Here is a 106,351-nt window from a genome sequence, read left to right on the forward strand (position 1 = left end):
ACATTAGTTTTCTGGGCTTGCAGTTAATTTTAGTCATCTTTAATTTACGCACAATTTTTTCTGGTTTGGACACGTTAATGCCAAAAATTCTGGAAATCGCTGCATTTCAGCTCGGAATTAGCCAGTTTAATCAGCCCCAAAAGATGATTTACCCGATGCTCTGCGTTCTCGTTTATCCTGTATACGACGAACTCCGAAATAAGATTCATCGAGTTCAATAATGCCGCTGAATAAAAATATGTGTTCAGATCCAGTTGCAATTTTTTGGTGTAATTTAAATTTAGTTGAAAGAGTAAGTAAAAAATTCACTTTTATACTGTAAGTGCTTTAATTTATTAAATAAAATAAATGAGTGCGCCTGTAAATTATTATGTAATAGAAATAAGTAAAATAACTTAACAGATAAAAATATGTTACTATTATTTTAGTATTTACATTAAAGTTTATTAATTTTATATGAGTAAAAATACCAATCTTGAACTTTGCCCTATAGCCCGAAGCTTATCAGTACTTGGTGATGCATGGAGCATGTTAATTTTACGTGATGCGCATGTTGGTTTTACACGCTTTGATCAATTTCGTAAAAGTTTAGGTATTGCACCAACGATGTTAACAAAACGTTTATCTGTTTTAGTTGATGAAGGGCTACTTGAAAAGAGACAATATTCAGAACATCCTCCACGTGAAGAATATGTATTAACTCAAGCGGGTAAAGACTTTTTACCTGTTTTATTTGTGATTGGCGCTTGGGGACGTAAGTACAAACCTTATGAACACCCAGAGCAAATGGTTACATTTCTTGATGCTGAAAAAGGCACTGAAATAGAACCCATTGTGATTGATCAAGTGACTGGTGCGGAAATTGGCACACGTACGATTCGCCAACACACTGAATAAAGTTAAAAAGGCACTCAATATGAGTCATGCTGATCAGTTAAGGAGTTTGGTAATAAATCCCTTAACTTTTTAGTTCTTCACAACAGAGTCTTACATTTTCGAAATCAAATACTTGGAGCTCACCTATTACTTTGGATAAGCCCAAAGTAATCAAAGGCATTGTCATTCGCAAAACTCGCCAAATACCTTTTATTGATTAATAAATCGCAGAAACTGTACTTTTCCAAAGTAGTCTTTCCTCGAACAGTTGCGGATGACGTTTCCGCGTATCGAATAACATCATGAATTTAAAAAATAAAATTCCAGTCAATTTCTTAACTGACTGGCATTACTCAATATGAGTGCTCTTTTATGCGGTTTATTTTAATAATCGATTCATTATTTTATTCGAGTCCGCTGCGTCGCATAAGTTCCCCAACCACTACGTAACACCGACTTAATAAATGCCCATAGCCCACTTTCTTTAGGCTTAGGATTATTACCTTTGGCAATACGATTTAATTGTTGGGTATACCAAAGTACTTCCATAATGCCTAGACGATCAATTTTTTTAATTCCAGTTTTGATTGGCTGAACCGTTTGTTTGCTATTCGTTCCAGCTAACAAATATTTTGGGGCATCAGGGTCTATTGCCATAAGTCTCGCAATACCCACCAGATCAAATGAACCAGATTCCAGCGCTTGGTTCATACCTTCTACAGTTCTAAAACCACCTGTAACCATTAGTGGGGTTTTTACATGGTTTCTCACTTTTTCTGCAAACTCAATAAAAAATGCTTCGCGTGCAATTGTTGAAGGTTTTTGTGGCGCTTTAGCTACACCAGACTCATAAGTCCCACCTGAAATTTCAATCAGATCAATCCTTGCGGCTGCTAACGCTTTAATGACTTCTAATGAATCTTCTTCCGTAAACCCACCTTTTTGAAAATCTGCCGAGTTGAGCTTAATTGCGATTGGAAAATCTGTGCCGACCTGTTTTCGAATTTCCGTATAAACTTCCATTAAAAATCGACGACGTTTTTCGGGTGTACCGCCCCACTCGTCATGTCTTAAATTGTGCAATGGTGATAAAAATTGATTAATCAGATAACCATGTGCAGCGTGTATCTCAACACCACTGAATCCAGCACTTTTACATATCGCTGCACTACGACCAAACCGCTGAATAATATCTATTATTTCTTCATGAGTTACTTCATCTGGAGTCGCAAATAAAGATTGCATTTCAGCACCAAATGGCACTGCTGATGCAGAAATATTACGGATGTTTAATCCTTTTGGGGATTGTTTTCCGGGATGGTTGAGTTGCGCCCACAATTGAGAACCTTGCTCGGTAACGCTTTTCGCCCATTTCTGTAAAATTTCAAAATCACGTTCATCTTCAATCACAACATTTCCAGGTTCCCCCAAGGCACGTCGGTCAATCATAATGTTGCCCGTGATAATCATGCCGATTCCTGATGCTGCCCAACGCTGATATAACCGAATATGTTTTTCGGTTGGATTATTTGAATAGGTGGCTAACGTTTCACTGGTTGCTGCTTTAGCCAAACGGTTTGGAATCACGACCCCATTCGGTAAAGTTAAAGCCTGATTCAGAAGATTCGTTTTTAATTGCAGATGAGTCATGGGCTTCTCTCACACAGTTAAAGATAATTTAGGATGAGGCTGAATAAAGTCCACTAAAATTTGAAACCACATCACATCAACAAAATTTCCAGTAATCACAATATCCTGTGTTCTCAGTGCAGTTAAAAACGTATTGATACTGTCTTTAGCAGACAACACCGTAAAACCTTTACTGCCTGTCTTAAAGATAAAGGAAAAACTTGGTGATTTGGTTTTGCCTGCATGAGAATTAATCTTGCCATTCTTGACTTCAAAATAACGCCCTTCTCCACTTACAGTTTGAATTTGGAACGTGACATTTTTATCTTTTACAAACGCAGCGCATTTCGGATTTGTTTTCACCGCCCGTTGTAACATCTTGGTCAGCATCCACAGTAATAACTTAAATTTCATCATTTTATTTCCCAGTTTATCTATATATAAATCAGACGCTTTAGGCAGCCTTATGGATTACTCATCAAGAAACTGTATTGCATGCTTAACAAAACGTTCAGGATATTGAAACTGCGCAGCATGTCCTGCATCGGGATAAATAAATAGTTGTGCATTGGGAATATTGAGTGCCATGTGATAAGCATTGATGGTCGGAATCATTACATCATCCACACCATTGAGAATAAACGTCGGCTGTTTAATTTCACGTAAATGTGCAAATGGATCTTGTTCATCAAGCTTCGGTAAAAAATGCAGATTGGCTTCCATCTGAGCTTGCATCACATCAACCGAACTTGCTGGATCTTGATCTTTACGCTGATGTCGACGTTGCCAAAATTCATGACCTGCTTGAATCGCGGCTTCTGATCGACCAAAAAATAAAAATAGAAAATCTTCTTCAGAAGGCACAACACTGGTTGCATGCTTCAATACCGAAGCAAGTACATCAGGATCATCACCACGTGGTTTTCCACCTCTTGGCCCTGTACCCAAAAGCATCAATTTTCTGATCAATTCAGGGTGACGACGAGCCAAATCCTGTGCTTGAAATCCTCCCAGTGAAAACCCGAGTAGATCTACCTGGTTTAAACCCAATGCACGAATTACACAAGCTGCATCATCAGCCATTTCTTCTATGCGGGTGCGAGGTTGACCTGTGGATGAAGCAACGCCGCGACCATTAAACAAAATGACTTCTCGCCCTGCCGCTAATCCATCAGTAATTAATGGATCCCAGTTGTCTAAGCCACCGCGGAAATGTTGCAGAAAAAATAAAGGCGGTTGTTGCGCGTCTGGATTACCCCAGCGACGATAAGCAAACTTTGCTCCATCTATTTCTATAAATTGTGTTTCAGCGGTTTGATGTGTAATCGCGTTCATCTTGATTGTCCTAATTTTTAAATATTTGGTTGGGTCTAATTTTATTTAGCTAAAAAAGTGAGCGATTGTTTGACGAAATCATCATGAAACTGAAAGATTCCACCATGCCCTGCATCGGGATAAATAATGAGTGTGCTATTTGGTAAGCGTTTGGCTAAATCATAGGTGTTCACTGTTGAAACCATGCGGTCATGATCACCATTCGCAATCAGTACTGGCTGTTGAACCATAGAGAGATCTGCAGGTTTCTTATTTCCCCATTTTTTTAATGCTTTAAGCTGGGCACGATAAGCGGAAATCGTAATTTCTTTATCTCTATTTTCAGTTCGTTGATGAATACGTTGAACGAACTCTTTCGCAGCAGCTTTACCCTGATCTGTACGGGTAAAAAAGAGATAAACTTTAGGATCCTGACCAGTTACCATCCCGCGTACTAAATCCCAATTAGAAATTCGTCCCACAGTACTGATCCCCACACCACCTGCAGGGCCAGTTCCAGATAGGATCATTTTTCTCACTAAGTTTGGTTTTTTCAACACAATTTCCTGTGAAATCATGCCGCCCATCGAGAAGCCAAACAAATCGACTCTTTTAAATCCTTTCGCTTCAATAAAAGTAAGTGCATCATCTGCCATTTGCTCAATCGATTTTGCAGGTTCACCTGTAGACGCACCAACTCCACGATTATCAAAAATGACAACATGATGTTTCGCTGCAATTCCATCAATTATTCGTGGATCCCAATTGTCCAATACAGCAGCCAAATGATTGAGAAAAATTACAGGTGTCCCACCATTTTCTTGACCATATTCACGATAGGCAAAGTTAATACCACCTGCTGAGATAAATTGAGTCGAAACATTTGTCCATTGATATTGCTCTTCTGTCATTACAGTTACTCCTGAATTCTGGGCCATACCTGCTTTTACATCCGCATAAGCTGAACTAGTGACAACTAAAATCATTGAAAACAGGCTCTTTTTGAGTAAATTACTCATGATTTATTTCCTAAAGTACGCTTTTATACCTGAACCATTCACCTTAAGAATAAGAATCTTAAATGCACTGAATCATTCATATCTTGAGCTGGTCTACACGTCACTTTCGATGACAACAACTTGTCACTATCAAATCAGTATTAACAATACAGGAGTAATGCAAAATAGTCACTATATTTTTAGTAGTGACTATTTATTTTTTACGGGCTTTGTTTGATCCAGACTTAAAAGTTAGAGCTTTCTAAGCTACCTAAATTTGAGTTACAACTCGGGTAGGCAGCATAAAAATCTGTATCAGTGGATTTAAAATATTGTATTTAAAGAGAAATATAGCAGGGGGTTTTTAGCTATAGCAGATACTATTGGGCTATTTTGATCATTTTTCTTTTTAATTAAATTTTATTTAAGCATATTGACTCATTAAAATCTGAGGCGTATATTTTCATTAATTTCTTCATCGGAGTATAAATCTTGGACAGTAGCAGTTGTAGTTGTCGATCGACTATCTAAACTGACAAGCCAGTCTAGGGTTACTCCTTTAACTGCCTTGTCAGATAAAGACAAGGCAGTACATCGTAAAATTCTCACAGGTATCTCAATTCATCTTTCAGATGAATAACCTCTTTTTTTCAATGTGCTTGCCGAATACGGTCATTTGATATGCCCGTCACTATTTTATGTTTCACTTCATTCGGAGGTGCAAAATGTTGCTCGCACATTATATTCAAGATACTCAAGGTAAATTAGTTCAAATTTGGGAAGAAGCATCTGTTTCTAAACCAACTGAACCTTCAGTTACTTCTGTTAAAACAACTCTTAGAGTTATTCGTAAAAAATCTATAGCCTCTTAAAACATCATTATTTATATTACTCATTAAGTAAGCCGATTAAGGTAAAACCCTAATCGGTTTGCCATATTCAAATTTTTAAATATCAAAGGAAGTCATGATGAATCAGGTTGTAGCAAAATCTGAAATTCATGAATTTTCATCTCAAATAGATACTGTACCTGATCAAGCCCATAAAGGTGATATTTATAGAACTTTGGAGCTTCTATCCTTGCCGATAAAGGCTATCAAGAAATTTATACGCTGTATTCAAATAGTCTACTGCCCTTAAAAGTAAAAAGACGCAGCAGATTAGATCCTGAGCTAAAAATCTACAATCAAGAGATCAATAAAAGAAGCTTTGGAATTGAGCATGCATTTGGCAGTTTGAAAACCTTCAAAATCCTTGCTAGGCGTTCGTTATCGAAATCGAGCGAAAAGATTGGGTTTGAGATTCAATTTAATGGCGGGAATCTACAATATAGAACTGAGTAAAAAATGATTGATGAAAGTGTTCTCTTATATATTTTATAGGGAGTGTATTTTTTTAAGTGTAAGTAAAAATAATAAATTAATTCGCCCCACTTAGGTGTAAATTGATGAATGAACAACCTTTAAGCTTTTAACCAGCCGTTTTTATTGTAGATTAACGCGGGTGTCGGCATCCAGTGATGGACTATTGATGCCACTGGATGAATTTGACGATGACAATACCTCAAAAAAGCACTAGGCAGCAAATACCATCAGGTGTATGGGTACTCGGTTTTGTCAGCATGTTGATGGATATTTCATCGGAAATGATCCATAGCCTACTGCCACTATTCATGATCACGACACTAGGAGCAAGTGCGCTCGCGATTGGCTTGATCGAAGGGTTGGCCGAGGCCACTGCGCTCATCATTAAAATATTTTCGGGTGTCATCAGTGACTATCTCGGCAAGCGTAAGGGATTGGCCGTGATCGGCTATACCATGGGTGCGCTCACTAAGCCGCTGTTTGCTGTGGCACCCACGATCGGCCTCGTGTTGACTGCCCGACTATTAGATCGTGCGGGAAAGGGCATTCGCGGTGCTCCGCGCGATGCCTTAATAGCAGACATTGTACCAGCACAAATACGCGGCGCGGCGTTCGGTTTGCGTCAGGCTCTTGATACTGTAGGCGCATTTCTGGGTCCATTGCTAGCCGTCGGCTTGATGCTGCTGTGGGCCAATGATTTCCGTGCGGTGTTCTGGGTGGCAGTGATTCCAGGATTGATGGCGGTTGCCTTGCTGTTATTCGGTATACGAGAGCCAGAACACCAGCAAACAACTAAACGCACCAATCCAATTCAGCGAGAAAATCTAAAACGCTTGAGTAGTTCATATTGGTGGGTGGTGAGTATCGGTGCGGTGTTCACACTGGCCCGCTTTAGCGAAGCATTTTTGGTTTTGCGTGCGCAGCAAAGTGGTGTACCAGTTGCTTTAGTGCCGCTGGTCATGGTCGCGATGAATCTGGTCTATGCTTTGTCTGCTTATCCATTCGGAAAATTGTCTGATCGTATGAACCATAAGACACTGCTGGCACTTGGATTGATTGTATTGATCTCGGCCGATCTGGTGTTGGCAATGAACAATCACTGGAGTGTTGTGCTGGCTGGCGTCGCCCTGTGGGGTATCCACATGGGAATGACTCAGGGCTTGCTGGCGACAATGGTTGCAGATACCGCACCCGCTGACTTGCGTGGAACAGCGTACGGATTTTTCAATCTTGTCAGTGGGTTAGCTATGCTACTAGCGAGCGTACTGGCTGGGCTGTTGTGGGATCGGCTCGGAGCATCATTTACATTTTATGCAGGCGCAACATTTTGCATCATCGCACTCATAGGATTGGTCTGGCAGCCAATCATGAAAATACTGAAATCATAGCTTGGTTTGAGGGTTATTCTGCTTCAGCAAATTTCCTATATCTGAGAAAAAAGAGATACGAAGTGTTAGGAAATCTAAAAGACAAATTAATTTTCTAGATGAAAATGTGAACAAGGACACTGTGTATAAAAGCTAATCAAAGCGTGAGATATTGATCAAATAATTAGTGTGGAACCTGATAATTCAAGAAACAAGCTCAATCCAGATAGATTGAGCTTTTAAATAACACGACAAATTCATGATTTATATGAGAATAAAAATAATTTCGGTGTGTGATGCGTAAATTTTGTTATTTCATCAACCACGACGCTTATCTTGGGCTGTAAATGCCATCTTTTTTGCCATAGGATACGAATCGGTATTTATACACCTGATACTTCTGGAAGCAAGGAGATTAATTTTCCCTGCTTTATTTATTGGATATCCATTTTTTTCTAAATAGGATGGCGATGCACAGATTAATAGTGTTTGATGACCAAGTGATTTTGCTATCAAATCTGTATCGTCTGTTAAAAGTACTGTTTGATTGCATCGAATAATACCAACAAAAAATGAATGCCTAGGCATTCATTTTTCGCAAAGTTAAAATCTGCTTGTTACCTTGCATTTTGACTGTTATACGATAATTCGTGGCGTGGTCATTTTTCTTTGGAATCTAACAAGCCAGCAAATTAAATGCTTTTTAATATAGCAACGCTGATCAAATTAAAAATCATAAATAATGGTTGCATTGATTCGGTTATCTAAACCCTCTTTATTGTCAAAAGTTTGACGTTGCCCATACATATATTCAATTCCAATATTGATTGGTTTAACAGGATTGTAAAAAGCATTAATCCAGCCTTCAATTAATTGTTTATTCTGACTATGATCATCGTGGACTAATTTTGAAAATGAATTATTGGTATTGGCACGCATGTAACCAAGACCTATGGTTGATCTTATTTTTGGCGTAAACTGCTGGGTCAAACCAACTGTGACAGCATCAAATTCATTTGGTTTTATATCTCCATGCTTATCAAATACATAAGCATAGTTCGTCCATAATAGGTTTTTGGTATCACCAAAAATATGATTATAGTCAGCACGAAGTAATGTCGTTGGTGTTAACTGAATTTTCCCACCTAAACCAACACCCCATGCAATAAATTCATCATGATTTCCATACGTAGTTGCTTTTTGAGTGACAAAAGCTCGCCCAGAAACGATAGAACCGTTATCAAATTTATAATTTAGTCGTCCTGTCAATGAAGGGAGTTTTAGCTTTGCATTCGGATCAGTTTGAAAATTTTGTGTGCCTGTAGTGGTTACTGTTTCAGATTTAGGATCTTCCAAGCTGACTGCAAAATTCATGTGTGGATTAATCGCATGGGAATATTTGAGTTGCGCTATACGTGTTAAAGACCCGCCTACTGACAATGCAGCATCTACAGTTTCAGGAAAATATTCTACGGCATTAAAGTTAGACCATGTTTGACCGATTAACCAGTGATCATAAGTGATGTAGGCATGACGGATGCGAAATGTATCTCGAGTACTGCCTCCCAAGAAGTCCATTTCTATTTTACCGCCTATATCGTGCCCCAAGCTTGTAGGTGCTTTAAAATTAAAACCCAAACGGGTGGCATTCAGCGAACTTTGAAATTTATCGGCATTGTTTGTTTCTGCAGCGGTATGTTCTAAAGGTACTGTGCTGATGTTATTAAACATTGCACTAGGGCCTTTCACCTGATATGAAGCATCCGCACGAATATTGCCATAAAGTTCAAATTCAGCACCGCCCTTGGTCGTCATATGCGTGAGATTTAAAGGAGATGCTGCCTTTTTTATTTTAGCTAATTCCTCTTTATCTTCTTCTTTTTGTTTTTTCATCATTAATTTCAATTCTTGAATTTCTTGTTCAAGTTTAGAAATTTGTTCTTCCGTTACCGCAGCATAAGTTGGAGAAACAAATATTAATGTTGCAAAACTCAATGCGCTTTTGAACAGAAAATTAGTCGACCCTTTCATATAAAACTCCATTTTAAGTATAAGCTCCATTGCTTATTTTTTTGATTTATTGATATTCCATGCATAAATATGTGTTAAATCCATGCTGATTGGTTTCCTGAACAGAAACACAACCTTCTGATTGATCTAATTTATTTTTAAGTTGATGCGAATATCTAAAAATTAATTCATTGCAGAATATTTATTCAATACAATTAGTTATAAGATAAATTTTATTAAAACCAACCTATGGAACCTAAGCCATTGCATCAATACCGAGTTGAGAAATGCTTGGTCGTGTCTTTTCCACGTGCAATCCTAATTTTTTAAATAACCGCTGATCTTGTCCTGCACCTGCATTTGGTGTAGTCAGCAGTTTTTCTCCAGAAAACAGTGAATTGGCACCTGCCATAAAAGCCAAGGCCTGATCAGAATCACTTAATGATTCACGTCCCGCAGAGAGGCGGATGTAACTGTTTGGCATGAGAATACGTGCCACGGCAATGGTTCGTATCCATTCCGTCACATCGAGTCGCTCTAGCTCTGCCAAAGGGGTACCTGCAATTGGAACCAGCATGTTGATCGGGACAGATTCGGGATGAATCGGCAAAGTCGAAAGTTCGTGCAACAAACCGATACGATCCTGCTGGTTTTCCCCTAGCCCAACAATGCCTCCGCTACAAACTTTCAGACCTGCCTGACGTACATGATCAAGAGTATTTAAACGGTCATCAAAACTGCGGGTACTAATGATATGAGAATAATATTCACGAGAGGTATCTAGATTGTGGTTGTAATAATCCAGTCCAGCGTCTTTGAGGCGTTCTGCCTGCGACGCATTCAGCATGCCCAAGGTCATACAGGTTTCCAGTCCCAAGGCTTTGACTTCTTTGACCATTTCGAGTACATACGGCATGTCACGTTCATGAGGATTTCGCCAGGCTGCCCCCATACAGAAACGTGAAGAACCAGAAGCTTTGGCGATCTGTGCTTCCTGAACGACTTTTTCTACCGTAATACGCTTCTCAGCTTCTAGCTGAGAATCATAATGGGCAGATTGTGAACAGTACTTGCAGTCTTCTGGGCATTTTCCAGTTTTGATCGAGAGTAAGGTGCTCACCTGTATCTGGTTAGGCTGAAAATGTGCACGATGCACTTGTTGCGCCTGAAAAAGCAGATCTAGAAAGGGTTGCTCATATAAGTGCTGGATTTCTTCACGTGTCCAGTCATTCCTTGGTTGCATACGTTTTCCCTGAATATTGATAACTTATTATTAAAATTGGCAATTCCCCCTTTATTCCGTAGCATGTACTACAGAAATAAAGGGATTAAATTGGCTCAAAAAAGCTAAAGGGTAAATTAAGCCACTTCTTCCAGATTTAATTCCTTACGCATCAATTCACGTAATTTAAATTTTTGTGTCTTACCCGAAGTGGTCATTGGAAATTCGGTGAAGAACCGCACGTAACGCGGCACCTTGTTATGCGAGATATGTTCTGCACAATAACGACGAATACATTCTTCAGTCGTGGTGTGATGACCATGTAGAATAATGCAGGCGCATAGTTCTTCGCCATATTTGGCATCTGGTACACCTATCACCTGTACGTCAGAAACATCTGGATGGGTATAGAGGAAATCTTCAATTTCTTTCGGGAACAGGTTTTCACCGCCGCGAATGACAATATCCTTGATACGACCTTTGATTTTGACAAAACCCTGATCATCCATTTCGGCGATATCACCGGTATGCATCCATTTGGCAACATCAACGACTTCTTTGGTTTTATCTTCATCTTCCCAGTAACCGAGCATCACGGAATAACCTCGTACACAAAGCTCACCGAGTGAACCGCGCGGAACCACTTTGCCCTGCTCATCCACAATCTTGATTTCCAGATGTGGATGCACACGCCCTACCGTACCGACTCGACATTCAATTGAATCATCAGTATGTGTCTGAGCACTTACTGGCGCTGTTTCTGTCATACCGTAGCAGATGGTGATGTCCGACATATGCATGCGTTCCATCACGCGCTGCATGATTTCACGCGGGCATGGGCTGCCTGCCATAATGCCGGTACGCAAGCTGGACAGATCGAACTCGTCAAAGCTTTCCTGCTCTAGCATGGCAATAAACATGGTTGGCACACCATAGGCTGCCGTGCATTTTTCCCTCTGAATCGTTTTGAGAGTGTCCAGCGGGTTAAATGCAGCTGCCGGATACACCATGGTCGAACCATGTGTTAGACAAGCCAAGTTCCCCATCACCATGCCGAAACAATGGAATAATGGTACAGAAATACACACACGATCTTGCGGAGTCAGATGAATCGCTTCACCTACAAAATAACCATTATTTAAAATGTTATTGTGGGTCAGCATGGTACCTTTGGGATTGCCTGTAGTGCCGGAAGTGAACTGGATATTGATCGTTTCATCAAATTGCAATTCATTGGAAATGCTGGCCAACTCATCAAGCTGCTTCTGGCTTGGGGTAACCAGCAGGTCGTCAAAGCGGTGGATACCCGGATGTTCTTGTTGATCAATTTTAATGACATGTTTGAGATAAGGTAGACACTCTGAGAATAGGACTTTATTGACAGCGTGCGGTAATTCAGGAGCAATATGAGTAAGAATAGCCTGATAATTCGTGGTTTTAAATTGCGAATCAATAACCAGTCCTTTGCAAGAGACCTTGTTCAATACATATTCCAACTCATTACTTTTATAAGCCGGATTGAGATTGACCAAGATAATGCCTGCTTTAAAAGCTGCAAACTGTGTAATCGTCCATTCCACACAATTTGGCGACCAAATAGCCAAACGGTCCCCTTTCCTTAGTCCTAATTTGAGCAAACTACAAGCAAAGGCGTTCACCTGTGCTTGTAGTTCCTGATAAGTTAAACGCTTATTCTGATGTACACTAACCACAGCATCATGATTGGCATATTGCTGGCAAGCTTGATCAAACTTCTCACCAATTGTCATGCCCAATAATGGCTGACTGCTCGCACCATAGGCGTAACTTAACTTTGACTGTGTCATTGAATCCCACTCCTTGATTCTTTGTAATTCTGATTTTTACTGCACACTTTAATTTTGTTGTTGTGACTATTTCCAAACTGTCATCTATTTCTTTTTGTGATAATTAAATTAAATTTTCCTCCTTTACGCTGACTGCATTGACACAAAAATCGGCGATCTGTTTGACAAAATAATCACGGTAAGACTGATCAAACATCACATTCCGAGATGGATTCAAAGGTTCAATTACCACAAAGGTCATGGTTCCCACGACACATAAAGCTGCTGTATTCAAATCCTCAAATCCAAACTCACCGGTCACTTTCCCTTCGGCAAGAATCTCTTTCATGCTTTGCTTAATAAATTGTTTACTGCGAAAACGCTCATGTTCAATCGCAGGATCAGCCGGTTCGAACATGAGCGAATACGCCAGTTGAGGGCTATTCAATGCACGTTTTACAAATGCCGTTACCGCCTTGTGCAGTTTATCTTTCGGTGTAAGCGGACCTGCTGCAATGGCATCTAAAATCTGTACCTCTTGCTTAATCGCTTCCGATAACACTTCAACAAGGATCTGCCCTTTGTTTTCAAAGTAACGGTAGACCAACCCACTGGAAACACCAGCACGTTCGGCAATCGCGTGGATCTGTGCATCTTTCAATCCTCCCTGTGCAATCAATTCGCGAGCGGATTGCAAAATCGCTTTACGATTTTGTTCCATTCGGTCCTGCATCAATGAAGATCTCTTATAACCACTCATAGGCTTATTCTCAACCAGATAAAATGAATTGTAAATCATTTTGTGAATATTGATTCACTTTTTTAAAAAAAGATTGTATTGTAAAAATCAAGCACAGCAAAAATGCTTATGGAACAACAAATATAACCTCCAGGATGAATGAAGAAATGAATCTTAAAAGCTTAAATTTTGGTTTCGATGAAACGTTAATCGCACTTCGTGATTCGGTTTCCGCTTTCTGCGCAAAGGAAATTGCACCCATCGCCCGCCAAGTTGACCATGACAACCTGTTCCCTGCCCATCTCTGGAAAAAGTTTGGCGATATGGGCTTACTCGGCATGACAGTCAGTGAAGAATATGGCGGCACCAACCTGGGATATTTGGCCCATATTATTGTAATGCAAGAGATTTCTCGTGCATCAGCAGCAATCAGCTTATCTTACGGTGCACATTCTAACCTATGTGTGAATCAAATTAATCGAAATGGTAATGAAGAACAAAAACAGCGTTTCCTACCGAAACTGGTTTCTGGTGAATATGTCGGTGCTTTAGCAATGTCTGAACCGAATGCGGGTTCGGATGTCGTCAGCATGAAACTGCGTGCAGAGCAAAAAGGCGACAAATTTATCCTGAATGGCTCAAAAATGTGGATCACCAATGGCGGTGATGCAGACGTGTTAGTGGTGTACGCCAAAACCGATATCAATGCTGGTTCGAAAGGTCTTACAGCTTTCCTGATTGAAAAAAATATGCCGGGCTTTAGCCATGGTTCACATCTCGACAAACTTGGGATGCGTGGTTCAAACACCTATCCGCTGTTCTTCGATAATGTTGAAGTCCCAATGGAAAATGTCCTTGGCGGCATCGGCAATGGCGTGAAAGTCCTGATGAGTGGTCTGGATTATGAACGTGCTGTCTTAAGTGCTGGCCCACTAGGCATTATGGATGCCTGTATGGATGAAGTCATTCCTTACATTCACGACCGCAAACAGTTTGGACAAGCCCTTGGTGAATTCCAGTTGATGCAAGGCAAGATTGCCGACATGTACTCAACCTGGTTGGCGTGTAAAGCCTTGGTCTATGCAGTGGGTGCAGCCTGTGATCAGGTAGATCATGACCGTGGTCTGCGTAAAGATGCCGCCAGTGCTATTTTATATGCAGCAGAAAAAGCCACATGGATGGCTGGTGAAGCAATCCAGACCTTGGGCGGTAATGGTTATATCAATGAATACAATACTGGACGTCTATGGCGTGATGCCAAACTCTATGAAATTGGTGCTGGAACTTCTGAAATTCGTCGTATGTTGATTGGCCGTGAAATTTTTAATGAAACGGCTTAACGCAAATCAACCCGAAAAATAAAATAGCAAGGAAGTTTCCCTATGAATCAATTAAAAAGCAAAATAAATATTCGAAGTGAAGACTTTAAAATTAACCAGCAAACCATGCAAACACTGGTAGATGATCTCAAAAATGTGGCACAGCACATTGCTCTAGGTGGGGGTGAAGTCGCCCGTGAAAAACATCTGGCACGTGGCAAATTGTTACCTCGAGAGCGAATTGATCACCTGATAGATCCAGGAACAGCTTTTCTCGAAATTGGTCAATTAGCTGCCTATAAAGTCTATCAGGATGATATCCCCGCAGCGGGTGTAATCGCGGGTGTAGGACTCATACATGGTGTGACCTGTATGATCGTGGCCAACGACGCTACGGTCAAAGGCGGAACTTACTACCCGCTCACAGTAAAAAAACATTTACGTGCACAAGAAATTGCCGAGCAGAACCATCTACCCTGTATTTATCTGGTCGATTCGGGTGGAGCTTACCTTCCACTTCAGGATGAAGTGTTCCCAGATCGCGATCACTTTGGTCGTATTTTCTACAATCAAGCCCGTATGTCGAGCCAAGGCATCGCTCAGATCGCTGTCGTGATGGGGAGTTGTACCGCTGGCGGTGCTTACGTTCCAGCCATGTCGGATGAAACCATTATTGTACGTAATCAAGGTACGATTTTCCTCGGTGGCCCACCTTTGGTAAAAGCGGCAACAGGTGAAGTCGTCAGCAGCGAAGATCTCGGTGGTGGTGATGTACATACCCGATTGTCTGGTGTGGCGGATTATCTGGCGGAAAATGATCGGCATGCCATTGCACTTGCCCGAAATGTAGTCGCCAATCTCAATAAAAAACTGCAAAAACTAGACGAAAACATTGAAGCACCTTTATTTGATGCAAAAGAACTCTATGGTGTGATACCTAGTGATGCACGTAAACCGTTTGATGTTCGTGAAGTCATTGCGCGAATTGTTGATGGTTCACGTTTTGATGAGTTTAAATCTCGTTTTGGCTCGACCTTAGTGACTGGCTTTGCCTCACTGTACGGTATGCCGGTTGGGATTATTGCCAATAACGGGATTCTATTTGCAGAATCAGCACAAAAAGGCGCACATTTTATTGAACTATGTACTCAGCGTAATATTCCGCTGTTATTCATTCAGAATATCACTGGTTTTATGGTGGGACGTCAGTACGAAAATGAAGGAATTGCCAAGCATGGTGCCAAACTGGTGATGGCGGTCGCTAATGCGAATGTCCCTAAGCTCACTCTAATTATTGGCGGTTCTTTTGGTGCAGGTAACTATGGAATGTGTGGTCGTGCTTATTCACCACGTTTCTTGTGGACTTGGCCAAACTCACGTATTTCTGTGATGGGCGGAGAACAAGCCGCGAGCGTACTTTCAACATTAAAACGCGATCAAATTGAACAGCGCGGTGAAACTTGGTCAGCAGAACAAGAAGATCAGTTTAAACAGCCATTCCGTGATCAATTCGAGAAGCAAGGCCATCCTTATTATGCCTCTGCCCGCCTGTGGGATGATGGTGTAATTGATCCGATACAAACCCGTCATGTGCTCGGTTTAAGTCTGGCTGCAGCCTCGAATGCACCAATCCAGCCAACTAAATTCGGCGTGTTCCGCATGTAAGAGGTGCAACATGAGCTATCAATTTTTACAACTCGAACATCGCGACCAAGTGGCTTATATCTGGTTGAATCGCCCAGAACTGCATAATGCGTTCAACACCCAAGTAATTGAAGAATTACATCACTGTTTTACCCAGCTCAATGGCCGTGATGATGTGCGTGTGGTCATTCTGGCGGGGCGTGGTAAAAGTTTCTCTGCGGGAGCTGATTTGAACTGGATGAAACATGCAGGACAAGCATCACAAGCAGAAAATGAAGCAGATGCCTTGAAACTGGCAACGATGTTACATAGTTTGGCCACTTTAAAACAGCCAACGATTGCCCGAGTACACGGAATAGCCTTTGGTGGAGGCATGGGTCTGGCATCAGCCTGTGATATTTGTATCGCCAGCACAGATGCCAAATTTGCAACTTCCGAGGTGCGTTTAGGTTTAGCACCTTCGACCATCAGCCCATATGTAATTCGCGCCATTGGCGTTCGTCAGGCATCACGTTATTTTCTGACCGCAGAACGCATTTCAGCAGAGCAGGCACTGAATATTGGTTTGGCACATGAAATCGCAGCAGCAGATGAACTCGATCACAAAGTTGATGAAATCGTACAAGCTTTGCTGTTGGGTGGCCCAGAGGCTCAAACTGCATCGAAACAGCTGATTCAACTGGTCGATCAAAAAGAATTAACGCAGGAACTTCTTTTACGGACTGCACAACATATTGCTCATGTTCGCCAAGGATCTGAGGCGAAAGAGGGTTTAAATGCCTTTTTGAATAAGCAAAGCCCGACGTGGATTACTCCATTAATATAAAAATAAGGAATAAGGATATGTTTGAGAAAATTTTAATTGCTAACCGTGGTGAAATTGCCTGCCGTGTGATCCGTACCGCGAAAAAACTCGGGATCGCCACAGTGGCTGTGTATTCTGATGCCGATGCACAATCGCAACATGTCAAATTAGCTGATGAAGCAGTCCATATTGGGCAGGCTCCTGCAACACAAAGTTATTTACAGATCAATCGAATCATTCAGGCGGCACTAGACACTGGTGCACAGGCCATCCATCCGGGATATGGTTTTTTGTCCGAAAATGACCAGTTTGCTCTTGCTTGCCAGAAAAATAATATCGTGTTTATTGGCCCGCCAGTGGATGCGATTTTGGCAATGGGCTTGAAAGCGACCTCGAAAGCGCTGATGGAAAAAGCTGGTGTACCTTTAACCCCAGGCTATCATGGGGACAATCAGGATGCTGCTTTTCTCAAAGCACAGGCTGACCAGATCGGTTATCCCGTATTGATCAAAGCCAGTGCCGGCGGTGGTGGTAAAGGCATGCGTCTTGTGGAACGTGCTGAAGATTTTTTGAGCCACCTTTCCTCGTGTAAAAGTGAAGCCAAATCCAGCTTTGGTAATGATGATGTATTGATTGAACGTTATGTGCTACAGCCACGTCATATTGAAGTACAAGTATTTGGCGATAGCCATGGCAACTATGTACATTTGTTTGAACGTGATTGTTCAGTGCAGCGCCGCCACCAGAAAGTGCTGGAAGAAGCTCCTGCACCACAAATGACGTCAAATAAACTGGCCACCATGCGTCAGGCTGCAATTGATGCGGCACGTGCCGTAAATTATGTAGGTGCGGGTACGGTCGAGTTTATTGTAGAGCAAGATGGTACAGCATATTTCATGGAAATGAATACGCGTTTGCAGGTTGAACATCCAGTCACAGAAATGATCACTGGCGAAGATTTGGTGGAGTGGCAACTCCGCGTTGCCTTTGGAGAACCTTTGCCTAAACAGCAACATGAATTGCAGATTCATGGTCATGCCATTGAGGCACGTGTTTATGCTGAGGAGCCAGGAAAGGGCTTCTTGCCTGCTATAGGTAAAATCAGCTACCTACACTATCCGGAGCAAAATGCAGCGATTCGTGTTGATAGCGGAATTGTTGAAGGTGATGAAATCACGACCTATTATGACCCGATGATTGCCAAATTAATCGTTTGGGGCAAAAATCGTGAGGCTGCATTAATACAGATGCACCATGCCTTAAGTCAGTTTCATGTAGACGGCTTGGGCAATAACATTGCCTTCTTGGACCGTTTAATACTCAGTAATTCTTTCAAACAAGCAAAATTAGACACTGGTCTCATCCAGCGCGAGCATAATTTCCTATTCAATATAGCGCTAAAGATTGATGCCAAACTCGTGATTTTTGCTGCATTTATTGAACTGTTGACACTGCTTAAGCAAAATACACAACCTGTTTCAGCAATCTGGCAGGCACAGCCACTTTGGCGCTTAAATGTCAGTAGTCAATATCATATCGAATTGAAATATGGTCCTGAGACAATCAAAGTACAGTTTACTGCAGAAGAAGAAGGCTTTACTGCCCAGTATCTGCAACAATCCTACCGGATTTCGGGTAAATTGCTGGATCAAAATACGGTACATGTGCATCTGGATAACCAACAACAAAAATTGGCCTTCAGTCAGCAAGATCACCACCTCACCCTGTTTAAATCAGGTCAAAGTTATCAGTTTGAATATATCGATCCAGATTATGCTCAGGAAGATAGTGACACAGATGATAGTAACCTGAAAGCCCCTATGCCGGGCGTGATTACCCAAGTGTTATTTACCGCAAATGATGAGGTGAAAAAAGACGAAGTGTTAATGACGCTGGAGGCGATGAAAATGGAATACTCAATTCGAGCACCAAGTGATGGCATTATCACCTCTGCTTACTTCCAAGTGGGAGACCAAGTCAAAGCTGGAGATGAACTTTTGGAATTTCAGCCTTTTGAGGAGGCTGTGGCATGAGTGAATTTGTCAAAATTGTCGAAGTCGGGCCACGTGATGGCCTGCAAAATGAAAAACAGCCTTTAACGATTGGTCAACGCTGTAACTTAATTCTTGATTTGATGAAAACTGGTCTGCGTTCAATTGAAGTTGGCTCTTGTGTTTCTGCCAAATGGGTACCCCAGATGGCGTACAGTGATGAACTATACGCCATGTTACCCCAAAATACGGATATCAGCTTTAGTCTGCTCACGCCGAATATCAAGGGGTTCGAAGCAGCCAAAGCGGTTAATTGTCAGGAAGTTGCTGTATTTACCGCAGCATCAGAAAGCTTTACCCACAAAAACATCAACTGCTCGATTGCTGAAAGTTTTGACAAGTTTACCGATATTTTTCAGGCTGCCAAAAGCAGTAATATCCGTGTGCGTGGCTATGTCTCTTGTATGGTTGACTGTCCTTATGAGGGCGCGATTGATCCTCGTCAGGTTGCACAGGTGGTGAAAAAGCTCTATGAGATGGGCTGCTATGAAGTCTCTCTCGGAGATACCATTGGCACAGCAACCCCAGATCGGGTGAAAAAAGTCTGGCAGGCTTGTCTGGCTGAACTTGATGCTTCGGTGTTGGCTGGACATTTCCATAATACCTATGGCATGGCCATCGCCAACATTTATGAATCCTTGCAGCATGGCATCAGGGTGTTTGATTCCTCGATTGCAGGATTGGGGGGCTGCCCTTATGCCAAAGGAGCATCAGGAAATGTGTCTACCGAGGATCTATATTACCTGCTCTCACATATGGGATTTGAAACTGGACTGAATCTAGAAGCCCTGATGCAAGCGAGCCAGAATATCAGTCAGGTGCTACAGCGAGACAATCCATCCCATTATGCCAATGCTTACTGGCAAACTCGCTGCGCTTAAACAATACGGTTTCGTACTCAGAGCCGTTATGGATGAGGAAATGCTCAGCATGATGCTGGAACAATAAAATAAGTAGAGAAAACAATATGTCAAATAAAGTATTTCAAAGTGCAGCAGATGCACTCCAAGACATCGTAGATGATGGTCAAACATTTGCCGTGGGTGGTTTTGGCTTATGCGGGATTCCAGAAGCCTTGATTGCTGCCTTAAAAGAAACTGGTGCCAAAGAGCTAACCTGTATTTCCAACAATGCTGGTGTCGATGGCTTTGGTTTAGGTCTTTTACTGGAAACCAAACAGATTAAAAAAATGATTTCATCGTATGTCGGTGAGAATAAAGAGTTTGAGCGCCAGTATTTAAGCGGCGAACTTGAGGTTGAACTGACTCCGCAAGGCACACTGGCAGAAAAACTGCGTGCTGGCGGTGCAGGTATCCCGGCTTTCTTTACTCAGACTGGTGTGGGTACTTTAATTGCGGAAGGTAAAGAAGTGCGTGAATTCGACGGCAAAGAATATATTCTAGAAAATTCTTTAACCGCAGATGTAGCGCTTGTCAAAGCTTATAAAGCAGATAAAGCCGGTAATCTGGTATTTCGTAAAACCGCACGTAATTTTAACCCGATGTGTGCCATGGCTGGAAAAGTGACTGTGGTAGAAGTCGAGCAACTAGTCGAAATTGGAGAATTGGATCCAGATGAAATCCATTTGCCGGGTATTTATATCAATCGGATTATCGTGAATGCGCATCCTGAAAAACGCATCGAACAAATGACTTTAAAAGCGGAGGTTGTGTAATTATGTCTTGGACTCGTAATGAAATGGCACAACGTGCCGCACAAGAACTGCAAGATGGATTTTACGTCAATTTGGGGATTGGCCTACCCACACTGGTCGCCAACTATATTCCTGCCAACATTAATGTCTGGTTACAGTCAGAAAATGGTTTACTCGGCATAGGCGAGTTTCCTACTACTGAAACGGTGGATGCCGACTTGATCAATGCAGGTAAACAGACCGTTACTGCGTGTCTGGGTGCTTCATTTTTCTCCAGTGCAGAATCCTTCGCCATGATCCGTGGTGGGCATGTCAATATCGCAATTCTGGGTGCCATGGAAGTCTCTGCAACTGGTGATCTGGCGAACTGGATGATTCCGGGTAAAAAGGTCAAAGGCATGGGAGGCGCGATGGATCTGGTGGCTGGCGTACAGAAAGTCGTCGTTTTGATGGAACATTGTGCCAAGGACGGTACCCCAAAGATCGTCAAGCAATGTAGCCTGCCTCTCACTGGCAAATCTGTGGTTAGCCGAATTATTACCGATCTGGGTGTGATGGATATTACTACTCAAGGCGTTGAGTTGATCGAACTTGCGGATAGCGTGAGTTTTGAACAGATTCAACAAGTTACCGGTGTACCATTAATTAATAAATGTCAGGCCCATCATCTGCATGCACAAGCGGTCTGTGTTTAAGTACCATCTACAAAAAAATAGCTGAAACTTGCCGCAAGTCTTGCCTAACCACATGCCTTGCGGCCCAAAATAAATCGTGGTTTGACGACCTAAAAGATGCTGTAAATAATGCCGAAATCTCAATTTGAAATTTTATGACTTTCTGCGTTTAGAGCTCCACCATTTCACTCTAAAAACCAGTTCGAATCGAGATTTTGGAACAGCAAAATGAAGATATTATTCCCAAGTAAAAATTTTCTTAACCAATTTATTGATCAATGAGTTTTTATGTGATTAAAAACAATCTTTATCAAGTTCAATCATGTGTATTAAATATTCAATTTTTTAGTCTTCGCCTTGGAAAAAAGGTAAAAGAATTTTTTATCTGCTCCCAGTAAGCGCAAGTGTCCAACGATTACATCTGAAATCACATATTCAACTAAACCTCTCAATGAAATTTCACCGCGTTCCGCTTGTTCTTTGAGAAGCTGTGCTTGTTCTAATAAATGTGCATGTTGCTCAACATGATGCTGCAAATCTTCATAGTCAAATTGCGCTAAAATAATTTCTTCATGTGCAAAATGATGAGCCACATCATCTAATAATTGATCGAGCGCATCCATAACCTCTGTTTGCACTTTTCCCAGTTGTGCAGATAATTGCAGAAGATGGCTAGCTTTTTTGAGTATTTCCTGATGTTCTGCATCAATATCCGACTGACCGCACAGGAACTCATCATGCCAAATTAATTCAACAATATTCGGTATAATTTCCTTAGCTGGATCATTGAATAGTTCAATTTTATTACGCCCCCCTTTTTTCGCATAGTACATTGCCTCATCGCCAAATCGTAACAAATCTCTTGAATTATCAGCATTCTCAGGGTACATGACTACACCAATACTCGATGAAATAGATAATGTGATGCCTGTATTCATGACAAAAGGTCGCTCAAGCTCAAGACGAATTTTTTCTGCAATATTTAAAGCATGTTCTGCAATCTTTGCATCGGGAAGTAACACAACAAACTCATCCCCTCCTACTCGGGCCACGGTATCTGTTTTCCTGAGCACAGACAGCATACGCTGTGCAACTTGTTTTAATAGCCAGTCACCAGCTGTATGGCCATACTGATCATTTACTGGTTTGAATTTATCAAGATCGATAAATAGCATCGCCATTCTAGAATGTAACCTTTGACAATAGCTAATGAGCTGATGCAAACGGTCTTCGAGCATTCGACGATTAGGTAAATTCGTCAGACGATCATAGAAAGCCATATTCCTGATAATGGCTTCTGCCGCTTTACGCTCAGAAATGTCTCTTGAACTGCCGATAATCTGGATAGGCTCACCTTTGTCATTCAATATAATATTAAATGCTGTTTCTACAGGAATAGGATGCCCATCCTTATGCAATAATTCGAGTTCTATTGAACCGATTCGGGCTGTTTTATCACCATTCGCCAGACGTTTTAAATGTGTGGTTAAAGCCTCTTGCATAGCTGCAAGCATATTCGGGGTAAATGTTTGATAGATTGAATGCTCCATGACCTCTTCAGCTTCCCACCCCCGTAAATATTTGACTGATGGGCTGATATAACTAAACCGCAGGCTAGGAAGCTCTAATACCCAAATAACATCGGTACTATTATGAGCAATTAACTGATACAAATGCTGTGTTTCTAACAGGGCTTCGGTTAATCGCGAACGCTCTATCACCAACTGAGCTAGCTGAGCATAATCTTCTAATAATGAAATCTCGGCTGCAGTTGGTGCAGCCACACGTCGCAAATAAATTGCAAAAGTTCCTAAAACCTTTCCTGCAGCATTTTTAATAGGTTGAGACCAGCACGCTCGTAATCCGTTCATCAAGGCATCCTCACGAAAGGCTGCCCAATATGGATGTGTTGAAATATCTTCAACAATGACAGGCTCTCCGCGATATGCGGCTGTTCCACATGATCCTATTCCTTCACCAATAGGAACTCTTGCGATTTTTTCTACCCAATATTGAGGCAAACTAGGGGCGGCACCATGAATAAGATATTTATTATTTTTATCGACAAGTAATACCGAACTGTACGTTCCTAAATGACAATCTTCAATACTGGTCATCATTTCATCAAGAATAACTTTCATCGGTAGGTTTTCACCTAACTTCTTCAAAACCAAATTATTGAGCCACAAATAATGATTTCTGTGAAATAGCTCAAGTTCAGTATGTTTGCGCTCTGTGATATCTCGACTTACGGCCAGCATGCCAAAAACTGATTCATTGGTATTATTTAATTTAACGGGTGTTGCATGGCACTCTAACCAACGCTTAGTTCTCTTTGCACCTAGAATTGAAAATTCGAGTACACCCGATTGCCCGTTATAAACTCTTTGGCTTAAGATTTTAAAATCATTCTTAAAATTATCTTCAATAAAATCAAAAATCCCTAGATTTTTAATTTCAGCAATATCATCAACCTCAAAACAGCTTAGCCCTGCCGGGTTGATCTCTTTAAGATGGCCGTTATGATCAATAATCATGACGCATTCTGGTTCCGCTTCAAGAATGGACTGTAAAAACTGGTTTTTTTGTTTCACTATCGCATTGGCTTGGTGAATATCAGTCACATCATTAAATACAACCATGATGACTTTTTCATTTTTATACTGATCAATCACGGCCATATCGATCAGTACATCCCGCTGAAAGCCATCTTTACATTGAACAGTTCTTTCTAATTTAGAAAGGGCCTTTTGACCATATAAAAACAAATGTAAGTTGAATTTCCAAAAGTCTCTCACTGCTTTTTTGCGCTGAATATCGGGGTAAGCATGTTCAAACCAAGCTTCTAAACCAGGTATATCTTCGGCAGAATAACCAAAGACTTTAGTGAATGCAGGATTCAAATATACAATTTTTTCCTGACTATTGATCAACATCTTGGGCACAGGCGAAGCATCAATAATCGTTTTTTCACGCACTTCACTTCGAACCAAATCTGCCATCTTACTCTTGAGCTGCTGTTTTAGTTCATCATTAATTTTATTTAGCTCAAGCTGGCTGTTCTGTTCAGATAACTTATCCAAACCATGAGTAATCAATATTGAAATTAATTTCACATAAAGTTCAGTGATTGACTGACTTCTTTTCAAAGAGACTATTGGCAATTTTTTAATAGATTCGAGATAGTCTTCAGAATTAAAACCTAATTTCAACGCTTGCGAATGAAATAATTCTAAATTAGGCGGCTCTGTAAAAAATTGACCAGTAAAGATATTAGCCACATGCTCATCATTTACAAAAATTGGAGCGGCTGTTTTCACTAAGCCATTCGCACAATGATAGACCGTATACTTTTTATTTTTAGCCATCTGCTGTACGAGTACATCATCGTTTTCCACACAGCCAGTACACGTTTCTATATTTTTACTATGGAACTTTACACAGACATTTTGCCAACCGACCTGAACGACAACTTTACCTGTCATATCAATGACAGCATTAGCAACACCAATCACTTGATAAAAGCTATGCATTAAATCCTGAATTTTGTCTTTTCCAACATATTCAATAACTTCATTGAATAACACATGCATAGTCTTGTTTCTCTAGTGTGCGGTTAGCCTTAATTCATGAAGTAAGTCGACGTTGAATTAGTGCGTGTTGACAAATTACCATTCCCGACGATAACAAACATCAGGAATTTGGTCTAATTGATTAGCATAACATCCTATGTAAAACAGACAATTAAGTGAATAAATTGATTGTAATCGCACCTGTTCATATAGTTCGACTTTTTAGTTATGATTAAGCTACAATTAATAAGTTGCTAAAAGTCATTTTTTATATTGATACTTTAATTAGCTGTGACTATTCATATAAGAACAAATGATAGATTTTTAAAAAGAATGTTAGGAAGCTATATATATGAGAAGTGAAGTTAATGATCATGATACCCAGTATATTTTTGATTTAATTGGTCTGCATACAGAATTAAAAACGATTTTACATGCTATTACCAAGTGGCTTGAAGATCGCATCGCCAATGCGATCGTTTCTATTATATTGTTTTCAGAAACAGAGCAGAACCTCCACATTATTAATGGCGGCACGTACTTCACTACACAAGATAAAAAAATTTTAGACCATTTTAAAATCAGCCCAGATGTTACGATTTACCGAAAGATCAATTTTAATCGCCTTACTTCGATTATTAATGAAAATTTTAAGTCAGATCCAAACTGGGTTTCAATTCAGAATTTAATTAAAGAAAAAAATATGACCGCCTGCTGGTCAACCCCTGTTATTAATGCTCAGGGAATTTTATATGGCACTTTTGAAACTTATTATTATCAATCTAAAAAACCAACTGATGAAAGCATAGGATTACTTCATCGGGCAGCAGCATTAATCGCTTTAGCACTTGATCTACAGAATGAACGTCAAAAACGTGTGGCGATAAATGACAAGCATGATTCATTTTTCAAGCATCATCCCGATGGATGTTTTGAGTTGGATTTCGAAGGTAAATTCGTTAGTGTAAATCTTGCCTCATTGCAACTCTCTGGTTTCCCTGAAGAAAAAATTCGGGGAATACATTACAGCCACTGGATACATCCAGAGTATCAATCAACCGCAAAATCTGATTTTAATCAGGCACTTAACGGAAATATACAACATTTTGAACTACAGACTTACCCAAATGCCTACGGCAAAACTTACTGGCTCAATCTGACCTGTTTACCCATTATGCAAGACAAACAAGTCACAGGGATATTCTGTATTGCTCAAGATATTACAACCCGGCATATCACAGAGAATAACTTGCGCTTGCTAAAACGAGGTGTGTCAGCAAGTCCAAATGGCATGATCATGACCGATGCTGATGGTGATATGCCGATTGTATATGTAAATCCTGCATTCCTTAGCATGACGGGTTATACAGAAGCGGAAGTTCTGGGCAAAAATTGTAGGTTTCTACAGGGGCAAGATTCAGACCCATCAACTATTCGTAAAATTAGGCAGGCGCTCAGAGAAAAATATGAAATAGAAGTCACATTAAAAAACTATCGTAAAGATGGGAGCAGTTTTTGGAATAAATTAACACTAGCTCCAGTTTTGGATGAAGTAGGAAATTGCACTCATTTTGTTGGAATTCAACAAGATATTACAAAACAACGGATACAAGAAGAACATATTGCCCATTTGCATACTCATGACAATTTAACAAATTTACCCAATCGCCAATACTTTGAAACACAATTACAAAGATCCTTTGAACATGTAAAAAGTACTCAACACCCCTTATTTATTCTTTACATTGACCTTGATGATTTTAGGCTTTTAAACGATAGCTTAGGTTATTTCATAGGGGATCAGTTAATTAAAGCCGTGTCCATCCGAATGCAAAGCCTCATGCAAGAAAATGATCTCTTGGCACGTTTTGCTGGTGATGAGTTTATCGTTATGCTGACACAATTTAATGAAAAGCAGGATGTCATTCAATTTGTAGAAAACACTCTCTCATTATTATCAAAGCCATTTTATATTGCAAAAGAGAAAATTTATATTACTGCTAGTATTGGCATTATAGATAATACAGCCAATATACAACATCCAAACGATCTATTGCATCATTCTGAATTGGCAATGAACGAAGCAAAAAGACGAGGGCGAAATACATGGCATTGGTATGAAGCCGATAAGAAAAATTTAAATCAAATTAATTATTTTAGTTTACGCAATGACTTGATAGATGCTTTGAAAGAAAAGCAATTTAAAATCTATTATCAACCTCTCGTTGATCCGTTAACAGGAGAAGTTAAAGCCGTTGAAGCGTTAATCCGTTGGGAACATCCACAAAAGGGACTAATGTCACCAGACACTTTCATCCCATTTGCAGAAAGAACGGGGCAAATTGTAGCAATTGGTCAATGGATACTTCAGCAGGCTTGTTTAGATATTGCAGACTGGAACATAAGAAATAATACTTCCTTAAATGTCGCAGTGAACATCTCCCCTTTACAATTTCGTCGTAGTGGTTTTCTGCATGAACTGCAACAAGTATTAGCAGCCAGCAACTTACCAGCAAACTTACTAAAAATTGAAGTCATTGAAAGTATGTTAATCGCAGAAGCTGATCGGTCTATAGAAATTTTGCAAACTATACGTTCTTTAGGAATTCAAGTTGCAATCGATGATTTTGGTACTGGTTATTCTAGTTTAAGTTATTTAAGACGCCTGCCTGCCAACCAAATAAAGTTAGATCGAAGTTTTATCAAACATATTCCCCATAACAGTCAGGATGCCGCGATTGTTCAAGCGATTATCACGCTTGCTCATCAACTTGGGCTAGAAGTTGTTGCTGAAGGAGTAGAAACAGCTGATCAAGCTATATTTTTAACTCAAAATGGTTGTGACATGCTACAAGGGTATTATTATGCTCGCCCAGCTCCCCTTGAGAATTTAAGAACCACCTATTCTCCATGTGTAATACTCTCTTAACCCGAATTTGATGAACTTCATTCAAGAATTGAGCAGATTTTTAAAAGAAACGAATGTTCTGTGCCAATTAGAGAAAGAACAATGATCATGGATAACAACTTATTTGATGATCTGGTTGCTTCGATTAAAGAAGCAGGAACAATCAAGCGTAAAGAGATCAAAGCAAGCCGATTTACAGAACTTGAATTACCTGATGTTAAATAAGTACATGAAAAACAGGCTTGAGCTAGAATGAGAGTTTGCTGCACGTCCACATATTAGCAATTGGTACATTGCAGTGTATTTTTGACTCGAAAAGAGGCGAATGCTGTCTTGTTTGAAGATATTGAGATTGATTACAATTGAATTAGAAGACATTCTGCAAATGGCAGGTTAAGTCCTGAAACCTTTGAACAGAAATATTTTAAGAATTTAGAGAGTTCAGCTGCCCATAATACGGTCTAGGATCACATCACACAAACCAACTTCAAAAAATTCATCATTTTTTATTATTTTTAGCTTTTTCTACTATATTTTGAACTTTTAATGATCAGGAAAACCTCTTAAAATGCATGCGTAAATTTTACCGCCACCATCTTCATCCGCTTGCAAAACTGCACTTCACACAGCATTACTGGATGGTTTGCACATTTTCTCCATTCCTGTACATCATACAGGCCAACCAAAGGCTTTAAAGGATATTGCAGTGCCCAAGTCGATTCGCCCACTGAGTCATTATACTGCTTTGCTGCATTTCGCCATTTTTGCGATTGTTATTTTTGCCTTTTGCCTGTTAGGTATTGCTACCCGTCCAGTCGATTTCCTGGCTTCTTTCTGGCCAGCCAATTCAGTCCTGTTGGGGTTACTGATTCGTTTTCCCCGCACACGCCACTTATTTGCATGGCTCGGTGCGATTACTGGTTACATGCTAGCAGACTTGGTCACAGGTTCAGCCTTTCTTTTAACTGCAGTGCTGACCGCCGCAAACCTAATTTATGTTGCCAGCGTTTTATGGCTTTATCGTTACTTTACTGAACAAATCCATAAAACCCATTACGGCTATTTATACTTATTTTTACTGGTCTTCTGTGCAGTAGGCAGTGCATTAGGGGCTCTATTTGCTGTCAGCGCGGTTCCTTTAGTCAACACCACCTTTATGCAGAACTGGTTTGTTTATGAACTTAGCGACTGGTTTTCGGCAGAAATGCAAAATGCCATTTTGATTTTGCCTCTTCTACTCAGCTACCCGCCTCGCCGGATTTTAATTCAAGCATTGCTGCGTTTAAAAACACAAGATTTCCCATGGAGCACATTACTCCCAGTGATTGCCTTAATCTGTTCTTTGCTGATCAGCTATTATGACCAAGGTCCTGGCTCATTACTGTTTCCGATTGCTGCCTTAATTTGGTGTGCACTGAGTTATGCACCTTTCCCACTGGCATTGATTAACACCATTGCTTGTACCGTCATTATTTATCATACCAGCCATCAGCATCTGATTTCGCATAGTGTGGGATATCTATCAAACATTTTATCCATTCGCATGGGTGCGATTATGATGGCACTTGCACCACTTACTGTATCCAACATTAATGCGGCACGTAGCAAACTGATTCGGGAATTAAAACACAATGCCAGCCATGATGAACTAACACAAAGTTTTAACCGTCGCCAGTTTTATCAGGCAGTTAAAGATGCCATGAGCACCGCCAAACAAAAACAGCAACCCTTTGCCATTTTAATGCTCGACATTGATCATTTTAAATCGATTAACGATAGTTACGGTCATCAGGCTGGTGACTTTGCCTTACAGATTTGTGCCAATACGATTAAGGAACATTTACGCAAGTCAGATATCTTTGGCCGACTGGGTGGAGAGGAATTTGCCATCATGCTCAGTAATGTCAGTCGGGAATCAGCCTTTGGCGTTGCTGAACGTATTCGATTTCATCTGGAAAACAAGCAGTTCTATGTTGGAGAAGATCAGGAAATTTCTATTCAAATCAGTATAGGCATTAGCTGGAATATGCCGAATAAAACATCAACACTGGAAGATTTACTGCACGAAGCCGATCAGGCACTTTACCAAGCCAAATGGACGGGTCGAAATAAGGTTGTTGAGCTTGCTGATTTTTATTCAAATAAATGCTGATAACACTAAAAACATCAAAAAAATACCCAACAACAATCAGCACAGCCATGGGCATTCTATTCACGCATAAACCTGAATATTTTTATATGTTTAATTATTTATACATCACGCCTTGAATATTCTCAAAGATTGTCCTTGGTTTTTGCTTCGCTCAGTCTAGAGCTGTTTAGACATGTCATCAAGGCTATCTATGGTTTCACATAAAATTCACTATTCAATCACTATTATCAAAATCGAAATTTAATATTTCAAAGATACTCTTAGATCATTCGTAGTCAGAGAAAATACGGCAAGGTTTACTAGATTTTAATTTAATTGCATTATGCAATTGATATTAAATACTTTTTATTTTTTTGTTAATCGTATTTTTACAGACTCTTAAAATATAATTGGATGAATCAATGGCTATAAAATTCGTTTCTAAATCTAAATTACCTACGGCTTTTGGGAATTTTGAAATTATAGCATTTCAAGATCAGAGTACTGGTGAAGAACATATCGCTCTTGCCAAATGGTTAGAGACTATCCCGACAAGACCTGTTTTGGTCAGAATGCATTCTGAGTGTTTAACTGGTGATGCTTTTGGTTCACTAAAATGTGATTGTGGCCCACAATTACATGCAGCAATGAAAATGATTAATGATGAGGGACAGGGCGTAATCTTATATTTACGCCAAGAAGGTCGTGGAATAGGATTGACTAACAAAATTCGTGCATATGCACTTCAAGATCAAGGGCACGATACTCTTGATGCAAACTTATTATTAAACTTACCAGCAGACGCTCGTAATTATGACATGTGTACTATTATGCTCGATTATTTACAAGTTAAAGATGTAAAATTAATTACAAATAACCCAATTAAAATCAATGCTTTGAAAGACTTAGGTATTAATGTAGTTGAGCGTGTTCCTTTAACTGTAGGTTTAAATATTTTTAATAAAGGCTATTTAGAAACAAAGCAAAAACGTATGTCGCACATGTATGAAAAGAATGATTTTTAGGAGAATGGTGATAGTCCAAAAAATGATTTTATATGTCTAGAATTTTGGTGGCAGACTAGAATGTTAGACTTTTTCACAATTAAACTCTAAAAGTGAATGAAACTTGTCATTTTTTACCAGAATTAATTTTAAACCAAATGGATGACAAAGTTTTAGCATGGTATCTAATGTTGGATTAGCATTTGGTTTCTCTAACTTTTGTAAAGTTTGCAGTGAAATTTTAGTGATTTTAGATGTGTGATTCATAGACATCCTTTCAATATAATTGGTGTCTATGAACAGAAAAATACAACAACGACTCGTATGGGTTAAGTTATTTGAAGAGACCAATAATGCTGGCCTAGTCTGTCGGAGATGTGGCATTTCTAGACCAACGTTACGTAAGTGGTGGAAACGATATTCTGAGCTAGGTATTGATGGATTAAGTAGTCAAAGTAAACGTCCCTTAAAATCTCCAAATACTAAAATCAATGCTGAACTAGAAGCCTTAATATTGGAAATACGCTCGGCTAGAAATCTGGGTGCTCGACGTTTGCAAACAGAATTGATGAGACTGCATGGAGTCTCGCTGTCCTTAGCGGCTATTCATAAAGTGCTATCCAGCCATCTGATATGAAACGATCTTTGAGCTTATATTCATGAATAACCCGATCCATATGCCGAGTAATAATCATCTGGATCAATTGAGGAGATGTGACTTCTTCTAAATTTTTTCCTGGTGCAGCAAAAGGTAGAATCTCCCGCATCGTTCTTGCTTCTGTACGAGGTAAATTTAAATATTCACTGATAATTAAGGATGTGAGCGTTTTACCTGATGAATATGTTCCCGTTAAACCAATCCGCATTTGTATAACCTTATAGCATTTATTATTAGATTGAATTTTTGAAGCCTATTAGCGTTCTAACAGGCTTCCTGGTTTATTTGTTGTTATTAGGCAATTAGTTTTTCAAGATCATCAATCACTTCGCCTTTTGTTTTTTCATAATCATTATTTAAAACGGTAGGTGAAATATGAATGGTTTCAATGTCTGTAATACCAATAAATTTTAGCCAATCTTGTAAATAAGGTGTCGCAAAGTCAGAACCAAAGTTTTCTGGGATACCTTCGTAGTACACACCACTCGCAATCACAAGGTAAGCTTTTTTGCCAGTCAATAGCCCTGTATAGCCCTGATTCATATCAAAACCAAATGACCAGCCAGGTTGGGTGACGACATCAATCAGCTGTTTTAAAATATAGGGAATATTGTTATTCCATAATGGAACGTTGAACACATAAATGTCTGCTGAGGCAAAGCGATCATAGACGGCTTTAATTTCTGTCCATGCTGCTTTTTCTGTAGAGTTTGCATCTTGGCCTGTAAATAATGCCATTTTTGCACCAACAGCATTTTTATCAAAAGCAGGGAGGCTACCTTCAAAAAGATCAAACTCATCAATCACTAAATCTGAATGCTTATCTTGAAGTTTGGCAATCACTTGTTTGGCAATCAATAAAGATTGACTATTTTCCCCACGAGTTGATGAGTTGATGTGTAATAGTTTCATAATATCCTCTGGATTTCACAGATTAAAAAAGCAGTAATAAATATTTTTTGGTTTATTAAAATTTTATGATTAAAAAGGAATTTCCTTATTTTTAAGCAGCTTTGAGTGCTCTTCCGCATAAAACAGTTGTTCGATCTTTTTGCTGATGTAATTCCCAAAATTGATCAGCAACGGCTTCTGGCGCGATGGTATATAACTTATTCTCAGCACCTGAAGTTCCTTCAACAAACCCATTTACAATGACTTGACCTATATAGACCTGTAAATTTTTTAAAGAATGTGCAAGCAAATTTGTGGTTTTATATTGTGATGCAACTGCAATTGATAACGCTGCATATTCTTGAGCAATCATATCAATCTCATTCAAATCGAGTGCAAACACTCCATTTGTAGATAAGATACTGCCTTGATTATTTTTTAAGTCATTCAGGCAAGCCTGTACAGTCGCAATATAACTTGAGACACGTAAGTGAAAGCTTTTCGTGAGATCAGATGGATTAATGGTAAGTAGATCACCTTCAATATCATGGAATGCATTCCAATGAATATTTTTGATTTCGCCAAACTGATTTTTAATTTCATGAATAAGTTTAGGAATTTCTTCAGTTTTACTTAGGTCACTACAAAAAAAATGGGCATCGATATTTGCTAATTGAAGTTCTAATACCTGTTCTTCTAGTTTTTCTTTATTTCGAGCAACTAAACCAACGATATAGCCTTCTTGACCAAATCGATAAGCCAGTGCTCTAGAAATACCTAGCCCATAGCCGAAAATTATAATATTGTTTTTCATTATTAAGTTCCAAAATCCAACGAATTAGTTGGATTTGTGCTTTATAATATACTTTTTTATGGTTTGCAAGAGGAAAAATGATGTCTTGGGATACAGAAGGAACTAAACAAAAGATTTTGAATGCAGCAGTGATTGAGTTTGCAAAACATGGGCCAGATGGCACAACGATTGATAAAATCGCCAAGATTGCTGGGGTAAATAAAGAAAGAATTTATAATTATTTTGGTGCTAAAAGAGATCTTTTTGATGCAGTTTTACGCAATGAATTGGTTAAAGTTGCTAAATTAGTGCCTATTCAATCAATATCAGAAGAAGACTTATCTGAATATGCAGGTCGAGCTTATGATTATCATTGCGAACATCCCGAGCTTAGTCGTTTATTACTTTGGGAAGGGTTAATTTATGATGGAGAAGTCCCAAATGAAGAAATTCGCAGAAAAAATTATGATTATAAAATTCAAGCAGTTTTTGATGCGCAACAACAAGGAAAAGTAACCAATAGTATTGAACCAAGCTATTTAGCATTTTTGATTTTAGCAATTGCAAATAGTTGGTTTATGTTGCCACAAGTTGCAAGAATGTTTACTTCATTAGAAGATATGGGTAATCATGAGAAACGTAGAGAAATGATCATTAAAGCGACTAAGAAATTAATATTACGGTAGGTATCATTGATATACTGCAGTTTAGAAATGCAGGTATATTGGTCGACAATATGCAACGGTAGACAATACCGATACGTTCCCTAAAACTTATCAGGGCTTTCAACCCTTTTTTGTGATGGATGTTCGCACCAGTTATCAGTTAAATCACAACTGGAGTGCAGCCGCAGGGGTTGATAATTTAAATAATTCTAAATATTTTTTATATCATCCATTTCCTGAGCGAACCTTCTATGCAGAAGTGAAATATACATATTAAAAATAAACCTCTTCAATGTTTTATCCGCTAAATGTACGGTAAATGCAAACCCAAGTTCTGCGGATAAAACTATTGTGCATACCACTCAGTATTGGAATCAAAAGTGGTGATATTTCCACGTTTGATTAGAATTTGGTTATAAAAAGACCATTTCGTTGTGTGGTATTTTTTCAGTGCAGGCTGATTCATCTCAGAATTATAGAGTTGCTGCCACACCAGTGAAACCTGCTTGAGTCAAGCGGGTTTCACCGATGTTTACTCATTGGTGACTTCCAATGAGGGCTTTTTTATTCTGCTAAAATAAAAACAGGTGTTTTTATATAAAATTTATTCACACACAACTTTAGATTGTTGGCTTAACCATTGTCTAGGTCGAAATAAAGATGACTTAGCAAAATTAAGGTGTGTAAGTATCTATTTTAGTAGGCGTTAATAAAAAACTCATTAAGTCTCGACCCACGACTAATGGACCTTGATAATTTACCTTGGTACGTTGGATTAACACCTTATCAGGAATACCAATTATTTTAGATGAAACTCCATTTACAATGTGACTATATACTGCCAGTTTAGGTTTGGTTTGATTAAAAATTTCACCTGCCTCTCGAGGATTAGTATGATGAGCATACACTTGTGGCACGGCATGAGTATCTTGAAATTCGGCTACTTCATGTATCAATAAATCAACACCTTTGCCGTATTTAAATATATTCGCAGTGGGAATTGTATCGCCACTTATCACGACTGAACGTCCAGCATAATCCACTCTATAACCTAGCGCAGGTCGAATAGCGCCATGATGGTCATGTTCAACTTTAAAGGCTGTAACGACTACGCCATTTTGATTAAAAACAACACCACCTTCTTCAGGAAATTCATGAGCAACAATATTAGTCGTCTCTTTTTTTAGCTCACCATCTGCGACTCTAACTCGAATATCATCTGCATGGGCTATCTTCAAGCCTTCTACTAAAGCACGGGCACCAGTGGGTCCATATACATTAAAATCACCTTGACGACCTCCAAAAGCAGGTATGTAACCTGTCATCCACATATCACTAAGACCATTGACATGGTCGGAATGATAATGGGTTAAAAAAACACCATCAATCTTTCCTAACGGTATACCTGCTTGGGTTAAACGAATGACTGCTCCCCGTCCTGCATCAAAAACAAGATTATAGCCTCCAGCTTGTACCAATGTAGACATACCAAAACGTTGTTCACTCGGGACAGGGCTACCTGTTCCCAATAAAGTTACACGCATTTCATCTTTATTAGGGGCAATATGGGCAGGATGGGTACTAGCAAGGTGCAAATATTCATTATTACTCGTTACTGCTTTACTCCTGTCTTGTGAAACAAATGTATGGGTGTGAGCACAAGCAGTGAATAGTAAAGGTAGAGTAAGACCATAAGCTACTGTTAATATTGTTTTTTTATTCATAACTTTTCCTTGTTTAGCTCTTAAATACAGAGTCCGAAATACTTCATCATTAATTGTATGACTTATTCAGAAGTATGAATAGCCACCAATTTTGTAGACATCTTTACGTAACACCTAGACTGCCACCAATCACATAAACATTTTAATTGGTGAATAACAGGAAAAAACCCAGACATCCTGCCTGAGTTTTTTCCTATTTGCGTCTAGGGTCAACTCCTGTCATACCTCACGATCCTGATGCGAGAACTTATTATTTTTGTTTGATGTTCCAGAACGTCCAGTTCCTCAATGAGTTCAGAATAAGAAATTTGACCCAGCTTAAATATGGAACGATTATCCCCTCTACTTGTGAGATATAGCTTACAGTACTAAAAAAGGCATGTAATAATATCAATATTAGATACAATCATCCTTTCTGAATGAATGTATTTCTAAATTAAGAAAAGCATATTGTGATTGTGGAATAATTGACATGTTTAAGCTAGACAGCAAACTTCTTGAGATTTTTTATTATATTTACAAGTATAAGAATGTTTCTGCAGCGGCTGAAACTTTGGGGCTGAGTCAGCCTGCAGTGAGCAACTGTCTCAATAAAATTAGAACACATTTTAATGACCCCCTATTTTTGCGCGTGGGCAATGAAATGGTACCCACCGAGTTAGCTAAGCAATTATTTTCTCCGATCAGTGAAATTATTGGCAAGATTGAAAGTGTGAATAATTTTAAAGTTGATTTTACTCCGAATCATTCTGACCAGTTATTTAGTATTGCTATGACCGACGTGTCACATCTAGTGTTGTTGCCAAAGCTCACCAAATACTTAAAACAATATGCTCCCTCTATTCGATTAAAAGTTCGCCCAATCAGCCGTGAAACCAGCTATCAGATGGCTAATGGTGAAATTGATTTAGCCATTGGCTTTTTACCAGAGTTTGATCAAGGCTTTTATCAGCAACAATTATTTTCCCAATATTATGTGGTTATTAGCCGCAAGGATCATCCACGAATTCAATCTGACTATCTAGATATTGAAACCTACATTCGTGAGTCGCATGTCGATGTGGATACTAGTATTGGTCATTACCACATTGAAAATGAATTAATCAGCCGAGGTCTAAAGCGTAATATTTTAATGACCTTACCGAGTTATCTTGGTGTTGGGCTAGTTGTACAAGAAACTGATGCTATTGCCACGATTCCTTATTATCTCAGTGAGGTTTTACTCTCGCGGGGTAATCTGAAAATATTACAAGCACCCTTAGACTTCCCGACTTATCCTGTACGACAATACTGGCATACCTCTTGTCATCATCAGAGCAGTAACCAGTGGTTAAGAAAAGTGATATTTGATTTATTCAGCGCACTTCCTTAGCCAGAAACTCATGTTATTGAAAGATGCGATGAGCTTGTAGAGAAATACGGTCATTTTTTAATACAAATTTATAGAAAACAGTGAATTGCTTTTCAGTAATTTGGACATGAAGCAACCTCATTTTGGCGTCCAGTATTTTCTTGATCCTAGCCAAAATAATGGACAATGCTTCCCTCTAAAGCTAACGTAACGTTAACTTTGGAGATGTAAAAATGGCTAAATGCTTTAGTCCAGAATTTAAACAGCAAGCAATAGATAGATTATGCACTTTCGAATTCACATGAGTCTGTAGCTAAAATCGCCCAAAAATTAGGGTCGGCTATTCAACATTAGATAAATGGATTCGTGAAGCTAACCCAACAGGTTCAAGCAAACGTCAACTCTCACCAGAACAACAGCGTATTTTAGATTTAGAAAGGAAGTCAAACAACTCAGGGAAGCCAATGATATCTTAAAAAAGGCGCATGTGTACTTTCTGACAGATCACGCCAAGAAAAGTACACGTTAATTCAATATTTGATATAAAAGCTGTCACGGTATCTTCTGCTTGTAAATTCTTAGACATCAGCACTTCAGACTATTATCTTGGCGGAAGCGACAGATTCACGCTACTCAGAAATATACTGATTTAAAAGCTGTATATTGGCAGCATCATGCACGATTAGGAGCACCTTCATTGGTTCATGATATGCATGATCTAGGTTACGATATGAGTGAATGTACCGTTGGAAGAATGTTGAGAAAGCTCGGTTTACGCAGCAAGATTGCACGTAAATATAAGCATACAACAGATTCAAATCATCGCTTGCCCACAGCACCAAATTTGCTGGATCGCCAATTTACAGTCATGCAGCCAAATCTTGCGAAGCAATGATTCTCAAGACAAGAGACATTACTTATATCCGCACCAAAGAAGGTTGGTTGTACTTATGTGTGATGCTAGATTTATTTAGTTGTCGAATTGTCGGTTGGCAAACTAGCCATCGTATAGATCGTCAACTGGTATGCGATGCATTTAATTATGCACTGGCACGACAAGGCTATCTAACAGGTGGGATGGTGCATTCCCTTGCGTAGCTTCAGTCGCTACTCATGGGATAATGCTGTAACGGAAAGCTTTTTTCATACCTTAAAAGCTCATGTGGTGTACGGTAATGTGTTTACTACCCGAAAAGAAGCCAATTCTGTCTTGTTTGAATATATTGAGATTTACTACAATCGAATTAGACGACATTCTGCAAATGGCTGCTTAAGCCCAGAAGCCTTTGAACAGAAATATTTTAAAAATTTAGAGGGATCGGCTGTCCACAATACTGTCTAAGATCAGTCCAGACTTTCTTTTTAAACAACCAACCACCTTACTTCATTGAGAAAGTGAGAGCATTCATGATATCTAATGATTTTTAAGATCGCATAAGACATCATATGGAATGCGCTATATTCTCATCTAAAAGATATGTTCACTTTCAGGTGAGGTTTCCTGATCAGGAAGATACTTTTTAATTTGCTTTATTGATCTTCAACAATCTCCCTAAAGTCATTTCATACAAATAAATGAATAGCTGAGTGAATTGATCACCAATTTTTTTCCAGACTGGCTCCATCAGTAAAGCGACGCTGATTGACAAGATAAACGCACCAACCATATCGAATGGAAAATGTACGCCGATATATATCCGTGCCCACGCTACAGTCCATGCCATTATAAAAATAGCCCAACCAATTAAATACTTACGAGACAGTAAAAAAGTGACTGCGATTGAGCTAAATAATGTCATGTGATCACTAGGAAATGATGGATCAGATACATGATCAATCAGTGTTCGACCGATCCCCATCATAAACGGGCGAGGATGTGGATAAACATGACCAATAATTTGAGCAACACCTAATGCCAATAAAGCCACACATACGGATTTCAGCGCAATTTGCTTTTGAATACGATCACCAATAGCCCAGTATGCCAGCAGAAATAGCGGTATCAGATATAACAAATCATTGGCAATAAAAATTGCAAGATGAATCGTCGATAAATGAGCAATAGGGCTGGCATTAATAGCCAAAAAAAGTTGCAGATTGAAGGGTTCTAATGACATCTTACTTTCCTTGATCTGCTAATCTTTTAAAATTTGAAAATCTGCATTTTGTGCTAAGCGACGGTTATGTTGAATGTGTGACAACACGATTAAGATAGCCATTACAGCTATAGCGATCAATGATGCATTGAGTGTCCCCAAATCCAGTCCACCTTTTGCCATCGGTTTTGTCAGGAAGTCACCAAAAGTTGCGCCAAATGGACGAGTAAATACAAATGCAATCCAGAACAAAATGATATGATTCACTTTTGAGAATTTATGCAGCAGAATAACCAATGCAATAATGCCACCCGTTACCATTGAGCCTTGTAAATAACTTAGCCCCAAAGCATCTCCTAAAAAGTCACCGAATGCTGTACCTAAGCTGTTTGAGAACAAAATTGCGATCCAGTAATACAGTTCTTTTGGTAATTCATAGATTGGGTAGACTGACAAATTACGATATTTCTTATACCAAAAACTTAAAGCTGCCACCAAGCCAGAGAACAAGAGTAAGCTGCCTCCGGTATAGCCAAGATGCAAAGTACGATCAATGGCATCTGAAATTTCTGTTCCCAATGTAGTTGTCCCGATAATAACCAACCAGAACACAACAGGAATGAATTTTTTTAAACGAAGCTGTATTGCTAATACAATAAGAAAACCAATACCTGTAATCGCTATTCCTGTTAAATAGCCTAAATTAAGCGTTTGAGCGATAAAGTCCCCTAATGTTTCACCTAGGGTCGTTGCCACAATTTTCAGTAACCAGAATAGAGAAGTGACTTCAGCAACTTTATTGATTAAGGGAGTGTCTGAGCGATTAGGGTCAGAATTCATTTTATGATTGATTGTGCGCATTGTTAAAATTCCTGCTTACATCAGTTGAACGCGAACGAACGAATGTTGGTGTTACGATACGTTGCTGAAACTTAGCAGAAACTTAGCAGCTTCTATAAAAAAGATGTTATGTACACATTTTATGGATAAACCAGATTTAATTTATCAATTGGGGCAGTACTAAGGTTACACACAATCCCCGATTGACGGTTAAGTTATAGTCACTGCCTTGTGATGCAGATAAAAACAGTAAGATTCCAGTCTGTTCACAGACTGTTTTTACGATAGATAATCCTAAGCCAGTGCCTTTTGGTCCCTGACTCGCTGCCAGATTATCAGAACGGTGAATCATTGTATCTTGCGTGGAATTTAATCGTACGAATGGCTCAAAAGCCTGCAGATAATGTTCCTGATCAATTCCGCATCCTGTATCAATAATTTGCAAGATGATTTGTTTCGCAGGCAAATCAAAGGCCGTTTGTTGCGACGGTCCAATAACACAAACACTTTGTGACTTTAAGACATCTGGCCAGTTCTCAATACATTTCAATGCAATACTGACTTGACCACCTTCAGGCGTATATAGCACAGAATTTTGAATAATATTCTTAATTAACAATAAAATGGCTGTAGCATCAGCATGAATCGTAACATCTTGATGGTGAGTATTCTGGGAAAAATTATTGATATCAAGATCAAGAACCAATTGAATCTGCTTATTATCAATAATGGGCAATAATAAATTAACAGCTTGCTCTAATAGCGGACGAACAGCGACTGGTTGGATATGATCATGATTGGCATTCAGTCGTGCAAGAGTGAGTAATTGCTCAACTAAATCTTGATTGCGTTTAACCCGTAAAGCCAATTTATCCAAGCCCGCTCGAATTGTATCATCTGTTGCTAAACGCTGTAATCGTTGTACTTGTAGAGAGATTGCGGTCAGTGGTGAACGTAACTCATGTGATGTATCTGCAATAAACTGTTGCTGTTGCTCAACATTATTTTTGACTTGTACCAATAACTGATTAATTGCGGTCATGAATGGCAAAATTTCATCAGGCAAGTTTGTCAAAGGTAATGGACTAAAATCAAAATCCTGACGTTGCATCACCGTATTTGCCAGAACCTTGACTGGATGAAACATGCGCCACATGATTAAAGGCAATATTGCCCCCAAAGCCAGAATAGCCAAAAGCAATGGCGCAAGAGATTGTATGGCACTACTTTCAGCCAAATCAGCTTGTAAATCAGTTAATTGTCGAACGATAATAATCGCATGATTTTTATCTAGCCGATAAACACGCCACTCTTCACCAGAGATCTCCTGAGAGCTTAAGCCATTTGGGACATGCTGTAATTGTTGAAATGTTAAACGATCACTTTGCAAAGGACTTTTGTTGAATTGAATTTGAGTGTGGGTGTGATTCTCCAAAAGCGTATTTTTTTCAGTCGAAACTTGAGCAGGCTGAACAAGTCTAAAAACGTCAATACTAATTCCATCGTCATTATTAGATAATTGATAATGCTGGCTTTTAGACAATGGTTCTATCACTGAATCTTTGGCCAAGTTATTGTTAATTTTATGATTTAAATTTTGATTTTCATTGTCAGCTATTAAATTCGCAATATTTTTGAGGTTATCGTTTTGAAAATTACTGATTTGACGATAACTATTCCAAAATGCAAATCCACCTGCCAAAACCGCCAAAATAAGTAACGTTACAACCGTCCATATGATCACTTGCTGTAATAATGAACGGTTTCTTTTTAATTGTAACGATGGTTGACTATCAAGCATGACCTTCATCATCCATCTGCTGAGTAATATACCAGCCCAACCCTCGCACATTTTTTATGGTTTGATGACCAAGCTTTTTACGTAAATTGTAAATCAAGAATTCAATCGCATTACTTTCAACCTCCATTCCCCAGCCATATAGTGAGTCTTCCAATTGGTTTTTTGATAATACTTTGTCCGGAGATAGCATAAATGTCGTCAATAGCATAAATTCTTTAGCAGTTACATCAATCACGGTTTTGCCTGATAGCATTACGCGCTTATTGGCCGTATCAAGGCTTAAATTCCCCACAGTCAGTAAATTTTCAGCTTTTCCTTGTGAACGACGAATTAATACTCGCATTCTGGCGAGCACCTCACCCAGTTCAAACGGTTTAATGACATAGTCATCTGCCCCAGCATCGAGCCCTTTAATACGGTCATCTAGGGCATCTCGCGCGGTCAAAATCAACACAGGCGTTTCAAGTTTTGAATTTCGAATGGTTTTAAGAACACCCATACCATCAATTTCGGGTAACCCTAAATCGAGTAAGATCAAATCATAGGCTTGGGTTTCAATGGCTAAAATGGCATGTTTTCCATCTTTCACCCAGTCCGCAGTATAGGCCTCATCTTGTAATGCTTCAGTCAGTGTTTCACCGATCATCAAATCATCTTCAACCAATAATACGCGCATGATTTTTTCCTTTCTTTAGATCACTCACTCCGCTAAAAATTGTATTCAGCATAAATGAAACATTGATTTACGAATGATTAATTCGGTTTTATTCAGGAATCATGATACAGGCTTTAAAGCATTGATTAAACTTTGTAATTACCCATAAAAAATTTCAATATTGGCTTGCAGCACTGATTTTTCAACTGCTGTTTCTCGGAAAATATGAATTACATTCAGCTGGCACTGTTGCAAATAGAGATTTGAGTCGATGATGTACCCTTTAAAAAGTGCTTAGAGACCGAAAACTCTATTCACTAATGATCCTAGACAACTAGAAAAATAAGAAAAACATAAAGAATAATAAATGCTTGGGAAAAAATTTTAGGATAATTTCCAAGATTATGATTAATAACATGTGAACTAAATTTCCTGAAATTTCGGGCGGGCAGTATTTTGCCAGAGGCCTTATCAACAAAAACCCGATCGACCTCAATTCCCTCAAGTTGACGTCCAATATTTTTGTCAACAGTGCCATACAGGCTATGTAAAATAATTCAAAAAAATCTCTTTACTTCGTTAAACCAGTAACCAAAAAATAAAGAAACTAAACTAAAGGGGTGTACCCTTTAGTTTAGTTTCTTTATTTTCTATCCAGCTCATAATTTTTGGAGAAAAAAATTACTACTTCAGACTATCCCCTGCTTTCAGTACAAAATCTTCAATCAGATTACGCAGGGCCTTTTTCATTTGACCTTGCTCAAGGAGAATGTATTGCCATTCTAGGCACATCTGGTTCTGGAAAAAGTGTTTTGCTACGCATGATTGCAGACCTTGAACCCAATTCCGGTGATGTCTTTTTAAATGGCATGAGCCGATCAAGCTGGTCAGCACCAGAATGGCGGCATCAGGTTATTTATCAAGCAGCAGAGCCTGCATGGTGGGAATCCACTGCTGGTAAACATTTTTCAATCAAGGATCAAAATACTGTTCTAGAATTATTGTCACGACTGAATCTCTCTCGTGAATTACTAGAAGTTGATATAAATCGCCTTTCTACTGGAGAAAGGCAAAGGTTGGCATTGGTTCGTTCATTGGTTAACCAGCCAAAAATTCTCCTTCTTGATGAACCTACATCTGCGTTAGATCAAGCTTCCATTCAAGCTGTTGAAGCACTACTCAGTGAAGAGCTTCATAAAGGGTTAGGGATTGTACTTGTTACACATTCCACAGAACTTGCAAAACGTCTAAGTCATCGAATTTTACGCATAGAACAAGGGGAATTTGTATCGTTATGAATCCTATACATCTCCAGCCACTTGATTTAGGAATAGCTGCCTCATTGGTATTGCTTGATGCTGCCATTTCAATGGTTCTAGGTTTGCGTATTCATCGCCAGATATTATGGTCAGCAATCCGAATGGTTGTACAACTGGTATTGGTTGGTTTTGTACTTCGAGTTGCTTTTACCCTAAATTCACCCTTCTTTATCCTCTGCCTTGTTATATTAATGATTACAGCTGCCGCACGAGAAATAGCGGTCAGGCCGGCTCATAGACTTCAAGGTTTTGCTAATTACCGAATTGCTGCTGTAGTGGTAAGTTTTTCAACAACAGCCGTTGTATTACTCGCACTGTTGACTGCAATACGTCCAACCCCCTGGTATGACCCTCATTATGCTATTCCATTAGTCGGCATTGTATTGGGTAGTGTTCTAAATTCCGCCAGTCTGGGTCTTGATACATTTTTTTCAGGGGTCGTGAATGGACGGGCAGCAATTGAAGCTCAACTTGCACTTGGTACCAAGTTCCATCGAGCATTGATGCCCTATATCAGCGATTCAATACGCAAAGGTCTCATTCCAATCATTAATCAAATGTCAGCTGCAGGCATTATCACCTTGCCAGGGATTATGACTGGACAAATACTAGCCGGAGTTGACCCTATAGAAGCCGTAAAATATCAAATATTACTTATGTTTTTACTTACTGGTGGAAGTGGTTTATCTGCTGTCGCAGCTGTATATTTTGCATCTTGGGCAATCACTGATGAGCGGCAACGGCTACGGATTGATCGACTTACCAAGCATAAATAAATTAAAAGACTAACACCAACTCCTAAACGAAATTTGTCTAGGAGAGTGGTGGCTAAAGTCACTGGCGTTTGAGTTACTTTCTTTTCAACTTTATTAGCACTGACGTTTTCTTTAGTTGATGCTGATAAATTTACTTTTTCCATCCAAATCACATTGTCTGGTTCATTCGATACAGGACTGATCGCGATTGCGTTATGTCACTTTGTTCACTAGCATCATGCCAATGTTTCACATTTGGCGGACACCAGATCACATCGCCTTTGACTATACGCTGTATAGGTCTGCCCCATTCTTGAATACGCCCATCACCTTCGGTCACTATCAGGTATTACCCATATTTATGGCTATGCCAATGGGTGATGCTATTCACTTCAAAACGAACAATCGCTGGTGCAACATCTCCTTGCGACGGCATTGACATTATAGGAAAGCGGGCAAACTCGGCTTTTCCTACAAAATTTCGAGCAGAACCTATTTTAAAAATATGTTGGCCTGCAGTGGTAATTTCCTGATGCCTAATTTATGTATTGTTTAGGTGTTGCTGTGACGTCACTACACATCCTGCCAATGTGCCTGTCAGGAGTAGTAAGGTCATCATCAATCTGATTTTCATTGTTACTCCGTTATATTGGCAGTTTGTGTAGAAAAATCACTGCTATTTTTTGCGCTTTTATAGGTTTTTGCCAAAGAATAGCTTGAACTGATGCATTGCCTGATTCACATATTCAGGCTTCCAGTAAGTTTCGATATGGGTTGCATTTTGAATAAGATACAACGACTTATCTTGAGTTCCTGTCGCTTTGGCATATGCATCCTGAGTCATATACAGCGTGTCAGCTTTGGAACCTGCGACCATAAGCAAAGGTTGATGAATCAATTCAATTTGATCGGTTGCGTCCCAACTCATCAAATCCAGTAAACTACTGGTGGTATACTTTGCTGAGGAGTTTGGGTGAGCATGGGTTTTCAAATAATATTCATAACCTTGGCGATATAAATCAAAAGGTAATTTGGCGATTTGCTCATCAGTCAGATTGACATCCCCCGAATATAAAACTTTCCCACCTGCTGCTTCTTGCGCTCTCGCCTGAGATGCCTGTTCTAGACGTTGTTGAATGCTATCTAGTTGAGAATCTTCAAAGCCGTTACGACGCACCCGACCTGAGTTAAACATGCTTAAAGTCGCTACAGCTTTAAAGCGTTTATCGGTTTTTGCTGCGCCAAGGGCATACCCCCCACCCCCACAGATACCCAGTAAACCAATACGGTGAGAATCTACCCCTGCATACTGGCTGATAAAATCAGCCATCCCATGAATATCTTCAATACGATTTGCAGGTTTGTCCACATTACGCGGGAGTCCAGCACTTGCACCTTGGTATGCGGCATCTGCTGTAATAGTGATATAACCTTCCTCAGCAAGACGCTGAGCATAAAGCCCTGCAACTTGCTCTTTTACACCACCATTCGGATGCGCCACGACAACGGTGGGATACTTCTTATTGACATCAAAATGTGCAGGTGTATAAACATTTGCCGCAATGTCCAAACTATTGAGTTTGTAATGCACAGGATGAATATTCACATGACCTTTCTCATTTTTCATGATTGCTCCTGCATAGACTAAGCCGTAGGGATTAATTTTAGATTGATCAGCAAAAGTGAAACCACTGCTTGCCAAAGTTGCAGACAATAAAATTGGTTTTAAAATATTCATCATATTCCTCCCTATTGACTAAACATCGAGTTTACGACTAGTCAACCATTCGATCATGGCAGGATCGCGGTGTGAGAAGAACGAACTGGTTGCTGTATCGAGTGCGGTGATTTGATTGATATCTTCCACTGATAATTCAAAGTCAAAGATATTGATGTTCTCTTGCAAACGTTCAAGACGAACAGATTTGGCTAATGACACCACATTGCGTTGTAAGAGCCAGCGTAGTACCACTTGACCGATAGATTTTCCGTATTTCTGACCAATCTTCTGTAAGACAGGATGATTAAATAAATTGTTACGCCCCTCAGCAAAAGGTGCCCATGCTTCAGGTTGAATCCCGCGTGATTGCATCCAAGGCACAGCTTGTAGTTGTTGCTGGAATGGGTTGACTTCAACCTGATTCACCGCAGGCACGACTTGATTAAAAGCAATCAAGTCGGCTAGACGGTCAGGATGGAAATTACTCACACCAATCGCGCGAATTTTTCCCGCTGCGTGTAGTTCTTCCATTGCACGCCAAGCCCCATGTACATCACCAATCGGCTGATGGATCAGGTATAAATCGACATAATCCATTTGTAAGCGGTTTAAAGAGCGTTCAAACTGTGCCTTTGCACCTTCATAATTGGTATCTTGTAGCCAAAGCTTCGTGGTCACAAACAATTCATCCCGTGCAATATTGCTTTGACGAATGGCATTACCAACTTCAGTTTCATTCTGATAAGAAGCAGCGGTATCAATCAAACGATAGCCTGCATCTATTGCGTGGAGTACTGCTTGTTCACATTCTTGACGATCATTCATTTGGAATACGCCAAAACCTGCAAGTGGCATTTCGACACCATTATTCAATTTTACGGTTTGCATCATTTTTACCTTTAAATCTGTTAAAACCTGATCACAAAACCACTATAACCTTATCAAAATTGCACAACTAGACAGCAAATTTCGATTACACTTATATAAATATTTTATTAATCAATTTTGATTAATAAAATTTATACTGAATAAATAATAATCAAATTCAGAAAATCGTGAGTTGCCATGTCTGAAAATCTTGATGATTTAAAAGCATTTTTAATTGTTGCCCGATCCGGAAGTTTTACCAAAGCAGCAGGACAAATGGGTGTTTCTCAGTCTGCGCTGAGTTATACCATTAAAATGCTGGAACAGCGTCTGGACATAAAGCTATTGCACCGCACGACCCGAAGTGTTTCTTTAACCCAAGAGGGCGAACAGTTATTTAACGATATTGAGCCTCTCCTCAACGGCATTGAACAGAAGCTCAATAACTTGAATTATTTTCGCGAAAATCCTCGCGGGCAGCTCAGAATCAACGGGACAGAAATCTCTCTGAATGTTTTGCTCTGGGACAAACTGTCGAAATTCATGCGTGATTATCCCGATGTACAATTGGAACTGACCATGGATTATGCCTTTGCAGATATTGTGAAAGATCGCTATGACATTGGGATTCGCTTGGGTGATGCCGTACATAAAGATATGATTTCAGTCCGTGTCAGTGATGAACTAGAAATGCTGACTTTAGCTGCACCACAATATTTGGAACATTTCTCCGTTCCCCAAACACCTCGAGAATTAGATCATCATCGCTGTATTGGCTTACGTTTACCGTCACATGAGCGGATACAGTCTTGGGAGTTTCATGATTTCCAAGAACCAAATAAAACCCTGACCATTAATCCAGAATATTCACTGATCGTTAGTCATGCCCGCTTGCAACTTAAAGCAGGTGTGGAAGGGCATGGTCTGGTTTGGTTACCGAAAGTCATGGTTGAAGATGAACTCAAAAGTAGAAAGCTTGTCACGATTTTGGACGACTGGAATATGCACTATTCACCCTATTACATGTACTATCCAAGCCGTCGGGAATCCTCACCATTATTTCGCTTACTGATAGATACTTTACGTTTATAACCATGAATAAAGCCAAGAATCATTTCTTTTGAAATACAAAGGCTTCAACAAAATCCATGAGCTAACTTAGAAGTTCAAATTAAGGTGTGGATCACTACACCTTTTCACTCCTAACCAAGTTTTGAACATTATTTAGAAACAGGCATTGGTGCAAGCTCACCAAACCAATAAGAAGCAGTTACACCACCATCCATTAGGAAATCGCTGCCTGTGATAAAAGTACCTTCTGGACCCATTAAAAGTGCACCAACCGCAGCAACTTCATCAGGTGTTCCTGCCCGACCAGCTGGCGATTGTTCCAACATTTTGCGATAGCCTTCACCTCTTGGACCAGATAATTCATCTTTTGCTAATGGCGTTATGATGATGCCTGGGCTAATCGTGTTGACGCGAGCACCTCTTTTACCCCAACGAACCGCCTCAGCCATGACTCTTAAGGAATTGCCACGTTTTGAAATTTGATAGGCATGCAAAGAATCTCGAATGGCATTAGCCTGCAACATTGGTTGTTCCAGCAATTCTTCTGCAGGTGTTGTCGCAAGAATACGATCTTCCTCCTGAGTCAGTGCTGGTAATCTGTGTCCCGATTGAGAAGAAATCACAATACAGGAGCCACCCGAACGAATGACTTGACCAAACTCTTCTAAAATGACCGCTGTACCATATAAATCAACTTTTAAAATCACTTCAGGCGATGCTTGCGAAGGGGATACACCAGCAGCATGAATGACACCGCCAATTTGACCCAGTTGAGTTGCCGTCTGAATCAGGGTCTGGACAGATGCGCGGGAAGAAACATCGACAATGCAAGTACTGACTTCAAAGCCTGCCTCACTTAACACTTTTGCAGCAGCTTTAGCATTTTGTTGTTTTAAATCTGCCAGTAAAACATGTTTACCAGCACTGACTCGACGTGCAATTGCTTGACCAATCGACCCCGCACCAATAACGACAATAATATCTTTCATCTGTTACTTCTCACGATTCTTAGCAATGGAATTATTTTATTTTAGAGACTTATGTTTGAATGATTAACGTCTAAACAGAAATAGCCTTTATGAATAAAATTCATTAATGAAAACTTATTACACCAATATACTGATGCTGAATAGCCTACAAAATTAGTAACTATTCATCTAGAATATTATTTCCACTGATCCCAATAAGCTGGAGTACCTATTTCCTTCACCAAAAATGTGGAAACATATCTGACTTTTTTAGATCTCAATCGGTTCTCTGGTGAAAGAATTTGAATATATGAATCCTGTATAGATGCCGATGCTTGCCAATGAGGCAAAAGGCTTACAAGCTTATTTCTTTTAAAATCTTTAGGGTCAAACTGGACTGCCACCACTCTCAAAGGCAAGTTTCGTCTATTATCTTTGCAAATACCGATAAACAGCTTGCCGACTGATCCCAAACGCCTTCCCCAAAGCAGCCTTCGAACTATATTTCCCTTCTGCCCAAGCCTGACGTAAAGCATTCGCCTGATCAGGTTTGAGTTTATGGACCCGACCTTTATATTTACCTTGAGCCGCTGCCAGTTTAATGCCTTCTTTTTGCCGTTCTAAAATAATCTCACGCTCAAACTGAGCAAAAGCCCCCATCAATTGCAACATCAGGTTATCCATCGGTGTGGCTTGGGCAGTAAAAGTGATCTTTTCCTTCATGAACTGGATTGCAATACCCCGCTTAACCAATTTATCTACTTCTTCAACCAGAACTTTGAGACTTCGCGCAAAACGATCCATCGAATGTACCACCACCATGTCCCCTTCCCGAACATAGTTCAGCATTTCCTGAAATTTGGGGCGGTCGGTATTTTTACCCGAAGCTTTGTCTATGAACAGCCGGTCAATTTCGATGCCTTCAAGTTGGCGTCCAGTATTTTGCTCAACCGAGCTGACTCGGACATAGCCGACTTTTTGACCTTTCATACACTTCGCTCCAAATTGACTAAAAATAGTCCAGTTTGTCTATTATAAATAATAGATTTAAAAATAACATGTGATGTATGATCAAAAAACATTTAAAAGAGACATTGTTTAACTAGATAAAAATATGTTGTCTTAGGGTATACTCTAAAATAACACTAATTATAAATTTAAAAAATAATGATATTTACTTAAAATTAAGTTCGCAAAAAAGATTAAATATGTAAATTTAATCTTTTTTTTAGATTAATAGTTCAAATGGCTAAAATATTAGAATTCCATAAATACCCAGTCATTCTGTTATGAAGTTATGAAGTTATGAGGTTATGAAGTTATGAAGTTATGAAGTTATGAAGTTATGAAGTTATGAAGTTATGAAGTTATGAAGTTATGAAGTTATGAAGTTATGAAGTTATGAAGTTATGAAGTTATGAAGTTATGAAGTTATGAAGTTATGAAGTTATGAAGTTATGAAGTTATGAAGTTATGAAGTTATGAAATTTAATCGTAAATGAGCTTGTAAATAATTTAATGTCATTACTTTTCATAAATTAAAGAACTCTCAATAAATAATTGCTTAAGCAAGTCGAATTGGATCATAAAGTAGCTCATCGCTCAACACCATAAGAAGCATGTCTGTGCAATACTCTACTTTTTAGAACTACATCAATTGGCACAGAATTTCCCTGAAAAGGCTTTCCACTTTTTGATCTCCTGATACTACGCTGCCTAATATCTTGCATTCCTCAGTTTTTAAGCTTCGGAGAGCTTTAGCCAGAGCTTCACCCCTTATTGTCAGCTATCCAATTGCAGCGCTACAATCGTTCCACCTCTTTCAGTCTATTGCGGTTATATCTAGAGCAAAGAGTACTGCTTTGTTGAGCAGATATCATTGTGACAGGCTTGAACCACGATGTGACCCATGTAGAAACAGGGTAAATTGATTGAGATTATTTTCTATTTTAACCCTTTTAACTCAGCTCGCTAGAAGGCTTCTTTTTTCATTTATCATATGCCTAACTTTGTTATGACGATAACCTTAACAAAGTCAGGCAATTATACGAAAATTACTGACTCTTTTTATTAATTAATGCTTGAAACTCCTCAGGAGTCTGCTCAGCCAATGATTCTAAAGCCATTCTGACAATACTTGATCTATTCACACGAGCATTATTACTTTTAACAATGAGATCATCAATTAATTGGTTCAATTCCTCATTTAATGAAAATGTACAACGAACAAACCTTTTTTGAGAAACTTCTAAATCTTTAACTCTTTTTTCCGCTCCAGAGATAAAATTCTCAACAAGCTGATCTTGTTGTAAAAGTTCTTCCGTTTTCTTCTTTAAACCACTAAGACCTGCCATAAATTACACTCCTAAGAATTCTTGTGCTATGCCTTCAATTTCAGCTTTTGCTTTATAATCACTCGTTACTTCAAATACAGAAAGACCATTTTCATCAGCATCATCATAAACATTTCGATTCGTTGTAATTTGGTTCAATGCTTTAATGCCAAAAGATAAACACGCATCTTTCGCATCTAAAATACGCTGAACTTGTGATGGTAATGTTGGACATTGCGTAATAATTGCACGAGCATTTAAATCAGGATTCACTGCTTTTGCTAGCTTTAACACTTGTTCCATATGATCCAGTGTCTTCAGATCTCTACGTTTTGGTCTAAAGGGCAATAACATATGTGTTGCTATTGTCATTGCAGAACGTAATGCTTCAGAATCTTGCCCACCGGCATCGATAACAATGTCTTGATATCTTTTTGCCAAATCTTTTAAAACAAGACGAATGTTGCCGGATGCTTGAACAGAAGGAATATTTTTTAACTGTTCATTATCATCACGTTCCTTAATCCAATCTGTAGTTGTACCCTGAGGATCTGCATCGAGTAAAAGTACATCTCTATTTTTTGTTTGTAAGTAAACACTTAGATTTTGAGCAAGGCAGCTTTTACCAGCTCCGCCTTTTTCACCACCAACTAAAATAATCATAAGTTATGCAAGTTACGTAATTTTGTTAAAAGTAATGTATAGCGTTTTATAATCTGAATCAACTATCAGGAAATATAAATTTAAAAAAAGTTATCCACAAGTAACAATACATTTTTAAATTTATATATATTTTTAAATTTATATTTATAGATAGCCTGTAAGCCTTATTTTATATAGAGTCTGACGGATATATATGGACGTTTTCCTGACAATATATGGACATTTTCCTTGATTAATGTGGACGTTTTCCTGACAATATATGGACGTTTTCCTGACAATATATGGGCGTTTTCCTGACATTAATGGACGTTTTCCTGACATTAAAAAATCTTCCATTTATGGACATTAAGTGGTAATGTCCATAAATGGTTTTATTATCATTAAACACAATATGGCAAATGTAATTTATAAAGATAACAACCTAATTGAAGCATCTTACTCCTTAAGCTTGTCTGAACAGCGCTTAATTTTAATCGCAATTATCGCAGCTCGAGACATTGAAAAAGATCTTACAGCAGATACGATGCTCACGATTCATGCATCTGAATATATGAAACACTTTAATTTAGGGCGTCAATCTGCTTATGAAGCGCTTCAGGCTGCATGTGACAATCTTTTTGAACGTAAACTCACCTATAAAGCAATAGATCCTCAGACAGGCAAATTAGCGGTTTATAAGAGTCGCTGGGTATCCAAAGTGGGGTACGTGAAAGAGGCCGCATGCGCTCAGTTGGTTTTTGCGCCAGATATTTTACAGCTGTTTGTAAAACTCGAAGAAAAATTTACTCGTTATGAGTTGAAACAGATTTCTCAATTATCGAGTGTCTATGCTATACGTTTGTACGAGCTTCTAATCAGATGGCGAGGTAAAGGTAAATTATATATTAGCGTCTCTCAACTACGTGAAAAGCTTGGCTTACTTGAAAATGAATATCAAGTCATGGGAGATTTCAAAAAGCGCGTACTGACAGTTGCAATCGACCAGATCAATAAGTTTACCGATATTGATGTGAGCTATACACAAAAAAAAGAAGGAAGAACAATTACACATATAGAGTTCTCTTTCGATCTTAAAACAACTCTAATCAAAAATGAGATCTTATTAGAACCAACATATCTACTGACAGCAAAACAATGTGCTTTTTTTGCTCAGAAATTGTGTGATCTTACGCTATATCCAAAGTTTGGGGCTAAATATGCGAATATAGGCGAATCAATTGAAGATTTCCGTGAGCGAATCTCACTTGAGCTTTTAGAACAAGAAAATGTGAAAAAGTACTATCCGTATTTATTAGAAGTTGGGTTCAAAGAAAAATTTAAATAACTCAAATATCATTGAAGTTCATAACTTTAGAAATACTCGGCCTATTTTTATAGAAAATTGGATCAGTATTGAATAGCTCCAAGGCTTTAGATCTTCAGTATTTTGAGGTGGTGATCACTTTTCGATATAAATTCCATCTATTTCTTTTTTTACAGTGCATCATGAGAAGATTAATTAGCATTGATACCGCAAAATAGCAGTAAAGCTTGCAGCAAGCATATCCTAGATTTTGAGGTTTGGATAAGCCTACAATTAATTCAGAATGAAAGATGCTAACATTCATCTTGTTCAATGACTGAATTGAAAACATTGTAAAGGGTTGTTCTGTACAGCCCCAATATATAAGCAAATTTATAATAGAAGCGAAATATAAAGTATTTTATAGCTTACGTAAGTTATTTGACTTTATAACTTGTGAAATGATTCCTAATTTATCTACCCTGCTGATCATATTGAAATCAATATGTTATTCCTGATGATCAATGTTCAGCGATTATCCTGATATATGGACAGATTCCTGACAAAAGTTAGATACCTCATAACTTACATAAGTTATTTAACTTTATAACTTATGAGGTGGTCGTTAATTTATCTGTCATACTGATCATAATGAAATCAATATGTTATTTCTGATGGTTAATGTTCAGTGATTACCCTGATATATGGACAGATTCCTGACAAAAGCTAGATACCTCATAACTTACATAAGTTATTTAACTTTATAGCTTGTGAAATGATCGTCAATTTATCAGCCCTGCTGATCATGATGAAATCAATATGTTATTCCTGATAGTTAATGTTCAGCGGTTATCCTGATATATGGACAGATTCCTGACAAAAGCTAGATACCTCATAACTTACATAAGTTATTTAACTTTATAACTTATACAATCATCGTCAATTTATCAGCCATGCTGATCATAATAAAATCAATATGTTATTCCTGATGGATGATGTTCAGCGGTTATCCTGATATATGGACGGATTCCTGACAAAAGTTAGATACCTCATAACTTACATAAGTTATTTAACTTTATAGCTTGTGAAATGATCCCTGATTTATCTGCCACACTGATCATAATGAAATCAATATGTTATTCCTAATGGATGATGTTCAGTGATTATCCTGATATATGGACGGATTCCTGACAAAAGTTAGATACCTCATAACTTACATAAGTTATTTAACTTTATAACTTATGAAGTGATCGCCAATTTATCTGTCATGCCGATCATAATGAAATTAATATGTTATTCCTAATGGATGATGTTCAACCATTATCCATAATATATGGACGGATTCCTGACAAAAGCTAGATACCTCATAACTTGCATAAGTTATTTAACTTCATAACTTATGAAGTTATTGTCAATTTATCTGCCATGCCGATCATAATGAAATTGAACCGTTATTTGAGGTCATCTAGATCAGGTAATCGTTATGATATATACGGATTCTTGATAAAATATAGAAACTCATAACTTAAGCAACTTACGTAAGTTAATAACTTTAGAATATATAAAATTCATAATCTAATCTCATACGCTATTTAATCTAGATTCACCCTTACTGAGACTGCGAAAAGATATATGGAAAGGGAAGGGATCTGATCAAAACATGATCTAAAAACTTAACTGGATCCAATTCAGAGAAATTGATGCTAGGGCCGAATGCACACTAGAAATATTAGAATTATTTGAATAAGGTCTAAGATGTTCATTGAACGCGAAAGCCTTATATCTGGAACGTAGTAGTAACCAGTTATTTATCTTATCAATTGACTATTTTTCTGCTGTAAGCATTTGCTGATAATGATTCAGGAGATTTACTCGTAGGCAGTAATCCTGAATTTGTTATGATGAAGTCACTAGGAACAGGAAGTTCCAGAACATCAAACAATAATAATAAGTTAGAGCATTAGGACGTGAAGTATGACAGGAGTTATACTTAGAAACCAAAGTAATATATTAATAATTGTACTAGCTCAAATTTAACCTGATAGCGATAAGAAATTGGGAATTGTTAGCTCAGGTTTGAGGTAGCATACATAAATAAAATGACTATGAAACAGCAAGTTAAGTTGTTTAATTTGCTGAATTTTCGATATTCATATTAACGACCGTCAGGTCAAACAACGATTAAAAGGCTTTGCAGTAGAATTTGATAAATGAATAAAAAAGAAGAATATTTTAATTAATTCAACAAGGTATATTTACCTTTTTTCTCGCTGAGAATTGTCGTTTAACTTGATCCTTCACTTGTAGATCAGCTTGATCAGTGGCAATAGAATTTAGATTTAGAGTGGCATTTAAAATTAAATCACCCGCAAGATGAATTCTATAAATGAATCTGAGTTAGTACGATCTGTTCTGACTTGTAAAGTCTATTAATAGCCTTTTGATTCTGATAAGTCAGATTTTCCACAGAACTATTTGCAAAGTTTGGGTTACTACAAAGGGTCAATCTTTGCCAGAGTTTCCATATACCTTCTTATTAGCGCATGGATGAATAAACTAAATGGTGTAATCAAATACTGAATTTTAAAAGTCTGTGTTTTTTTAAATTGTATAAAAAATAGTTAATTTGATCGTTATTTTTTGATTTAAGGGTTTTATTTTTAAAGCACTAAATCGGTTTTTATATATTTCATTTGTTTCACTTGTAATGTTTCATTGTGTCTATTGAAATAATTTTGCAATAATTATTTTTCATTTTTTTATGACTGTAGTTTTTTAGTCATTGATATTTATATAAATAAATTTTATTTCTGATTTGGCATCAAATTTGCCTTAACAGTAAAGCAGCGTTTGCTTCTGTTAGGAAATTTTGATGTATATCTAAATTGTGCTGTGTAATTTTCTGACCTAAGCCAACTGTATGTTTAAGACGATGAACATTTATTTTGAACAAAACTTTTAAATTGCATGAAGAAGGTGAATAAATGACGATGTCTGACTGGCTGGTGATGCAAGAGTTAGTTCACCAAGAAGAGGTCAAGCAATGAGCCTCGGATTAACAGCGTTGGAACTAGCGCGTATTCAATTTGCATTTACGGTCTCTTTCCATATTATTTTTCCTGCCACTTCCATTGGATTAGCCTGTTTTCTAGCCGTACTGGAATGGCGTTGGTTAAAAACGCGTGATCCTGTGTATCGGGATTTATTTAAGTACTGGATCAAAATTTTTGCTGTGGCTTTTGGCATGGGGGTGGTGTCTGGTGTGGTCATGAGCTATCAGTTCGGCACTAACTGGGCTGAGTTCTCACGTATTGCTGGTGGTATCACGGGTCCTTTACTGAGTTATGAAGTGCTTTCTGCATTTTTCCTTGAAGCAGGCTTCCTTGGCATCATGATGTTTGGCTGGGGGCGAGTTGGTGAGCGCGCTCATTTTTTTGCTACGTTGATGGTTGCTATAGGAACATGTATTTCCATGTTCTGGATTTTGTCGTCCAATAGCTGGATGCAAACGCCGCAAGGATTTGTGATTGAAAATGGAGTGATTGTCCCGAAAGATTGGCTTGCAATTGTTTTTAACCCATCTTTCCCATACCGCTTTGCACATATGGCCGTGGCTGCATTCTTAGTATCAGCACTGGTTGTTGCAGGAACCTCTGCATGGCATTTGCTTAGAGGTCGTCGAGACGTTTTGGTTAAACGCTCATTTTCTATGGCGTTATGGATGATTTTATTTGCTGCTCCAGCTCAGGTTTTGGTCGGTGATCAACATGGTTTAAATACATTACATCATCAACCCGTCAAACTGGCAGCGATCGAAGGGCACTGGGAAACCAATCAACATGAATCCATGCCACTGTATGTGTTTGGTATTCCGAACATGCAAACTGAACACACAGATTATGCGGTCGGTATTCCATATTTAGGTAGTCTGATTCTAACTCATGAACTCAATGGTGAAGTCAAAGGCCTTAAAGATTTCACTCCTGAGGATCGTCCAAATTCAACGGTATTGTTTTGGAGTTTCCGTTTGATGGTGAGCTTGGGCATGTTAATGCTATTGCTTGCACTGTCTGGCTTATTATTGCGTAAGGGCAATAAGTTGTACGAAACATCATGGTTGCATAAATTTGCCATCATTATGGGGCCGACGGGTTATATCGCACTGCTTGCCGGGTGGTTTACCACTGAAATGGGGCGTCAGCCATGGGTCGTCTATGGTGTTTTACGCACCAAAGATGCGCTATCGAGTGTGCCTGCGAGTCAGGTCGGTTTTACTTTAATTTTGTTTGTGGTGGTCTATACCGTGGTGTTTGGTACAGGTGTGTACTACATCTTCAAACTCATGCACAAAGGCCCTCAGTTTATCTATGCCCAACCTGAAGAAATGGCAGGTGTTGGGCATTTTAAAACCCCAATGCGTCCACTAAGTGCAGTTGATGAAAGCATTGATCAACCAACTCAGGAGCAGAAGCATGATTGATTTATCTATCATTTGGGCCGTGATTATTGCACTCGGTGTGTTGATTTATGTGGTACTGGATGGTTTTGATTTGGGGATTGGTATTTTATTTCCCTTTATCAAAGATCAACAAAAACGCGATGTGATGATGAACACGGTTGCTCCTGTTTGGGACGGTAATGAAACATGGATGGTTCTGGGAGGTGCTGGGCTGTTTGCAGCATTTCCTATGGTATATGCCACCGTGCTTTCAGCGCTATATTTACCGATAGTCATGATGTTGATTGCCTTGATTTTTCGCGGTGTAGCATTCGAATTCCGTTTTAAAGCACAGCGTTCGAAACACCTTTGGGATGCGGCATTTATCTGGGGTTCAACCCTTGCCAGCTTTTTTCAGGGGATTTTGCTAGGGGCTTATATTCAGGGAATTCATACGCAACACGGTATTTTTTCTGGCGGAAGCTGGGACTGGTTAACGCCTTTTTCTATTTTCACAGGCATCGGTGTGGTGGTGATGTATGCGGCATTGGGCTGTGCATGGCTGATCCTTAAAACTGAGCATGATTTACAGCACAGTATGTATCGTTTAATGCCCAAGTTTGTGCTGGCACTGCTTGTGATTTTTGCAGGGGTGAGTCTGTATACGCCATATTCGCAACCAGCGATTGCAGCGCGCTGGTTAAATCCAGCGCAACTGATGTATTTCAGTCCCGTACCAGTTTTGGTGCTGCTGTTTAGCTTTTTAATCTGGAAAGCTTGTCGCCAAAAACATGAATTTCGGCCCTTTATTTATACCCTTGTGCTGATGTTTCTGGCTTATACGGGCTTCCTGATTAGCTTGTGGCCAAACATCATTCCGCCATCGGTCACAATCTGGCAAGCCGCAGCGCCAGCCAATAGTCAGTTGTTTGCTTTGATCGGGGCATTGTTACTCATTCCGATCATTCTCATTTATACCATCATGGCGTATTGGGTATTTCGTGACAAAGTCCGTGTGGATGATGAAGGTTATCATTAGGATGAATGTGATATGAAAAAATCTGAAATGCAATGGTTTATAGGACTATGGTTATTGGGTTTTTTAGGGTTAGGTATAATTGCTGCTATTTTTAGAGGGTTATTATTTCTAGCTTATTAATAAGATTTCTTTCATAAACCAATTTTATTTAACTCGCTAGGAAAAATAAAATGGGTATAAATATTTAGGAAAGAGATCTAAGCGAAATAAATGAGTTTTAAAATACGCTGAATATAAGTAAATTCGTTTACTTATATTCAGTAGCTTTGGTTTTTAATATAGATAAATAAAATAAATTAATTTTGGGGTGGTATGATATTAATCGCACAGCAACATCGATTTAATTACCAAAATCTTTCAGATATTCAACCTAAAGATATTATTTTTGCACGCAAGCGCTCTAAAATATCTCAAAATGAATTGGCAAGTATTTTAGGTATATCAGTCAGAACATTAGAAAGTTGGGAAAGAGGACACCGAAAACCCTCACGTGCAGCACAATCTTTACTCAGATTGTTTATTCGTGCACCTAATTTATTGGTCACTTATTTAACTTGAACGCAAAAAAACAAATCACCCTCAGGTGATTTGTTTTTATTGTAAATTATTGATTATTAGTGAATTCTTCAAAAGCTTCAATCGCATTTGCCGCATACATGAGGGAAGGGCCTCCTCCCATATAAACTGCGACAGATAAGACTTCATTGAGCTCTTCTAAGGTCATTCCCATTTTAACAAGGCTGCGAGTATGAAAGCCAATACATCCATCACAACGATTGGCAACCCCAATCGCAAGCGCAATTAATTCTTTGGTTTTAGCATCAATGACGCCTTCTTTCATGCTGCTTTGTGCTAATGCATTGAAACTCTTCATAGTTTCAGGAGAGTTTTGGCGAAGGGTTTTAATATTATTGGAAATATTGTGTGTAAGTTCAGTAAATTTCATGACCGTTTCCGTTTGTTATTGAACGATAGGGAAATTGGCATCTTGCCATGCTTGCATGCCGCCTTCGATAGAAAAAACGTTTGGAAAACCCATATTTTGTAGAGAAAGAGCAGCAAGTGCTGAGCGGCCGCCTGAGCGACAAATCAAGTAAATTTCATGCTGAGATAGCGCTTCTAAAGCCACTAAGGTCTCACAGTGCTGTAAAACAGAAGGGTGCTGGTGAATACGCATTTCTAAAACACCACGAGGCATATTTACCGCATGTTCAATATAACCTGCTTGATATTCATCAGGTTCGCGGATATCAATTAAGATAATATGAGGGTTACTGGTTTTTGATTTTAAATCTTGGATGGAGATTTCCTTGATTTTAGATTTAGCCTCATCAACCAATTGGTTTGAAGTTTTTATTTCCACTCCGCTTTTAAATATCATTGTTGATTATTTAAACTAAATTATAGAGGTAAATATAACAGGATGAAAGATTATTTTTAATTTAAATTTCATTTGAATTGTTTCATGATTTTATTTTATCGATCTTGCGTTTTATGGCTATATATTTCAAATTTAATCAGGGAGAAAAACAAAGCGGGTGTAACAATATGAAAGAAACTTATTGAGAGAAATTTTTTGATTATTGGCATAAGCTATTTTGCGAATAAGTCTGGTGGTTATGGCTCAGTCTAGTGTAGGAAATTGTATTTTCCCATGACTGGAGGTAAGGCGAGGATACTGGGAGCAACTCAGGTCAAATCATAAAAAAGCCCCAGCATTCTGTCGAGTTTTTTTGTATTGGGTTGCTCTGTAGAACTCCTGTCGTACAGTAGTGTCTTGGTGCGTATGTATATTTTTATTTAAGTATCCGAGACCAAGTCTTTCTAAATTAAAAAAGTCATCATAGTAATAGACTTCTTTTATAACTATTTAACTCTCTTTCTTTTTCCTCATAGGGATAAATAAAAGGGGCTTATGAAAGAAGCCTAATACGTAGATCAAGCAGACATGCTCAGATCACTTTGTCTTGAATACAATATTAAGAAAAGTCCAATTCCTTTTCAAATGCTTTCAGTTCAAAGCGAGCCATCGCTAAATTTGATTTTGGGCGATCTAAAACAAGATACAGAAATAAGTTCTCATTGCTTTCAAGAGGACGAATCAAATGATATTGCTTACCTAAAGTAATTAAAATATCTTCAATATTATCATTTAATTGAAGTGCTTTCGCTATTTTTCGTTTTGAGCGGATTACTTCGGTATTGCCTGCTGCAGCAAGTTCTAAATCTATAGTTGTTCCTTGAACGGCTAAAGCTAAACCACTTTCACTATCTACCAATGCGGCTGCAATAAAACCATCTATGCTAGTTAGACTATCTAAAACAATACGACTCATTTTACTTTCTACCTTAAGTTAAGGGTTTCCCCATCAGAATATTGATTTAAAGACCAAGTTTTTTACGCAGTTTTGTGAAAAAACTGCGAACTTGAACCAACTGACTTTGATCAGTTGGTTCATTATCTCTCATGAATTTAGCCTCATGAGAAACAACATATGAACCCATTTTGAGCATATGACTAGTCGCAACAAATCTCATGATTTGTTGTTCTGGAATATTTAATCGATTGATTACCATTTGAATCTGAGCGCCTTGGGCAAAACATGCTGCAATTTTTAATAGATTTCGACGTTCAGCGCCCTGTTCGAATTTTGGCCAAATCTGTAATTTAAAGTATTGATTGGCCTGAACCTCTGGAAGTTGAATATCCGTAGAACGATATGCCACTTCCCAAAGCCAACTACGTAAATCTTGTGCGGGTTGATTTTTGATCGTCTCTTGCACAAAATGATTTGTGGCATAGGTTTGATTCAAGCTGTTGTCAAAAAAGATGATGGGATGAGATGGGTTGACCCAGACGCGCTCTGTCATGGTGTCGACTAAAGCTAAGAATCCCCGATAGTCGAGTAACTGGATAAAACCATTTCGAGACAATAAGCATTGATTCAATATAGTCGTGGTAGCGACAGGTTTTTCTACAGTTGCAGAGGGGCGATTAATGGCATAATCCGAAGCGTAATCAAAGAATTTCTCTTGTATCCATGCACGTAAATCTTCTAGCTGCGTTACAGGATAAGATAAAGTGTCATCAACAATCATTCCCTGTTGTTCAGGAGCTCTAATCAGACGTAAGTACTGTATATGAATCTGTGAGAGAATTTTTTGAATGATAGATGAAGCAAAAAAAGCATCGTTAACCATCAACAGGTCGATGTTTTTTTCAGAGATATTGACCCAACGTACTTCTACCCCATGTGGAATAGATAACAATATTTGGGTTTTAAACTGTTCAAGCACATGTGGACTAATCCCAAACACAGCAATATGTAAAAACTTTTTCATTTTCTAACCGTATTAAGCTATGTATCATTGCAATAAATCATATAAATTCATTTAAATGCAGTGAATTACGTGAAAATTAACAGTTACGTATTTTTCATATATGTAATCATCTATATATGGATTTGAGCTAAAGATTCGGAAGTTTTTTTGATTGCATAGAGCATTTGCCCCATGAGAATATCAGGTGAGCCTACCGCTATAATCAGCATAGGATAGTGCGCATGCTCTACACCTGTTAAAACCACATGCCCATTCTCCGCATTCAGTGAAAGAGTCTTGCAGCCGATTAAGTTGATTTCTGAAATGAAGGCGGACACCATGGCCAGAATTGAGCTAGAGACGGCAGCAATTTTCCCACTATTTTCCAAGTTTTTTTTACTCGCCAACGCTAATTCAAAACCATCCGAAGAACACAGCATGACGAATTCAAGACCGCTTACATTATTTAAGAATTCTTGGATTTGCATACGGCCAGTTTCAATCAATGCTTGAGGAATCTGGCGTGAAAGCGTATTGGTATTCACTTGCGGACTCATCCTTTAAATCATTTCAATTGCGTGAGTTTCAATCGAAGCAATGAGTACTTCAACCATAAGTAGAACATCATTTTTTTGTCTGGCATCTATCGCAAATATTGGGTAACTGTAGTCGTGTAAACTCATCCAATCCCGATAAATCTTGAGCATTTGTTCATCGTGTTGATCGACATGAGTAATACCAATCACAATATTTTGACTATGGCTTTCAAAAGCGGTGATATAGCTTTGTAAATCTTGCAAACGATTTGCACATGAATGATCAATTAAAATACTGACGCCAATTGCACCTTTGCAGACGATAGACCACATAAAATCAAAACGATCTTGGCCTGGGGTGCCATATAGTCCAATTTTAGTGTCATCCTCAAGTACGATTTCACCATAGTCGATTCCTACCGTGGTGGAATATTTGCTATGCCTATTGATGTCAGTATTGATTGCTTCAGTTTCTATGACAGGAATGTCGGAGAGCGCTTTAATTGCTGCTGACTTTCCAGCACCCATACTGCCGCCAAAAACAATTTTATATTGATGTAAAATCATATATATACTCTCTTTCTATCAAGATTTAATAAGTTTTATATAAAATCTATTTGGTTGTTTTCGAACTAAAGCAGACACGATTTACCCCTATATTTAACCAACTGCTTTCGACTAGTAGGTGGAACAAACGAATGATGAATTAAAATTTAAAACATCGTCATATCTTGCAAATGGAGCTTATGGCTAGCAACAACGTGAATAAACTGTGAATTTATTTGATATTTTAAAAATTAATGTGATTTTTATTGGTATATGTAGCGGGATATTTCTTAAATCTATTTGGGTTTTTATTGGGTCGTGTTAAACATTCATCATTTCCACCAAGGATAATCACTGCCTAAAGCAGCAGTGTTTTCAAGACTTTGTTTAGCGTGTTAAGTCTCGTAGAAACCTTTCGATATCGTTTTAATTTTACACAAGTTTTCTTTGCCAAGTATCTGTTTTTATATAAATACTAGCCCATATGTGTATTTTTAAGTTTACCATGATTTTTCTTGGAAATGTTTGCTCTTGTCCCTGTTACTTTGAGCTGATTAAAGTATTGAGTCGTTAAGAACTGCTGATTATGCTGCAAATGTGAAACTGATACATTTCCATACCCTTAACCAACAGCCAGATAACGAATCAGCAGGCTGATGCCTGAACAAAGGACCAAAATATAAATGAATTGAGTAAAGCGGCTTAAACTCATTTTTGCCATGATTTTTTTGCCAATATGAACGCCACAGAGCATACTGGGAATCAGCAGTATGACCAAGCCCAACAATGGTAAAGAATACAGTCCCATCAATAGACACAAAATTAGCCGTAGGCTGGTGCTGAGTGAAATGAGGACACTTTGTGTGGATTGAATCTGTAGTTTGTTCGGGAGTTTTTGTTGTAAATATAGTGCATATAAAAACCCACCACTGCCAAATAATGCACCAAACAAGCCACCAAATAGCCCTACTGGAATATGTAAATAGGCTCGGGAAGATGGATGAGAGATAGGCTTCTTGAACAATTGGTACAGGCTATAACCGATACAAAAAATGGCCATAAATAAGAGCAATAACATGGGTGGACGCGTAGCCAGCAGATAAATACCCAAACCTGCGCCGAGGCTCATAAATGGGAAAAGTTGCCGCACTTGATGGTATTCAACGCTTGACTGTAATTGATACCAGTTTTTGATAGAGGCAATTGCATCAAGAATCACGATCATGGGAATGATTTGATTCAGCGGCATATACAGACTTAACCACGGAGCGGCAATCAGTGTTGTTCCAAACCCAGAAAAACCAAAAACGATATAGGCGAGTAAAATAATAGGGAGATAAACCCAATTCCACTGCATAAATAACCAATCAAACATATAAATCCCTCTTTTCTTTTTTCTGAGCATAAGGCACTCTTTCGATCTAATCTAATTCAAATTTTTGAATGAACGATCTAAAAAAGAGATCAATATGCCAAGCATGAAGCAATTGCAGTACTTAAAGAAAATTGTGGAGACAGGAAGTTATCATCAGGCTGCCGAGCAATTATTTATTGCACAGTCAGCATTGAGCCGCCAAATTTTGCTGCTTGAAGATGAACTGGGATTTCAAATTTTTAATCGGGAACTGCGACAAATTCGCTTAACGCCCGCAGGTGCCTATTTTTATAAAAAAACCAGTCAACTGTTACAGGCATTGCAGCAATCAACACTACAGGCACAAGAACTGAGTCAGGGAAAACAAGCCTATTTCACCTTGGCTCATTCTAGTAGTATTGGTTTATCTGAAATTTTTTTACAGAAAACCCAGCAGTTTGCCTTTACGCAACAGGTGAGTATGGAGATCGGTCAATATTCTTCAGAACAGCAGATTGAACTGTTAACCAATCGTCAGTTGGATATAGGCATATTACGTTTGCCTGTGCTGACGCATGATTATGCTGAACTGGAACTGGTCGAATATCAGAAAGAACGCCTTTACGCTGTGTTGCCATCGCAACATGCGTTAGCAAACTGTGCGGTTTTACAGGTATCTGATTTAAAAAATGAGAAGTTTGTTTCTGTGCCGCATCCTGAACGTGGCGGTATGAGTTATGTGTTACGCAGTTTATGTGTTGCTTCAGGATTTAACCCGCAACCCGCTGCGGTACGTTCACGTAAACGTATGCAGTTGATTTTGGTACAGCAAGGTTTTGGTGTAAGTATTATTGCTGAGTCTATGATTGATCGCACTCTCATGGCTGTAAATTATATTCCACTTTCAGATCAAGCTGCCTATGCCCAAGTGGTTATTGCGTACCATCGACAAGCCAGTCCACTGTTAAAAAATTATGTTCAGGACTTATGCGATGTTTCCAATTCATGAGTTCTTGGATTTTAAATGTTTGAATATCAATCAACTAATTTAATCTAAATACAATATCTGCAAAAAATCGCAGGCGATGCGGCTTCATCAACACATAGAAATCACCCAATATGAATCAGAGCTAAGGCTGTTAAGACGTAATTTAGTTGAGGGCTTCGTGAAGAATGCCTGTGGTAGAAGACAGCCTGATACCTGTTTGTACCTGACTGATGTGAAATTATCTGACCATCATCTGATGATTTACATCGAAAATTGCCTTTCATCGGGATAAATGCTCAAAATTGATAGATGAGGGCGAGAAAGCCTTGTTTAAAATCAAAAAAATGTGAATACTCATGCCCGCAAAAATGCAAGCTTGCAAATTTTCTTTTGGGATTAGGCAAATACCGTGAACACGTATCCATTTTCATTTTCTCGTTTACAACAGGCATTACTGGCTGTTAGCTCACTGTCATATTTGGGGCTGAGTCCAGTATTGGCACATGCTGAAGATGACCTTCAGCAACTGGCAACTATTACCGTGTCGGCGAAAAAGTCACAGTCAGCGTATTATCAGCCCAAAGTCAATTTGTCGGGTTTTGTTCAGCAAAATATTGTTAATATTCCTGCATCTATCAGTACGGTGACTGCAGAACGCATCGCCGATCAGCATGCCAAAACGCTCACTGATGTGGTGAAAAATGATGCTGCAGTTGGTGATGGTTATGCCGCGATTGGTTATTATCCAAACTTTATGATGCGCGGTTTTGCTTTAAATCTTGGATCGAGTTACTTACTCAATGGTAATCTGCTACGCGGTGAACAAAATGTCGCACTGGAAAATAAAGAGCAAGTTGAAGTTTTAAAAGGCATCAGTGCCATGCAAAGCGGCATGTCAACGCCAGGTGGAGTAGTCAACTATGTCACCAAACGCCCGAAAGACATTCATTCTGTGACGGTTGAAACGGACAGTCATGCTGGTAATCGTGTTGCAACGGATTTTGGCGGTTTCCTCGGTGAAGATCAGCAGTTTGGCTATCGTATCAATCTCGCCAAGGAAGAAATGCACCCTTATGTTGAACATGCCAATGGGCAGCGTGTGTTTGGCTCTCTGGCTTTGGACTGGAAAATTTCAGACCGTTCAAAACTCGAATTTGATATCGAATCGCAGCGCCAACGCCAACGCTCTGTCCCAGGTTATCAGTTACTTGGTGGCACCACTGTACCAAGTGGTATTAGTTGGGATCGCCTGTTGGGTTATCAAAGCTGGGGTAAACCTGTCACTGATGACAGTTTAAATGCCAGTTTAAAATATATTTACCAGATCAATGATAACTGGACGGCTCATCTTACGGCTTCACAAAGCCGTGCAGTGATTGATGATTATTCTTCATTCCCATATGGTTGCTATTATAGTAGCGTTTGTCAGGTTACAGGTTTAGGCAATACCTTTGATCCAAATGGGAATTATGACATTTATGATTACCGCAGCCCCAATGACACTTATTTGACCAATCAGTTTAAAGCAGGGTTAAACGGAAAATTTGATACAGGAACGTGGCTGCATACGGTGAGTTTGGAACTGTCACAGACCTATAAACGCCATGCGCAATATAATGCGATTAATGAATGGGTTGGTACAGGTAATATTTATAGCAATAGTGCGACCTATAGTCCTACGACTGCCACTTTGGGTAATCATTACAAATCTTTAGAAAGCCAGCAAACAGTATTAAACTTGCTTGATCAGATCGACTTTAATTCACAGTGGTCGGTCTTGCTTGGTGGGAAGTTGCTACATTTAAATGAAAATGCTTATGCTGCTGACGGCAACAATATCCGTGATACCAATTTTGACCGTTTCCTTCCGCAACTTGCACTGATGTATCAACCTTGGGAACGTACTCATGTGTATGCTTCTTATGCCAAAGGTTTAAGTGATGGTGGGCAAGCGCCTTGGTATGCCAATAATGCTTATGCGACTTTGGCACCCGTACATTCGACCCAGTATGAGTTGGGGATTAAGCAGCAGTGGAAAGCGTTACTCTTTACCGCAGCAGTGTTTGACTTGAAACAGGACAATCAATATACCAATACTGCGGGTGATTATGTCACTGATGGTCAACAGCACAATGTTGGTTTAGAACTGGGTCTACAAGGTCGTTTAAACCAAAACCTAGACATCACTTCCACTTTAGCCCTGACTCGTTCGCGCCTCGCAGGCATACAAACGGCTGAGTACCAAGGGCATCAGACCCAAAATGTACCAACCGTACGCTTTGCCAGCCACTTGTCTTACCAAGTACCACAGATTGATGGACTAAGATTATTGGCAGGCATGCAGTACAGCAGCAGTAAATATGCAAACAAATCGGGTACAGTCAAAGTGCCAGGCTATAGCATATTTGATGCGGGTACAGCCTATAATTTCCGTGCCTATGGTTATGACAACACGCTTCGACTCAATATTGACAATTTGTTCAATAAAAAATACTGGCGTGATGCAAGCAGTTTCTTTGGAGACGACTATTTGTTCCTCGGTGCGCCTCGTACAGCGCAATTGTCATGGACTGTGAATTTCTAAGACTCTAATTCACTTCAAGTATTCGGAACTGCTTGAGCTGTTTGGCTCAAGCAGTTTTTTTATTTTGGGTCATTTAATCCAATGCTTGAACTAAAAATCGCACTTAAAATCCTGTTACACTCAAATATGCCAGATTTGCATAAAATTACAGGATAGTGATGTCATACCAGCAGTTATATATCAATGGTCAGTGGCTTAGCCCGAAAAATGGGCAAACTTTTAGCAGTATTGATCCGAGCAATGAACAGGAAATTGCCCAAGTTGCGGCGGCATCGGTTGAAGATGCTGAATTTGCTGTCCAAGCTGCTCGACAGGCATTTGATCAAACTGACTGGGCAAATCAGCCTAAGCAACGTGCAGCATACTTGCGTGCGATAGCCCAAGAAATCCGTAACCAGTTAGATGCACTCGCTGAGTTAGAAGTCCGTGATAATGGCAAGCCTTTGCCTGAGGCAGTTTGGGATATTCAAGATGCTGCAGGCTGCTTTGACTTTTATGCGGACTTGGCAGAACAACTTGATCCCAACCATGAAGAAAATATCCCGCTTGCTGATGAACGCTTTAACAGTGTCGTGCGTAAAGAAGCCGTGGGCGTAGCATGTGCGATTATTCCTTGGAACTATCCACTCCTGATGGCAGCATGGAAGGTTGCACCCGCACTTGCCGCAGGTTGCACATTGATTTTAAAACCTGCCGAAGCCACTTCATTAACTGCGATTGAACTGGGGCGGATTGCTGAAAAAGTCGATTTGCCAGCAGGAGTGTTGAATGTTGTCACAGGCATTGGTAGTGAAATCGGGCCATATTTAACTGCTCACCCTGAAATTGACAAGGTTGCTTTTACGGGGAGTGTGCCTGTGGGCAAGCAGATCATGCAATCGGCAGCGCATAACGTCAAAAACTTAAGTCTGGAACTGGGTGGAAAATCAGCCTTTATTATTTTCTCTGATAGTGATCTTGATGCGGCCGTGGAATGGATCATGTTTGGCATTTTCTGGAATCAGGGGCAAGTGTGTTCGGCAACTTCACGAGTACTAGTTCAACAGGAAATTTACCCTGAATTATTGCAACGCCTAAGTGTTGCTGCGCAAAAAATCAAAATTGGCAATGGTTTGGATGCCGATGTCAAACTCGGCCCATTGGTCAATGCCAAGCAGTATCAACAAGTGATGCAGGCAATTCGACAAGGGCAAGCGGATGGCGTGCAATTGCTCAGTGGCGGGCAGCGTCCTGCACATCTTGCACAAGGCTATTATGTCGAACCCACTATTTTTGTGGATGTGCCATTAGAACATCCGCTATGGACAGATGAAATTTTTGGCCCTGTAGTCGCTATTCGTGCTTTTCAACATGAGCAAGAAGCGATTCAACTTGCCAATAATTCCATTTTTGGTTTGGCAGGTGCGGTAATGTCGAAAGACTTGGCTCGTTGCCAACGGGTGGCACGTAAACTACGCGCAGGGATTATCTGGATTAACTGCTCACAACCAACTTTTACCGAAGCCCCGTGGGGTGGTTATAAGCAAAGTGGAATTGGGCGTGAGTTGGGGATTTGGGGGTTAGAAAATTACTTTGAAATCAAGCAGATAACCAGCTATAGTAGTGACCAGCCTTGGGGATGGTACACTTCCTGACATTGCGTTTCCTGACTCTAAAAATATTCAGGAAACCTAAGGCTAGACATATATTTTCACGCAATAGGCTTTTTTTCATCAGCCCCTTTTTTCTCTTGCATTTTATTGAAAAATATTTCAATTTTTGCTGAGGAATAAAAATAAAGAAGGGGCGAGCAATGATGAAACAAGCCTAATGTGGTGAATGCTCTCGTGGCAGTGCATGAAATTTTAAATGCCTAAATGGTATTTTGTTATTGTTTAAAATTTCTACACAATATTCTGTTTTCCAAGGCTAATCATGCCTTTTAAAATAGTTTTTAAAAATAGACCTAGATAATGAATATATATTTTACTTATTAATTTTTAAGCTATATTATTTCATAATAGAAAAAATGATGAATTCATGACTGATATAAAATGACCTTTAAAAAATTCATTTATTCACTAGATTTGAACTTACGAAAGTTGATTTTGTATCTTTCGATTTTTAGTGTCGTGAGTTTATTTATTGTGTCTTTAATCGTGAGCTATTATATAGAAAAGCATGAGCTTTTACATAATGCTTTATCGGTTAATGCAGAGTATGCTGCTAAAATTGCCAATAGCTCAGACAGTCATTTTAAGATGATGCAAAAGGAGTTGGCATATAGTGCGGAAATTTTAGGAAAAAACTTTAATAATCAAAAATATATGCAAAATGAGGTCGAGCGTTTAAAGTATCAGTCCAATTATTTCAATAGCGTAACTATTTCCGATCAAGATGGTAAATTTTTAAGTTTTGCACCATTAAAATTAAATTTTCAAAAAAATAAAGTGAATAGAAGTTTAGGATTTAAACTCTCTTTAGAGAAAAAAGCTCCGGTTATTTCTTCACCCTATTATGGTACAAGTAAAAATTTATTAATTTTTATCTCACACCCTATTTTTGATGAGAAACGTCATTATTTAGGATTTATTGGAGCAACTATTTATTTAAAACATGACAATATTTTAAATAAAATGCTTTCTGGTCATTATGGCTATAGGCATAACTATATGTATGTGGTTGATAAAAATCAATATATATTATTTCATCCTGATGTTAATAAAATTGGCCAATTATCCAATATTAATGTTCAAAACCTTGCGATTAAAAATCGTGGTGAGATTCGCTTGAAAGATGAGCATTGGCATGAATGGCTAGCAGGTTTTGCGCGTATTCCAACTACAGGCTGGATGGTGATTTCTCAACAACCTGCGAGTGAACTACTTAAAGAAACCAGTAATACAGTTTATGAAATGCTGGTGGGAATGTTACTATTTTATATCCTGATTTTCTTTGTTATCTGGCAAATATCCTATTTGATTTCAAGTCCTTTGTCTTTATTGGCAAACATGGCAAGTAATCTACATCAACCAGATATTGATGCGAATATTGAACGTATTAATCCTTGGTTTGTTGAGGTACTTAAGTTCAAAAATTCATTGTTAATAAGCTCAAAACATTTTAAGGAAACTATTTCAGAACTTAAATTATATATTCATACTGATCCACTCACCCATTTATATAATCGACGTGGTATGGGCTTGTCTGTTGCTCATTTCATTGAAAAAAGCATTCCGTTTGCAGTCATCTCGATTGATATCGATTATTTCAAGAAAATTAATGACGCTTTTGGGCATGACCAAGGTGACTTGGTTTTAAAAGAAATTGCAGGCTATATCCGTTCTAATTTCCGTGATGAAGATATTTGTTGTCGTAGTGGGGGTGAAGAATTTGTGGTTTTGGCTGCCCGATTGAAATTGGAAAATGCTGTAAAGTTGGCAGAGCACTTACGTAAAAAAATTGAAAGCACATCAATGCCTTTGGTTGGTAAAGTCACAATTTCTATTGGTATTTCACACTGGTCAGCCACTTCACAAAATATAAAAACTGTCTTTAAACGTGCGGATGAGTGCTTATATAATGCTAAAGCCGATGGGCGAAATTGTACTCGTTTTTAGAGTTGAAAAATACTTAGATGATGTGATTAAAAAATAAGTTTATATAAGTTTTTCTATTGCATTTGATCTAAATTTTAGATTTCAAATAGTTTTAATTTTAAAATGATAATATAAACCATGATGAAAAATGCCTATTGTAAAAACCATAAAAAAATTATGATAATATTTTTATCCCTAAACCTAACATCTAAATATCAAACGATATATAACTAAAATCTAAAGATCGTAGCGCAGAAATATTTTCAAAAAATTCCATTTCATAAAATTTTTGGTGTGGCACTAAATTAAATCATTAGTTATAGTCTATATTTATATAAAATTATAAAAATGTGATTTTATTCTCATTTTGTAGATTTATATATACTGTAGCTTCATTTTATATGGCTATTTTTCTCTTACAGCTCATTGAAATATATTTCAATCTTACTTAGTAAGAAAAATAAACAGAGCGTAAACGATGAAGTAAAATAAATTGATATATTTCTTTTGATTATTATTTGCGTTTAATCGTATAATTATTTCAATCAAATTTGAAGTAATCCATGTGTAATGTGGCTAAGAAAAATTGTTTACTCACTTAATTTAGACCTGAGAAAACTTATTCTGTTTCTCGCTGCATTTAGCGTTTTTAGCTTATTTATTGCTTCATTACTTGTCAGTTATTATGTTCAGAAAAAAGAGCTGATACAAAATGCATTATCAGTCAATCTAGAATATGCTCAAAAAATCGCCAATGGAACGAACAGCCACTTTTCCATTATGCAGCATGAACTCGCTTATAGTGCCGCCTTGCTAGGACAGGATTTTAATAATGCTCAGCTACGTCAAACTGAAGTTGATCGCCTGAAGTATCAATCGAATTATTTTAATAGTGTATTGATCTCCGATAGCACAGGGCGTTTTTTGAGCTATGCACCAGCTCAGTTAAAAATCAATACAAATGTGGTGAATCATACTTTAGGCGTAACATCCTCACTGCAAAAGAAAGCAGCATTTATTAGTTCGCCTTATTATTCGATTAAAAATAATCTCATCATTTTTATTTCACAGCCGATTTTTGATCAGCAGCATCGTTATTTGGGATTTATAGCGGCTTCAATTTATTTAAAGCAAGACAATATTTTAAATCAGATGCTTGCCAGCAAATATGGTTATAAGAAAAATTATATGTATGTCATGGATAGTTCCAGAAGAATTATTTTTCATCCCAATGGAAAGCGTATAGGTGACACTGTAAAAAATAATACGGGTCTGGATGCGATGACCCAAAATAAACAAGGCTCCATCCGTTTGATCAATAGTCTAGGAATCGATAACTTGGCAGGATTTGCCCTGGTTCCCTCAACCAATTGGATTGTGGTATCACAACAGCCAACACATGAACTTTTGGATCAGGCCAATAAAATCATTTATAAGATTTTATTTTGTATGTCATTGTTTTATATTGTTATTTTTTTAATTATTTGGCGGGTCGCTTATCTCATTTCTAACCCGCTCTCTGATTTGGCCAAAATGGCAAGTGATCTTAGCCATCCTGAAATAGATGAAAAAATTAAACAGGTTGAGCCGTGGTTTGTCGAGGTATTGAAGTTTAAAATTTCCTTGTTGCTCAGTTCACAATATTTTAAACAAACGATTAACGAGCTAAATTATCATGTGAATACTGACCCGCTCACAGGTTTATATAATCGTCGTGGTATGGATCTGTTTATTGGGGATTTGGTAAAAACCAATACTGAGTTTGCAGTTATTTTTATTGATATTGATCATTTTAAAAAGATTAATGACACCTTTGGACATGATAAAGGTGATCTCGTACTCAAAGAGTTGGCTGCTTATATTAAATCGAATTTCCGTAGTGATGATGTATGCTGTCGAATAGGGGGGGAAGAATTTGTGGTACTTGCTCCAATTTTTGATTTGGATTTTAGCTATTCTTTAGCAGAAAATTTGAGAAAAAGCCTAGAAAATCATCAAATTGATCTTGTTGGCACAATTACTGTATCGATCGGGATCGCATATTGGCCATTAAGTTCAAAAAATGTAGAAACAGTATTTAAAATTGCCGATCAGAATTTATATCGCGCTAAAAATGAAGGACGTAACTGTATTCGGATATAGTTTAAATCAATCGGCTTCTTGCATCAGTCCATTTTATTTCCCTTATGCTATTCTGAAAATAGATTTCAATTTTACTCAGCAAAAAATAATGGGAGATATATCATGAGGAAAGGGGGCTAACGAACAGATATTGCATATTTCTCCTATCAGATTCAGGATGTATTTTCCTGCCCTATACTTCCTATTGTTATAGAAGGCTAAATACTCACTCAACCATATATATTCAAAAACCATTCGGATTCACAGAGCTAAGCCTATTGTTTTACATGGATTTTTTTGAGTTTATGGCTGTTGCTGTGCAGCTTCCCATGCAATGATGGCAGTTTTACGGGTGATGCCCCAACGATAACCACCCAAGACACCAGATGCCTGAATCACTCGATGGCAAGGAATTAGGAATGCCACAGGATTGCGTCCAATGGCGGTGCCGACAGCACGCGAGGCTTTAGGCTGACCAATCTGCTGAGCAATACTGGCATAACTACATAGCGCACCTTGCGGAATTTTTAATAAACTTTCCCAAACCTTGAGTTGAAATTCACTAGCTTTTAAATGCAGTTTTAATTGTGGCAGGCTGGCTTCATTCTGCATAAAAATTGCCAGTGCCTGTTGCTGTTTGATCTCCTGTATCTGCTGGAAATCTGCATTTGGAAACTGTGTTTGTAACTGCTGTAGCGCAAGCGTTGAGCTGTCAAAACTTAAAGCGCAAATACCTTTTGCAGTTGATGCAATAAACGCTGCACCAAAGGGGGTATCATAGACCCAGTGTTTGATGGTGAGTTGCTTGCCGCCTTGTTGATACTCGGCAGGACTCATTCCTTCAATTTGAATAAATAAATCATGTAAGCGGCTGCTACTCGACAATCCAGTTGCATAAGTTGCTTCTAAAATGGCATTTTGGCTGCTGTGTTGCAGCACCTGTTTCGCATATGCCAGACTGGTATATTGTAAAAACTTTTTTGGACTGGTGCCTGCCCATTGACTAAATAAACGCTGAAAATGAGCAGGGCTTAAATGTACTTGTGCTGCAATTTCAGCAAGACTTGGTTGCTGCATAAAGTTTTTATGAATATATTCAATTGCTTGAGCAATACGCTGATAATCACGTTCGGTAGACATAAGCAAACTCAAGTTAAACAAAATCTACCTTAACAAGTTGTGAATAAAAAATAAATCCAAATCATGCTCAACTTCAAGCACCTTACTGACACAGTGATATATGACTTTTAACAGATTGAAATAATAAGAAATACTTATCAATTTGGTCTAATTTATTTCGTTGAAAAAAACTTGATCAAGCCATTAAATTTGTCCAATCAAACGCTGAATAATAATTTGAATGTATTTGTTTAGATCATCTTTAAAAATCATATATTGCAGAGCTAAACCGTAACTTAATGAAATAATTTCCAAGATTTTTGCTTCAAGCTGTTCTGCGTCAACTTGCTTGTAGTGTGAGAAAAGTTGAATCAAGATTTTAGCAATTTGTTCGTGATGAGTTTGCCAAACTTGTTTATATTCAGCAGCGAAACTTTCTTCACGTGCTGCATACAGCTGTAGTTCGATTGAAATCTTTAACCACTCATCATTTTGAAAAAAGTCAGTCAGCCAGAGTTCAAGTTTTTCTAGCAATGAATCAAAATCCGAATCGATTTGAGTCATTATTTTTTGTAATTGAGCATTTTCCTTTTCAAACTGACTGTTCATAAGCGTGAGTAAGAACTCTTCTTTATGACTAAAATTCGAGTAAAAAGCACCTTGAGTATATCCCGCATATTTTGAGATATTTCTGATAGATACAGCGCTATATCCTTGCTCAGAAATCAAATGAAATCCTGCATTGATTAAGTGTAATCGAGTCTGTATCTGTTTCTCATCACGAGATATTTTAGCGTGTTCCATAACTGTGTTTAGATTTTAAATATCACTTGCTATCTTAAATTTTATGCGATAAGTTTGCCATCTATATTTCAAATACCACTTGATATCTGAAATTATAATTTTAAAAATTTAGAGAAAATTATGAATGCTTCAACTTCAATAAGAAAAATCGTCGTGATCAATGGTCATCCTTCAGTAACCAGTTTTAATCATGCATTGGTACAGGCTTATGCTGATTCGGCTGCTGAACAAGGTGTATGGGTTGATGTAATTGAAATAGGTCAATTGAATTTTGACCCAAATTTAAAATATGGCTATGAAAAAAGAATGAATTTAGAGCCTGATTTGGTTGAGGCTTGGAGAAAAATCATGGAGGCTGATCATCTTGTCTGGATTTTTCCTGTTTGGTGGGGAGGGCTTCCTGCGATTACAAAAGGTTTTATTGACCGTGTTTTTCTGCCTTCTATGGCATTTAGTTATTACGATAAAAGCAATCGGATTCGCGGGCATCTACAAAATAAAACAGCCCGAATTGTGACGACCTTAGACCAATCAGGTTGGACTTATAAATGGTATTTTGGAGAGCCAAGCACTCGGCAGCTTAAACAAGCAACCTTACAATTTTGTGGCGTTAAAAAAGTCAAAACTCATTATATGGGTTCGATCCGTGGATCAAGCGCTACTCAACGGGAAAAATGGTTACAGTCTATTGTAAAAATGGCACAGCAGGATGGTCAGTAGTTGTTGGCTAAAGTGTTGGCCGTTGATTGATAAAAAATTTCAAATAGCGTCTCGCAATTGTTTTCAATGAAAACAAATTTGATTTCGACCATTATTTTTTGCAATGTAAAGTCGCTTATCTGCGAGTTCCAATGTCTGCAGAAGTTGTGTATGGCTTTCTATTTCAGCAATTCCAAAGCTAACGGTCACGTCAATATAATGCTCAGTAAATGACTGTTTTTCTATTCTATTGCGTATACGATCTGCGAGTTTTATGGTTGACGCATAGTTTGAACATTTAATCATGATGACAAATTCTTCGCCGCCAAATCTAGCAATTAAATCGTCTTCGCGAACGCTGTCTTTTAATATATGCGCGATATCACATAGAATTTTATCTCCGATCGCATGACCCCAAGTATCATTAATTTTCTTAAAATGATCGATATCACACATAATAATATATAAATTAGCTGCCTGATATTTTTTAATCAGCATGTCAGTTTTTTCAAAAAATCCCCTTCGATTATAGAGTTTAGTGAGAGGATCCTGATAGCGTTCATGATTGAGTAAGGTGAATTGCTCTTTGATGGTTGTGGCTACAATAATGATTGCAAACCAGATACTTAAGATGATATTAATCGCAAGCATCAGCATCCACCAATTTGAAAACGACAAATTGATAGCGTCGATATCTTGAAGGTAGAATAGAATGACTATAAATCTTATGGCATTGTAAGCTGTTAAGAAAAAGTAGCTGACACAGAAAGTTTTACCTAATAAAGACACCTGTTTGAAATAAGCATAAACACCTGGCACAACCATAGCCAGCAGGCAAGTGATGACAAAGTTGATTGTCAGCATTCTCAACCAGAATTTTTGCTCAATATATGACAGATAGCTCAGTAAACAGATACCAAATAAAACTAAAAGCAACGAGGCTAAAAAATAGGATTTCGCTTTTACTTTTAGTCTTATTCCATAAGTTAAAGCCCAAGTACCACAAAGATATAAAATTCCAATCCACGGGGCGGTCAGAGTCATTTGTTCATTTGTCATAAGGCTCTGAATACCTAATGCACCAGATGGTAAAATATATCCAATTCCACACCAAAATAAATATTTTGGTGCATTAAATACCAAATGCCCGACAATAAAAGTACAGCCTATTAAAATTAAGCAAGTAGGAACAATGAGTAGAAAGTACTGAAAACTGGGTAAATACACGAATTTAATAAAAAATTTAGATTTGTTGGTTAATTTTAAATCGTTTTATTAAATATGATCAATCAATATCTTTATATTTTCAAATCATGATGGAGTGCTAATCGGTCAACCTCAAAGCTCCTACTTAAAGCAACGAATGAGAATGTGCTTTCAATATAATTTTAGGATTGAACCAGTGGAGACCATTGGTACGACCCAATGACCTCCATGATATTGCAATTAGAACTTCTTACAATAATTGATAAAGAAACGGTCTTCACCAAAATCATTACCCGTCTTAATCCCATAATCAATACGAATATATTGCAAAGACAAGCCCTTCAGATAAGGTTGCTGGAAGGCATAATTCACAATGATATCGGATTCACTTTCCATGTTTTTACTGCCGTTGGCGGCTTTAAAGTGATTACCATATACATATTTCACCATGGCATTTAAACCTGGTACATAGTCTTTAAAATCATATCCATAGATAAAGTGGTAAGATCTTTCGTCTTTCTTAAAGAACCCTGTGGTATTCCAGTTAATAAAATAGGTTTCAGGCAAGAATCCATCTGGAATCGGGTAAGCTGATTTGCCTGTAATCTCTTGATAGCCCAAACCGAAGGTGTGGTTTTGCACTTTTAAGGTTTCCAGCAAGCCAATATTCTGAGCTTCAATATTGAAGGTATTGCCATCATTTTTGGCATAAAAATACTTAAACTTACTGTTTAAGGTGAAATCCTGTTGTTTCCAGCTGTGATCCAAGCCCACATAGTGTTTGTTAAACAAATTTTCCATGTTGCCAAAATAGTATTCGCCTTTTAGTGTTGGCGTAAACTGATAGCGTAAGTCGATATAATTCAAGCCATCGGAATATTTGGTAACGCCATTTGCGGTAAATGCAAATTTGTGAAAACCTTCCTGATTGCGTGGGGAAACTTTTTCGACCCGTCCTAATTCGACATCGAAGCGATCTGTGATTTTGGATTTAATATTTTCGCCCCAGTAAGAGGTGAGTAACTGGCGACTATAATCGATTGAGGTCACTGGCAAATCCAACCACAGCTCACCGACTTTCAGTAAGGTTTTGTCATAACCGAGTTTCAGTGTGGCACCATGTTTTAAATAGTCAGAGGCTTGAGATTTTGTCTGCGTGTCAAAAGGCAAAACCGTATCGGCAACATGTCTGTCATTACTTAAACGTACTGCATATTGAACTGAAGCATCAACCCCGATAGTCAAAGGTTTATCAGCAATCTCTAAAGGTGTATCACGCATTTTGGAGGTGTAGAACAGAGAAGCCGACTGAGACCAGCTACCAGCATCCTTGATGGCAGGATTTTCAAAGTCACGGTTGATATAGGCATTTTTCAGGGTGAATTTCCATTCATCATCGTTTGGCTGCCCCAGTGAATCTGCTGCGAACAGTACAGAGCTTGATATTCCACCGATAAAGAATAGGGTTGAAGCAGCTAAATAGTGTGATTTAAAACAGGGTAATAAGCGCATAATCCATTTCCAATAAGGGTGCGCCAGTCCTCGGCGCACCGATTTTTACGACTCAGTAAGAGATGATTGAAGAGAAAAATCAGGAGCTGACTGTGCAGCAACAGAAGCTTTTAAATTCACCAAAAAGATAGCGAGTGCAGCAATAAGGCCTGGTATGGCAATTGCTATAAAATTCATTTGGTGAGGTAACTCAAATGTCAGTAATGCGCCCGTTAAAACTGGACCGATAATGGCTCCAATACGCCCAATACCTGATGCCCATCCCATTCCTGTTGAACGAACTGCAGTTGGATAAAACTGTGCAACAAAGGTATAAAGCAAGATTTGCGAGCCAATTGTTGCGGCTCCAGCAATCGCAATAAGCGTGTATAAAACAAATTGTGGGCTATTAAATCCAAGTAAGATTAAAGCAGCAGCACCAATGACAAACATACTGGTCAATACTGGTTTTAAATGAAATTTATCTGCAAGCGCACCACCACCAATCGCGCCAACCATGCCACCAATATTTAGGGCAAAGAGGAATAACATACTGGCGCCTAGCGAATAACCAGCTTGTAGCATCAGTTTTGGCAACCAACTTCCTAACGCATAAACCATTAACAGACACATAAAGAATGCAATCCAGAACATAAAAGTGCTAAATGTGCGTCCTTGTTGGAAAAGTGCGCGACCAGGTGCTTCTGTCGTGGTATTTTCGTTCAGTACCAGCTGTGTCTGAGTTGTTAGTTCAATTTGTGGGGCAAGTTTTCTGATAATACTTTGAGCTCGATCACCTTGATTAGATTTCACGAGGAAAGCTAAAGATTCAGGTAAAAATTTCCAAATCAAAGGAAGTAGCAAAAGCGGAATACCAGCAATCAAAAACATGATTTGCCATCCCATATCTTTGACTAACCACGCACCAAGCAGCGCCGATGTCATGCCACCAATCGCATAACCACTGAACATAATCGCGACTAAAGTGCTGCGGATTTTTTTAGGTGCATATTCGGTCATGAGAGCCACGACATTTGGCATGACACCGCCAATACCGAGTCCAGCCATAAAGCGCAGAACGGCAAATTCTGCTGGACCTGTGGCAAAAGACCCAATAAAAGTAAATCCGCTAAATAAAGATACACAAATTAGGATGGCTTTTTTACGCCCTAATTTGTCTGAAATGGTTCCGAAAATCATGGCACCAAACATCATGCCAAATAAAGCTGTACTGGCGAGTAACCCTGCCTGAACCGTTGTTAGTGACCACTGTTGCATCAATAATGGAAGTACAACACCATAAATCACCAGATCATATCCATCAAAGATAATAATCAATAAACACCACATTAAAACTTTCCAATGAAAAGCAGTAAAGCTGGCCTTGTCAACAATGTCATTAATATTGACTTTGTTCATCCCTCACCTCCTGTGAAGTATCGTTTTATTTTGTAAGTAAATTATTTTGTTATTGGGTTAGAGTCAAAAACCAAATTGATATATATTTATGTCTTTAAAGTATTGAAAAAATAATATTTTATAAAAATTTCAGCGCGCCAGAACCGTATTCTTTTGCGAAAAATGAGCTGAAGATAAGCTTGTAAAACATGATTTATATTCTTTTATTATGAAGTTTTATCAGCGAAAGGTATGACGTTACAAATCTAAAACATCAGCTTTATACAAGATGTCAAACGTATTGGTTTTTGCGATTTAAATTAATTTAGTGAATTGATTTTTATATTCTTATTTTAAATTGAACGAAAAAATTATTCATCTTTCATCAGACAAAATATTAGATGGGCATAATGCCCATCTAATATGATAAAAATCAAGTAAATACGGTTGCTAAAAAACAGCACCGAATCCTATGGATTGACAATAAATAAACTTATTGCATTCGCCCTGTTTCTACAAAGTTGGCATGCCATGACAGCGCTTCACGCAGTAAATGCGGAGTATGCCCTCCTAAAGCACAGGCACGTTCAAAATAATCTAACAGCGATTTTTGGTAACTTGGGTGTGCACAACACGTAATAATTTTGCGTGCGCGCTCACGAGGTGCCAAACCACGCAAATCCGCGAGGCCCTGTTCAGTCACCAAAATATCCACATCATGCTCAATGTGGTCACAATGGCTGACCATCGGAACTACTGAGGAAATTGCACCATTTTTAGCAATGGATTTAGTCACAAAAATAGCCAAATGCGCATTGCGGGTAAAATCGCCTGATCCACCAATGCCATTCATCATTTTTGTGCCTGATACGTGGGTTGAATTGACGTTGCCGTAAATATCGAACTCCAGTGCGGTATTGATGGCAATGATACCTAAGCGACGAATAATTTCAGGATTGTTAGAAATTTCCTGAGGGCGCAGCACAATCTTGTCTTTATACATCTCAAAATTTTTCATGACATGCGCGGCACATTGCTCTGACAAAGTCATGGAACTACCCGAAGCAAATATCATTTTCCCCGAATCAATCAGCTCAAATGTACAGTCTTGTAATACTTCAGAATACATTTCTAAATCATGAAAATTTGAATGCTGGAATTGTGCAAAAACTGCGTTGGCAATTGAACCGACACCCGACTGTAATGGTCCCAGATTTTCAGGCAAACGACCTGATGCCACTTCCTGTTCAAAAAAGTGTATTAAATGCTGGGCAATGGCCAAAGTATCTGCATCAGACTCATCCATTTTAAAGGAGGTATCAGGCAGATGATTGATCACAATCGCGGCAATTTTCGCTGGGTCGACCTCTATGCCTAATGTACCAATACGGTTGTTGGCATTGACTAACGGAATAGGCTGGCGATTTGGGCGAGTTGCAGGAACGTAAATATCGTGCGCGCCTTCAAATTCGGGGCTAATGGTACAGTCAATTTCGATAATCACCTGATCAGCCATTTCCACAAAATTGGCCGAGTTACCACAAGAAGCCGTTGGAATAATCTGCCCTGTTTCGGTAATTGCAGTTGCTGCAATAACTGCGACATTAATGCGTGGCAAGTTTTGGTGACGAATATTTTCAGCCATTTCAGATAAATGCTGATCAATATACATCACTTCGCCTTGATTGATGGCTTGACGCAAATCAGGGTCTGCCTGATATGGATAGCGGCGGGCAAGTGCATGAGCTTGACTTAAACGTCCATCAATCCGATTGCCAAGACTGGCGCCTGTTGCCAGAGTAATTTTTAGTGGATGCTGCTGAGCATAATCTGCCAGTGCCAAAGGCACAGTTTTTGCCTCGCCTGCGCCACCAAAGCCACTCATTCCGACGACTGAACCGTCTCGAATCAGTTGAATTGCCTGCTCAACAGGCACAACTTTGTCATGCAGACTAGCTAGACGAATACGCTCCAAACCATTTAACATTTCTAATATCCCAATATCGTTTGAATTCTGGTTCCGTTTTTATCGTTATGTTTAAACGGAATTTCCTTGTTTATTTGTATTAAACCAATTCGATCGCCATCGCAGTGGCTTCACCACCGCCGATACATAATGCTGCAATTCCTTTTTTACCGCCAGTACGTTTTAAGGCATGAATTAGAGTGACGATAATTCGTGAACCCGATGAACCTAATGGATGTCCGAGAGCGCAGGCACCACCATGGATATTGACTTTATCGCGCTCCAATTCAAATGCATCTATAGCAGCCATTGTCACCATGGCAAAGGCTTCGTTAATTTCCCACAAATCAACTTCTTGTGCAGACCAGCCTGTCTGTTTGAGCACCTTTTCAATCGCACCAACAGGTGCAATGGTAAATTCTGAAGGATGCTGTGCATGTGAAGCGTATGCCGAAATCTTGGCTAAAGGACTTAAGCCCTGAGCTTGTGCATGTTGCTCTGACGTAATGACCAGTGCCGAAGCACCGTCTGAAATTGAGCTGGCATTGGCGGCAGTAATCGTGCCATCTTTTTTAAAGGCAGGGCGTAATGTCGTGATTTTATCAATTTTGGCATTGAGTGGTTGTTCATCCTGATCAACCGTGATTTCGCCTTTTCGCCCTTTAATATGAACAGGCACAATTTCCGCTTGAAAATAACCCTGTTGGGTGGCATGGATGGCGCGGTTGAGAGACTCGATTGCATACTGGTCTTGTTGCTCACGGCTATAACCTTTTTGATCTGCCATGTCCTGTGCCAAAATACCCATCGACAGGCCAGTTTCGGCATCTTCCAGACCTTCCTGAAACATGTGATCGGTGACTTTACCATGTCCCATGCGATAACCACTGCGGGCTTTATCTAGCAAATAAGGTGCATTGCTCATAGATTCCATGCCGCCAGCCACAACAAACTGGGCTGAACCTGCACGAATGCTATCCGCAGCCTGCATCACTGCTTTCATGCCTGAGCCGCAAACTTTATTAATCGTTGTTGCTGGCGTTGTATCGGCTAAACCTGCCTGACGCATGGCCTGTCGTGCAGGTGCTTGCTTCACACCTGCAGGCAGCACACAGCCCAAAATTACTTCATCAACTTGCGTAGGCTGTATACCTGACGCCTGCACCGCTTCACGAACCACCACTGCACCAAGCTCTGGTGTGGTAAGTGGTGACAGCACACCCTGAAAACTTCCCATGGCTGTACGTACAGCACTTAAAATAACAATCATCGTTTTTATATCCTTATTACGTTCATTAGAGTTCAAATGTTGGGATTCAATATCCTTACTGATTTATAGATCAATGACTTTGAATCATTCATAAGTCGGTTGTGAGCTCTAATTTTGTCTTGTTATAGGATGAAAAATTTTGATTTCTCATCCTATAGTGAATCAATTTTTTACGCTTGTGCTGTGAAATACGCTTCAGGTAACTGCATCAACGTTGCCGTGCCCGCCTGAATTTTGGCAATATGCGAAGCCAGTTGTGGTAAACATTTCTCTGCATAGTACTGTGCAAGTACCAGTTTATGCTGATAAAACTCTTCTGGTTTTGCCTGAGCTGCTTGTGCAATGCGGGCAAACATATAGGCAAAACTCATGAGACCGACCGCATGCAAATAATCAACGGCAATACCATTGGCAAACTCAGGATGGTTTTTGGCTTGTTCTAAAATAAACTGAGTAACCTTTTCAACTTGTGTACATGCATCGAGTGTTGCTGTTTTAATTACCAAGTCATCATCGAGTTGCTGTACAAAATCACGAATCTCGGCAATATAATCTGCAATCAGTGCACCTTTATTCTTAATGGTTTTTCGTCCAATCAAGTCTTGTGCCTGTACGCCATTGGTACCTTCATAAATTTGGGCGATACGCAAATCACGTACACACTGTTCCATGCCCCATTCACGAATATAGCCATGCCCACCAAAACACATCTGTGCATCTAAAACAGCATCCAATGCGGTATCGGTCAAATAGGCTTTGGCAATCGGTGTAAGCAAGGCAACCCGATCATTGGCTCTTTGTACACTTGCTGGATCGTGGGCAAATTTAGTCATGTCCAGTTGCTGACCCACATAGACCGCAAATGCACGTGATGCCTCGTTATTGGCACGCGCATTGAGTAACATGCGGCGCACATCACCATGTACCAAAATCGAATCTGCTGGTTTTTCAGGAGATTGTGCACCAGTAGCACTGCGCCCCTGCAAACGATCCGTCGCATATTGAGCAGCATTTTGATAAGCAAATTCTGAAGCGCCAAGCCCTTGAATCCCCATAGATAAACGCTCATAGTTCATCATGACGAACATAGCCGCTAAGCCTTCATTTTCCTGACCGACTAGAAAACCTTTTGCAGCATCGAAGTTCATAACACAAGTGGATGAGCCTTTAATTCCCATTTTGTGCTCAATAGAGCCTGCGCCAACACTATTACGTTCCCCTAAACTACCATCTTCATTGACCAAAAACTTAGGCACAATAAACATGGAAATACCACGTGAACCCGCAGGCGCATTTGGTGTTTTAGCCAAAACTAAATGAATAATGTTCTCACAAAGGTCGTGCTCACCACTGGTAATAAAAATTTTAGTGCCTGTGATTTGGTACGAACCATCAGCATTTGGCTCAGCCTTAGTTTTAATGATCCCAAGATCGGTACCCGCATGCGGTTCAGTCAGGCACATGGTTCCTGACCATTCCCCTGTATACATTTTTGGTAAATAGGTTTCTTTTTGCTGCTGCGAAGCGCAGTTATTCAGCGCCATTCCCGCACCGACAGTTAATAATGGATACAACATAAACGATGGGTTGGTGGCAAAAATCATTTCATCAACCAGAACAGTCAACATTTTTGGAATGTTCTGACCACCCCATTCTTCTTCTGCACCCAAACCAATCCAGCCGCCTTCAGCATATTGTTGAAATGCTGCTTTAAAACCTTGTGGTGTTTTGACTTCACCTTGATGAAATTGTGCACCACCTTCTTCATCTGCGGAACGATTCAAATCCAGAAGTGTACCTTTAGAAAACTTTGCCATTTCTTCTAAGATTGCATTAGCCGTTTGCATATCTAAATGTGCAATTTTTTCATGTGCTTGCCAGAATGCTTCTGCGTTAAATACATCGTTTAAAATAAAGTCCATATCTTTGAGAGGCGCGTTATAAATTGGCATTTTTCCTTCCTGAATCACTTTTTTAGGCTAAGGCAGTGTTACCCAAGCGGTCTTGATGACATCAGCGATCTTTTGATTAAAAAAATCAATTCCATTCTGATGAGTATCATTATCAATTAATATATTTAAAGTGTTTGAATTTATTTGAGTTTTAAAAAATATGATTGAACACTTTAATGTATCCAATACGATTTTTAAATGGTCTAAATCCATACTCAAAATCCAAACCATTAGGATGTTAGATGAGTTTTTATTTAAATCCAAAATATTGATCTCTAGCGTTCACTTTTTTCAAAATTTTAGTTTTTTTAGCAAATTTATTATACAATTTAGAAACCTATGGATCAGTCAATGGACTCTAAAATGACTCAATCTTTCAATAAGCTAGATGCGGTTCCTCAAAATCTACAAAAAGAAAGAAAAGTGAGTCCAACGCGCCAACAGAAGTTTCTGGAACGTAAAAATAATATTTTAATGATGGCTGAGACTTTATTATTAGAAAATAATCAGGAAATCAGCTTAAATGATATTGCGCTTGAACTGGATATTGCCAAAGGGACAATCTACAAACATTTTAAAAGTAAAAATCAGTTATACATTGAACTGATTATCTTAAACGAAAAAAGATTATTGGAAATTTCTAAAAAATATAATCATGACATTAAAGTCTATGTGTTTAAGTATATGTTATACAATATGTTAAATTCCAGTAGAACAATTTTATTGCATAATATTGAAGAACGCCTGACCAATAATGAGCGCAATCTAAAACCTCTGTTTGAAGAATTATACAAAATACGCGAAGAAAGAATTATTGAAATCAAGGATATTACCAAAGACTATCTGCATCTTTTGAATAGCAATATGTCAATTCGTGATTATTTGTCTTATATCTGGACAGTCACTTATGGCGCATCATTATTATTAAATTCAACTTATTATCAAAAATCCATCGGCTCCCGCGAGCGCTTGGTCAAACTGTATATTGATCAGGCATTGATGATTCCTGATCGTTTAACATCCTTGGACTTACATTAATCCATTGAATGATCACAGCCAGTGAATATTTTATAGACTTCTTTCATAACTATTTATACTCTCTTGATTCCATAGGTGAAGAAAGGCTTATGAAAAAGGCCTTATGATGATGCCGTGCAACTATTGTCGATGATATGTCTGATTTTATTTATTTTATGACAGGTTATATTCTGACTATTGGTATTGATTAAATATAAGAAAATACGCTGGAATGAATCTGATTCATAAGACCACCATGACAACTATCGAGTGTGAGCATACGGTTATAACTTACATCGCGTTGTTTTTACTAAAGGTGTTCAGTCAGCGCATGAACAAATCCGAATGACTGCGCCTTTCAAAAAGCCCGCCTACATAGAGCGAGCTTTTTGAAAATCAATACTTTCAGTGCAATTATTGCAATGGTGAAACAGCAGTTGGTAATGCAATCATTGACTGCATTTTATGTGTCAACCATTGTGGCCCACCTTTAGGTGGCCAAATACCATCAGCCACAGATTTCGCACGAACTTCTGAACGTTCATTTAACGATGCATATGGCCAAATACTCACAATTCGTGGTGTACCATCCAGTGCATACATTGCAACGGTCAATTTAGAATATTCAGTACGGGTCGGTACAGCATTTTTCCACGCTTCAAATACGTGAGGTACGCCACCATGTTTGAGTTCATAGGTGCGAATTTCATACACAGGACCAAATTTTCCTCGCTCAATTTCTGGCAAAAAATCGAATCCTGCAAAATGCTCAACTGAATAATCAATGATATTTTCACTTGAGTTAAATAAGTTTTCTTGAGTTGCTAAACGAGCATCTTCAGCATCTTGATCTTCTTTAGCATCAAAACCACGTAAAACAACAACTTGGTTTAACTGACCGATATCTGAAAACCATACACTGAATAATGTCCCTTTTGCTTCACTTGCAGCATAATATTCTTGAATACCCTGAGCCACTGTGCCTGCTGTACCCATTTTGATGGTGATATTGATTAATTCATAAAGTTTCATGCGGATTGACGCTCCTGCTGTAAATTGTGTGGCTGAGTTAAAGTTGAGTTTTCATTTGTATTTTCACGTAGTTTTCCTGCTGCAAATTGAGCAATTCGCCACGCAAAAACCATTGCTGGACCGAGAGTTGTGCCAGGCCCTGGATAAGTTCCTTTGAATATTGAAGACAAGTCATTACCACAGGCAAACAAGCCCTGAATCACTTGGTTGTTTTGATCGAGAACACGCCCAAATTCATCGCCTGCCAAACCACCACTACTGGCGCAGTCCATCGGAATCACTTCAAGTGCGTAGTAAGGCCCTGTTTCCAGTTTGCCTAAACATGGGTTTGGTTGAACTTCAGAATCACCGTTAAAGCGGTTCATTACCCCTGTGCCTTTGGCAAAATCGGTATCGGCACCTTGTTCAACAAAATGGTTATAACGCTTAACGGTTTGCTCTAAACTATTCGGGTTGATCCCCACTTTTTGTGCAAGTTCTTGAAGTGTATCTGCTGCATATAAATATTTTTCACGTAAAAAATAATCGAGCTTTTTTGCACCAGGAAGCACAAAACCTAAGCCATATTTTTGAATAGCCGTATGATCACAAATCAGATAAGACTTAATTTTGTCTTTACCTTGATTTGACGCAATTTGAGCCATACAGAAATCATGATAAGAATCTGCTTCATTCACGAAGCGCTTACCATCTGTATTTACTGCAATCACACCTGGTTTTGCGCGATCTAAAATAATATGCGGCCAAATGGCTTTATAACCATTTTTATGGGTATGAATAGAACATGGAAAATACAGAACGCTACTCTCTACAGATGGATCAAGCTTTGCACCAATTTGCATTGCTGTTATTAGACCATCACCTGTATTCGACATTGGCGAAAGTGACTCCTCGATTAATCCTTTAGGGAATAATTTTTGACGTAACTTTTGGTTCCAACCGATACCACCTGTTGCTAAAACAACACCTTGACGAGTTTTTACAGTAACAGTTTTTCCATTTTGAGTAATTTTTGCACCTGTAATTTTGCCATTTTCAACAATCAGTTCTTGTAATGGAGAATCTAACCAGACAGGCACATTTTTTTGTTTAAGGTTATAAAAAAGGCTGCCGACCAAAGCATTTCCCATCACCAAACGGGTGCCCCGTGGATAACGTAAACGTGACAGGAAGTAAGGCAAAACGACTTTCATCGTAGTCATAAAATTTATGCCTGATGAAAACGGATTGAGTAAGGCATTCAATTCATTACGATTCACCATCATTCCTCCCAAGCCCATAAACTCGATGCGTGGTGGACGTACATATTTAAAGTCTGAACCCAATACACTTCCATCAAATTCAGCAGGTGCGAAGGCGCGTCCGCCCAAAGCTTCACCAGGTTGATTTTTGACATAATCAGGATGAGCAAGGCAAACATTCAGTTTTACGGATGTTTTATCTTCTAATTCTTGAATCATTTTGGGGCTAGAAGCTAAAAATGCTTCGCGGATTTTTTCACCATCACGATCCGCAACCACTGATTTTAAAAAGGCTCGTGCATCTTCAATATGATCAGGTACACCTGCTTTCTGGCTTTGTACTGTTCCTGGTGCCCAAATCGTACCTCCTGAAGTTGCAGATGTTCCTCCGACTTGACTGGCTTTTTCGCACAGCAAGACATCTAATCCGTTTAATTTTGCAAATAATGCAGCAGATATTCCCGCAGCACCAGCGCCAATGACCAATAAATCAACAACCTGTTCCATGTCATTTTCCTTTTGCTTGCCTGTTTTATGCTTTTGTCGTATGAGCTTGTTTAACCAAATGATTTGCTGCGATATAACCAAATGTCATTGCGGGCCCTAAGGTAATTCCACCACTTGGATATTGCCCACCCATGATAGAATTCATGTCATTACCCACGGCATATAAGCCTTGAATCGGTAAGTGCGTGTTTTTATCGAGAACGCAAGCATTATTGTCCGTGATTAATCCTGCAAAAGTACCTAAACTGCCAGGAACAATTTCAACTGCATAAAAAGGTCCTTTTTCAATCGGCGCGATACATGGATTAGGTTTTTGCTCATGATCACCTTGTGCTTTTTGATATGGCGTTGTGCCACGACCAAATTCACGATCTACGCCTTTATATGCATCAGCGTTATAATTCATGATGGTATTTTTGAATGTCATCATCTCTATTTGGCAAATTTTTGCCAAACTTTCGATGCTATTCGCTTGTTTCAAATAACCATTATCAATCCAAGGTTGCATTGATATGGGAAATGGCTTGACCGCACCTAAGCCATATCGCCGAATAAACTTATGGTCACAAATTAGCCAGCACCGTGCTAAATCGCCTTTTTGTGTATTTTTAAATAAGTCTTTAATAAATGCAGGGTAAGAATCGCCTTCATTGGCAAAGCGCTTGCCATTTGGAAGTACTGCAATTAACCCTGGTTTACCACGTTCAACCAAATGTGGAAAACGACCTAATGTGCCATCCAGACGAGGTATAAGTGATACAGGTGCCCATGCAGCATTGCATGACAAGCTGCTCTCCACTTCTGCACCGACACTTTCTGCAAGTTTTAATCCATCACCTGTATTGGTTTCGGGTGCAGCCGAAAAATGTGGCGTACCATCAGCAACATGCTGAAATAATTTAAGTTTACGTTCATCATCATGCGGAAAACCGCCTGTTGCTAAAACCACACCATGTTTCGCCCTGATCTGGACTAAACCTTCAGGTGTTTTAAAAATCGCCCCTGAAATTTTGCCATTTTCATCGATTAATTGCGTTGCTGAGTGATTGGCAAATAACTGAACATTTTGGTCTAAAGCAGATTTTAATAATCGTGCAACTAAGGCGTTACCATTTACAATTTGTGTCGAACGATGCCTGAATAACAAATCGAAAAAATGCCGTAGCACCCGTTTAGTCGCGTAAAGAAATGAAGGCACGGCATTAAATGTATTAATAAAATGCTTCATATCTACACCTGAAGCAATCCCCATTCCCCAAACAGTGGTTTCTGGAATAGCAGGTTTTAATAAATGTAAGTTTGAACCTAATTCACGCCCGTCAAATGGTGCAGCAACGATAGAACGCCAACCGACACGAGAACCGTCTAGATTAAAAAAATCAGGTACAGCAGCACCAATATTAAATTTTACACTGCTTGATTTTTCAAAAAAATCAACCATTTCAGGTGCTTTAGTCAAATAAGTATGAATACGTGATTCATCGTATTTTTCACCAAGCACATTTTTAAGATATTGTTTCGGTATTTCAATCGGCTCAGCTTGTCCAGCATGTTTTGCATGTGGTGTATTGGGAATCCAAAGCCAGCCACCTGAAACCGCAGTCGTTCCACCAAATACGGTTGCTTTTTCAGCAACGATAACATTTAAACCCTGAGTTGCCGTGGTCACAGCAGTCGAAAGTCCACCTGCTCCAGAACCAATGACCAAAACATCACATTCATATTGATGGCGGAACTTTGCCGTCAAAGCAGTAAAGCCGTGTTGAGTTGACGCATTCATAAACTACCCCGCTGCAGTGTCCATTTGAGCAAGCGCAACAAGTTTTTTCATTGCCTCTAAATTTATTCGGGCACGTTCAAGTGCAGGTAACTTCGTAAGTTCTAAATTTGGAACTTCTGCTGCCAAGGTTAAATCGTTGGGCAATGCCGCAATTAAAGCCACCAAATCAATCTCACCTTGTCCTGGAACCAAGCGGTTTGAACGCGCAATTTTGATTAAGCCTTCATCACTTGGATCATAATCAGCTAAACCATCACAAAGCTGAACGTAGTTCATGCGTGATTTAGGCAATGCCTTGACTTGTTCAATTGTTGAGTCAGAACGATCAAAATGCAGAGAATCAATTAAAACTGCAGCGTTACTTTGAGCGGATTGTTCAACGATGAAATTCGCTTGCTTTAGATTCTTAACTTCAGTCCACGGCATAAATTCCAGATCACAGCTCAAACCATATTGGTTTGAAAATTCACAAAATTGTGCAAAATTCTCAATTAGACGGTTCTGTTCAGGATCATTTCCTGCGACTAAAATATGTTTTGCATCAAGTCGTTGTGCGACTTCTAAAAACTGTAGATAGTTTTGCCCATTAAAGTCAGGCGTCAGGCGTATGATTTCTACATCAGCAATCTGCACACCTGTATCTTTAAGTGCTGTTACGGTTTCAGACACCACGTTTACATCGGTTAAAATCGGATAGTCAGTTTCCTTGGGTGCCGCAGGTAAAAGACGTAACCCGACTTTTGCATACCCACACTCTGCTGCAATTTTGACTGCTTCCACTGGAGCAACATCAGCAACAGTCAAAAATGAAAGTGAATACTGACGCTTAGGCACATTTTTTTGTAGATCAAGCGGCATCATGTTTCATGCCTCCATTGCCAGAGCCATTTTCAAGCAAATAATTCACCATCAAATCACGGACCTGAACAAACATTTCTGTACCCATCACCACGGTACAACCCAATTCCAGAGCTTTAGAAATAAACGGAGTTTTTTCAGGACTGGTCACAACATCGGCAACCGACATTTCAGAGGTTAATTGATCGAGTAGGTACGCTGCAGATTGATCACCGTTCATTCCCATTGGGGTTGCATTGACAACAATATCGAAACCAGAAGGATCATTATTGTGGGCAATGACTTTGCCTTGACCTAAAGCATTTAAATGTTCAACCAATTGTTGCTGACGAGTTGTATCTACATCAAAAATAGCCAGTTCAGCCACGCCAGCCATCAATAGTTCATATGCGATCGCTTTGCCAGCACCGCCTGCACCTGCCAAAATGGCACGTTTATCTTTAAGTTGAATATGTTTAGCTTTAATGGCTTGGATCATGCCTGTACCATCCAGCATGTCACCTTCCCAACCCGCTACAGTGCGACGCATGGTATTGACAGCCCCAATAAACTTGGCGCGGTCAGTCACTTGATCACAGCATTGCAACGCAGTGATTTTGTGTGGAACGGTCACAATCAAACCATCGGTATTGAGCATATTTTTAGTGCTTTCAACAAAGGCAGGAAAATGATCTGGATGCACATCTGCTGGGGAAACAATTGCATTTAAACCTTTATTGATTAGCTCATGAGTCACGCCTTCAGGTGATTTCACCTGTTTAATTGGATGCCCAACCACAAAATAAAGACGAGTAGATCCATTCAATTGAATATCCATAATTCAATATCCTTTAAAAATAAGCAGGTTAGGTTAAAATTTACTTTTAAGAGTGTGCCTTAGATTTGAGCGTTATCTAGCTCACGTTGCTGTATACGTTTAGGGGAATAAATAAGTTTCATTAACATCAGGGCGGTAATGATGCCGACCGTTGGCAAACATAAAATCAGGAAGATTTTACTGGGAGCCCAGCCTAGGCTTAAGAAATATGCGCCTGCAAAAGCACTCGCAACTGCACCCAAACGCCCGATTCCGTGCATCCAGCTATTTCCTGTTGCCCGAGCAAAGACAGGATAAAATGAACTTGAAATACTATTCATACCCGCATTAGCGCCATTCATCCACATCCCGATGAAGAAACACATGGTGCTATACAGTATGAAGTTATGTCCAGCATCCCCAACAAAAACCATGAATACAACCGCAAGTGCATATGCAAACACTAAACCAAGATGCGGATTGACTTTATCCATAAGATAGCCGCATGCAATACATCCAATCGGTCCACCAAGCTGATAAATGGCTGTAATCAAGGAAGCTTCACTAATGCTAAAACCAAATTCATGCGTCATCATGGGTAACCAGCTGCCCAGCAGATAAACCACAAATAATCCCGATGCGTAACTCCACCACAGTAAAAAGCTTCCTATAAGATAAAATGGACTCAGGACAGTTTTAACAGGGTTATCTACGGTATTTGTCTTTGGCTGAGGTAATACAAATACGGTGTTACGAGTATCAAAGTTCGGTGCCATTTTATGAATAATGGCATCAATTTCTTCTTTAGGATGCTGCTTAAGTACCTTATAACCAATAGATTCAGGTAATTTAAAGATTGCAATGGTCGCAAGCAAAATTGGTAAGATGCCTCCAATAATCATCATGGCATGCCAGCTAAAATGCGGAATCACCCAAGCTGCCAGAAAACCACCAATCGCAGCACCAATGGTGAAGCCACTTAAAATAATCGTCACTAAGCGACCATTCACTTTCATCGAAGAATAATCTGTGACCAAGGTCACTGCCTGAGGCATAACACCGCCCATAAACAGACCCGCAATAAAACGAAACATCATCAGCTCTGTCACGTTTGTAGATAGTGCAGCCAGTAAGGTAAATACACCAAAACCAAACAGGTTTGTGATCAAGAGTTTTTTACGCCCGAATTTGTCTGCTAAAGGCCCTGAAATGACCGCACCGACTGCTAAACCAATTAAAGCCGCACTCATGACTGGCGCGAGATCAGTGGTGCTGATGCCCCATGCCTGTTTGATCACAGGGGCAACAAATCCCATTACCGAGATATCAATGCCATCGACAACGACGATCATTAAACATAAGAAAATAATCATTTTTTGCATAGGAGAAATACGATTTTCATCGATAAACTCCCGTAAATTGACTTGTTGAGTCATGCACTTTTCCCTCAGTGTTCACCAGTAAAATATGCGCTTTCCATCGCATGACTGGTTGTTGTTATCCATTCAGATCCTGAATTTTAAAGAACTCAGAAACGACCTTTTCTGAGTTAAGCGATTTATCTCATCTGTATTTAAGATAGAATCTAATCGTACTATAATCGGTTTTTTAAATTTTTGGAACAGTGTTCCAAAAAATAATATCAGGATTTTTATGCTCAGCAATAATGATCGTTCTTTACTCATCCTTGAGGCACTGTTAAAAGAAGTGAATGGATACGCACTTAGCCAACTTGCAGTTGATCTAGATATTCCTAAATCTGCCATGCACCGCATTCTCACAGCGATGAAAGAGATGGGTTATATCTATCAGGACGAATCCACACAGCACTACAAACTTACCCTTAAAATTGCCTCAATGGGTTTAAGTTACTTATCCTCTCGTTCCATTACTGAAACCTTTCAGCCGTATCTGACAGAACTTGCGGAAACCTCCGCTGAGTTGGTTCGTTTAGGTCTGATTGAAGATGAGAAAATCATCTGGATTGGTAAGGCACAAGGCGCTAAATCTGGTCTAAAATATGACCCAGACTCAGGAAATGTCGCCTACTTGCCCGCATCTGCATGCGGTCTTGCCTACCTCTCTGCGCTAAACCAAGATGATTTTTCCCGCCTTGTGGAACGTGAAGGTTTTGACAAAGCCAAAAACTTTGGACCCAATACACCTAAAACACTTACTGAACTGGAAAAAAGCGTTCAAGCATCCAAACAACGGGGTTATGGCATCATCAGCGATACGTATGAACTGGGTATGTCTGCGATGGCACGAATTATTATCAATCCTCATACAGGCAAACCTTTTGGAACGATAAGTATTGCTGGCCCATCTGTCCGTCTCAATCAAAAACGTATCGACGAACTCGCTCCCGCTCTGATTGCAACCGCCGATAAAATTTCCTCCATTATTGATTTGATCCATATTTAAGTTCATACGTACGGATTGTCTTTTCCGCATCGGAGAAGGCAATCCGTAAATGTTCGATGTATAACAATTTGCCTATCCTTTGCATCCCAAACTACTGTTTTTATAAATTTATTTATGACAAACCAATAAAGGCTTAAGCTTGAATTTAATTTGATAGATGAGCCAGATAATCGTTGCCATAAGCAAAATTGAAATTAGCCATAAAGTAACGATGAGTCCCATATACTCAATCAAATAACTCGAAAAGATGACAGGCCAAATCGTTCCCTGATATGCGATAAATAAATAGCTTGAAAAGATCAATGGATTTTTTTCAAGATCTATAATTTTCCCAATAAAATAATACGCAGCACTGAGCGAGAACCCATGTCCTATCCCTGTGAATAAAATACTCAGGAATAAAAAGGTCATGCCATGTTCAATTTCTGCAACTACAAGACTGATTGTTCCGAGCAACAATGCTGCCAAACCATAGGACAACACATTCATCTCTTTCAAAGATTTGCAAAATAACTGGCTCAGCACTGAAACAAACAAAATGATTGAAATAGAAAACCCTGTAAATGTGGCTGAAGAATGGATCGCCAAATTTCGTATAAACGTTCCAGCCAAAGCCGCATATAAGCTAAATGCGCCGAAACTACACAGTGCTGAAATACTGCATATCCAGAAGATTTTACGGGATGCTACTTGAGGTAAAATTAAACCTTCAACTTTAAGGAGTTCAATCCATTTATGTTTTTTTTCTGACTGGATTTTAGGCTGAACCCACAACACACTGAATAAAACGACTCCAGTAAATATTGCCATAATCCAGTAAGGATCTGCCAATGGGTGATGGGTATGATCTGCCAAGATACCTCCAAGTAAAGGACCTAAAGCAAAGCCCAATATAGTAATCATGGAAGTTAATTTTTCTGAAAGCATTTTATTTCTAAAAGGATATTGATCTTTAAGACCCACCATTGCCGCTGTCGTAATGAGACCAGAAGCAATTCCAATTAAAAACCGAGAAAAACTCAACAGCCAAATAGATAAAGCAAAGGCTGACAAAATCATACCAATAATGCTTAGGCTAAGACTGACAACAATAACCTGCTTATAGTTATAAATCGCATTCAATTTACTTAAAAATAGCAGTGAAAATACCACACCAAGCATATAGGCAATAAAGATATACCCCACTTGCGAGGTCGTGATCCCCCAAACCTGCTCATAAATTGCATACAGTGGGCTTGCCAGTGCCGTACTCACGGCTGCAAGACATAGCGCAAAACTAATAATCATGTATTGCGTACTGGAACTTGGCGTCTGCATCGGTTGAACCAAAAATGACTTTTAAGTCGATTTTAATCAAAAGTGATCTAAAGGTCAATTTATGTTAGATTACTTCTATGTAAACGATCGTTGAATACGCTATGGAAAAGCCAAGAACCCGCGGTCCAAGTATTGAAAAAACACAAGAAACACGACATAAAATTCTGGATGCTGCACTTCAATACTTTATTCAGGAAGGGTTTGCCCGAAGTAAAATTTCTGATATTGCAAAACACGCAGAGTTGGGCAAAGGGACTATTTATTCTTATTTTGAAACCAAGGAACAATTGTTTGAAGGTGTCATCGATGCATTCATGAATGAGTCTTTTCGTCCGATTAAAGCGCATGAAATTCAAGATAATGAGTCAGTATACGAATTTATTTGCAAAAAGATTGTGCCGAGCGTTTTAACCCTGGAATCTACAGGTCGTGCCGATATGGCGCTGCTCATTTTACGTGAAGGAAAAAATTTCCCCAGCATTTTACAAACTTATTGCAATAAGATTTTTTTACCAATCCAACATGAGCTACAGCAACTTGTTGAACTGGCAATACAACGCCAAGAACTCCCTGCCCACATTAATCCGAAATCTTTTGCATTACTCATTGTCAGTCCAATGTGGATGGGCATGATTCATAACCACATCCTTAATTCGAATGAAGTCTTACAATTAGATCAATTATTTAAAGAGAATTTAAAGCTTTTATTTCACTCTTGAACTGCTGTTTGAATAGACTGCTTTCATGATGATTTATCTAATCTTTGTCTTTTCGATACAGGAAAACGGATCCATGCAAGGCGTCGCGGTAAACAAGTTTTTCTCGCTCATTTCCTTTCAAGCATCTTCGACTTAATCCTATACCAGATTTTAGGTAGAGTCGTTGTGTTTTGTTCGCACTCTCATTAGAACAAAACAAAGAGAACATCATCAGTAACCCATGCAGGCTATGATTCCAGATTGAATGTATCGTCAAATGGTGGAGCTGTTAACTTGTCAAGATCCGAAAATCGGGATGCAATTGCTGCCAGTGCATTTTTAATTTTTCCTTATGAACTGCCGCCATAGGAAGATCGGCTAATGCTTTTGGCCATAGTGTCCGCGCCTTAGCCATAACATCATGCAACTGCTTTTCAATGACTCGCCAAGGAACCCCAACTTTTTCTGCCCATTGTCGAAAGTGCTTTATTTCAGCTAAATACCAGTCCTTATTTTTGGCAAGGTTCAAGGCGAAATGTCGCTCATTTTCAATATAAACACTGGTCATTAAAATATCATAGGCAGGTGAGAATCTGGGTGTACGCATATCAGGGTAGATCATACTCCAGTTTTTTAAATGTGCATCGCCATTTGCCAGTAAAATATTGATCAGAATACGACTGGCAAATTGTTGAATATCCACAATTTTATTACTAGAATACTGATAAATAATTTGACCGATCTGCTCATAATTGGTGCTGCTGTATTTTTGATGCGGATACACCCCAAAAATCTGAGCGAAATCTTCAATATGAACTCGCTCTGTTGTTTGGTCAGTGCTGTACCGATCAAATCTTTTGATTGCAAATGCATATTGTTCTTGGGGAAAATTTAGCGCTGGTAGATCCTGTAGACAGGCCATATCCACCAGTTGAATCTCTGGAATCTCAATTCCTGCCATCTGGGCAAGCGTCATGGCCGAATATTCGTTCAGCGGCACAAACGCGTGCCGTGTGGAAGGCGTTTTAATAATCCAGTCCCCAAGTAAAGCCGACTCTGTCCCATGTGCCAAAGTAAAACGCCCATCTTGAGCTTTCATGGAAAACTTCATCTGTACACCTGCAAGCGAAAACTTATTATCTGTTTGTAGCTCTTGCGGTGTGACTTGGTCAGTATTTGAGATCTGAAGCTTGTATTTTATCGTATCTGGAATTTCATCAAGATTTGCATGTATTGCAAGCAATGCGCCTGGTAGGTCATGCCCCAAAGCCGCCAGTAACTGGAATTCACTGTCAATATGAACTTTTAAACTGCTGGCAATCAGCTCTCGCAATGCCCCTTCAGGCAATAAGTTCGATAGCAATGGATGTAAGCGCTGATGCGTTACGAAGGTCTTTGCCAAGATTTTTTCAGATTGTGGATGTACAGGCGAAGTTAATACACTCAGTGTTGGGCGTTGTGAATCAAGCCGAAAGTTATTGGTAAAAACCAGAATATTTTTTCCGTTCTGAAACCCCGCCAAGTATCCGACTAGCATGTGTTGCAATGTTAATTTCAGAACACTGACACTATTCATGATTCAGTATCTCCCAATAGACCTTTCCACGGGTTAGTCATTAAGTCATCCTGATCTTCAATGCTGACTTTAATTTCATCATTTAACAACTGCCTGACCAAATATGCTTTATCGTCAGGAATCAGCATCAACTGCGCATTGAGCCCAGCGGCAACAATTTCCAGCGTATCTAAGCGTGGATTACCCTGACTTTCCAGTTTTTGATACTGCTGCCGCGATATGCCTGTGCGAGATTGCATATCGGCCTGTTTAAAGCCAAGCTGGATTCGTCTTTGTTTAATTTGCTGAAGTAAAGGCTCATTCATGGTAGATACTTTGATTGCTTTTAAAATCATTAAGCAATATATTAGTTTCTTTTTTCAAGTTAAGCAATCCATGAGTTGCTTTATATGAAAAAATTTAAAAATGATGAATAAGCAAGATATCGTGGCGGTCAAAAAACAGGTATTTTTCTGCCTCGGTAAGGTCAGAGATTAAGGCATTTTCATTCAATAGAGATTGAATGAGTGTTACTAAAATGAGTAATCCTGAGAAAATAATTTAAAAAATACTTGTCTAAGCCATTGATTACTCGGATTATGGTGAAATCTAGCATGCCAGTGTTGCTTCACACTATAATCTGGAAAATGATAAGGAGGCTGCAATATTTTTAAGCCCCCCCGTGCTAATAAAACCTGACTCAAATAATGTGGAATTGTGGCAATTGCATCAGTATCTTGTACAACAAGTCCCACACCTAAATAACTTGGCAGGCGAATGAGAATATTACGATTCACCCCCAATTTTTGCAGTTCATGTTCAAGAGTATAGTGTCCACCTGTCGCTAAAATATCGACATGCAGTTCTCGTCGATATTCTTCATCTGAAATACTGCTTTCTCCAAGCCGAGGGTGCTCTTGGCTCGCAATACAAACATAGTGCTGATGAAATAAGGTTTGTTGATAAAAACCTGCTTCGAGTTGCGGTAAAAATCCGATCGCGAGATCAATTTCACCATTGGACATCATCAATGGCGTATTTAAATCAATCGGATGGATGTCGAGGCGAATATTGGGTGCATGCACTCTAAGATAATTGATTAATTTTGGTAGCAACACCAAATGACTAATGTCAGTCATACTCAATCTGAATTCATAATCCGAAGTGAGTGGATCAAACTCAATATTATAATCTTGAATGACCTTAAGCTTATTTAAAGCCTCCACTACGATTGGGTAAATTTGTTTTGATAATTCAGTTGGTTGCATTTTATTTTCAATGCGAACAAACAGTGGATCATGAAAATGAGTTCTTAACTGACCCAAAGCAATACTCAGTGTCGGTTGCCCAATCCCTAATTTTTCGGCAGCTTTAGAAACGCTATTATGCTTATAAATTTCAAAGAAAATTTTTAATAAGCGTGTATCGATATCTAGCATCATCTTTCTATATTGATAATATCAATACAGTGTATTAATTTTTGCTCATAGCTTCAACAAAATTCTGTTGTTACCTTAAATACCAATCAAGAGCTGAGTCTCGATACAACAATTTAAATTGTTGTTATGGATGTATAAAAAGGACGAACAATGGAACAGTTAGCAACTCTGGACGATTTACCAAAGCGTTATTTGAATGACTTGAAACAGTCAAATTTAGTTCCTTTGTGGCCAAGTTTACGTAACGTACTTCCACCACAAAAACCCATTCCGCAAACCATCGCAACGGCATGGTACTTCAAAGAAATTAAACCATTGCTTTTAGAAGCTGGGGAGCTTACTCCAATTGAAAAAGCAGAGCGTCGGGTTTTGGTACTTGCCAATCCTGGGCATGGTTTGGAAAACATGAAAGCCAGTTCGGTCATGTATTTGGGGATGCAGTTATTGCTACCTAAAGAATGGGCACCTGCACATCGTCACACCCCCAATGCGGTGCGTCTTATTGTTGAAGGCGAAGGCGCATATACCACTGTAGAAGGGCAAAAATGCTTAATGGAGCATGGCGATCTTATCCTTACACCATCAGGGCTTTGGCATGAACATGGGCATGATGGAACGGAACCTGTGATCTGGTTGGACGTGCTGGATTTACCACTGGTCTACTATATGGAAGCGTCTTATGTCCAGCCAGGCGACATTCAGAAAGTGACCAGTTCTGGAAATGCGCATCGCTATGGTGTAGGTGTTGTTCCAACTTGTCATTTTATCCGTGAAAACGCCTCTTATCCAATGATGCGCTATTCATGGAAAGAGACACGAAAAGTGCTTCATGCCTTAGCTGAAGATCAGCAACATCAAGGGCCTGTTGAAGTCACTTATATCAACCCTGAAACAGGTGCTGATTGCCAAAATATTATTGGTTATTCCGCAATGATGTTACGCCCACATGAAACTGTTCAGTTGCAGCCACGTTCATGCGCTCAGGTCTTTCATGTGATTGATGGTCAGGTCATGGTGAAAATAGATGAGAAAATTTTTGATCTGGGCAAAGCAGATACGGCTTGTGCACCTTGTTTCTCTCAAATTGATTTAATCAATAATTCTGACCAGCCTTGTTATGTGTTTATTGCGGATGAAGCACCTGTTCAGAAAAAACTGGGCGTGTATTCGGTACGCGAACGTCATTAATTTAGATTTTATAAGGATATAAATCATGTCAAATCAAGATCAACCCATTTTAATTACTGGCGGTGGCATTGGTGGTTTTGCAGCAGCATTGGCGTTGTCAAAACAAGGCTTTAAGGTTCAGGTCTTTGAGCAAGCCCCTGAAATCGGTGAAATTGGTGCGGGTATCCAGTTAGGACCAAATGCTTTTCACGCTTTTGATGCGCTCGGCATTGGTGAAATTGCCCGTAGTAAAGCGGTTTATACCGATTATATGGTGATGCACGATGCGATTGATGAATATCAGATTGGGAAAATTCCAACCGATGAAAAGTTCCGTCAACGCTTTGGTAATCCTTATGCAGTAATTCACCGTGCAGACATTCATGGTTCATTGGTAGAAGGTGCAAAAAAATATGGCGACCTTGAAATCATTACCAACTGTCACATTCAGAAAGTTGAACAGAACGAAAATAGTGTCACCATCTATGACCAAAATGGTAAGTCTTATACTGGTCAGGCATTGATTGGTGCAGATGGTGTGAAATCTGTGGTACGTGAAACTTATGTGCATGACCCTGCCTTGGTGACAGGTCACGTGGTCTACCGTGCAGTCGTCCCAGAAAGTGAATTTCCAGAGGACTTAAAATGGAATGCTGCCAGCATTTGGGTGGGGCCAAACTGTCACCTTGTGCATTACCCGCTACGTGGCGGCAAGGAATATAACGTGGTGGTAACCTTCCATAGCCGCCAGCAAGAACAATGGGGTGTCACTGACGGTTCTAAAGAGGAAGTTTTATCTTACTTCCAAGGCATCTGTCCGAAAGCACGTCAACTGATTGAGTTGCCAAAAAGCTGGCGTCGCTGGGCAACCGCTGACCGCGAACCGATTGATACATGGACCTTTGGTCGAGTAACTTTACTGGGAGATGCAGCTCATCCAACCACACAATACATGGCACAAGGCGCATGTATGGCACTGGAAGATGCCGTTACCCTTGGCGAAGCACTACGTGTGAACAACAATGATTTGCTGACTGCGTTGGATATGTATCAAAAAGCCCGTGTGGCACGTACGGCACGTATCGTTCTGTCTTCACGCGAAATGGGCAAACTCTACCATGCTTCGGGTGTAAAACGTTTAGTCCGTAATGATTTGTGGCGTGGCCGTTCAGCAGAACGTTTCTATGATGCGATGGAATGGTTGTATGGCTGGAACGTGAGTAACTGTCTGGATGCAGTGAAAAACTACCAAGGGCATGCGGCATGAAATTTTATGGATTTTTCCGCAGCGGAAGCTCACATCGAGTCCGAATAGTCTTCAATCTGAAAGGCTTGGACTATGCCAAAGAATTTATTTCTTTGGCAAAAAATGAGCATCGTCAGGGTACATTCACCGCTATAAATCCACAAGGTTTTGTACCCGTACTGGAAACCGAACAAGGTTATTTAACGCAAAGCCCAGCCATCATTGAATGGCTGGAGGAAAAATACCCTGAACCTGCATTATTGCCAAAAGATGCATTTGCTAAGGCTAAAGTTCGTGCAATGGCTGCTTTAATTGGTTGTGATATTCATCCATTAAATAACAAGCGCGTACTGGAATATTTACGTCAGGATCTCGCTCTGGATGAAGCACAAGTATTGGCTTGGTGTGCAAAGTGGATTCACAGTGGTTTTTCAGCTTTAGAAAACATGCTGAGTCAAGACCCAGATCGTGGCAAGTTCTGTTATGGCAACCAGCCGACTATTGCCGATGCCTATTTAATTCCACAGGTAGATTCAGCACTGCGTTTTCAGGTGGATTTGCCATCTTATCCCAATATTTTTGAAATTTATCAACACTGTATGACACTGGATGCCTTTCAAAAAGCAGCGCCAAAACAGCAACCTGACGCATTGTAATACAGCAAATATGAGACAAGGAATACAAGATATGTCGTTTATTTTTCAGCCGATGACCCAAGCGGGTTTGTTTATTGATGGTTCAACCCAGAAATTTCCTGTGCGCCGCGTGTACTGTGTTGGTCGTAACTATGCTGCACATGCGCGTGAAATGGGATTTGATCCAGATCGTGAACCGCCATTTTTCTTTTGTAAGCCCAATGACTTAGAGTCGATTGTTCCTGTCAATCAAGAAGTGGTTGATATTCCATATCCAGCGCAGACGTCCAACTACCATTATGAAATCGAGCTGGTGGTTGCTATTGGTAAAGATGGCAAAAACATTGCTGTCGAAGATGCGGCTAATTACATTTATGGTTATGCGGTCGGTCTGGACATGACCCGTCGTGACTTGCAAATGGCAATGCGTGAAAAAGGCCGTCCATGGGAAGTGGGTAAGGCATTTGATTTTTCTGCGCCAGTTGGTCCAATTCATCCCATTACTCAGACGGGTGAACTCAATCAGGCTGACATCCATCTAACGGTAAATGGTGAGACCAAACAGCGTAGTGATGTTAGTCATTTAATCTGGAATGTATCTGAAACGATTGCCAACCTGTCATCTTTATTTGAACTCAAAGCGGGGGATCTGATTTTCACTGGAACGCCTGAAGGTGTTGGCGCTGTGGTGAAAGGTGATGTCATGCGTGCTGATATTACAGGATTAACAGGAATTACAGTTAACGTTAAATAAATCAATGGTTTGATTTTTAAATAGAGTGCCTGACCTCAATAAAAAATACAGTCGGGTACTCATTTGCTAAGGATTGCAAAAACACCATTTTACATGGTGTGAGGATGTTCTATGTCTCAAAATAAGATGAAAGTCGATATTCAGAGTTTTATTGATGCTAACCCGCTGTCATCGCTGCAAAAAAGCATTATGTGGTTATGCTTTGTAATTGTTGCGATTGATGGTTTTGATACTGCTGCAATTGGTTTTATTGCCCCAGCACTCAAAGCCGAATGGGCACTCAAAGCAACAGATCTTGCACCGCTATTTGCTTCTGGTTTATTTGGTTTAATGGCAGGCGCTCTCATTTTTGGACCATTGGCAGATAAACTGGGTCGTAAACCCATCTTGCTAGGTTCAGTCGTGGTCTTTAGTTTAGCCACAGTATTTTCTGCGTTTTCTCCAGATTTACATACCCTGATTATTCTGCGGTTTATCACTGGATTGGGCTTAGGCGGTGCCATGCCGAATGCCATTACCCTCACGGCTGAATATGCCCCAACATCACGTCGTTCCAATTTGGTCACTATGATGTTTTGTGGATTTACCATTGGTTCAGCTTTTGGTGGAATTCTATCCGCACAGTTATTGCCACATATTGGCTGGCATGGAATCTTGCTGACTGGAGGAATTTTACCGTTATTGCTGGTTCCTTTTTTAATGTATTTCTTACCAGAATCGATTCGTTTTCTGGTTCTAAAAAAGAAAGCCACAGATAAAATTGAAAAAATTGCTGCTCGAATTGCACCTGCAAAAACTGAGATTCCGACCCTCATTCCTACCGTAAACGAAGTTGAAAAATCAAGCCTTAAAGATCTGTTTACCAAAGGTTATGCACTTGGTACAGTTTTGATTTGGTTTACTTTTTTTATGAGCCTGCTCATCATTTATATGATTTCTAGCTGGATGCCAACCTTGCTCACCAATGCAGGTTTCAACTTATCCAACGCGTCTTGGCTGACCTCGATTTTTCAGGTCGGTGGAACGATTGGTGCGATTGTTCTTGGGCTACTGATGGATAGGCAAGATGCGACTAAAATCCTAAGTATGGCTTATATATTGGGTGGTTTATGTCTGGTTGGTTTAGGGTTTGGCATTGAACAGGCCAATACGTTGCTGTTGATGTTGGCAATGTTTGGCGTTGGTGCAGGCATTAGTGGTTCTCAAGTAGGGGCAAATGCATTTGCTTCGGGTTTTTACCCAACCCATTGTCGTGCGACAGGGGTAAGTTGGTCAAATGCAGTCGGTCGTTCTGGCTCAGTGATTGGCTCAGTCGTAGGAGGATGGCTAATGTCTTTAAACTTATCTAGCCTTGAAATCATGAGTTTACTTGCGATACCCGCAGTGCTTGCAGCAATTTCGCTACTTTTGATTCAACGTTTAAAAAAAGAACAGTCCCAAGTCATCTCCGAATTGTCTTGAAACCACAACGCTAATTCTATTCACATCATATTTACTTGATAAGACCTTTCTGTGCCTGACCGCACAGAAAGCAAGGATGCTGTATGCGCTTATTACCATGTTTTAAATCACACTATTTAGCTGCTTCAACCCTATTCTTTATCGGTGGAATATCAAGTTCTGTACTTTTCGCAGCAGATTCACTGGGGCAGCCAAACGACGATGAATGGAAATTCACCCTGAAAAATGCCTATATCAACCGTGACTTTGAAAATCCTGCCATCAAGGATGCTGGTAGCTGGTCTCAGTCGGCTTCTCTGTTCTACACCTCCAAAATGCGTGATACACCTTTAGAGATTGCTGATAAACCTTTGACTATCGGGGTTGATGCTTCAGTTCAATATGCAGTACGTTTAAGTAATGACAGACATGTTGCCGATACGGTTTTGCCTTTTGACACGCAGACAAAATCTCAAGCCTATGACTATTTAAAACAT

87 protein-coding genes and 7 pseudogenes are annotated in these 106,351 nt (G+C 39.1%); 43 read left to right on the top strand and 51 right to left on the bottom strand.

Going from position 1 to position 106,351, the window contains the following annotated elements:
• Positions 1-144 precede the first annotated feature (144 nt).
• A pseudogene (locus E0H77_RS09650) lies at positions 145-228 on the bottom strand (IS1595 family transposase); the annotation flags it as partial.
• Between the two features lie 228 nt (positions 229-456).
• Here E0H77_RS09650 and E0H77_RS09655 point away from each other — a divergent pair.
• The gene (locus E0H77_RS09655; RefSeq protein ID WP_131377480.1) at positions 457-897 is read left to right on the top strand and encodes a winged helix-turn-helix transcriptional regulator; all 441 of its coding nucleotides are present in this window, start codon (positions 457-459) and stop codon (positions 895-897) included.
• A gap of 378 nt (positions 898-1,275) precedes the next feature.
• On the opposite strand, the gene E0H77_RS09660 is transcribed toward E0H77_RS09655, so the two are convergent.
• The 4 genes from E0H77_RS09660 to E0H77_RS09675 are packed head-to-tail and all read right to left on the bottom strand — an operon-like array spanning position 1,276 to position 4,838.
• Entirely contained in the window at positions 1,276-2,526 is a 1,251-nt protein-coding gene (locus tag E0H77_RS09660) for an NADH:flavin oxidoreductase/NADH oxidase family protein (protein ID WP_131377483.1), read from the bottom strand.
• 9 nt (positions 2,527-2,535) lie between these two features.
• Positions 2,536-2,922, bottom strand: coding sequence for a helicase (locus E0H77_RS09665; protein WP_131377486.1), 387 nt, complete (start codon positions 2,920-2,922; stop codon positions 2,536-2,538).
• 54 nt (positions 2,923-2,976) lie between these two features.
• A complete protein-coding gene (locus E0H77_RS09670; RefSeq protein ID WP_131377489.1) occupies positions 2,977-3,840 on the bottom strand; it encodes an alpha/beta fold hydrolase in 864 nt (287 codons plus the stop codon).
• Between the two features lie 41 nt (positions 3,841-3,881).
• Positions 3,882-4,838, bottom strand: coding sequence for an alpha/beta fold hydrolase (locus tag E0H77_RS09675; RefSeq protein ID WP_131377491.1), 957 nt, complete (start codon positions 4,836-4,838; stop codon positions 3,882-3,884).
• Between the two features lie 704 nt (positions 4,839-5,542).
• Between E0H77_RS09675 and E0H77_RS13755 the strand changes: the two genes are divergently transcribed.
• The 4 genes and pseudogenes from E0H77_RS13755 (at position 5,543) to E0H77_RS09685 (ending at position 7,569) form a co-directional block, all read left to right on the top strand.
• Positions 5,543-5,689 (top strand): hypothetical protein, encoded by a 147-nt coding sequence (locus E0H77_RS13755; RefSeq protein WP_165491511.1) that lies wholly within the window; start codon positions 5,543-5,545, stop codon positions 5,687-5,689.
• A gap of 97 nt (positions 5,690-5,786) precedes the next feature.
• Positions 5,787-5,957 (top strand): hypothetical protein, encoded by a 171-nt coding sequence (locus E0H77_RS13760; protein ID WP_165491512.1) that lies wholly within the window; start codon positions 5,787-5,789, stop codon positions 5,955-5,957.
• A pseudogene (locus tag E0H77_RS09680) lies at positions 5,948-6,167 on the top strand (hypothetical protein). The gene E0H77_RS13760 and the pseudogene E0H77_RS09680 overlap by 10 nt, the downstream one beginning before the upstream one ends.
• Before the next feature lie 271 nt (positions 6,168-6,438).
• Positions 6,439-7,569: an MFS transporter gene (locus E0H77_RS09685; protein ID WP_228258317.1), complete on the top strand. Its 1,131-nt coding sequence runs from the start codon at positions 6,439-6,441 to the stop codon at positions 7,567-7,569.
• Positions 7,570-8,274: 705 nt separating this feature from the next.
• Here the strand turns inward: E0H77_RS09685 and E0H77_RS09695 are convergent.
• From E0H77_RS09695 to E0H77_RS09710, 4 genes are all read right to left on the bottom strand, one after another.
• Complete coding sequence (locus E0H77_RS09695; protein ID WP_131377497.1) at positions 8,275-9,579, bottom strand: DcaP family trimeric outer membrane transporter; 1,305 nt, start codon at positions 9,577-9,579, stop codon at positions 8,275-8,277.
• Positions 9,580-9,814: 235 nt separating this feature from the next.
• Positions 9,815-10,801 (bottom strand): biotin synthase BioB, encoded by a 987-nt coding sequence (gene bioB / locus E0H77_RS09700; RefSeq protein ID WP_131377500.1) that lies wholly within the window; start codon positions 10,799-10,801, stop codon positions 9,815-9,817.
• Between the two features lie 116 nt (positions 10,802-10,917).
• The gene (locus E0H77_RS09705) at positions 10,918-12,606 is read right to left on the bottom strand and encodes an AMP-binding protein (protein WP_131377503.1); all 1,689 of its coding nucleotides are present in this window, start codon (positions 12,604-12,606) and stop codon (positions 10,918-10,920) included.
• A gap of 103 nt (positions 12,607-12,709) precedes the next feature.
• Positions 12,710-13,345 carry a TetR/AcrR family transcriptional regulator gene (locus E0H77_RS09710; protein ID WP_004898230.1) on the bottom strand — a complete coding sequence of 212 codons (636 nt, stop codon included), beginning with the start codon at positions 13,343-13,345 and terminating at the stop codon, positions 12,710-12,712.
• A 146-nt stretch (positions 13,346-13,491) separates the two neighbouring features.
• On the opposite strand from E0H77_RS09710, the gene E0H77_RS09715 reads away from it, so the two are divergent.
• The 7 genes from E0H77_RS09715 (at position 13,492) to E0H77_RS09745 (ending at position 21,492) form a co-directional block, all read left to right on the top strand.
• Positions 13,492-14,664, top strand: a complete 1,173-nt coding sequence (locus tag E0H77_RS09715; RefSeq protein ID WP_131377506.1) for an isovaleryl-CoA dehydrogenase — start codon at positions 13,492-13,494, stop codon at positions 14,662-14,664.
• 42 nt (positions 14,665-14,706) lie between these two features.
• Positions 14,707-16,308: a carboxyl transferase domain-containing protein gene (locus E0H77_RS09720; protein WP_131377509.1), complete on the top strand. Its 1,602-nt coding sequence runs from the start codon at positions 14,707-14,709 to the stop codon at positions 16,306-16,308.
• 10 nt (positions 16,309-16,318) lie between these two features.
• A complete protein-coding gene (locus E0H77_RS09725; protein WP_131377512.1) occupies positions 16,319-17,113 on the top strand; it encodes an enoyl-CoA hydratase/isomerase family protein in 795 nt (264 codons plus the stop codon).
• Positions 17,114-17,130: 17 nt separating this feature from the next.
• Positions 17,131-19,125: an acetyl/propionyl/methylcrotonyl-CoA carboxylase subunit alpha gene (locus tag E0H77_RS09730; protein WP_131377514.1), complete on the top strand. Its 1,995-nt coding sequence runs from the start codon at positions 17,131-17,133 to the stop codon at positions 19,123-19,125.
• Positions 19,122-20,024 (top strand): hydroxymethylglutaryl-CoA lyase, encoded by a 903-nt coding sequence (locus E0H77_RS09735; RefSeq protein WP_131377517.1) that lies wholly within the window; start codon positions 19,122-19,124, stop codon positions 20,022-20,024. Before E0H77_RS09730 ends, E0H77_RS09735 begins: the two co-directional genes overlap by 4 nt.
• 86 nt (positions 20,025-20,110) lie before the next feature.
• Positions 20,111-20,818, top strand: coding sequence for a CoA transferase subunit A (locus E0H77_RS09740; protein WP_131377520.1), 708 nt, complete (start codon positions 20,111-20,113; stop codon positions 20,816-20,818).
• A 2-nt stretch (positions 20,819-20,820) separates the two neighbouring features.
• On the top strand, positions 20,821-21,492 hold the full coding sequence (locus E0H77_RS09745; protein WP_131377523.1) for a CoA transferase subunit B: 672 nt from the start codon (positions 20,821-20,823) through the stop codon (positions 21,490-21,492).
• A gap of 308 nt (positions 21,493-21,800) precedes the next feature.
• Here E0H77_RS09745 and E0H77_RS09750 read toward each other — a convergent pair whose 3' ends face one another.
• Positions 21,801-25,064 (bottom strand): diguanylate cyclase, encoded by a 3,264-nt coding sequence (locus tag E0H77_RS09750; RefSeq protein ID WP_131377526.1) that lies wholly within the window; start codon positions 25,062-25,064, stop codon positions 21,801-21,803.
• A gap of 331 nt (positions 25,065-25,395) precedes the next feature.
• Between E0H77_RS09750 and E0H77_RS09755 the strand changes: the two genes are divergently transcribed.
• The 5 genes and pseudogenes from E0H77_RS09755 to ribA all read left to right on the top strand — a co-directional run bounded on the left by E0H77_RS09755 (position 25,396) and on the right by ribA (position 31,107).
• The gene (locus tag E0H77_RS09755; protein WP_131377530.1) at positions 25,396-27,972 is read left to right on the top strand and encodes a bifunctional diguanylate cyclase/phosphodiesterase; all 2,577 of its coding nucleotides are present in this window, start codon (positions 25,396-25,398) and stop codon (positions 27,970-27,972) included.
• Between the two features lie 87 nt (positions 27,973-28,059).
• A pseudogene (locus E0H77_RS13855) lies at positions 28,060-28,173 on the top strand (transcriptional regulator); the annotation flags it as partial.
• Positions 28,174-28,236: 63 nt separating this feature from the next.
• Positions 28,237-28,416: pseudogene (locus E0H77_RS09760) on the top strand (IS3 family transposase); the annotation flags it as partial.
• Between the two features lie 241 nt (positions 28,417-28,657).
• On the top strand, positions 28,658-30,103 hold the full coding sequence (locus E0H77_RS09765) for a GGDEF domain-containing protein (protein ID WP_131377533.1): 1,446 nt from the start codon (positions 28,658-28,660) through the stop codon (positions 30,101-30,103).
• A 401-nt stretch (positions 30,104-30,504) separates the two neighbouring features.
• Positions 30,505-31,107, top strand: a complete 603-nt coding sequence (gene ribA / locus E0H77_RS09770; protein ID WP_131377536.1) for a GTP cyclohydrolase II — start codon at positions 30,505-30,507, stop codon at positions 31,105-31,107.
• 63 nt (positions 31,108-31,170) lie between these two features.
• Here ribA and E0H77_RS09775 read toward each other — a convergent pair whose 3' ends face one another.
• Positions 31,171-31,353, bottom strand: coding sequence for a helix-turn-helix domain-containing protein (locus E0H77_RS09775; RefSeq protein WP_131377538.1), 183 nt, complete (start codon positions 31,351-31,353; stop codon positions 31,171-31,173).
• 28 nt (positions 31,354-31,381) lie between these two features.
• Between E0H77_RS09775 and E0H77_RS09780 the strand changes: the two are divergent.
• Positions 31,382-31,708 (top strand): annotated as a pseudogene (locus tag E0H77_RS09780) (helix-turn-helix domain-containing protein); the annotation flags it as partial.
• On the opposite strand, the gene E0H77_RS09785 reads toward E0H77_RS09780, so the two are convergent.
• The 3 genes from E0H77_RS09785 to E0H77_RS09795 form a co-directional block, all read right to left on the bottom strand.
• The gene (locus E0H77_RS09785; RefSeq protein ID WP_228258318.1) at positions 31,689-31,952 is read right to left on the bottom strand and encodes a hypothetical protein; all 264 of its coding nucleotides are present in this window, start codon (positions 31,950-31,952) and stop codon (positions 31,689-31,691) included. The pseudogene E0H77_RS09780 and the gene E0H77_RS09785 overlap by 20 nt on opposite strands.
• An 86-nt stretch (positions 31,953-32,038) precedes the next feature.
• Positions 32,039-32,656, bottom strand: a complete 618-nt coding sequence (locus tag E0H77_RS09790; protein WP_131377541.1) for an FMN-dependent NADH-azoreductase — start codon at positions 32,654-32,656, stop codon at positions 32,039-32,041.
• A gap of 91 nt (positions 32,657-32,747) precedes the next feature.
• Positions 32,748-33,449 carry an SDR family NAD(P)-dependent oxidoreductase gene (locus tag E0H77_RS09795; RefSeq protein ID WP_131377544.1) on the bottom strand — a complete coding sequence of 234 codons (702 nt, stop codon included), beginning with the start codon at positions 33,447-33,449 and terminating at the stop codon, positions 32,748-32,750.
• A gap of 80 nt (positions 33,450-33,529) precedes the next feature.
• Here E0H77_RS09795 and E0H77_RS09800 point away from each other — a divergent pair, with 80 nt between their 5' ends.
• Positions 33,530-34,114: a TetR/AcrR family transcriptional regulator gene (locus E0H77_RS09800; RefSeq protein WP_131377547.1), complete on the top strand. Its 585-nt coding sequence runs from the start codon at positions 33,530-33,532 to the stop codon at positions 34,112-34,114.
• Positions 34,115-34,442: 328 nt separating this feature from the next.
• Here the strand turns inward: E0H77_RS09800 and E0H77_RS13915 are convergent.
• Both E0H77_RS13915 and E0H77_RS09810 read right to left on the bottom strand, forming a co-directional pair.
• Positions 34,443-34,559: pseudogene (locus tag E0H77_RS13915) on the bottom strand (IS5/IS1182 family transposase); the annotation flags it as partial.
• A 208-nt stretch (positions 34,560-34,767) separates the two neighbouring features.
• Positions 34,768-35,817: an MBL fold metallo-hydrolase gene (locus E0H77_RS09810; protein ID WP_131377550.1), complete on the bottom strand. Its 1,050-nt coding sequence runs from the start codon at positions 35,815-35,817 to the stop codon at positions 34,768-34,770.
• Positions 35,818-36,289: 472 nt separating this feature from the next.
• Between E0H77_RS09810 and E0H77_RS09815 the strand changes: the two genes are divergently transcribed.
• Together E0H77_RS09815 and E0H77_RS09820 are read left to right on the top strand one after the other, a co-directional pair.
• Positions 36,290-37,189 carry a LysR substrate-binding domain-containing protein gene (locus E0H77_RS09815; protein ID WP_131377553.1) on the top strand — a complete coding sequence of 300 codons (900 nt, stop codon included), beginning with the start codon at positions 36,290-36,292 and terminating at the stop codon, positions 37,187-37,189.
• 212 nt (positions 37,190-37,401) lie between these two features.
• Positions 37,402-38,510: pseudogene (locus tag E0H77_RS09820) on the top strand (IS3 family transposase).
• A 178-nt stretch (positions 38,511-38,688) separates the two neighbouring features.
• On the opposite strand, the gene E0H77_RS09825 reads toward E0H77_RS09820, so the two are convergent.
• From E0H77_RS09825 to E0H77_RS09840, 4 genes are all read right to left on the bottom strand, one after another.
• The gene (locus tag E0H77_RS09825) at positions 38,689-39,285 is read right to left on the bottom strand and encodes an undecaprenyl-diphosphatase (protein WP_131377556.1); all 597 of its coding nucleotides are present in this window, start codon (positions 39,283-39,285) and stop codon (positions 38,689-38,691) included.
• A gap of 18 nt (positions 39,286-39,303) precedes the next feature.
• Entirely contained in the window at positions 39,304-40,125 is an 822-nt protein-coding gene (locus tag E0H77_RS09830) for a COG4705 family protein (RefSeq protein ID WP_131377559.1), read from the bottom strand.
• Between the two features lie 136 nt (positions 40,126-40,261).
• Positions 40,262-41,905: a sensor histidine kinase gene (locus tag E0H77_RS09835; RefSeq protein ID WP_165491513.1), complete on the bottom strand. Its 1,644-nt coding sequence runs from the start codon at positions 41,903-41,905 to the stop codon at positions 40,262-40,264.
• A complete protein-coding gene (locus E0H77_RS09840; RefSeq protein WP_131377565.1) occupies positions 41,898-42,581 on the bottom strand; it encodes a response regulator in 684 nt (227 codons plus the stop codon). The genes E0H77_RS09835 and E0H77_RS09840 overlap by 8 nt, the downstream gene beginning before the upstream one ends.
• A 647-nt stretch (positions 42,582-43,228) precedes the next feature.
• Between E0H77_RS09840 and E0H77_RS09845 the strand changes: the two genes are divergently transcribed.
• Both E0H77_RS09845 and E0H77_RS09850 read left to right on the top strand, forming a co-directional pair.
• Positions 43,229-43,858 (top strand): ABC transporter ATP-binding protein, encoded by a 630-nt coding sequence (locus E0H77_RS09845; RefSeq protein ID WP_213073560.1) that lies wholly within the window; start codon positions 43,229-43,231, stop codon positions 43,856-43,858.
• A complete protein-coding gene (locus E0H77_RS09850) occupies positions 43,855-44,655 on the top strand; it encodes an ABC transporter permease (RefSeq protein ID WP_131377568.1) in 801 nt (266 codons plus the stop codon). The genes E0H77_RS09845 and E0H77_RS09850 overlap by 4 nt, the downstream gene beginning before the upstream one ends.
• Before the next feature lie 670 nt (positions 44,656-45,325).
• Here the strand turns inward: E0H77_RS09850 and E0H77_RS09855 are convergent.
• Together E0H77_RS09855 and E0H77_RS09860 are read right to left on the bottom strand one after the other, a co-directional pair.
• On the bottom strand, positions 45,326-46,372 hold the full coding sequence (locus E0H77_RS09855) for an alpha/beta hydrolase (protein WP_228258319.1): 1,047 nt from the start codon (positions 46,370-46,372) through the stop codon (positions 45,326-45,328).
• Between the two features lie 18 nt (positions 46,373-46,390).
• Positions 46,391-47,242, bottom strand: a complete 852-nt coding sequence (locus tag E0H77_RS09860; RefSeq protein ID WP_131377583.1) for an aldo/keto reductase — start codon at positions 47,240-47,242, stop codon at positions 46,391-46,393.
• 177 nt (positions 47,243-47,419) lie between these two features.
• On the opposite strand from E0H77_RS09860, the gene E0H77_RS09865 reads away from it, so the two are divergent.
• The gene (locus E0H77_RS09865) at positions 47,420-48,313 is read left to right on the top strand and encodes a LysR family transcriptional regulator (protein ID WP_131377586.1); all 894 of its coding nucleotides are present in this window, start codon (positions 47,420-47,422) and stop codon (positions 48,311-48,313) included.
• 128 nt (positions 48,314-48,441) lie between these two features.
• On the opposite strand, the gene E0H77_RS09870 is transcribed toward E0H77_RS09865, so the two are convergent.
• From E0H77_RS09870 to E0H77_RS09890, 4 genes are all read right to left on the bottom strand, one after another.
• A complete protein-coding gene (locus E0H77_RS09870) occupies positions 48,442-49,281 on the bottom strand; it encodes an SDR family oxidoreductase (protein WP_131377589.1) in 840 nt (279 codons plus the stop codon).
• Between the two features lie 408 nt (positions 49,282-49,689).
• Complete coding sequence (locus E0H77_RS09880) at positions 49,690-50,250, bottom strand: recombinase family protein (RefSeq protein ID WP_131377592.1); 561 nt, start codon at positions 50,248-50,250, stop codon at positions 49,690-49,692.
• Positions 50,251-51,314: 1,064 nt separating this feature from the next.
• Positions 51,315-51,614 (bottom strand): hypothetical protein, encoded by a 300-nt coding sequence (locus tag E0H77_RS09885; protein ID WP_131377596.1) that lies wholly within the window; start codon positions 51,612-51,614, stop codon positions 51,315-51,317.
• A gap of 3 nt (positions 51,615-51,617) precedes the next feature.
• Positions 51,618-52,256 carry an AAA family ATPase gene (locus E0H77_RS09890; RefSeq protein WP_004749515.1) on the bottom strand — a complete coding sequence of 213 codons (639 nt, stop codon included), beginning with the start codon at positions 52,254-52,256 and terminating at the stop codon, positions 51,618-51,620.
• 391 nt (positions 52,257-52,647) lie between these two features.
• Between E0H77_RS09890 and repM the strand changes: the two genes are divergently transcribed.
• The 4 genes from repM to E0H77_RS09910 all read left to right on the top strand — a co-directional run bounded on the left by repM (position 52,648) and on the right by E0H77_RS09910 (position 59,573).
• Positions 52,648-53,580 carry a replication initiation protein RepM gene (gene repM, locus E0H77_RS09895; protein WP_171478336.1) on the top strand — a complete coding sequence of 311 codons (933 nt, stop codon included), beginning with the start codon at positions 52,648-52,650 and terminating at the stop codon, positions 53,578-53,580.
• A gap of 3,001 nt (positions 53,581-56,581) precedes the next feature.
• Positions 56,582-58,018, top strand: a complete 1,437-nt coding sequence (locus tag E0H77_RS09900; RefSeq protein WP_131377602.1) for a cytochrome ubiquinol oxidase subunit I — start codon at positions 56,582-56,584, stop codon at positions 58,016-58,018.
• Entirely contained in the window at positions 58,011-59,015 is a 1,005-nt protein-coding gene (gene cydB, locus E0H77_RS09905; RefSeq protein ID WP_131377605.1) for a cytochrome d ubiquinol oxidase subunit II, read from the top strand. The genes E0H77_RS09900 and cydB overlap by 8 nt, the downstream gene beginning before the upstream one ends.
• A 312-nt stretch (positions 59,016-59,327) precedes the next feature.
• Positions 59,328-59,573, top strand: coding sequence for a helix-turn-helix domain-containing protein (locus E0H77_RS09910; RefSeq protein ID WP_171478332.1), 246 nt, complete (start codon positions 59,328-59,330; stop codon positions 59,571-59,573).
• Positions 59,574-59,619: 46 nt separating this feature from the next.
• Here the strand turns inward: E0H77_RS09910 and E0H77_RS09915 are convergent, their stop codons facing one another.
• The 7 genes from E0H77_RS09915 to E0H77_RS09945 form a co-directional block, all read right to left on the bottom strand.
• A complete protein-coding gene (locus E0H77_RS09915; protein WP_131377609.1) occupies positions 59,620-59,961 on the bottom strand; it encodes a carboxymuconolactone decarboxylase family protein in 342 nt (113 codons plus the stop codon).
• A 15-nt stretch (positions 59,962-59,976) separates the two neighbouring features.
• A complete protein-coding gene (locus tag E0H77_RS09920) occupies positions 59,977-60,372 on the bottom strand; it encodes a rhodanese-like domain-containing protein (RefSeq protein WP_131377741.1) in 396 nt (131 codons plus the stop codon).
• Positions 60,373-60,994: 622 nt separating this feature from the next.
• A complete protein-coding gene (locus E0H77_RS09925; protein ID WP_131377612.1) occupies positions 60,995-61,351 on the bottom strand; it encodes a roadblock/LC7 domain-containing protein in 357 nt (118 codons plus the stop codon).
• A gap of 46 nt (positions 61,352-61,397) precedes the next feature.
• Positions 61,398-62,357, bottom strand: coding sequence for a hypothetical protein (locus E0H77_RS09930; protein ID WP_131377615.1), 960 nt, complete (start codon positions 62,355-62,357; stop codon positions 61,398-61,400).
• A gap of 110 nt (positions 62,358-62,467) precedes the next feature.
• Positions 62,468-62,893 (bottom strand): roadblock/LC7 domain-containing protein, encoded by a 426-nt coding sequence (locus E0H77_RS09935; protein ID WP_131377618.1) that lies wholly within the window; start codon positions 62,891-62,893, stop codon positions 62,468-62,470.
• 3 nt (positions 62,894-62,896) lie between these two features.
• The gene (locus tag E0H77_RS09940; protein ID WP_131377621.1) at positions 62,897-63,439 is read right to left on the bottom strand and encodes a GTP-binding protein; all 543 of its coding nucleotides are present in this window, start codon (positions 63,437-63,439) and stop codon (positions 62,897-62,899) included.
• A gap of 601 nt (positions 63,440-64,040) precedes the next feature.
• Positions 64,041-64,793, bottom strand: a complete 753-nt coding sequence (locus tag E0H77_RS09945; protein WP_131377624.1) for a sulfite exporter TauE/SafE family protein — start codon at positions 64,791-64,793, stop codon at positions 64,041-64,043.
• A 94-nt stretch (positions 64,794-64,887) separates the two neighbouring features.
• Here E0H77_RS09945 and E0H77_RS09950 point away from each other — a divergent pair, with 94 nt between their 5' ends.
• The 5 genes from E0H77_RS09950 to E0H77_RS09970 all read left to right on the top strand — a co-directional run bounded on the left by E0H77_RS09950 (position 64,888) and on the right by E0H77_RS09970 (position 74,064).
• The gene (locus E0H77_RS09950) at positions 64,888-65,781 is read left to right on the top strand and encodes a LysR family transcriptional regulator (RefSeq protein WP_131377627.1); all 894 of its coding nucleotides are present in this window, start codon (positions 64,888-64,890) and stop codon (positions 65,779-65,781) included.
• 388 nt (positions 65,782-66,169) lie between these two features.
• Positions 66,170-68,344 (top strand): TonB-dependent siderophore receptor, encoded by a 2,175-nt coding sequence (locus E0H77_RS09955; RefSeq protein WP_131377630.1) that lies wholly within the window; start codon positions 66,170-66,172, stop codon positions 68,342-68,344.
• A 158-nt stretch (positions 68,345-68,502) separates the two neighbouring features.
• The gene (locus tag E0H77_RS09960) at positions 68,503-69,978 is read left to right on the top strand and encodes an aldehyde dehydrogenase family protein (RefSeq protein WP_131377633.1); all 1,476 of its coding nucleotides are present in this window, start codon (positions 68,503-68,505) and stop codon (positions 69,976-69,978) included.
• Between the two features lie 399 nt (positions 69,979-70,377).
• Entirely contained in the window at positions 70,378-71,943 is a 1,566-nt protein-coding gene (locus E0H77_RS09965) for a sensor domain-containing diguanylate cyclase (RefSeq protein ID WP_131377636.1), read from the top strand.
• A gap of 549 nt (positions 71,944-72,492) precedes the next feature.
• Positions 72,493-74,064, top strand: coding sequence for a sensor domain-containing diguanylate cyclase (locus tag E0H77_RS09970; protein ID WP_131377639.1), 1,572 nt, complete (start codon positions 72,493-72,495; stop codon positions 74,062-74,064).
• A gap of 282 nt (positions 74,065-74,346) precedes the next feature.
• Here E0H77_RS09970 and E0H77_RS09975 read toward each other — a convergent pair whose 3' ends face one another.
• The gene (locus E0H77_RS09975) at positions 74,347-75,183 is read right to left on the bottom strand and encodes a bifunctional transcriptional activator/DNA repair enzyme AdaA (protein WP_131377642.1); all 837 of its coding nucleotides are present in this window, start codon (positions 75,181-75,183) and stop codon (positions 74,347-74,349) included.
• 183 nt (positions 75,184-75,366) lie between these two features.
• Positions 75,367-75,966, bottom strand: a complete 600-nt coding sequence (locus tag E0H77_RS09980) for a TetR/AcrR family transcriptional regulator (protein ID WP_131377645.1) — start codon at positions 75,964-75,966, stop codon at positions 75,367-75,369.
• Positions 75,967-76,086: 120 nt separating this feature from the next.
• Here E0H77_RS09980 and E0H77_RS09985 point away from each other — a divergent pair, with 120 nt between their 5' ends.
• Positions 76,087-76,686 (top strand): NAD(P)H-dependent oxidoreductase, encoded by a 600-nt coding sequence (locus E0H77_RS09985; protein ID WP_131377648.1) that lies wholly within the window; start codon positions 76,087-76,089, stop codon positions 76,684-76,686.
• Positions 76,687-76,749: 63 nt separating this feature from the next.
• Here the strand turns inward: E0H77_RS09985 and E0H77_RS09990 are convergent, their stop codons facing one another.
• From E0H77_RS09990 to E0H77_RS10015, 6 genes are all read right to left on the bottom strand, one after another.
• Entirely contained in the window at positions 76,750-77,724 is a 975-nt protein-coding gene (locus E0H77_RS09990; RefSeq protein ID WP_228258320.1) for a GGDEF domain-containing protein, read from the bottom strand.
• Between the two features lie 387 nt (positions 77,725-78,111).
• Positions 78,112-79,383, bottom strand: coding sequence for an OprD family outer membrane porin (locus E0H77_RS09995; protein ID WP_131377667.1), 1,272 nt, complete (start codon positions 79,381-79,383; stop codon positions 78,112-78,114).
• Between the two features lie 45 nt (positions 79,384-79,428).
• Positions 79,429-80,781 (bottom strand): aromatic acid/H+ symport family MFS transporter, encoded by a 1,353-nt coding sequence (locus tag E0H77_RS10000; RefSeq protein WP_131377670.1) that lies wholly within the window; start codon positions 80,779-80,781, stop codon positions 79,429-79,431.
• Between the two features lie 472 nt (positions 80,782-81,253).
• On the bottom strand, positions 81,254-82,747 hold the full coding sequence (scpC, locus tag E0H77_RS10005; RefSeq protein ID WP_131377673.1) for a succinyl-CoA:acetate CoA-transferase ScpC: 1,494 nt from the start codon (positions 82,745-82,747) through the stop codon (positions 81,254-81,256).
• 79 nt (positions 82,748-82,826) lie between these two features.
• On the bottom strand, positions 82,827-83,996 hold the full coding sequence (locus E0H77_RS10010) for a thiolase family protein (protein WP_131377676.1): 1,170 nt from the start codon (positions 83,994-83,996) through the stop codon (positions 82,827-82,829).
• Between the two features lie 170 nt (positions 83,997-84,166).
• On the bottom strand, positions 84,167-85,948 hold the full coding sequence (locus E0H77_RS10015; protein ID WP_131377679.1) for an acyl-CoA dehydrogenase C-terminal domain-containing protein: 1,782 nt from the start codon (positions 85,946-85,948) through the stop codon (positions 84,167-84,169).
• 423 nt (positions 85,949-86,371) lie between these two features.
• Between E0H77_RS10015 and E0H77_RS10020 the strand changes: the two genes are divergently transcribed.
• Positions 86,372-86,986 carry a TetR/AcrR family transcriptional regulator gene (locus tag E0H77_RS10020; RefSeq protein ID WP_131377743.1) on the top strand — a complete coding sequence of 205 codons (615 nt, stop codon included), beginning with the start codon at positions 86,372-86,374 and terminating at the stop codon, positions 86,984-86,986.
• 393 nt (positions 86,987-87,379) lie between these two features.
• On the opposite strand, the gene E0H77_RS10025 is transcribed toward E0H77_RS10020, so the two are convergent.
• The 6 genes from E0H77_RS10025 to E0H77_RS10050 are packed head-to-tail and all read right to left on the bottom strand — an operon-like array spanning position 87,380 to position 94,615.
• Entirely contained in the window at positions 87,380-87,997 is a 618-nt protein-coding gene (locus E0H77_RS10025) for an NIPSNAP family protein (protein WP_131377682.1), read from the bottom strand.
• Positions 87,994-89,745 (bottom strand): FAD-dependent oxidoreductase, encoded by a 1,752-nt coding sequence (locus tag E0H77_RS10030; RefSeq protein WP_131377685.1) that lies wholly within the window; start codon positions 89,743-89,745, stop codon positions 87,994-87,996. Before E0H77_RS10030 ends, E0H77_RS10025 begins: the two co-directional genes overlap by 4 nt.
• A gap of 25 nt (positions 89,746-89,770) precedes the next feature.
• Positions 89,771-91,525 carry an FAD-dependent oxidoreductase gene (locus E0H77_RS10035; RefSeq protein ID WP_131377687.1) on the bottom strand — a complete coding sequence of 585 codons (1,755 nt, stop codon included), beginning with the start codon at positions 91,523-91,525 and terminating at the stop codon, positions 89,771-89,773.
• A 3-nt stretch (positions 91,526-91,528) separates the two neighbouring features.
• Positions 91,529-92,386 carry a sugar phosphate isomerase/epimerase family protein gene (locus E0H77_RS10040; RefSeq protein WP_131377690.1) on the bottom strand — a complete coding sequence of 286 codons (858 nt, stop codon included), beginning with the start codon at positions 92,384-92,386 and terminating at the stop codon, positions 91,529-91,531.
• A complete protein-coding gene (locus E0H77_RS10045) occupies positions 92,373-93,200 on the bottom strand; it encodes a shikimate dehydrogenase family protein (RefSeq protein ID WP_131377693.1) in 828 nt (275 codons plus the stop codon). Before E0H77_RS10045 ends, E0H77_RS10040 begins: the two co-directional genes overlap by 14 nt.
• 59 nt (positions 93,201-93,259) lie before the next feature.
• On the bottom strand, positions 93,260-94,615 hold the full coding sequence (locus E0H77_RS10050; protein ID WP_131377696.1) for an MFS transporter: 1,356 nt from the start codon (positions 94,613-94,615) through the stop codon (positions 93,260-93,262).
• Positions 94,616-94,832: 217 nt separating this feature from the next.
• Here E0H77_RS10050 and E0H77_RS10055 point away from each other — a divergent pair, with 217 nt between their 5' ends.
• Entirely contained in the window at positions 94,833-95,603 is a 771-nt protein-coding gene (locus E0H77_RS10055; RefSeq protein ID WP_131377699.1) for an IclR family transcriptional regulator, read from the top strand.
• Between the two features lie 108 nt (positions 95,604-95,711).
• Here E0H77_RS10055 and E0H77_RS10060 read toward each other — a convergent pair whose 3' ends face one another.
• Positions 95,712-96,920, bottom strand: a complete 1,209-nt coding sequence (locus E0H77_RS10060; RefSeq protein WP_131377702.1) for an MFS transporter — start codon at positions 96,918-96,920, stop codon at positions 95,712-95,714.
• Between the two features lie 101 nt (positions 96,921-97,021).
• On the opposite strand from E0H77_RS10060, the gene E0H77_RS10065 reads away from it, so the two are divergent.
• Positions 97,022-97,639, top strand: a complete 618-nt coding sequence (locus E0H77_RS10065; protein ID WP_131377705.1) for a TetR/AcrR family transcriptional regulator — start codon at positions 97,022-97,024, stop codon at positions 97,637-97,639.
• A 268-nt stretch (positions 97,640-97,907) separates the two neighbouring features.
• Here the strand turns inward: E0H77_RS10065 and E0H77_RS10070 are convergent, their stop codons facing one another.
• The 3 genes from E0H77_RS10070 to E0H77_RS10080 all read right to left on the bottom strand — a co-directional run bounded on the left by E0H77_RS10070 (position 97,908) and on the right by E0H77_RS10080 (position 100,612).
• Positions 97,908-99,194 carry a type II toxin-antitoxin system HipA family toxin gene (locus E0H77_RS10070; protein WP_131377708.1) on the bottom strand — a complete coding sequence of 429 codons (1,287 nt, stop codon included), beginning with the start codon at positions 99,192-99,194 and terminating at the stop codon, positions 97,908-97,910.
• The gene (locus E0H77_RS10075; RefSeq protein ID WP_131377711.1) at positions 99,191-99,499 is read right to left on the bottom strand and encodes a helix-turn-helix transcriptional regulator; all 309 of its coding nucleotides are present in this window, start codon (positions 99,497-99,499) and stop codon (positions 99,191-99,193) included. Before E0H77_RS10075 ends, E0H77_RS10070 begins: the two co-directional genes overlap by 4 nt.
• A gap of 207 nt (positions 99,500-99,706) precedes the next feature.
• Positions 99,707-100,612 carry a LysR family transcriptional regulator gene (locus tag E0H77_RS10080; protein ID WP_131377713.1) on the bottom strand — a complete coding sequence of 302 codons (906 nt, stop codon included), beginning with the start codon at positions 100,610-100,612 and terminating at the stop codon, positions 99,707-99,709.
• Between the two features lie 150 nt (positions 100,613-100,762).
• Here E0H77_RS10080 and E0H77_RS10085 point away from each other — a divergent pair, with 150 nt between their 5' ends.
• The 6 genes from E0H77_RS10085 to E0H77_RS10110 all read left to right on the top strand — a co-directional run.
• Positions 100,763-101,800 carry a cupin domain-containing protein gene (locus E0H77_RS10085; RefSeq protein WP_131377715.1) on the top strand — a complete coding sequence of 346 codons (1,038 nt, stop codon included), beginning with the start codon at positions 100,763-100,765 and terminating at the stop codon, positions 101,798-101,800.
• A gap of 25 nt (positions 101,801-101,825) precedes the next feature.
• Complete coding sequence (locus E0H77_RS10090) at positions 101,826-103,046, top strand: 3-hydroxybenzoate 6-monooxygenase (RefSeq protein ID WP_131377717.1); 1,221 nt, start codon at positions 101,826-101,828, stop codon at positions 103,044-103,046.
• Positions 103,043-103,681, top strand: a complete 639-nt coding sequence (maiA, locus tag E0H77_RS10095) for a maleylacetoacetate isomerase (RefSeq protein ID WP_131377719.1) — start codon at positions 103,043-103,045, stop codon at positions 103,679-103,681. The genes E0H77_RS10090 and maiA overlap by 4 nt, the downstream gene beginning before the upstream one ends.
• A gap of 31 nt (positions 103,682-103,712) precedes the next feature.
• Entirely contained in the window at positions 103,713-104,414 is a 702-nt protein-coding gene (locus tag E0H77_RS10100) for a fumarylacetoacetate hydrolase family protein (protein WP_131377721.1), read from the top strand.
• Between the two features lie 111 nt (positions 104,415-104,525).
• Complete coding sequence (locus E0H77_RS10105) at positions 104,526-105,875, top strand: MFS transporter (RefSeq protein WP_131377723.1); 1,350 nt, start codon at positions 104,526-104,528, stop codon at positions 105,873-105,875.
• Positions 105,876-105,958: 83 nt separating this feature from the next.
• Positions 105,959-106,351 (top strand): OprD family outer membrane porin (locus tag E0H77_RS10110; protein WP_131377725.1); only part of this gene is annotated, 393 nt, incomplete at its 3' end.

This window comes from Acinetobacter brisouioides (assembly GCF_004331075.1).
In the GTDB taxonomy this organism is placed as follows: domain Bacteria; phylum Pseudomonadota; class Gammaproteobacteria; order Pseudomonadales; family Moraxellaceae; genus Acinetobacter.

Excerpts from the sequence above, each read along its gene's own strand:
- E0H77_RS09795 (WP_131377544.1), bottom strand. The coding sequence starts at position 33,449 with ATGAAAAACAATATTATAATTTTCGGCTATGGGCTAGGTATTTCTAGA.
- E0H77_RS09750 (WP_131377526.1), bottom strand. The coding sequence starts at position 25,064 with ATGCATGTGTTATTCAATGAAGTTATTGAATATGTTGGAAAAGACAAA.
- E0H77_RS09665 (WP_131377486.1), bottom strand. The coding sequence starts at position 2,922 with ATGATGAAATTTAAGTTATTACTGTGGATGCTGACCAAGATGTTACAA.
- E0H77_RS09825 (WP_131377556.1), bottom strand. The coding sequence starts at position 39,285 with ATGTCATTAGAACCCTTCAATCTGCAACTTTTTTTGGCTATTAATGCC.
- E0H77_RS10045 (WP_131377693.1), bottom strand. The coding sequence starts at position 93,200 with ATGGATATTCAATTGAATGGATCTACTCGTCTTTATTTTGTGGTTGGG.
- E0H77_RS09790 (WP_131377541.1), bottom strand. The coding sequence starts at position 32,656 with ATGAAACTATTACACATCAACTCATCAACTCGTGGGGAAAATAGTCAA.
- E0H77_RS10105 (WP_131377723.1), top strand. The coding sequence starts at position 104,526 with ATGTCTCAAAATAAGATGAAAGTCGATATTCAGAGTTTTATTGATGCT.
- E0H77_RS09675 (WP_131377491.1), bottom strand. The coding sequence starts at position 4,838 with ATGAGTAATTTACTCAAAAAGAGCCTGTTTTCAATGATTTTAGTTGTC.
- E0H77_RS09980 (WP_131377645.1), bottom strand. The coding sequence starts at position 75,966 with ATGGAACACGCTAAAATATCTCGTGATGAGAAACAGATACAGACTCGA.
- E0H77_RS10035 (WP_131377687.1), bottom strand. The coding sequence starts at position 91,525 with ATGAATGCGTCAACTCAACACGGCTTTACTGCTTTGACGGCAAAGTTC.
- E0H77_RS09840 (WP_131377565.1), bottom strand. The coding sequence starts at position 42,581 with ATGCGCGTATTATTGGTTGAAGATGATTTGATGATCGGTGAAACACTG.
- E0H77_RS09960 (WP_131377633.1), top strand. The coding sequence starts at position 68,503 with ATGTCATACCAGCAGTTATATATCAATGGTCAGTGGCTTAGCCCGAAA.
- E0H77_RS09755 (WP_131377530.1), top strand. The coding sequence starts at position 25,396 with ATGAGAAGTGAAGTTAATGATCATGATACCCAGTATATTTTTGATTTA.
- E0H77_RS09810 (WP_131377550.1), bottom strand. The coding sequence starts at position 35,817 with ATGAATAAAAAAACAATATTAACAGTAGCTTATGGTCTTACTCTACCT.
- scpC (WP_131377673.1), bottom strand. The coding sequence starts at position 82,747 with ATGTTAAATGGTTTGGAGCGTATTCGTCTAGCTAGTCTGCATGACAAA.
- E0H77_RS09915 (WP_131377609.1), bottom strand. The coding sequence starts at position 59,961 with ATGAAATTTACTGAACTTACACACAATATTTCCAATAATATTAAAACC.
- E0H77_RS10065 (WP_131377705.1), top strand. The coding sequence starts at position 97,022 with ATGGAAAAGCCAAGAACCCGCGGTCCAAGTATTGAAAAAACACAAGAA.
- E0H77_RS09835 (WP_165491513.1), bottom strand. The coding sequence starts at position 41,905 with ATGCTTGATAGTCAACCATCGTTACAATTAAAAAGAAACCGTTCATTA.
- E0H77_RS10085 (WP_131377715.1), top strand. The coding sequence starts at position 100,763 with ATGGAACAGTTAGCAACTCTGGACGATTTACCAAAGCGTTATTTGAAT.
- E0H77_RS09710 (WP_004898230.1), bottom strand. The coding sequence starts at position 13,345 with ATGAGTGGTTATAAGAGATCTTCATTGATGCAGGACCGAATGGAACAA.
- E0H77_RS10060 (WP_131377702.1), bottom strand. The coding sequence starts at position 96,920 with ATGCAGACGCCAAGTTCCAGTACGCAATACATGATTATTAGTTTTGCG.
- E0H77_RS09945 (WP_131377624.1), bottom strand. The coding sequence starts at position 64,793 with ATGTTTGATTGGTTATTTATGCAGTGGAATTGGGTTTATCTCCCTATT.
- E0H77_RS09860 (WP_131377583.1), bottom strand. The coding sequence starts at position 47,242 with ATGCAAACCGTAAAATTGAATAATGGTGTCGAAATGCCACTTGCAGGT.
- E0H77_RS10075 (WP_131377711.1), bottom strand. The coding sequence starts at position 99,499 with ATGAATGAGCCTTTACTTCAGCAAATTAAACAAAGACGAATCCAGCTT.
- E0H77_RS09660 (WP_131377483.1), bottom strand. The coding sequence starts at position 2,526 with ATGACTCATCTGCAATTAAAAACGAATCTTCTGAATCAGGCTTTAACT.
- bioB (WP_131377500.1), bottom strand. The coding sequence starts at position 10,801 with ATGCAACCAAGGAATGACTGGACACGTGAAGAAATCCAGCACTTATAT.
- E0H77_RS09990 (WP_228258320.1), bottom strand. The coding sequence starts at position 77,724 with ATGACAAATGAACAAATGACTCTGACCGCCCCGTGGATTGGAATTTTA.
- E0H77_RS09885 (WP_131377596.1), bottom strand. The coding sequence starts at position 51,614 with ATGGCAGGTCTTAGTGGTTTAAAGAAGAAAACGGAAGAACTTTTACAA.
- E0H77_RS09925 (WP_131377612.1), bottom strand. The coding sequence starts at position 61,351 with ATGAGTCGTATTGTTTTAGATAGTCTAACTAGCATAGATGGTTTTATT.
- E0H77_RS09720 (WP_131377509.1), top strand. The coding sequence starts at position 14,707 with ATGAATCAATTAAAAAGCAAAATAAATATTCGAAGTGAAGACTTTAAA.
- E0H77_RS09865 (WP_131377586.1), top strand. The coding sequence starts at position 47,420 with ATGTCTGAAAATCTTGATGATTTAAAAGCATTTTTAATTGTTGCCCGA.
- ribA (WP_131377536.1), top strand. The coding sequence starts at position 30,505 with ATGGCTATAAAATTCGTTTCTAAATCTAAATTACCTACGGCTTTTGGG.
- E0H77_RS09695 (WP_131377497.1), bottom strand. The coding sequence starts at position 9,579 with ATGAAAGGGTCGACTAATTTTCTGTTCAAAAGCGCATTGAGTTTTGCA.
- E0H77_RS09995 (WP_131377667.1), bottom strand. The coding sequence starts at position 79,383 with ATGCGCTTATTACCCTGTTTTAAATCACACTATTTAGCTGCTTCAACC.
- cydB (WP_131377605.1), top strand. The coding sequence starts at position 58,011 with ATGATTGATTTATCTATCATTTGGGCCGTGATTATTGCACTCGGTGTG.
- maiA (WP_131377719.1), top strand. The coding sequence starts at position 103,043 with ATGAAATTTTATGGATTTTTCCGCAGCGGAAGCTCACATCGAGTCCGA.
- E0H77_RS09745 (WP_131377523.1), top strand. The coding sequence starts at position 20,821 with ATGTCTTGGACTCGTAATGAAATGGCACAACGTGCCGCACAAGAACTG.
- E0H77_RS10015 (WP_131377679.1), bottom strand. The coding sequence starts at position 85,948 with ATGCCAATTTATAACGCGCCTCTCAAAGATATGGACTTTATTTTAAAC.
- E0H77_RS09785 (WP_228258318.1), bottom strand. The coding sequence starts at position 31,952 with ATGCGGATTGGTTTAACGGGAACATATTCATCAGGTAAAACGCTCACA.
- E0H77_RS09730 (WP_131377514.1), top strand. The coding sequence starts at position 17,131 with ATGTTTGAGAAAATTTTAATTGCTAACCGTGGTGAAATTGCCTGCCGT.
- E0H77_RS09880 (WP_131377592.1), bottom strand. The coding sequence starts at position 50,250 with ATGAAAGGTCAAAAAGTCGGCTATGTCCGAGTCAGCTCGGTTGAGCAA.
- E0H77_RS09800 (WP_131377547.1), top strand. The coding sequence starts at position 33,530 with ATGTCTTGGGATACAGAAGGAACTAAACAAAAGATTTTGAATGCAGCA.
- E0H77_RS09950 (WP_131377627.1), top strand. The coding sequence starts at position 64,888 with ATGCCAAGCATGAAGCAATTGCAGTACTTAAAGAAAATTGTGGAGACA.
- E0H77_RS10040 (WP_131377690.1), bottom strand. The coding sequence starts at position 92,386 with ATGATGCCGCTTGATCTACAAAAAAATGTGCCTAAGCGTCAGTATTCA.
- E0H77_RS10000 (WP_131377670.1), bottom strand. The coding sequence starts at position 80,781 with ATGAACAAAGTCAATATTAATGACATTGTTGACAAGGCCAGCTTTACT.
- E0H77_RS10050 (WP_131377696.1), bottom strand. The coding sequence starts at position 94,615 with ATGACTCAACAAGTCAATTTACGGGAGTTTATCGATGAAAATCGTATT.
- E0H77_RS09890 (WP_004749515.1), bottom strand. The coding sequence starts at position 52,256 with ATGATTATTTTAGTTGGTGGTGAAAAAGGCGGAGCTGGTAAAAGCTGC.
- E0H77_RS09940 (WP_131377621.1), bottom strand. The coding sequence starts at position 63,439 with ATGATTTTACATCAATATAAAATTGTTTTTGGCGGCAGTATGGGTGCT.
- E0H77_RS09705 (WP_131377503.1), bottom strand. The coding sequence starts at position 12,606 with ATGACACAGTCAAAGTTAAGTTACGCCTATGGTGCGAGCAGTCAGCCA.
- E0H77_RS09740 (WP_131377520.1), top strand. The coding sequence starts at position 20,111 with ATGTCAAATAAAGTATTTCAAAGTGCAGCAGATGCACTCCAAGACATC.
- E0H77_RS09870 (WP_131377589.1), bottom strand. The coding sequence starts at position 49,281 with ATGAAAGATATTATTGTCGTTATTGGTGCGGGGTCGATTGGTCAAGCA.
- E0H77_RS10010 (WP_131377676.1), bottom strand. The coding sequence starts at position 83,996 with ATGATTGTTATTTTAAGTGCTGTACGTACAGCCATGGGAAGTTTTCAG.
- E0H77_RS10070 (WP_131377708.1), bottom strand. The coding sequence starts at position 99,194 with ATGAATAGTGTCAGTGTTCTGAAATTAACATTGCAACACATGCTAGTC.
- E0H77_RS10025 (WP_131377682.1), bottom strand. The coding sequence starts at position 87,997 with ATGAAACTTTATGAATTAATCAATATCACCATCAAAATGGGTACAGCA.
- E0H77_RS09855 (WP_228258319.1), bottom strand. The coding sequence starts at position 46,372 with ATGAATATTTTAAAACCAATTTTATTGTCTGCAACTTTGGCAAGCAGT.
- E0H77_RS09935 (WP_131377618.1), bottom strand. The coding sequence starts at position 62,893 with ATGAGTCCGCAAGTGAATACCAATACGCTTTCACGCCAGATTCCTCAA.
- E0H77_RS10055 (WP_131377699.1), top strand. The coding sequence starts at position 94,833 with ATGCTCAGCAATAATGATCGTTCTTTACTCATCCTTGAGGCACTGTTA.
- E0H77_RS09910 (WP_171478332.1), top strand. The coding sequence starts at position 59,328 with ATGATATTAATCGCACAGCAACATCGATTTAATTACCAAAATCTTTCA.
- E0H77_RS09850 (WP_131377568.1), top strand. The coding sequence starts at position 43,855 with ATGAATCCTATACATCTCCAGCCACTTGATTTAGGAATAGCTGCCTCA.
- E0H77_RS10080 (WP_131377713.1), bottom strand. The coding sequence starts at position 100,612 with ATGCTAGATATCGATACACGCTTATTAAAAATTTTCTTTGAAATTTAT.
- E0H77_RS09775 (WP_131377538.1), bottom strand. The coding sequence starts at position 31,353 with ATGAATCACACATCTAAAATCACTAAAATTTCACTGCAAACTTTACAA.
- E0H77_RS09970 (WP_131377639.1), top strand. The coding sequence starts at position 72,493 with ATGTGGCTAAGAAAAATTGTTTACTCACTTAATTTAGACCTGAGAAAA.
- E0H77_RS13760 (WP_165491512.1), top strand. The coding sequence starts at position 5,787 with ATGAATCAGGTTGTAGCAAAATCTGAAATTCATGAATTTTCATCTCAA.
- E0H77_RS09900 (WP_131377602.1), top strand. The coding sequence starts at position 56,582 with ATGAGCCTCGGATTAACAGCGTTGGAACTAGCGCGTATTCAATTTGCA.
- E0H77_RS09715 (WP_131377506.1), top strand. The coding sequence starts at position 13,492 with ATGAATCTTAAAAGCTTAAATTTTGGTTTCGATGAAACGTTAATCGCA.
- E0H77_RS09965 (WP_131377636.1), top strand. The coding sequence starts at position 70,378 with ATGACCTTTAAAAAATTCATTTATTCACTAGATTTGAACTTACGAAAG.
- E0H77_RS09670 (WP_131377489.1), bottom strand. The coding sequence starts at position 3,840 with ATGAACGCGATTACACATCAAACCGCTGAAACACAATTTATAGAAATA.
- E0H77_RS10030 (WP_131377685.1), bottom strand. The coding sequence starts at position 89,745 with ATGGAACAGGTTGTTGATTTATTGGTCATTGGCGCTGGTGCTGCGGGA.
- E0H77_RS13755 (WP_165491511.1), top strand. The coding sequence starts at position 5,543 with ATGTTGCTCGCACATTATATTCAAGATACTCAAGGTAAATTAGTTCAA.
- E0H77_RS09930 (WP_131377615.1), bottom strand. The coding sequence starts at position 62,357 with ATGAAAAAGTTTTTACATATTGCTGTGTTTGGGATTAGTCCACATGTG.
- E0H77_RS09830 (WP_131377559.1), bottom strand. The coding sequence starts at position 40,125 with ATGCGCACAATCAATCATAAAATGAATTCTGACCCTAATCGCTCAGAC.
- repM (WP_171478336.1), top strand. The coding sequence starts at position 52,648 with ATGGCAAATGTAATTTATAAAGATAACAACCTAATTGAAGCATCTTAC.
- E0H77_RS09735 (WP_131377517.1), top strand. The coding sequence starts at position 19,122 with ATGAGTGAATTTGTCAAAATTGTCGAAGTCGGGCCACGTGATGGCCTG.
- E0H77_RS09685 (WP_228258317.1), top strand. The coding sequence starts at position 6,439 with ATGTTGATGGATATTTCATCGGAAATGATCCATAGCCTACTGCCACTA.
- E0H77_RS10090 (WP_131377717.1), top strand. The coding sequence starts at position 101,826 with ATGTCAAATCAAGATCAACCCATTTTAATTACTGGCGGTGGCATTGGT.
- E0H77_RS10100 (WP_131377721.1), top strand. The coding sequence starts at position 103,713 with ATGTCGTTTATTTTTCAGCCGATGACCCAAGCGGGTTTGTTTATTGAT.
- E0H77_RS09975 (WP_131377642.1), bottom strand. The coding sequence starts at position 75,183 with ATGTCTACCGAACGTGATTATCAGCGTATTGCTCAAGCAATTGAATAT.
- E0H77_RS09985 (WP_131377648.1), top strand. The coding sequence starts at position 76,087 with ATGAATGCTTCAACTTCAATAAGAAAAATCGTCGTGATCAATGGTCAT.
- E0H77_RS09815 (WP_131377553.1), top strand. The coding sequence starts at position 36,290 with ATGTTTAAGCTAGACAGCAAACTTCTTGAGATTTTTTATTATATTTAC.
- E0H77_RS09725 (WP_131377512.1), top strand. The coding sequence starts at position 16,319 with ATGAGCTATCAATTTTTACAACTCGAACATCGCGACCAAGTGGCTTAT.
- E0H77_RS09655 (WP_131377480.1), top strand. The coding sequence starts at position 457 with ATGAGTAAAAATACCAATCTTGAACTTTGCCCTATAGCCCGAAGCTTA.